Below are 112,934 nucleotides of genomic sequence, written 5' to 3' on the forward strand. Positions count from 1 at the left end.
GCGAGAAGTGGCACGGCTCGCGCGAGCTGGCGAACTCGTTCGCGGAGGCGGCCGCCGCGCGGGCCCCGCAGGGTTCCCTCCTTGCCGCGATGCCGCTCTTCGCGGTCTTCGAGCACCTCCCCGAGGTGAACCTGGTCAGCAGCTTCTACCAGAGCGAGGTCGTCGAGAAGGCGATCCACGGCGCGCTCTTCGCCGTCCACGCGGCCCGCCCCGACGACCCGATGCTGGCGCACGTCCGCCATCTCCTGGTCTTCTTCCTGGTCCGCGCGGAGCGTTGGTCCGAGGCGATGAACCAGCTCATACACATCGACGGCCACGTCGGGGCGCTTCCCTGGACCCTGTCCCCGGACCCGGCGGCGGAGTTCGCGGTCTACCGGGCGCTGGCGGTGGCGGGGTACGAGGCGAACGGCGGGAGTCCGGCGAGCCTGCCGCACTGATCGGGCGGAATTCTCGGAGGGTCCCGCCCGTTCTGCGGGTGCGGACCCTCGTTGAGGCCCGATTGGAGATCGTATGTTCCTGCACAGTCGTACGCCCCAACTGCCAACCCCCGAACAGGCTTTGCAGGGCCGGCCCGAGCCGGTGTTCACGGTCCCCGACCGCCACACCGTTCTCGGCACCCCGCTGCTCGGCCCCTACCCCGAGCACCTGGAGGTCGCCGACTTCGGAATGGGCTGCTTCTGGGGTGCGGAGCGCACGTTCTGGCAGCTGCCGGTGGGTGTGTGGACGACGCTGGTCGGCTACCAGGGCGGCTACACGGAGAACCCCACGTACGAGGAGGTCTGCTCGGGCCTGACCGGCCACACGGAGGTGGTCCGTGTGGTGTACGACCCGAAGCTGATCTCGTACGACAGGCTGCTGAGGACGTTCTGGGAGTCGCACAACCCGACCCAGGGCTTCCGCCAGGGCAACGACGTGGGCACGCAGTACCGTTCGGCGATCCACACCCACACCCCCGCCCAGGCAGCCGCGGCGGAAGCGTCCCGCACGGCCTACCAACAGGTCCTCACGGGCTCGCGCTTCGGCAGGATCAGCACGGAGATACTCCCGGCGGAGGGGCGGGCGTTCTACCCGGCCGAGGGGTACCACCAGCAGTACCTCGACAAGAATCCGGCGGGGTACTGCGGGATCGGCGGGACGGGGGTCAAGCTAGGTGACCCGTTCGGGACGAACTGGGGGGCGTCTTGCCCGACGGGCCTTGCGCCAGCTCCCACGGATGACTGATCGCTTGCCGATGCCCGTGTTCTCCGGGAGTGGCTGCCGGCCCGGACCAGGGACCTGGAAAAGAACCAGAACAGGGTCACTGTCGAGGCCCTCTTCCAGCGTCTCGGAGAATGCCTCCGCGACCACGCACGCCGCTTCGAGACATGACGGTCATGCCGCCGGCCGGCTCCGGTAGCCAACCCCACCCGTACTACTCGACCAAGTAGGAGGGAAGGGGAACGCCTCGGTCGGCGGCGACGGCATGCGCACCCCGAAGGCACGTCGCCCATCGACGTCCAGCCCGATCCTGGACGACTACGACAGGCTCCTCTGCACAAGGACTCTCACGGTCGCCGTGCCAGGTACAACGTCCTTCCCGCCGGGACACACTGTTCGGTCGCAGGTCCATCGGGTAACGCAGCCACACATCAGCCCTCTCCATGTCCATACCGCCAAGGTAGAGACCGCACCGCGGAATGACTTCCGCCCTGCGCGGAGCCGGCCGACAGGCCACATGGCAGCGCAGGCCGACCGGGACGGGAATCGAGGAGCCAGGGGACCCGTACGGGACGGCGTGTTGGCGAGTTGAGCAGCAGCGTCGTTCGGTCGAGGCTCATCGCATAGTTCCCAGTGCCAGGAGGCTCGGGTTCTCTTCGACCAGCCGACTAGAAGACGCGAGCGCGCATGTGCTGCGTAAGGTTCTCAAGGATCTCGCGCAGCCACGGGCTGCTACTGGCCGGCAGCCGGACCAGCGTGTGCTGGAAGGCTCCCGAATCGGCTCGGAACAGGTAACCGGGGCGCGGCGTGGGCGGGTTGTCGCGGAGGACTCCGTGTGGCATGACGCCCGACGCGGGGACGGGCAGGTTCGGCTCGGGAGAGGCCAGCCACAGCCAGACCCCGTACGGCAGCGGTACCGCGTATGCCGGGCCGTCGTGGGTCCAGGTCTCCCCCGTCTGCGGGTGGTCCGGCACGAGGAGTATGTCGGCGTCCGTATCAGGGACGGGCAGCCCCGGTCCGGCGAGTACGGCGCGCAGCGCCGGCAGGCCCCCGGGCAGCAGGACGTCGAGGGCTCGTTGGAACACCTCGTTGATCAGACCGTCCGGGACGGTCACGGGCCGGCCTTCCGAGGCCACCAGCAGGTGGGCAAGCGCCCGGCCGGCTGCCGCCTCCCACTGGGGGCTCCACGACCACCAGTGGTTCGACCCCGCCCGGGATCCCCACCTGGTGATCGGCTCGAACGGTGGCGTGCCCTTTCCCTCCGCCGCCAACTCCCCCCATGGGAGCGGTGCGTCGTCCGCGTCGACGAGGAGACGGCGCACGGCGTTCGGGGCAAGCCACACCGCCTGCCACAGCGAGCAGTCGTCGACCCGGCTCGCCACGGCCAGGCCGCACGACTCGCAGGCCATGTTGGGGCCGTCCGCCCCGTCGAGGCCGCAGCAGTAGCCGCCGCCCTTCTCAGGGACCAACAGGGTGCCTCGGGCGTCTCCGGGTGAGATGACTATCGTGCCCGGGGCGCCGTCGGACAGGGCGTGGACCGGCGCGTAGATGCCGCGGGCTGCCGCCTCGTCCGGATCGATGTCCTTCCACGCCCGCCACGGCGGCCCCCAGGGCTCAGGATCCACGGCGAACGTGCCCGACTCCATGAGCACCGGGAGCTGAATCCCGTTCCCGTAATTTTGATGGGCATGAGGCGGCAGGGCGACCTGGGACAACGGGGTGGTCAGTCTGGCGTCACACCCGGCACACACAAAGACGAGCAAATGTCCTCCGCTTGGGAAACAGGTGCATCCTCACAGCTCGACGGCGACCGGCCAACCTGTTTTTCGTCCCCCTTGGGGCCTGCGCGCCACCACGGCAGCCGCGCACCTTTCCGTGACTACTCGCTCCGCTTCGCGGAGTGATCCACGAACGGGCTACGCGCCTCCGGCTTCGCCGGCTCCGGTAGCCGATGGGCCGACAAACACCGCCAGGTAGCGAAACTCTCCGCCTGCTTCGCCCTGCTCGGAGTACGTCTCCCATGTGCGGGGGTACGTACCTCGCAGACTGCATGTGTTCGGCTCGTAGGTTCCCTCGGCCCAGAGCAGGGTCCCGGCGAGCTCCCGCCCGTGATGAATTCGGAAGTTGTGATCCCGAGTACGTCGGCGGCTGGGGTCTGGTGGAGTCCACAGGGACGCCTCGTTGGTCAGCATGAGGGCGAGACCGTTCTGGTCGCGCCGCCGGCAGAAGCGCTCCAGCCTCGCTATGTCCCGGACGAAGTGCAGACGAGCGAGGTCGGTGGCGCCATGCGCCTTCAGCGCGTAGTCCTCGGCCGGAGCACCGGTCGTGCCCGTCCAGCTTCGGGTGAAGTACTTGAATTCGATCGCAGTACGACTCTCAGGACCGAGGCACAGAAGGTCCAAGTATTCGGTCTTGCCCGCCACTCGCTGGGGCACCTCAAGCCTGGAGTGCACGTCCGACGCCAACTCCCAGAGCACCCGGGCAAAACTGTGTTGGAGGTCGGCTTCGGAGTGGAAGACCGGCCTGCGCCGACAGAGTTTCGCCATGACGTCGTTGAGCAAGACCCGTTCAGCGATGATGGCGGTGCGGTCCGTCGGAGCCGTAGTCACGGCTCCATTGAAGTCGTTCCGCACCTGAACTCCCAAGCTCCGCAGTGTCCTTCGGTCTTCCTCGACCAAGCGTGGAAGGCAATTCCGCCGTAGGGACGCCGTTGATGCTTCCGAGCGGTGAAGCGCAGTGGGTCACACGGCACGACAGACTCGGCGGGACGGGGGTCAAGCTAAGTACCCCGTTCGGGATGAACTCGGGGGCGACTTGCCCGACGGGCATCGCGCCCGCGCCGGAGGCAACGGGGAAGTAGCTGGCGGCACAAGCCCTGGTACGTGAAGCGGACGGCCGTGGCACCGGCACATAACACGGCGCTACGGCCCGACTCCCCCACGCAGTCCCCACTCGTCAAGGCCGGAGTAGATGAGAGCTGTACGCCCCCTGGGAAAGGAGAGGCATTCAGCCTCCCCGGAATAGATCGCCACCAACGAGTCCCTTCCCCGCCACCAGGTGTCGGCCAACCCCCTCACCTCTCGCACCGGCTCGTAGGCGTCCAGCGCGATGCGATCGACGTCGTCGCCGGTGACCTTGGTGATGTGCTTCGCCCACATGGATGCGTGGTGGGTCAGCGCTATCGACTCCACCCATCCCTCAACCGTCGCGTGAAAAGGCGTCCACCGCTCTGCGTGGATACCGAACTCACCGGCCGGTCCGATCATGAATGAGTAGGGGACCGCGGTCCGCTGCAAGCCTGCCTCGAACCACCATCCTTCGGACGGTGAGCCTTCGGGCGAGTCAGGATCGAAGTACTTGGGTCCTCCGTCGTACCGCGATGCGGGCGGCAGGAGCAGACCGCCCCACCGCTCTTGATAAGCCGCCATTCGGTCGATCACCGCAGCCGGGATCTCCCGGTCAAGCCACCACTGTCTGTGCTCCGCAACCGGCTGGACGTCGACCTTGACGCCGTGCGCACTGACAAAGGACCGGGCTCTTCGGGTCAGCCCGTCGGGCACATCGTTGATGAGGTGAAGATTCACCAAGGGGACGCTACTGGGTACGGCGACACGGCTGTCCGGTTGCCGATGCGGTCGAAAATCAGTGGTCGTCCGGACCCGGCCGGCCCCACGCTGTACGCCATGGAAGAACCGCACCGCCGGATCCGTGCGGTCCACTCGGAATCCACGATCACCGTCTACCAGGCGTATCCCCCGGAGATCGGCGTGCCCGCCGCCCGCGAGGGACGCTTCCCCGCCGTGTGGAAGCGGGACCGGATGACGTGGATCAAGCCGTCGTTCCTGTGGATGATGTACCGCTGCGGCTGGGGCACGAAAGCAGGGCAGGAAACCATCCTGGCCGTCGAGATCACCCGCGATGGCTTCGAGTGGGCGCTGCGACACGCGTGCCTGTCGAGTTACGTACGCGGGGTGCACCCCGACCGAGCCACCTGGCAGCGGCAGTTGAAGCGTGCGCCCGCTCGCGTCCAGTGGGACCCCGAACGGGACCTGTGCCTGCAACCCCTGCCGTACCGGTCGCTGCAACTCGGCCTCTCCGGTGAGGCGGTAGGACGCTACGCGGACGAGTGGACAGTCTCGCTACAGGACGTGACCCCGCTCGTCCGCGAGATCCACGCCCTCGTCAGCGGCGGCGAACAGGACTCCGCGGCCCGGCTGTTGCCGCAGGAACACCCATATCCTGTTGGAGACGAACTTCTTGCCCACCTACGGGGATGACGGTTTGCTTCACTCACCAGCCGGCTGCGACCGATGGGTCATACGACAGCACAGGTTCACCAAGACCGGAGTGTCCTGCCCGACCGTCGTGGCGCCGTCCGATGGCTGACGGCTCCGCGCCCACCGCGCAGCAGGCGTTCACCTCACTCATGCGCGCACGGATCGCTCCTGGTCTGCGTGCGCTCGGCTTCAAAGGTTCGGGGCAGACGTACGAACTGCCGCATCTCGAGACGTGGGCGCTCATCGGCTTCCAGAAGGCCGCGCACAAGACGGCGGGGCAGGTCGAGTTCACCTTCAACGTCACCGTGGCCGACAAGCTCGGCTGGGCCCAGGCCCGCAGGCGTCAGCCAGACCTGCCCGCCCGCCCCAGCCCGAACACCGTGTACGGCCCGGCGGCCTGGCACAGCCGCATAGGCCGACTCCTCCCCGCGAACCGCGACACCTGGTGGACCATCTCGGCCACGACCGACCCCGAGCCGATTGCCCGTGGGGTCATCAGCGCGGTGACGGGGTATGCGCTGCCGGCGATTCGGGAGCGGCGGCGTTCGTGAGAGCGGAGCCGCTGGGCCGCTGAGCCACTGAGCTGACACGCGGGCGGTGCTGCGGCCGGTCGCTCTCCGCCGTAGCGAACGACAGTCGCAGGTGACCGGCGGTCGTAGGGTCAACGGCTGTCGTAGGGGCAACGGCCGTCGAAAACCGGTGGCTTCGTGCGCCGCACGACCCCCAGCCTGTTTGCCATGGAAGAACCGCAGCGGGGGATCCGTGCGGTCCACTCGGAATCCACGATCACCGTCTACCAGGCGTATCCCCCGGAGATCGGCGTGCCCGCCGCCCGCGAGGGACGCTTCCCCGCCGTGTGGAAGCGGGACCGGATGACGTGGGTCATCAAGCCTCGTTCACAGACCACATCCATGCTGCCGGTGGCGCGACCGGGAGGGCTGGCGGGTTACTGGCCGACCCGCTGAGCGGACCAGTTGGACGCCTGGAGGAAAGCGGGTGGCTCGCGAGCGGGGTCCGACAGCGTTCCCCTGCGTTGTGAGGGACGGGCTCCAGGCAGTCAGTCGAAGGCCACGACCAGGCGAACACCTTCATCGCCGAAGCGGCCCGCCAGGGCCTTCATCACAGCGAAGACATGCGGCCAGTGAGTCTCAGGCCCCAGGACCGCGCCGACCGTCAACGGCTCGTACGCGCAGGTCAGTTCGCCGTTGGCCCACTCCACGCGTTCCGTCGCGTCGTGCAGGTCGGACGGTGGTTCACCCACCACGGACAGGGCCTCAAGCAGTCGCGAGTCGGAAACCGGATGCTGATGCAGGATCGATGGCAGCGCCTTCGTGCGCCACGTCAGCCGACCATTGAATTCATGCGGGGTTGCCGTGAGATCGATCGAGGCCAGCTCCGCCCAGCTGACCCAACTCGCGCTGTGCCGGTCGCCCGGTGTGACCCAAGAACCCAACTGCGAGCGGATCCCGCTCGACAGATCGGTGGGAAGACCCCGGTCCGGTGCGAGCGGTTGGAAGCCCGCGTAGTTGCGCACTCCGAAGAGACAGCCGAAGGCCGCGTAGTCAGTCTCGTCGTACAGCGGCCAGAGGTCCATGGCGGCCACCCAGGGCTCGCCGTCGTAGTAGTCGGTACCGGCGCCGGGATGGCGAAACTCGATGCCGCCATGGATATCTGTACTCACGGCGGCGCACCCTAACAGCGCTCGCCCGGACGGACGCGAACAATAGGCCGGTCAACAGCGGAGGCTGGCCGTGTCCCCCGTGGCTGCCCACGATGCATGGGCGGAACCCATGGATGGTGCTAGTCCACTTCGACACCGAAGTCCTGAACGAGTTCCTCCAGACCGCCCGTGTAACCCTTGCCGCCGAGCACGAAGTCCCAGTCCCCGTTCGACCTTCGGCGGAACGAGCCGAGTACCAAAGCGGTTTCGTGTGGCCGGCCGTCGGAGACATCGAGTCGTCCCAGTTCGTTCAGCCCCGGGTCCCGCAGGCGGATACAGGCGTCCGTGAAGCCGGAGAGGTCCGCCTCAGGGTTTACCTCTGGGTCGATGGCTGCGACGAGGACCAACCGGTCCGCGTCTTCCGGCAGGCCGTCGAAGGAGACGCAGATTGCGGCCTTGTCAGGTGCCGTGGGAGGAAGGGCGCGGACCGATCCATCCGCTGTCTGAGGGTTGTTGAAGAAGACGAAATGTTCGTCGCTGAGGACACGGTTGCCATGGCACACGAGAGCGCACACATCCAAGGCCACACTTCCGGTCCACGACATGCCCAGAACGTTGTAGTCGTCGGGCAGCGGAGTGCCCGAACCGGACGGTGTCGGCTGCGCTGGAGCCTGGCGGGCGGTTTCGCCCAGGCGCCCCCGCAAGCCATGTCGGTGTAGCAGGTCCACGAGTTGAGTGCCCGAGATCAGTTCGAGCGGCTTTCCGTTGGCGAAGGTGTGCGAACCGGGACCGAAACCGGACGTCGTCACGAGGACACCCTTGTTGGCGCCGGCATCCTGGACGGTCCCGTACAGGTCACGCACGGCGGTGGGCGGAACCGTGTTGCGGTAGCGCTTCACCTGTACGACGATTTTGCCGCCTCGGATCGGTGTCGGGTCCAGTGCATCGACATCGACGCCTCCGTCGTTGGAGCGCTGGGTGGTGACCGCCTGCATCCCCATGGCCCGGAAGAGATCGGCAACGAGGTCCTCGAAGAGGATCGGATCCATGCCGTACAGGTCGGGCTCCTCATCGCTGCCATGGGCGACGACGCGGTTCCCGACATCCAGGGGCAGGCGACTCGGGCGTACCGGCGATAACTGGTCGGGACGAGGCGAGAGTTGGCCGCGCAACGCGTCGGCCAGGCAGCTTCCTGCGTCCACCTGTGCCAAGTGCAGGTCACGGAACGCCGAACGTGACGCCATGACGGTAGCCAGGTAAATGTGTCCTGGTCGGCCCGTCGTCGGGTCGTGCCCGTCCACGAACCCGTTCAACGTCACCGACTCAAGCGCGCCCAGCTCATCCGCGGCGAAGAGCTGGTGCAGGACGAGCAGCGTGCACTGCGCGAGAACCTCCCGGTACAGAGCCCGACGCTGCCCCACCGGACGGGGGGTCTCCTTGTCCTGGTCCGTCCCGGACACATACCGAACGGACTTGACCTCGGGAATGATGTCGTAGGCGGGCAACTCCCAGTCCAGCACCAGTTGTCGTGCTGCCGGGTCGTAGGCGGCGGCCACCTGACGTGGGAAATCCTCCGGCCACGATGTGGAGGCGTAGAGCGCGCCCGAGAAGTACTCGACCACAGATTCAGGATCGCGGCGCCTCACCCCATCGGTCACCTTGACGATGTCAGCGTTGTACCGGCGTACGTCGGTCAGCTGAGCATCGGCCCACTGCTGGTACTCCCGCTGGTAAGACGCCAGTTGCTGCTGCCTCTGGGCCTCCGCCGTCTCGGCGGCCCGCCAGTCCCGCTCGAAGCGCGCCCTTGCTTCGGCCTGCGCCTGAGCGCGGCGATTGGCGGTCCACCCGCTCTGCGTTTGGTACTGATTGAAGTCCGGCATGGTCACGGGCTGTGCCAGTGTTCCTGGAGCGAAGGGCTGGACGTCCTCGGAGCGCAGGAGTGAGGAAGCCCTGAAAGCCGGAGCCTGACAGCCCGAGGCGAGAAGACCTTGCAGCGACGCAACCTGTGCGTCCAGTTCCTCTGTGCGGCGCAGCGCCTCCGCCTGCCTGTACTCACGATGGCTCTGCGCAGCCCGCCGCTGATAGGCACGCGCCTGCTGCACTTCCTGTCTCTGTCGCCTGGCTTCCGCCTGTATCTGGCGCTGCTGCTGCCGCTGCATTTCAGCCCAGACGCCGACAACGCCGGTAGAACGACGACTCATGAGGTGCTGGCCCTCCCCGAGGCACTCTGGTTGTCCCCACAACCAGTTGTAACCACACGACTCTACCCAGCAATTGCCGTCTCGCATATCCACTCGTCAAGGCAACCTTCTCGCCACATCCCCCCAGGTCAACCTTCCTGGAAGGTGACCAAGGACGCGCCAGGCCGCAGTACCCAAATGGCCACAATCCGCAGCGGGCGCGAAGGCGGGCCAGGAGACCGTCCTCGCTGTCGAGATCAGCCGTGACGGTTTCGAGTGGGCGCTGCGACACGCGTGCCTGTCGAGTTACGTCCGCGGGGTGCACCCCGACCAGGCAGCTGGGCAGCGCCAGTTGAAGCGGGCGCCCGCGCGCGTGCAGTGGGACCCCGAGCGGGATCTGCGCCTGCAACCGCTGCCCTACCGTGCCCTGCAACTCGGTCTGTCCGGTGAGGCCGTGCGCCGTTACGCGGACGAGTGGACGGTCGCCATCCGCGACGTGACACCGCTCGCCCATGAGATCCGGGCGCTCGTCAGCAGCGGAGACCTCGACTCGGCGACCCGGTTGCTGCCCCGGGAACTCTCCTGCCCCGACGTGGACAGGCTGCCGACCGACCTGCGTCCGTGACCGGAGAAGAAGAAGGCCGGCATCCGCCCGGATGGAAGAGCGTCGGCAACGCTACGCTCCCCTGTCGTGCAGCAGACGCGTCTCGACAACGCTCGGATCCTGGCCGCTCGCCGGGTGATCGACCCGGTGTTTCTCGACACTCCCCTGTACCGCTGCGAGGCGTTGGAGCCGGTTCTCGGGTGTGCGGTGAGTATCAAGCTCGAGACGGCGAACCCGGTCCGTAGTTTCAAGGGGCGCGGCACCGAGGTGGTCGCGAGTCTGCTCGCCGACAAGGGTCCGCGGGCCGTGGTGTGTGCCAGCGCGGGCAATCTCGGCCAGGCCCTCGCCTGGTCCGGTCGTGGCCGGGGGCTCGACGTGACCGTCGTAGCGTCCCGTTTCGCGACGGCGGCCAAACTGGATCGCATCCGTGCGTTGGGCGCCGGGCTGGAACTGGTGGACGGCGACCACGAGTTGGCGCGCGAGCGGGCGGCGGAGATCGCGCGGTACGACGGCATCCGGCTGGTCGAGGACAGCCTGGACCTCGAGACCTGCGAGGGCGCGGCGACCATCGGCCTGGAACTGCTGGGGCTGACAGAACAAACAGAACGACAGACGAAACGACAGGCGGAACTGGCCGAACCCGCCGAACCCGCCGAACTGACTGAACCGATCGAACCGATCGAACCGATCGAACCGGCCGAACCGGGCGCACTGGCCGGCACCCCGCCGCCCTTCGACGTCGTCCTGATCGCTCTCGGCGGTGGGGCGCTGGCCACCGGTGTGGGGCATGTGCTGAAGGCCCTGGCGCCCGGTGTCGAGGTGATCTGCGTGCAACCGTTGGGCGCACCGGCGATGACCCGCTCGTGGCACCGGCGGCGCGTCGTCACCACCGAGTCGACCGACACCATCGCCGACGGTGTCGCCGGCCGGCACCCCATCCCGGTTGTCCTGGACGATCTCCTCCTGGTCGCCGACGACGCGGTTCTCGTCCAGGAGGCGTCGATCATCGCCGGTATGCGGCTGCTCCTCGACCACGCCGGCCTCGTCGTCGAACCGTCGGCCGCGCTCGGTATCGCGGCGATCCTGGAAGACCGTGAGCGTTTCGCCGGCCGTCATGTGGTCACGATCGTGTGCGGCAGCAACGTCGATGGGGACACCTATCGCCGTTGGATCGGTGCGGCTCCCGTCCCGCACGGAACCTGACCATCGCCCGCCCGCCGCCCACTACGAGCACCACACGCACCGCACGCCAGACGTACGCCAGACGTCGCCAGACCTACGCCGAGGCCTCACCCCGGCCTCGTGAGAGGGTGCGGCGTGGTTCATTCCTTGCGCTTTTTCTTCGAGGCCGGCGTAGACGTCCCGTTGTGGCCGGACGACATGGACAGCCCCTACGGCTACCCGTGCGAGCTGGAGCGCCTGCCGATCACCCCGGCCACCCGTGCCGAGCTGGCGAGGCTGAGCGAGTGGTATCAGTCGTCGATCGACTGGGCGTATCCGCCGAACCCGTCCCCCTGGTCCGACGAAGAACTGCGGCTCTTCAAGCAGCAGGCGCGCACCGCGCTGGAGGCGCTGCGCCGTGAGCTGGGCGCGGGCTGGACGGTCCGGGACGAAAGCCTGCTGTGACAGCCGTACGGCCCGCCCGCTTCCTCCCTCACCCCCACCACCCCTCACCACCATCACCAAAACGCCATGTGTCAAGCATTTCGGCCTCGTTCGCAATGAACCTCGGCCGCGTCCTCCCCGCCCTACGCTCCCGCACATGCTGATTCGTCGCACACTACGGATGATCATCGTGCTCGCTGTGGCTCTCGCCGGAGCGATCGGGGGTGGGGTGGGGACGGCACAGGCCGAGGGGAGTCGGGTCTCGGGTGGCTCGTACGATCGGCAGTCGCTGTTCTACAACCACTCCTTCGGCGTCTTCGACCGGGAGACCGCCGACGCCATCGAACACTCCGACTACCTGCGGGAGTTCGCCAACTTCCAGGTCCGCACCACGACGGGTACCGGCGGCCAGACCTGGACCGGCCGCTATCTGATGGGCCGCGAGACCTACCTGGAACTGCTCGGGATCGGTGACGTCCCCGGCCAGGACGGCACCCTCGGCTCCGCCGGACTCGGTCTCTCGGTCGAACACGCGGGAGACCTGGCGGCGGTCAGGGAACGGCTGAAGGACGAGGGAGTCGCCGAACCCGTCGACTTCCTCCAGACCAAGGACTTCGGTGACGGTGTGCCCGTGCCGTGGTTCGACGCCGTCCTCACCGACACCCAGTACGACGCCTTCGACACCTGGGGCATGGAGTACCGGCCGGAGTACTTCGCCGACCCCCGCAGCAACACCGAGCCGCCGAGTTTCCCCGGTGACGTCGGCCGGGAGCGCTATCTCTCCGACGACTACCGCACCCACCTCATGCGTGACGTGACCGCCGTCCGGATCGCGATCACCGCGGGCGACCTCGCCGACACCGTGCCGCTGCTGCGGGCCGGCGGGTTCAGCGTCCGGACCGTGACGGGCGGGGGCGTCGTCGCGGAGGGCGGCGGCACCACGATCCGGCTCGACGTCGCCCCGCGCGAACAGGCGGGGTACCAGCAGGTCGACATGTCCCTCAACCGGCCCGTGAAGGACCGGCACGTGGAGCGGATCGGCAACTCGACGCTCACCGTCGGCCCCGGCAGCCGTGCGGTGTGGACGTTCGCCAAGAACGGCACCACCCGCTAGAAGACAGTGCGTGCGCCCCCTCGTCGATCGTCGAGGGGGCGCACGCCTCTGGGTGATGTACCGCTCGCCCCGTCGTCAGCTGTCCGCGCGGGCCGGCAGCTGCCATCCCGGGCGCGGGAAGTGGCAGGTGTAGCCGTCCGGGTACCGCTGGAGGTAGTCCTGGTGCTCCGGCTCGGCCTCCCAGAAGGGGCCCACCGGCTCCACCTCGGTGACGACCTTGCCCGGCCACAGGCCCGACGCGTCCACGTCCGCGATCGTGTCCTCGGCGACGCGCTTCTGCTCGTCGTCGACGTAGTAGATCGCCGAGCGGTAGCTGAGGCCGATGTCGTTGCCCTGGCGGTTCTTGGTGCTCGGGTCGTGGATCTGGAAGAAGAACTCCAGGAGCGCGCGGTAGTCGGTCTGCTCCGGGTCGTAGAGGATCTCGATGGCCTCCGCGTGCGTGCCGTGGTTACGGTACGTCGCGTTCGGCACGTCTCCCCCGGTGTAGCCGACCCGGGTCGCCGTCACGCCCGGGAGCCGGCGGACCAGCTCCTCCATCCCCCAGAAGCATCCGCCCGCCAGCACGGCCCTCTGCGTCTGCGCAGCCATCGCGACCCTCCAATTTCCGTCAGCTCGATCACTCGGGCAGTTCGGTCACTCGGCTCATAGCTCACCGGCATCCTTTACCCAGTGTGCTCAACGCACGAGGGGTCCGCGCGATTCCGCGACCGACCTGCCCGCACGCCCTGCGTCCTACGCCCGACGCCCGACGCCCGACGTCGGCGCCCTACGCCGGTGCCTGGAAGCCGCCGATCCTCTCCTCCAGCAGTTCGGCCAGCCGCAGCGGGGTGCGGTCCTCGAACATCGGGCCGACGATCTGCACGCCCACCGGCAGCCCCTCGGGCGACAGGCCCGCCGGTACGGCCGTGGCGGGCAGCCCGGGCATGGTGGCCAGGCCGGCCCAGACGAGCTGGTCGAGGTACGGGTGCGCCACGCCGTCGATGTCAAGTCGGCGTGCCAGCGGATCGGGGTCGTGGTCGTGCGGGAACGCGGGCGTCGGCGTCACGGGACACACCACGGCGTCGAACTCCGCGAAGAGCCGCCGCCAGCCGTGACGGTGCAGCTCGCGCCGGTTGTTCGCCTCGGTCCAGTCCCGGTGACTGAACACCATGGCGCGCAGCCGGGCCGCGTCGAGACTGTGATCGTCCGGGCTCAGTCCTGCGGCGAGGGCGCGGAAGTGCTCGTACGCCTCGACGGGGAACCGTGCGGCGAAGCCCGAGAACAGCAACTGCGCGTAGAGCAGGGCTGCTTCGGTCAGATCGGGCAGCAGCGGGCTGTGCCGTTCGACGCGCGCACCGGCGTCCGCGAGCGCGTCGGCGACCCGGTCCACGCCCGCCCGCACCGCGGCCCCGGTCGGGATGAACGGATGCTCGTCGAGGACCAGGACCCGGAAGTCGCCGAGCCGCTCATGGCGCGCGGGCGGCAGCGTCACGTCGTAGGCGACACCGTGCGTCAGCGGGTCCGGGCCGGCCATGACGTCGAGCAGGAGCGTGAGGTCGCGGGCGGTGCGGGCCATCGGTCCGACGACGGCGAGGTCGGATTCGGCCGGGATCGCCGGGGCGGTCGGCGGGACCATGCCGCGGCTCGCCGCCAGCCCGAGCGTCGGCTTGTGGGCGTAGACACCGCAGAAATGCGCGGGCGTGCGCAGCGAACCGCCGATGTCCGAGCCGATGGACAGCGCGCCGAACCCGCACGCCAGGGCCGCCGCCGATCCGCCGGAGGAGCCGCCCGGCGTACGGCCGTGGTCCCAGGGGTTGTTGGTGGTGCCGTAGATCTCGTTGAAGCTCTGTACGTCCTGCAGTCCCAAGGGCACGTTGGTCTTGCCGAGGATCACCGCGCCCGCGCCCTTGAGCCGTGACACCTGTACCGCGTCCTCGGCCGGCAGGTGACTCCGGTGCTCCGGCATGCCCCAGGTCGTGGGCAGTCCGGCGATGTCGTACGACTCCTTGACCGTCACCGGGATGCCGAGCAGCGGCCGGTCCTCGCCGCGGGCGCGTGCCTGGTCGGCGGCGTGCGCCGCGGCCCGCGCACGGTCGAAGTCCGGCACGCAGACCGCGTTGATCGCCTTGTCGTGCCGTTCGATACGGGTGATCGCCTCGTCGGTCAGTTCGGCCGAGGACACGTCACCGGCGCGCAGGGCGGCCACGAGTTCTTCGGCCGTCGGGAAATTCCACAGATTCGGCTCCATGAATCCGACCGTAACGACCACGCCGAGGAGCCACGAAATTCCGTTTCACGCAACGGAGTTGACGTGTCGGCCTCGGGGACCGGCGCCGCGGCTCAGTACCGCGCCGCGCTCTCCACCAGCGGCGGATACACCGCGCTCGGCACCCCGTCCACCGTCGCTCCCGCGTACTTGAGCATGTCGCCGACCTGCCGGTTGAGGTCGTAGGGGAAGTTGAGGGTGGGCGTGGACACCTCGTCCAGGGTCGCCGTCTGGGCCGGGGTGAGGTGCAGGTCCAGGGCCGCGAGGTTGGCTTCCAGGTGGGCCAGGGTGCGGGGGCCGATGAGGGTGGAGGTGATGCCGGGGCGGGACTGGACCCAGGACAGGGCCACGGCGGCGGAGGTCGCGCCCGTCTGCTCCGCGACCTCGGCGACCGCGTCGATCACCGTGAACTGGGCGGGAGTTGGGGCGCCGAGGACCGCGGAGCGCTTGGTGTCGGCGGGAGTTGAGTGTTCACGCGTGTATTTCCCGGACAGGAAGCCGCTCTTGAGGGGGCTCCAGGGCAGTACGCCCATTCCGGCGTCCTGGGCCAGCGGGATCAACTCGCCCTCGATGGTGCGTTCCAGGAGCGAGTACTCCAACTGGAGCGCGGTGACCGGGGTCCAGTCGCGCAGCAGGGCCGTCGTGTGGGCCTTCGCGGTGAACCAGGCCGGGGTGTCGGAGAAGCCGACGTAACGGATCTTGCCGGCCGTCACCAGGTCGTCCAGGGTGCGCAGGGTCTCCTCGACCGGGGTGGAGCGGTCGTGGTTGTGCAGCCAGTACAGGTCGATGTAGTCGGTGCGCAGGCGGCGCAGCGAGTCCTCCAGCTGGCCGATGATCGCCTTGCGGCTCGCGCCGCCGCCGTTGGGGTCGCCGAGGTGGAGGTTGCCGTAGAACTTGGTGGCCAGGACCAGGCGGTCGCGCAGGCCGGGGTGGGCGGCGAGGAAGTCGCCGAGGATCGCCTCCGAGTGGCCGTTCGTGTAGAAGTTCGCGGTGTCGACGAAGTTGCCGCCGCGGTCGAGGTAGGTCTGGAGGATCTTCTCGGACTCCTCGACGCCGCAGCCGAAGCCGCCGTCCTCGCCGAAGTTCATCGCCCCGAGACAGAAGGGGCTCACCTTGAGACCGGAACGGCCGAGACCGACGTACGAGTCGAGTGTCATGAAATGCTCCTCTGGGAAGTGGCTGGAAAACCGACTCCTCAAGGACACCACCGTGACCTGGGGAGTTGTTAGGGCGATCCCACCGCTCGCTTGCACGATCCTGTTGATCTGCCGTACGGGCGGACGGTTGCGGGCGGTCCCTCCCGGTGCTTGGATCGGGCTGTGCACCCACCCGCGCTTCTCACGGAACTGCGCGCCCTGATCGACCGGCACGCCGGCCGCGCGCCCCTCGCCGTCGACGGTCTGCTGCTGACCAGGGCCGACGAGCCGGAGGCGCCGACCACGAGCGTCGCCCGCCCCGTCCTGGCGATCGTCGCGCAGGGCTCGAAGCGGCTCACCCTGGGCGACCGCGTCCACGACTACGGCGCCGGGCAGTATCTCGTCGTCTCGGTCGATCTCCCGGTCGCCGGCCATTACACGCGGGCCACCCCCGAAGAACCCTTCCTCGCCTGCGGCCTGGCCCTCGAACCCGCGAAGATCGCCTCCCTGCTGCTCGACACCGGAGCCGCCCCGCTCCCCCGCGGGACGACCACCCCCCACGGTCTCGCCGTGTGCGACGCACCCACCGAACTCCTCGACGCGGCAGTGCGTTTGCTACGGCTGTGCGACCGTCCCGGCGATGCGCGGGTGCTCGCGCCGTTGATCGAGAAGGAGATCCTGTGGTGGCTGATCACCGGTGAACAGGGCTCTCTCGTACGGCAGATCGGGCTCGCCGACAGCCAACTCACCCATATCGGCAGGGCCATTCGCTGGATCCGCGACCACCACACGGAGACCCTCCGCATCGACGACCTGGCCCGGCTCGCCGGCATGAGCGCCTCCCCCTTCCACCGGCACTTCCGCGCGGTGACCGCACTGACCCCGATCCAGTACCAGAAGCGGATCCGCCTCCAGGAGGCCCGGTTGCTGCTGATGAGCAGCGCGGGCGATGTCTCCGACATCGGCTTCGCGGTCGGCTACGACAGCGCGTCCCAGTTCAGCCGCGAATACCGCCGCGCGTTCGGCCGGCCACCGGGGCAGGATGCGGTACGGCTGCGGGGCGGGGTGGCGGGCGCGTAAAAGGCTGTGACAGGGGCGCGGGGAGGGGATTTGATGCGTCCGTGACCGAGCCCAGCGAGCCCACCGGACCCAGCACCTTCCTGATCGGCGGCGGGTGGGCCACCCCCGTCGTCCATGAACCCTTTCTCCGCGCCGCGGGCGGCTCCGCCGGGGCCGTGCCCCGTGTCGCCTGTGTGATCGTCGATGAGGGTGAGGGGGACGGGGACCGGCAATTCGCCCGCTACGAGGCTGCGTTGAGGCGTGCCGCCGACTGCGTACCCGTACCGGTGCTCGTGCCGATCGGTGGGCGCTTGGATGTCGAGGCGGTGTCGGACGTCGACGGGGTGCTCGTGTGCGGTGGGCTGACCCCCGCCTATCAGGACGCCTTCGCCGGGTGCCTCGACCGGTTGCCTCGGCTTCTCGCGGAGCGGCGTGTGCCGTACGCCGGGTTCTCCGCCGGTGCCGCCCTCGCGGCGCGGTCGGCCGTCGTCGGGGGGTGGCTGCTCGACGGCGTTCCGGTGTGCCCGGAGGACACCGCCGAGGACCTGGACGAGATCGCCGTACGGGAGGGGCTGGGGCTGGTGCCCTTCGCCGTGGACGCGCACGCGGCGCAGTGGGGGACGCTGCCCCGGCTCATCGCCGCCGTCACCCGGCACCGGCTTCCCCACGGCGTCGCCATCGACGAGAACACCCTGGTCGAGGTGGCGGCGGACGGTCGCGCCCATGTGTCCGGGCTGGGCCGCGCCCATTCCGTACGGCCCACCGGCACGTCGGACGGTGACGTGTCCGTACGGTCCTACGGGGCCGGCGAGTCGTTCCGCACCCGGTGAGTCCGCTCCCGTAGGGCCGACGAGGGTTTGTCGCGAGCCACTCCGACGGCGAGTTAAGGTAAGCCTTACCTGGCCGGATTTGATCGGAGAGACAGTGACAGTGCGCGCGTTCAAGAGGAAGGCTGTCACGGCGATGGTCGCCGTGTCCGCCGTCGGGGGGGTGCTGGCCGGGTGTTCGTCGTCCTCCGCTGACAACGATGCCGAGAAGTCGGGGACGGGCGACGGGCAGCAGAACAAGGTGATCGGCGCCTCCGAGGGCCCGGCCGCCGCGCCCAGCGCCCTCGCGACCGGCATGGGCTCGGACACCGACACCGACGGCACCTTCCCCCGCACTGTCACGCACTTCGAGGGCAGGACGACGATCAAGTCGAAGCCCACGAAGATCGCCGTGCTGAGCACCGGACAGCTCGACGACCTGCTCTCCCTCGGCACCGTCCCGACGGCCACCACCCGCGCCGACAACGCCGGCCTCGTCCCCGACTACCTCGCGGACGCCTTCCCCTCCGACAAGTCGAAGCTCGCCGCGATGACGGACGCGGGCACGCGCCAGGCGCCCAACCTGGAGACCCTCGCCGCCGCCAAGCCCGACCTGATCCTCGCCAACGACTCGCTCGGCGACCTCTACCCCAAGCTGTCGAAGATCGCGCCGACCGTCATCACCGCGGGCAACGGCATCAACTGGAAGCGCGACCTCCTCCTCGTCGGCGACGCGATCGGCAAGGGCCGGCAGGCGCAGGAACTGCTCGACGGCATCGTCGAGGACGCGCACGAGAAGGGCGAGGCGCTGTCGAAGACCTCCGTGTCGATGCTGCGGTTCACGCCCGGCCGGACCCGGATGTTCGGGGTCTCCTCCTTCACCGGTTCCATCGCCGTCGACATGGGGCTCGACCGGCCCAAGTCCCAGCAGTTCAAGGCGATTTCGGAGGACATAGGCGCCGAGAGCATCGACAAGGCCGACGGTGACTGGATCTTCTACTCCGTGCAGGGCGACGCGGACAGGACGGATGCCGCGAGCGTGCTCGCCGGACCCCTGTGGAAGTCGATGTCGGCGGTCAGGTCCGGACACGCCGTGAAGGTCGACGACGACCCCTGGTACCTCAACGCCGGCCCGACCGCCGCCCGCCTCGTCGTCCTCCAACTCGCCGAGGACATCAGCAAGTAGCGATGAACCCCAAACGTCTCGCCTGGCCGGCGGCCACCCTCGCGGTGGCCGCCGCCGTGCTGCTCAGCCTCGCCGTCGGCACCCGCCCGGTCCCCCCGTCCGAGGTACTCAACGCCCTTCTGCACGGCGGGAGTTCACCCGACGCGCTGGTCGTACGGTCGCTGCGGCTGCCCCGCACCGAGATCGGGCTGACGGCGGGCGCGGCACTCGGCGTCGCGGGCGCCGCACTCCAGGCCGTCACCCGCAACCCGCTCGCCGATCCCGGCATCCTCGGCCTCAGCCAGGGCGCGGCGGCCGGCGTCGTCCTCGCCATCGCGACCGGCCTCGCGAGCGGTTTCACCGGCTACGTCTGGTACGCCTTCGCCGGCGCCGTCCTCGCCGCCTGCCTCGTCTACGGCATCGCCGCGCGCGGCCGGGGCGGGGCCTCACCGGTCAAACTCGCCCTCGCCGGTACGGCGTTGTCGGCGATGACCGCCGGTGGTACGACCGTCGTCCTGACGTCGAGTTCGGCGACGCTGGACCAGTTCCGGTTCTGGCAGGTCGGCTCACTGAGCGGACGGGACGCCGACACGGTCGTAGAAATGCTGCCGTTCCTGGTGGCCGGGGCGCTGCTGGTGCTCGCCTGTGCGCGCGGGCTGGACGCGCTGGCCCTCGGGGACGAGACGGCGCGGGCGCTGGGGCACCGGGTGGGGCGCGTCCGGGTGGGTGCGGCGCTCGGGGCGACCCTGCTGGTGGCGTCCGCGGTGGCCGCCGCCGGACCGATCGCCTTCGTCGGACTCGCCGTACCGCATCTCGCCCGCCGCCTCACCTCCGGCGGCCACCGCGCCCTGCTCCCGCTGTCCGCGCTGCTCGGCGCCGCGCTGCTGGTCGCGGCGGACGTGGCGGGGCGGGTGGTGCGGGCGCCCGCGGAGGTCCCGGCCGGGGTGATGACGGCGCTGGTGGGAGTGCCGGTGCTGGTGGTCCTGGTGCGGCGCAGGGGGACGGCCGTATGAACAACGCGTCCCGTCTCACCGACCCCGCACCCGCGACCGCAACCACGACTACGACCACGACCACGACCGATACCTTCCGCCCCGCCGGGGTCACCGTCCTCCGCCCCCACACCGCCATCTCCCTTGCCCTGCACCGCCGTTCGGCCGTCGCGGCCGCGACTCTCGTGCTGGTGCTGGCCGTTGCGATGACCGCCGCCGCCTGCTTCGGACAGACCTACATCCCGCCCGGCGCGGTGTGGCACACGCTCCGGACCGGTTCCGGGCAATACGACCTCGTCGTCAATGAGTTGCGGGTCCCGCGGATCGTGCTCGGGGCGCTGGTCGGAGTGGCCCTCGGGCTCGCCGGGGCGCTCGTGCAGACCGTCACCCGTAATCCGCTGGCCAGTCCGGACGTGATCGGTGTCGGGCACGGTGCCGCCGCCGCGACCGTGCTCGCGCTGTCCGCCGGGGTCGTCAGCTCGCCCAGCGCCATGCCCGCCGTCTCCGTCCTGGGCGGACTCGCGGCCGCGGCGCTCGTGTACGTGCTGGCGTGGCGGCATGGGATGCAGCCAAGTCGGTTCGTGCTGACGGGTGTGGGGATCGGCGTCGCCCTGTCGGCCGTCGTGCAGCTGTATCTCTCGGACAGCGAGCTGGAGGCCGCCGAGACGGTCAAGCTGTGGCTGACCGGTTCGCTCAACGGGCGGGGCTGGGAGCAGGCGGCACCGCTGGCCGTCGTACTCCTCGTGTGTCTGCCCGCGTTGGTGTGGGCGAGCCGGGCCGTGCGGCCGCTCGGGCTCGACGCCGACACCGCTGCCTCGCTCGGGGTGCGGGTGGACCGGACGCGGCTCGCGCTGACCGTACTCGGGGTGGTGCTGGCCGCGACGGCGACCGGCGCGGCCGGACCGATCGGGTTCGTCGCGCTGACCGCCCCGCAGTTGGCCCGGCGGCTCACCCGTACGCCTCAACTGCCGTTGGTCTGCTCGGCGTTGACGGGTGCGGTGATTCTTGTGGCGGCCGATCTCGCGGCGCGGACGATCCTGCCCCCGCTGGAGGTTCCGGTCGGCGCGCTCACGTCGCTGGTCGGTGGGCCGTATCTGCTGTGGCTGTTGGGGCGGAACAGGGCGGGGGGCTGAGGTTCGTCGGCCGCTGCGGGCCGGTGGGGGCTGGTCGCGCCCACGCGGCGGAGCCGCATATCGATACAGCCCCGCGCCCCCAAAGACGGCCCCGGTTCAGCCGACCTGCTTTTAAGGGGCGCGGGGAACTGCGCGAGCAACCACGACGCACCCGCACTCGACAACGCACCGGGTCCCGGAGCAGTGCGGCTCCGGGACCCGGCTGAAGCGACGCCGTCAGATCGTGGCCGTGTCGATCACGAACCGGTAGCGGACATCGCTCGCCAGCACCCGCTCGTACGCCTCGTTGATCTGGTCGGCGGAGATCAGCTCGATCTCGGCGCCGAAGCCGTGCTCGGCGCAGAAGTCCAGCATCTCCTGGGTCTCCCGGATGCCGCCGATGCCGGAACCGGCCAGGGTCTTGCGGCCGCCGATCACGGAGAACAGGTTGAGGGAGACGGGCTCCTCGGGGGCGCCCACGTTCACCAGCGCGCCGTCCGTCTTCAGCAGCGACAGGTACGCGCCGAGGTCGAGCGGGGCCGACACCGTGGAGACGATGAGGTCGAGGGTGCCCCGCAGCTCCTCGAAGGTCTTCGGGTCGCTGGTCGCGTAGTAGTGGTCGGCGCCCAGCTTCAGGCCGTCCTCCTGCTTGCGCAGGGACTGCGAGAGGACGGTGACCTCCGCGCCGAGCGCGTGCGCGATCTTGACGCCCATGTGGCCGAGGCCACCCATGCCGACGATCGCGACCTTCTTGCCGGGACCGGCGTTCCAGTGCTTCAGCGGCGAGTACAGGGTGATGCCGGCGCAGAGCAGCGGCGCGGCCTCGTCCAGGGCGATGCCCTCGGGGATGCCGAGGACGTAGTTCTCGTCGACGACGACCTTCTCGGAGTAGCCGCCGTAGGTGGGCTCACCGTCCTTGCCGACGGCGTTGTACGTGCCGACGTTGCCGCCGGTGCAGTACTGCTCCAGGCCGGCCTTGCAGTTGTCGCACTCGCGACACGAGTCGACCAGGCAGCCGACGCCCACCCGGTCACCGACCTGGAACTTGGTGACGCCGGGTCCTACCTCGGAGACGATGCCGGCGATCTCGTGGCCGGGGACCATCGGGAAGATGGCCTCGCCCCAGCCCTCGCGGGCCTGGTGGATGTCCGAGTGGCAGATACCGGCGAACTTGATGTCGATCAGTACGTCGAACTCGCGGACGGCCCGGCGCTCGATGGTGGTGCGCTCCAGGGGAGCCTTGGCGGCGGGGGCGGCGTACGCAGCGACTGTGGTCATGCCGGAACACTCCTAGGGGGGGATGCGCGCCCGGCCGCCTTCTGACCGGGCACGGGACCTAGCCTGCCCGAAAGCCCGGAGGCTACCCAGGCCACGGCTCTGCGTACGTCCGCTGTGCCTACCACCAGCGAGGTCAGGCTCCTGGGCGTATGACCGGGAATACTGGACCGTATGGACGAACAGCCGGAACCCGCCACCGAGCCCGCGGCCGACGCCGGACCGCCCCTGGACCGGCGTGCCGAGCTGAGCGAGTTCCTGCGCACCCGGCGGGCCCGGCTGAAGCCGGAGGACGTGGGGCTGCCGGACTTCGGGCGGCACCGCAGGGTGCCCGGGCTGCGCCGCGAGGAGCTGGCGCAGCTGGCCGGGGTGTCGGTGGCGTACTACACCCGCCTGGAGCAGGGCAACGGACGGAACGTGTCGGCGGAGGTCCTCGACGCGATCGCCCGCGCGCTGCGCCTGTCGGACGCCGAGTCCTCGCACCTCACCCACCTCGCGAAGCCGAAGCACCACAAGAAGAAGCCGTCGGCCCCCACCCAGCACGTGCGCACTCCGCTACGGCAGCTGCTCGACGCGATCGACACGGTCCCGGCGTACGTCTCGGGCCGCCGCTCGGACATCCTCGTCTGGAACCGGATGGCCGCGGCCGTCTTCGGCGACTGGTCCCAGCTGCCGCCGCAGGAGCGGAACTGGGCGCGGCTGGTGTTCCTGCGCCCCGAGTACCGGGAGCTGTACGTGGACTGGGAGCAGAAGGCCACGGACATCGTGAGCATGCTCCGGATGGACGCGGGCTGCCACCCGGACGACCCGCGCCTGTCCGCCCTGGTGGGCGAACTCTCCGTCAAGAGCGAGGAGTTCAGGCGTCTGTGGGCCACCCACGACGTCAAGGAGAAGACGTACGGCGTCAAGCGCCTCCACCATCCCCTGGTCGGCGACCTCACCCTGCACTTCGAGGGCTTCCGTCTGGGCGACGGCTCCGAGCAGTCCCTGATCACCTACCACGCGGAGCCCGGCTCCCCCTCGGCCGACGCCCTGCGCCTGCTGGCGAGCTGGGGCACGGACGCGACGCGGGCGGGCACGGCGGCCCAGCGCCCCGACCTCACTCCGTGACGCCCAGATCCGCCCGCATCAGCCGCCGCATCGCGGTCAGCCGGGGTTCGGCCTCCTTCAGGTCGAGCATGGTCTGCTCGGCGCTCTCGCCGTCCCGGGCCAGCCCACGGTCGAGCCGTTTGACGGCGGCGTCGGCGGCCACGAGGACCTCGTTCACCGAGCGCGACGCGTCCAGGACGCGTTCGGGTACGACCATCTGCGCCTCGGCGTAGCGGTCCCGGTGATCGCGGCGCGCCTCCTCCAGCTGGTCGCGCTCCCGTTCGGTGTAGACGCCGTCGCGGATGCGGTGCAGGGCGTCCCTGAGGAGCGTGTGGAACTGGCGTGAGGAGCGGTTCATGGCCGTGTACGCGTCCCGGCGGTCCTCGAACCGCCGCCGGTGTTCGGCGACTTGGGCCTCCTCGGCGCGCTGCCGTGCGGTGAGGCGCTGGCTGAGGACGGGCGCGAAGAGGGTGCCGAGGACACCGACGACGGCGGTGATCATGGCGGTCACGGCGGCGGTCATGGGGTCAGGAAAACACGGACGGCCCGCCGGAAGGTGAACTTCCGGCGGGCCGTCCGCCACTCAACTGACCCTGCCGCTCAACGAGTTCCGCGGCTCACTTGCCGTAGTACGCGTTGTAGATCGAGATCGTCGACTTGTTGCCCTTCTTGTCGGCGATCTTCGCGTGGAAGGAGATGGCCTTGCCCTTGGCCGGGTTGGTGACGGTGATCTTGCCGTTGACCACGTTCACCTTCTTCCAGGTCTGGCCGTAGTCGTAGGACACCCACACGCCCAGGGACTTGAGGTTGCGGCCGGCTGCCGCGCCCTCGACGGTGACCGGGAAGGTCGCCTTCTTGCCGGCCGCGACGCGGCTGTCCAGGCCGGTGACCGCGTTGAAGCGGGCCGTGGAGACGGGCAGTCTGGCCTCGGAGGAACCGCTCGGCTTCTTCGAGGAGAACGTCCAGCTCGCGTCGATCCGGGTGGAGGCGGCGGCGACCTTGACGCTGCGGATCACCGAAGTGGTCAGCTTGTACGAGGCGTTGGCGGCCGGGACCTTGAACACCTCCTGGCCGAACAGCGGGTCCTTGTTGGAGCCCACCTTGGTGCCGTTGCGGTACAGGGTCGTGTTGACCGAGGTGAACAGCGACGAGCCCGCGTTCTGCGCGGAGTCGGCGAACAGCGGCACGATCCCGGAGATCTCGTTGCCGTAGCGGTACACGCCGTAGACGTCGTCGAGGTGCGGGCCGAAGACCGCGGTGTTGAAGGTCCTGGTGTAGGTCTGGCCGCCCTTGAAGGCCTGTAGGCCGTTCGAGACGTAGTAGGCCTCGGCGATCGGGAAGCCGTCCGGGTCGAGGCCGCCGTCCTGCTCGAAGTCCAGTTCCCACTGGGCCCCGTTGATGGTGGAGACGTGCAGGACGCGGGTGCCGGGCAGCTGCTGCGAGCGGCTGGTGGCGGAGGCGCCGGAGCCGTCGGGCAGATAGCCGAAGGCGAAGAGCAGACCGGTCTTGCCGCTCGCCGCGGCGCCCAACCGGGTCTTCACCGTGGCGAGTTCACTCGCCTTGTAGTGCTTGGTGTAGCCGGTGGCGAGCTGCTTGACCTTGCCGCCGGTCGTGGTGTCGTACTGCTCGTCGGTGCCCTTGGTGAAGTGCGCGTCCCACTGCTCGGTCAGCGAACCGTCGGTGATCTGCGGACCGAGGTGCGCGGTGCGGAAGTTGTCGTACGTCTCCAGGAACCAGCCGAAGGAGGCTCCGCTGTCCGCCGACATGACCGCGTAACCCGGCGACGCGAAGGCCGACTTGGCGCCGGAGTCCGGCACGGTGATGTCGACCGGCTTGGCGGTGCGGGCGTCGATCGTGACCGAGGTGTTCTTGCTGATGTCCAGCTTGGGCTGGGCGATCCAGTCGGCGCCCTTGGCGAAGTCCTCCGGGTCCACGAAGATCCCGGTGTCGAGGATGTAACCGCCCTTGGGGACACGGACCTTGACGGTGCCCGAGGCGTCGTACGGAGAGAAGTAGCCGCCGGCGCCGAGACCGGTCGTGCCCGCCACCGTGGCGCTGTAGTACTTGGCGGGGGTGCCGTCACGGTTGATGAACTTCAACGTGAGGTCGTACGACTGGACTTCGCGCACCACGGCCGCGGCCGTACGGACGCTCTGCCCACCGCCCGTCGCCGTCACGTACGCGGAGTAGGCGCCGTCGAGGGTGCCGCCCAGCTTGGTGTTCACGGTCAGGCCGACCGAGGCCGTGCCGCCGCCGGCCGGGACGGTCACCGAGGTCTTGGCGAGCTTGAAGAAGCCCGAAGGAGCCGTCTGGCCCTTGGGGTTGGTGGCGGCCACGGTGAGCTTGAGGGTGACGTCCGCGGTACCGAGGTTGCGGTAGGTGACCTGGTTGGTGACCGGGGTGTCGTCGGTGTGCGGCCACTGCTGGACGCCGAAGCTCTCCGACACCGGGTCGGCGACGACGTTCTGCTTGATGGCCTTGTCGACGGCGATCCGGCCCGAACCCTGCTCGAACGGCGTGTAGTTGCCGCCCTTCGCGGATCCGGTGAGCGCGCCCTTCAGCTCGGCGTAGCCCCAAGTGGGGTGCTCCTGCTTGAGGATGGCGGCGGCGCCGGCGACATGCGGGGTCGCCATCGACGTACCCGAGATGGTCAGGTAGCCGGGCGGGTTCTCGCCGACCTCCTTGTCGATGAGGCTGCCCGGGGCCGCCGCGGCGGTGATGTCGACGCCCGGCGCGGTGACGTCCGGCTTGATGGCGCCGTCGCCGACGCGCGGGCCGGTGGAGGAGAAGTCGGCGAGCTTGTCGTTGCCGTCGACCGCGCCGACCGTGATGGCCGCGTCCGCGCTGCCGGGCGAACCGACCGACTGCGGGCCCTCGTTGCCCGCGGCGATCGCGAACAGGATCCCCTTCTCGGTGGAGAGCTTGTTGACCTCCGCCTCCAACGGGTCGATCCCCGGGGTGTCCTGGCCGCCGAGGCTCAGGTTGACGATATCGGCGCCCTGCCCGGCCGCCCACTCCATGCCGGCGAGGATGCCGGAGTCGTCACCGGAGCCGTTGTCGTCGAGGACCTTGCCGTTGAGGATCTTCGCGTCGGGCGCGACGCCCTTGTACTTGCCGTTCGACTTGGCGCCGGTGCCCGCCGCGATCGAGGCGACGTGCGTGCCGTGACCGAAGTGGTCGTTCGCGTCGGTGGCCGTGGAGAAGTTCTTGGACTCGATGACCTGCGTCTTCAGGTCGGGGTGGTCGGCGTCGACTCCCGTGTCCAGTACGGCGATCTTGACGCCCTTGCCGGTGTAGCCGGCCGCCCACGCCTTCGGGGCGCCGATCTGCGGCACGGACTTGTCGAGGCTGGCCTTGCGGACGCCGTCGAGCCAGACGTGCGCTATACCGGCGGCCGACTTGTCGCCGTTGGTGACGGCCTTCCACAGCTCGGGTGCGTCCTGCTGCGGGGTCTGCACGGCGTCGGCGTTCAGCGTCTTCAGGGACTGGCGCAGCCTGCCCGCGTCCCGGACGTCGGCCTTGGCGGCGGTGGCGGCGCCCTGGTAGCCGACGATGACCTTCAGGCCGGCCTTCTGGGAGGCGCGCTCCGCGGACTTGTTGAGCTCGGTGACGTCGAAGAGCCGCTGGTCGAGCTTGCCGGACGCGACCAGTTGGGCCGCGTCGGCGGGTATGACGAGCGTGTGCCCGTCCAGCTTGCGGACCTGAACCGGTATGTGTTCACGGCCCTTCGCCGGCTCCAGACCGGCGACCCGGCCCTTGGCGTCGAGGGTGACGCGGTCGCCGGTGATCAGGGTGATGCGGTGGTCGCCCTTGAGCCGGGCCTGTGCGGCACCGAGCTGCGCGGCACCGGCGGTACGGGATTCGGGCTTCGCGGCCGCCGGGCTGGTCATTCCGGCGGCGAGGGCTACGGCGGCGGACGCGGCGACGGTGGCCGCGCACGCTCTCTTCACGTGTCTGCGCAAGACTCCCCCTGGAGCTGAGGTACCGGGCGAATTCCCCGTTCACCCGGCCAGGGGAAAGCCCGCACACCTGTGCGTGACACCCCCCGGAATACGCAGTATGCCGAGGGGTGATCACCCGCTCAAGAGATGAGAGGAGGGTAAGAAAGCGCATCCGCGAACTGTTACGCCCCCGCCCGCACTCCGTTACGCAGTCGTCGGGTGAAGCTCGCGAGAACTCCTGTAGGGGCCGCCGCCAATCCTGAACTCCCGTCCCCGCCAACCGAGTTACTTCGACCCGGCGTTCTCCTTCACCGTGATCTTCCCCTTGCGGATGGTGGCGAGGCGCGGCGCCTTCTTCGCGATGGCGGAGTCGTGGGTGACCATGATGAAGGTCAGCCCGTGCTCCTTCCACATGCGCTCCAGTACGTCCATGATCTCGTCGCGCATCGACTCGTCGAGGTTGCCGGTCGGTTCGTCGGCGAGCAGCACCTTGGGCTGCTTGACGAGCGCGCGGGCGATGGCGACGCGCTGCTGCTGTCCTCCGGACATCTCGCCGGGGAGGTGGTTGGCCCGCTCGCCCAGGCCGACCGAGACCAGCGCCTCGGCGGCCCGTTCACGCCGGATCTTCGCCTTCATGCCGAGCGGTACGAGGGCGGTCTCGACGTTCTCCTGTGCGGTGAGCGTCGGGATCAGGTTGAAGGACTGGAACACGAAGCCGATGTTCTCGCTGCGGACCTTGGTGAGCTTGGCCTCGGACAGTTTCGCCAGGTCGACGCCGTCCAGGACGATTTCGCCGGCGGTGGGGCGGTCGAGGGCGCCGATCATCTGGAGCAGGGTGGACTTGCCGCCGCCGGTCGGCCCTTGGATGACCAGGCGGTCGCCGTCGCCGATGGTGAGGTCGATGCCGTCGAGGGCGTGGACGGTTTCCTTGCCGCGTGAGTAGAGCTTGGTGACGCCTCTGAGTTCGTACATGGTCCAACTCCTGGGAAAGTAAAGGGGGTTGGGGCCCGTCGTGGGACGGGCCCCGTTGCGCCGTTTTCGTCTACGGCGCCGTCGTGGCTGGTCGCGCAGTTCCCCGCGCCCCTTTGGGGCGCGCTGCAGTGACCGGCGTTGACCAGGTGCCGGCTACTCGACTCTGCGCAGGGCGTCCGCGGGACGGAGTCGCGACGCTCGCCAGCCGCCGAAGGCGCCGGCGATCAGGCCGCCGGCCACGGCGAGGCCGACCGCGAGGGCGATGGTGGTGGCGTTGACGGGCGCGGTGAGCGCGACGTCGAGCGTCTTGGCCGCGGCCTGCCGGCCACCGCCGAAGCCACCGCCGCCACCGCCGGGTCCGCCGCCCGCGCGGCCACCGGCGGCGGTGCTGCCGAGGGAGGCCGACAGGGTCGGGCTGATCGCGGTCACGACGTACGCGCCCGCCAGGCCGAGCGCGATGCCGAGGACGCCGCCGACCAGTCCGTTGACGACGGCCTCGCCGACCACCTGCCGGGTCACCCGGCCGGACTTCCAGCCGAGCGCCTTCAGCGTGCCGAACTCGCGCACCCGGCGCGAGACCGCCGAGGAGGTGAGCAGCCCGGCGACCAGGAACGCGGCGATCAGGACCGCGATCGACAGCCACTTGCCGACGCTGGTGGCGAGGGAGGAGGCGGTGGACAGGGACCCGGAGACGGTGTCGGCCAGGTCGGCGGACGTGGTGACCGTCGTACCGGAGACATTGCTCGTGATGGTCTTCTTGACCGCCGAGATCTGCTTGGAGTCGGTCGCCTTGACGTAGATCGTGGTGACCTTGTTCTTGTCACCGCTCAGGGTCTGCGCCTGCGTCAGCGGGATGTACAGGTTGGCCGCCGCGTCGCCGCTGGTGGCGGTGGCGATGCCGATGACCTTGTACTTGACGCTCTTGATGGTGACGGTGGAGCCGACCTTGAGCTTCTTCTCCTTGGCGTACGCCGAGTCGGCGACGACGACCTTGGAGTTGGCCTCGGCGGTGGTGAAGGTACGGCCGCTGGTGATCTTCGAGGAGGTCAGCGGGCCGAGCGCGGGCTTGGTGACGTCCGTGCCGTAGACCGAGTACGAGTTGATGTTGAAGTTGGCGCCGCCACCGGTGACTTCGCCCTGCGGCGCGCCGGTGCCGCCGCCGCGGTTGCCGCCGCCTCCGGTGCCGCTCCCCTGGTTCTGCTGGAACTGGCCGCGGGTGAACTGCCCGTCGACCTTGACGACGTTGAGGCTGAGCCCGCCGACGGCGTCGGAGACACCCTTCTGCCCCGCCACCTTGGTGACGGTGGTGGAGGCCAGGGTGGTGAAGCCCTGGACCATGACGCGGTCGCTGCTCTGCGTCTTGCTGTCGCCGTTGTTGTTGGCGTCGAACTGGAACCGCGGCTGCTGCGAGCCGCTCGCGGTGGGCGTGGCCGCCTTGGTGACGGTCATGTCCGTACCGAGTCCGTACAGCGACTGGAGGACCTTGTCCTGTGCCTTCCCCATGCCGGAGGACACGGAGTTGACCACGATGACCAGCGCAATGCCCAGTGCGAGGCCGGAGGCGACGACGAGGGCCGCTTTTCTGCGGCGGCGCAACTCGCGCCTCAGGTAGGTGAAGAACATGGCCCGCAAGCTAGGTACGGCGCGTGATGATGCCATAAGGCCGACATAAGAGAACGATGAGAAGGCTGTCCATGACCAAAGAATGAGCCCACGCGAGGCTGTCAACGGGGCTGCGCTCTATGCCGTTTTACGACGTTTACGGCGCCGCCCGGTACCTGTCCAGACCCTGCCCAGGCCGTGTCGAGGCTTTCCGCGTTGCCGTACGCGATGTGCTGGTGTGATGATTTCACCCATGTCTGATCGCGGGGGAAGCGGCACGGAAGCGGACGGCGAGGCCGGAGGTGTACGGCGGTCCCGGCTGGTGGACTACGCGGAGATGAGCGAGGCGGCGCCGGCTCCTGCGCCAATCACCGACTCCACCCCGCTGAGCAGCGACGTCGTGGCGCGCGGGCGGCACGAATTCGCCGTACTGCTGGGCGAGTTCCGCCGTACGGCGGTGCTGGTGCCCACGGACGAGGACGACGCGCCCCTGGTCGGCGATTTCGGCGGTATCCGGTGGATCTACGCGTTTTCGAACGAGTCGGCGTTGGCGAGGTTCGCGATCGCGAGGGGTGAAGGCGGGCGGGAGTGGCCGTATCAACGGCTGCTGGGAGCCCGCTTGTTGGATGCGACGGTGCCGGCTGTGGGTGTGCCGTGCGGAGTGGCGCTGGATGTGGGCACCGAGGGCGAGGGCGTGCTGTTTCCGCCGGTGACGGGGATCGTGCCGGAGGCGGCGGCGGTGGACGCGGTGAATGCCGCGGCGGCGGTGGACGCGGATGGGGATACGGGGATGAGCGGGGACGGGGAGGTACGGGTATGAGCGGGGACAGCGGCGAGGACGTCAAGGCGGCCGGGCTCGACGAGATAGCGCAGGGCATCACGCTGGTGCTGGGCGAGTTGAAGGACCTGGGCATCGACAGCCTGGCGGGCGCGGGCCGGGGGTTCTCCGAACTCGGCCTGTCCGGACTGGAGTTGGGCAACGAGGAGTTGCTGTCGGGGTTCACGTCGTTCTGTGAACGCTGGGAGTGGGGCGTGCGCGCCCTGGTGAACGAGGGCAACAACTTCGCGACGGGCGTGGGTCTTTCGGCGGGCACGCTGTACGAGACGGACCAGTACGTCCAGGGCACGATGAAGATCGTGGTGAACGCGGGGATGGGCAACCCGTACGCGACGGAGGACGAGGTCACGCGGCAGAGCTGGGGCGACCTGGTGCGCAACAACGAGTACACGGGCGGCGTGGACTACAGCGCCGCGTCGATGGACAAGGCGCTGGACAACAGCGGGCAGGCCTACAAGGACGCGGCGCGGGACGTGATGACCTCGCACACGTTCAGCCCGCTGGGCCCGGGCCTGAACCCGGCGAACCTGGCGAGCGCGGCGGGCCTGAGCGGTGACGAGTACAACGACATGCTCGACGGCCCGTTGGGCCCGTCACCGGAGGAGCGGGCGAAGGCGGCGGAGGCCGCGCGGGCGGCACAGGGACAGGCTCAGCGGGGCGGGGACGCGGGCTGATGGGGATCGGTGATCTGGTCAACTCCGGTCTGGGCAAGGTCGGCGATGTGGTCGACGCGGGCAAGAAGTTCACGGGCGAACTGGTCGACCAGGGCACGGACGCCGCCGGCGACGCGCTGGACAAGGTCGGAGCACACGACCTCGCGAACAAGGTCGAGAACGCGGGCGACCGCATCGCCTCGGACCTGGGCGCGACCCCGGCCGAGGAGCAACTCGGCCGGAGCGACCAGCCGAAGGACCTGCTCCACGGCGACGCGAAGGCGATCCGGGCGACGGCCAAGCACCTGACCGACTTCTACACGGCCTTCGACAAGGTCGGCGACGGCATGCGCAAGCTCGACTCGTCGTCCTGGCAGGGCGAGGCGGCCGAGGCGTTCCGCAAGAAATTCGCCATGCACCCCACGAAGTGGCTCCAGGCGGCGGACGCCTGCGACACGGCGGGCAAGGCGCTGTCGTCGTACGCGGAGACGGTGGAGTGGGCGCAGGGACAGGCGCGGGACGCGATCGACCTGTACGGCCCGGGCAAGCAGGCGTCGGACGAGTACAAGGCAAAGCTCAAGACGGACACGGGCACGGACTCGGCCGGCGGCAAGAAGCAGGAGCCGACAACCGACCCCGGCGCAGCCGCCGTACAACGCGCCCACGAGATCCTCAACGAGGCCCGCCGCCAACGCGACGAGGCCGCCCGCACGGCGGCGAGCGCGGTCCGCAAGGCCCTGGCCCACGCCCCCGCCCAACCGCCCCCGCTGGCCCAGTTGAAGGCGGACGCGGCAGACGGCTACCAGGCCGTCAACACGGAGATCCTGCACTTCGACGCCGGCGTGGTGAAGGGCACGGCAGGCATCCTGAACTTCGCCCGCGGCCTCAACCCCATGGACCCGTACAACATCACGCACCCGGCCGCGTACGTCCAGAACGTCAACATGACGCTGGCGGGCCTGGTTTCGACGGCCGCGCACCCCGAGCGGGCCGCGAAGACGATGCTGGACGACTTCATGAAGGACCCGTCGGAGGGGCTGGGGCGGCTGGTGCCGAACCTGGTCGGGGACGGGGCGGGGTTGGAGGCAGGGCTGACTCGGCTCGCGGCCAAGGAAGGGCTGGAGGGGGCAGCACAGTCAGGCCTCCGCCGGACCGTGGAGGAGTCGGCCGAGAAGGCGGCGGCGAAGCCTGCGGAGGGCACGGTCTCGGACGGCCCGGCGCAGGTGACCCGCGACCAGAAGGCCGTGGAGAGCCGCGGTTCCGACCCGATCGACCTCGCCACCGGCAAGATGTACCTCCCGCAGACGGACGTCACCCTGCCAGGCTCCCTGCCCCTGGTCCTCAAGCGACGGGTGGAGTCCGGCTACCGCCTGGGCCGCTGGTTCGGCCCGTCGTGGTCCTCGACCCTCGACCAGCACCTGGAGATCAGCTCCACGGGTGTCGTCTTCGTCACCGAGGACGGCCTGCTCCTCCCCTACTCGCACCCGGCCCCCGGCCTGCCCACGCTCCCGAGCCACGGCCCGCGCTGGCCCCTGGACCGCGAGGACGGCGGCTACACGGTCACCGACCCCCGGACGCGCCGGGTGTGGCACTTCAGCGACCGCACCGAAGGCCTGGCGGTCCTGGAACAGATCGACGACCGCAACGGCAACTGGATCACCTTCGAGTACGACAGCGAGGGGACCCCACTCGCCGTCGCCTCCAGCGGCGGCCACGAGGTCCGGGTCACGACGCGGGAAGGCCGCATCACGTCCTTCCAACTCGCCTCCACCGGCGACGAGTTGAAGCGCTACGGCTACACGGACGGCAACCTGACCGCCGTCACGGACTCCTCCGGTCTCCCTCTGCGCTTCACGTACGACGAGGCGGGCCGCGTCACGTCGTGGACGGACACCAACGACCGGGACTACACCTACGAGTACGACGACCAGGACCGCTGCACGGCCGAGGGCGGCTCGGCGGGCCACATGAGCCTGCGCGTCACCTACGACGACACGGACCCGGAAACAGGCCACCAGGTCACGACCACGACCACCGCCGCGGGCCACGTCCACCGATTCCTCGTCAACGACGCGTACCAGGTCGTAGCGGTGGTCGACCCGCTCGGCGCGGTCACCCGGTACCGACGCGACCGCTACAACCGCCTCCTCTCCGAGACGGACCCGCTCGGCCGCACCACGTCGCTCCGCTACGACGAGAAGGGCAACCTGCTCGCCGTGACCCGCCCCGACGGACGCGAGTCGAAGGCCGAGTACAACGAACTCGGCCTGCCGGTAAGGCTGGTGCGCCCCGACGGCATGACCGTGCGCCAGTCGTACGACGCCCGCGGCAACCGCACCTCGGTCACGGACTCCCTCGGACACACCACCCACTTCACGTACGACGAGGCGGGCCACCTGACGACGGTGACCGACCCGCTCGGCCAGACCACGACGGTCCACTGCGACCGCGCCGGCCTCCCACTGCGGATCACCAACCCTCTCGGCGGGGTCACCCGCTACGAACGTGACAGTTTCGGCCGACCTGTCACACTCACGGACGCGCTGGGCGCGACAACCCGCTGGGAGTGGACGACCGAGGGCCGCCTGTCCCGCCGCACGGCACCCGACGGCACGACGGAGTCCTGGACGTACGACGGTGAGGGCAACTGCACCACCCACACAGACCCGCTGGGCGGTCTCACACGCTTCGAGTACACGCATTTCGACCTGCTCACAGCCCGCACCGGCGCGGACGGGGTGCGCCACGAGTTCGCCCACGACAAGGAACTGAACCTCATCCAGGTCACCAACCCCCAAGGCCTGACCTGGAGTTACGACTACGACGCGGCCGGCCGCCTGATCGCGGAGACGGACTTCGACGACCGCACCCTCACCTACACCCACGACGCCACAGGCCGCCTGGCCACCCGCACGAACACCCTCGGCCAGGTCATCGCGTTCGAACGCAACGAACTGGGCCAGGTGATCCGCAAAGACGCGGCCGGGCAAGTCACCACGTACGCCTACGACATGACGGACGGAATCGCCCAGGCGACCGGCACGGACACCACCCTGGCGGTACTGCGCGACCGCCGCGGCCTCGTCCGCTCGGAGACGGTCGACGGCCGCGAACTGACGTACACGTACGACGAGTTCGGCCGCCGCACGGCCCGCACAACCCCCTCCGGTGCCACCACGACCTGGACGTACGACGCGACCGGCCGCCGCACCGGCATGACGGCCTCGGGCCGCTCCATCGACTTCACGTACGACGAGGTGGGCCGCGAACTCGCCCGCCAGGTCGGCGAGATGCTCACGCTGGAGCACACTTTCGACGCCCTGGGCCGCCTGACGACCCAGTCGGTCGTCGGCGCAACGGGCGCCTCACTCCAACACCGCGCCTACACCTACCGGGCCGACGGCAACCTGACAGCGATCGACGACCAGCTCTCGGGCAGCCGCCGCTTCGACCTGGACGCGGTCGGCCGCGTAACGGCGGTACACGCGGCGAACTGGACCGAGTCGTACGCGTACGACGAGGCGGGCAACCAGACGCAAGCACACTGGCCGACGGAGCACCCGGGCCAGGAAGCAACGGGTGCCCGCTCCTACGCAGGCACCCGCATCACCCGCGCGGGCAACATCCGTTACGAACACGACGCCGTGGGCCGCATCACCCTGCGCCAGAAGACCCGCCTTTCCCGCAAGCCGGACACCTGGCGCTACGAGTGGGACGCCGAGGACCGCCTGACGTCGGTGACGACTCCGGACGGCACGCGGTGGCGCTACACCTACGACGCGCTGGGCCGCCGCACGGCGAAACTCCGCCTGGCCGACGACGGTGAAACAGTCGTGGAGCGCGTGGTGTTCGCCTGGGACGGCACGACTCTGTGCGAACAGACGACCATGTCCCCGGCCCTCCCCGACCCGGTGATTCTCACCTGGGACCACCAGGGCCTACGCCCGATCGCCCAAACAGAACGCATCACCGCGGCCGACGCCCCGCAGGACGAGATCGACTCCCGCTTCTTCGCCATCGTCACCGACCTGGTCGGCACACCAACCGAACTCATCGACGAACAGGGCGACATCGCTTGGCGCACCCGCACCACCTTGTGGGGCACCACGGCATGGGCAGCCAACAGCACCGCTTACACACCGCTCCGCTTCCCGGGCCAGTACTTCGACCCCGAGACGGGGCTGCATTACAACTTCTTCCGGCACTACGACCCGGAAACGGCCCGCTATCTCACATCGGACCCCCTCGGACTGGCTCCTGCCCCGAATCCGGCGACCTACGTCGTCAACCCGAGTGTCTGGATCGACCCTCTCGGGCTGGCCCCCGATTACCCGGAAAAGGTCGGCCGGGACTTCGATGAGACTAAGGCAAAAGCATTGCGGGAGGCCGGAATTCCCGAGGGTGCCGAGCCGCTGGAGGTCAACCCTTACGTTCCGGCCACGACACCGGAATGGATGGGGTCCAAACAGCTCATGACTGATGATCACGAGCCGATCTACTACACGGAAGAGGTGTACGAGCATCCCAACGGGCAGGATCTTGTAGTGTTCCAGGACCACTGGTTCGGACATCAGAAGCCCGGTGAGCCTGGTTACCAGCCCCCACACCTCCATGTGCGGCCCTACGAAGACACCCGCAATGGTCAGATCCCCGGCTGCGAGGAGCACTATCGCTATGACCGTTGACGCTTTTCTCGTGAATCGGGAGGTGCTGCAGTCACTCTACGGGAAGGTCCCGGACCTGAGCGAGGTCAGGATCCGTTCGATCAACCTGAACTGGCGTGGGCCCAGCGTGACGCTCCGTGTCGACCTGCCCCGCTTTCCTGGCTCCGCACCTCAGGAGTGGATCGACGAGCACATGGACACCGTCCAGTGCCAGTTCCGGTTCCTGGCCGTGGACACCATCTCCCTGACCGAGTGGGACCCGCCGGCCACGGCCGGGATCGAGATGATTCCCCATGGCACAGAACGACGTATGCGGGTACGGGCCGATGGCCGCGGAGTGAAACTCGAATTCGACTGCAGCGACTCCATCACCGTCGGCCATGTGAGCGCCTTCAGAAAACAGGCAGACGGATCGGACGCCGAGCAGCATCTCTTCACGAGCAAAATCGATTCGTTGCGCCACAACCGCCTTCCCGTAATGGATGAGAAGACTTTCTATGAGCGCTGACTGGCTGCAACTCCCCACTTTGCCGGAATCATGCGATCTCTTCTATCTGCACATCGATGAACGAGAAAACTCGGCAACCCTTGGGTTCGACACAAGAAGTCTCCCCTCGAACCCTCCGGCCGAGTGGGAGGGAAAGGGGTTCAACGCTTTCGAGTACTACCTCGTCTTCGTGGATATCGCGGGGCTACGAGTCACCGGGTGGGGCCCCGCCGAGGCCCGTGAAGTCAACTTGACCACCCAGGAGGACGGATCGGTCAAGGTTGTGCTCGGGACCGAGACATCCGGGGTCAGATTCCAGGCGTCAGCAGTTCGCCTGACCAAGACACGTGGTTACCGCGCTTCAGACACCCCGTGAAGTGACAGTTCGCACCACACACCCATCGACGGCTGACACCCTGATCGTGCTGCTCTTTCGCGTGTCCTACCAGAGGGTGGACGGCCCGGTGAGGACCCAGCCGGCGTCGGTGGGCCTGATCCAGAAGCTCAAGGCCACCTCGATCACCTGCGCGCGGCAGGTGATCTCGACGTAGACATTGCTGCTGGTGTGTCCCCAGTGGAAGTCCGCGAGATCGAGTTCGCCGAGCCAGGACAGGTCCTGCTCCCACTCGTCGGCAGCAGGGCTGCCGCTCGCCTCGTCCTCATCAGCACTCGCTTCGACGGAACCGGCCCACAGGGACTTGAGCACATGCCGGACAGGGTGGTGATCGATGAGCTGCTCGGCCTCAGGGACCCTCCCGGCCCGAAGCAGGCCGAAGTAGCCGCGAACGACCGCTTCGACATCGCCCCTGGCAGGCTGCTCCGTCCAGATCTTCACCGCGAGATCATACGAGTTCGGTGCCCCGAGCACCCCACCCCAACTCAGGCCGAAAATGGAAAGGGCTCAGTGTTACCGCACTACCGCGAGAGGACCTCCACCCATGACACCAGCCGAGCAGCAGCACCTGACGGGCAACGGACGCCCGGCGATCGATGCCTTCCTGCGCGACCGGGGAGCTGACCGGATGCCCCATCCCGGTGGCACGTTGCTGGCCCATCTGGGCCGTGTTCAGGGCCTGTTGGCGGACTGGGGAGCGGATTCCGTCGTCCAGACCGCGGGGCTGTGCCACGCGACGTACGGGACCGACGGCTTCGCACCGGCGCTCCTGCCCGTCGCCGACCGGGCCACGCTCGTCGCGCTGATCGGTGAACGGGCGGAGGCGCTGGTCTATCTCTACGCCAGCTGCGACCGCGGCGCTGTCTACCCTCGCGTCGACGGCACCACGGAGTTCGCCTTCCGGGACCGCTTCACCGGCCGCGAACTCAGCCCACCCGCAGACCAGTTGCGGGCGTTCTTCGACATCACGGCCGCCAACGAACTGGACGTACTGGCACACAACACGGAACTGGCCGAGCGCTACGGCCCGGGCCTGCACGCGCTCCTCACCCGGGCGGGCAACCTGCTCTCCCCCGCCGCCCGCGAGGCCGTCACCCGGCAACTGGGCTGAGAGCAACTCAACATCCCCTACCAGCAAGGCTGTTGAGTCCGTCCAGCTCGCACCACACCGTCTTGTGATCCGCCCCCTGCTCCACACCCCACCTCAGCGCCAACGCATCGAGTAGCGCCATTCCCCGGCCGTGTTCATCCGTCGCGGTCGCCCGAAGCAGCAGCGGCAACGCCCTCGGGTCCGGATCGGTGACCTCGACTCGCGTGTGGCCGTCATCCGTGCCCAGGACTCTGACGGTCACCGGCGTTCCCTCCCCGACGTGGTCGATCACGTTCGTCACCAACTCCGTTGCGTAGAGGCGGACGTCGTAGGTGTGGTGGCGGAGGTGCTGGCGCAGTTCCGGTACGGCCTTGGGGGTGGCCAGCAGGCGGAGTTCGAGGGTCACCGTTCCGCCGCCTTGCGGAGAGCCGCGGCGAGTTCGCGGGCGGTGGCGGTGTTGCAGTTCCCGAGCGCGACGAGGCCGGCGGTCAGGATGTCCACGCCGAGGGAAGGGAGCGTGATGTCGTGCAGGGCGAGGGCGTCGCGGAGTTCCTCCACGCAGAGGGTTGTGTCGTAGGGGGTGGACATGAACGGGTGCCTCCTGTGCGCTCTGTGACGAACTCCTCACAGGCTGGCGTTCCGCTGGCTACCGTAAAAGAGGGTTCGCGTTCGCGACCGGGGTTGCGGAGGAGGGCAAGTGGTGGCACGGGGCAAGGACATCGACGGGTCGATGAGCGTTCCGACCTTTTACGGCAAGGAGTTGAGGTGGAAGCGGGAAGAGGCGGGGCTGTCGTTGGAGGCGTTCCTCAAGGGCAGCTTCTACAGCAAGACCTACCTGAGCGACATTGAGCACGGCGAGCGAAGGATGCCGCTCGATCTGGCCCAGCATGCGGATCAGAAGTTGGGGACGGACGGGTTCTTCGAGCGGAACTGTGAGGTTGTACGGAAGGCACGGAGAGGGCCGCACGCCGCGTACTTCGAGAAGGTCCTGGAGGCGGAAAAACACGCGGAGTCCATCGAGGAGTGGTGCCCCATCAACATCCCGGGGCTGCTCCAAACCGCCGCGTACGCGGGGACGATGGTCCGGTCGGCTCACCCGGCGGCCTCCGACGAGTGGGTCGAGGAGAAGGTGGTGGGCCGCCTCGCCCGTGCCCGCCTTTTCGAGGACGACCACGCCACCCCGGAGTACTGGGCGATCCTGCACGAGTCGCTGCTTGCCGACCCGGTCCTGGCGCCACGGGAGATGGCCGAACAGCTCGACCGGATCGTGGAGTTGGCCGAGCGGCGTCGGGTCACTCCGCAGATCGTTCCGCGGACGTGCGGCGCGCATCCTCTGATGGCCGCCTCCATCAAGGTCATGACGTTCCCGGACGCCCCGCCGTTGATCTATACCGAGGCGTCATACAGCGGTGACACCATCGACGATCCGGCCCTCGTGAAGCAGTACCGCAAGGCATACGATCGGCTCAGGGCCGTCGCACTGTCACCGGAGGCGTCCCTGGCGATGATCGAGGCAGCGGCAGAGGAATTCCGAAATGACAAGCAACGGGACCGACTTGAGTGACGCGCTCTGGCTCAAGAGCAGCTACAGCAACGGGGACGGCGGGGACTGCGTAGAGATCGCCAGCGACTTCCCCGGCGCGGCCCTCTGGCGCAAGTCGAGCTACAGCAACGGTGACGGCGGTAACTGCGTAGAGGTCGCCCCCAACTTCCCCGGCGTCGTCCCCGTACGCGACTCAAAGGCCCCCCACCGCCCCGCCCTCATCCTCACCGCCCCCGCCTGGGCCCCGTTCATCACCGCCCTCAAGACCCCTGTTGACGAGTCGGGGTTGCTGCGGGCGCCGTAGCCGGGATCGTCGTCCGTGAAGAGGAACGAGCCCCCACCACGGCGGGTATCCGTGACAGGGACTCAGGCTCACTCAGGAGCCTTCGGAGGCCCCTACTTTTGCTGGGGGCCTCCGGCTACCTGGTGATCCACCAGAGCCACCACCTCCTCACGTGCTTGGCCCACGATTCCAGCAGCCATGAGTCCGCCTCCCTTTTCTCAGGGAGGCGGACTTTTTGTACCCCAGGCAACGAAAAGGCGGTCACCCCCAACCAGGGGCAACCGCCTTCAAGCGAACCGGAGTTGACCGGCGTCGGCGAGTCGGGTCAGACCGCCGAGCCCGCCTTCCACTGCGCCCAGTCCATGTTCCAGCCGTTCAAGCCGTTGTCCGGAGACACCGTCTTGTCGCCCGTGTTGGAGATGACGACCACGTCGCCCACGATCGAGTTGTTGTAGAACCACGCCGCCGGCATGTTCTTGTCGCCCGCGCCCTTCGCGTCTTGCAGGCCCACGCAGCCGTGGCTGGTGTTGACGCTGCCGAACACCGAGGGCGAGCCCCAGTAGTTGCCGTGGATGAACGTGCCGGAGCTGGTGAGGCGGATGGCGTGGGGGACGTCCTTGATGTCGTACTCGCCCTTGCCGTCGTCATCCGTGAAACCGACCGTCGCACCGTTCATGCGGGTCTGAACGAACTTCTCGGACATGACCATCTGGCCGTTGTACGTGGTGTTCTCGGGGGAACCGGCCGAGATCGGGATGGTCTTGACGACCTTGCCGTCCTGCTCGACCTTCATCTGCTTGGTCTTCGCGTCGACGTACGAGACCTGGTTGCGGCCGATGTGGAAGGTGACCGTCTTCTGCTGCACGCCGTAGACCCCGGAGGCGCCCTCGACGCCGTCGAGCGCGAGCTTCAGCGTGACGGTGGAGTTCTCCTTCCAGTAGTCGTCCGGGCGGCAGTCCATGCGCTGGGTGTTGAACCAGTGGCAGACGACTTCCTGGCCGCTGGTGGAGGTGACCGTGACGCCCTTCTGGACGGCGGCCTTGTTGGTGATCGCCTTGTTGAAGTTGATCGAGACCGGCATGCCGACGCCGACCGTGGAGCCGTCCTCGGGCGTGAAGTTCCCTATGAAGCTGTTGGCCGGGGAGACCGTGGTGAAGGAGCCGTTCTCGTGGGCGGCGAGCCCTGCGGAGTCCTTCGCCGTGGCCGCGACCTTGTACGTGGTCGAGCGCTCCAGCTGCGTGCTGGGCTTCCAGCTGAGCTTGTCGGCGGAGATGGTGCCCGCGACGGCCGTACCGTCCGCGGTCGTCATCGTCACGGCGGTGAGCGTGCCCTTGCTGACAGTCACCGCGGCCGAGTTGTTGATGGAGGCGTTGTCCGAACCGTCCGCCGGCGTGATCTTGATCTGCGCCTCGGAGGACTTCTTGGCGGCCGCCTCGTCGGCCTTGGACTGCGAGCTCTGGCTCGAGTCGCTCCCGGAGGACTTGTCGTCGCTGCCGGAACACGCCGTGAGCACGAGCACACCGCCGAGCAGTGCGGACGCGGCCACGAGACCCTTGCGCCGCTTACTGTCCGTCATCACACGCTTCTCCATCGTTGCCGAAAAACCCGAAAATCCCGAGTGACCCCGTTGACCTGGCCTGACTCCCCCGGCCCCGTACGTAGTCCCCGTTAAACAAATTCTTAAGAATCCAACGCTACGACGGGTGCGTACCGTTCCGCTTGTCGCCCACATGTGGGGCACACCACGTCCACCGCGCCCACCGTGCCCCCCGGAACCCTTGAGACGACGAAACCCCGGACGGCGGTTGCCGCCCGGGGTCACCTGCTCCCGCGCACGGCTCAGCCGGCCACTGCCACGCCGTCTGCTTCCTCATCGCCGTCGACATCATCCTCGTCGATGTCCCAATCCGGCGAATCCGGGTCGTAGTCGATCTCCTCGCTGCTCCACGAGGCCTGGGCCAGTTCGACCCCGGGCATCTCACTGACCAGGTCGAACGGGTCCACGAGATACGCGAGCGCCTCGGCGGTGTCTTCCGTCACAGCGGTCTCGGCGTGCCCGCGTTCGTCGCCGGGCAGCTCGGGATCCTCGGCGATCTTGGCCAGCGCGGCCTTGGTCACGGCGTCCTCGTTCTCCACTTCAAGAACGAGTTCGACACGAAGGCGTACAAAACGTGATGTCTCTGGGGTGCTCATGCCGGGAGCGTACGGCCCACAGCTCCCGTGACTTTCCCGCGACCCGCACAGTTCATTAGCATCGCTCCACACGGCCAATTCGCCAGCGCCACAAGGGGATCGATATTCCGTGTCAACCGCTCGCCGAACGATGCTGACCGCCACCGCCGCGGGTACCCTGCTGGGCGCCCTCTGGTTCGTCCCGTCCGCCAACGCGACGGTGACCGACCAGGCCAGAGTGGAGACTTCGGCGACGCCTGCCTCGCAGGTCACCCAGCAGGCACGGGTCACCTCGACCGACGGCGCCACCGATGTCACCCCCGCCTCGGACCACACCCAACTCGCCGACACCGGCAGCCCGAACACCACGCCGTACATCTTCGGCGGCACGCTGTTCCTCGGCCTCGGCGCGGGTTTCGTGGTGTATTCGGTGCGACGGGAACGACTTGGCTTTTAACTTGCTTGACGACTCCTTGACCCAACCTTCATAGTCCGCTCATGAAGAGATCATCGGGCATACGGCTGTGCGTCACCGTCGCGGTGAGCGCGCTGTCGCTGGCCCTCATCACCGGCTGCTCCGACGGCGGTTCGGACGACGCCAAGAGCAACTCCGAGAACGCGGCGCAGGGTTCCGAGAAGAACACTGCCAAGGCGCTCACCGCCGCCGAGTTGAAGAAGCTGATCCTCGCGAAGAGTGATCTCGTCGGCTACGAGATCGCGCCGGTCGACAAGTCGGTCCCGGCCGTCAAGACCGCTGTCACCGTCGACAAGAAGCAGTGCGAGCCGCTGGCTTGGGCCATGTCCGCGCAGGCGCCGGGTGACGCCGCCTCGGCCACGAACGAGACGGCCACCGAGGCGAAGAAGGCATCCGCCTCCCCCTCCAAGTCTGTGGAGGACATGACCGACAAGGAGATGGAGGACGCGTTCAACGCCTCGCTGGACCACCCGGTCACCTTGATCGGACTGTCCTCGTACGACGGCGACGGCGCGGAGAAAGCCTTCAAGTCCATCTCCGACGGGGTAAAGAGCTGCTCCGGCGGCTTCGCCCTCACCGTGGGCAAGGACAGCACGAAATACACCGGGGTCGTCACCGAGAAGGCCTCCGACAGCGGTGACGAATCGGTGGCGTTCGGCGCGAGCAGCGTCATGGAGGACACCGGCGGCCAGAAGGGCACCGTGCACACCGAGGTGGTGCGCCACGGCAGCACCCTCGTCACGTACTACACGGTCAACCTCGGCGCCCTGATCGCGAACAAGGCCTACACCGTGCCGTCCGCCGTGATCGACGCACAGTCCGCCAAGCTGAAGTGACGTACGGGGCCCGGCCGTTGCCACGGCTGGGCCCCAACCGACCTACCGGAGCGGCCCGGTGACCTTCTCCACGGCCTCCACCACGTGCCCGCCCCGCACGAACGCGTCCGCCGCGGCGAGGTCGGGAGACAGGAACCGGTCCGGGCCCGGACCCTCGACTCCCGCCGCCCGTACGGCGTCGATGACCGCGCGCGAGGCCGGTGCCGGGGCCAGCCCCTCGCGCAGCTCGACGGCGCGCGTCGCGGCGTAGAGCTCGACGGCGATGATCCGGGTGAGGTTGTCGACGGCGGTGCGGAGCTTGCGCGCGGCCGACCAGCCCATGGAGACGTGGTCCTCCTGCATCGCGGAGGACGGGATCGAGTCGGCGGAGGCCGGTACGGCCAGCCGCTTCATCTCGCTGACCAGCGCGGCCTGCGTGTACTGGGCGATCATCAGCCCGGAGTCGACCCCGGCGTCGTCCGCGAGGAACGGCGGCAGCCCGTGCGAGCGGTTCTTGTCGAGCAGCCGGTCGGTACGGCGCTCGGCGATGGAGCCGAGGTCGGCGGCCGCGATGGCGAGGAAGTCGAGGACGTAAGCCACCGGCGCGCCATGGAAGTTGCCGTTGGACTCGACCCGGCCGTCGGGCAGCACAACGGGGTTGTCGACGGCGGACGCCAACTCCCGCTCGGCGACGAGACGTGCGTGCGCGATCGTGTCGCGTCCGGCGCCGGCGACCTGCGGGGCGCACCGCACCGAGTAGGCGTCCTGGACGCGCGGCGCGTCGTCCTGGTGGTGCCCGGTCAGCTCCGAACCGGCAAGCACGGCAAGCATGTTGGCGGCGCTGGCACCCTGTCCGGGGTGCGGGCGGATGGCGTGCAGCTCGGGCGCGAGCACCTTGTCGGTGCCGAGCAGCGCCTCCAGCGACAACGCGGCCGTGACGTCGGCGGACTTGTAGAGCATGTCGAGGTCGGCGAGGGCCATGACCAGCATGCCGAGCATGCCGTCGGTGCCGTTGAGAAGGGCGAGGCCCTCCTTCTCGCGCAGTTCGACGGGCGCGATACCGGCTTCCGCGAGCAGCTCACCGGCGGGACGTACGGCCCCGTCCGGGCCCTCCGCGTCGCCCTCGCCCATGAGCGTCAACGCACAGTGGGAGAGCGGCGCGAGGTCGCCGGAGCAGCCGAGGGAGCCGTACTCGTGGACGACGGGCGTGATCCCGGCGTTCAGCACGTCGGCCATGGTCTGCGCGACCTCGGGCCGCACACCGGTGTGCCCCGAGCAGACGGTCTTGAGCCGCAGGAACATCAGGGCCCGTACGACCTCACGCTCCACCCGCGGCCCCATCCCGGCGGCATGCGAACGAACGATGTTGCGCTGCAACTGTGCCCGCAGTTCCGGGCTGATGTGCCGGGACGCCAGCGCCCCGAACCCGGTGCTCACCCCGTACACGGGCTCCGGCTTGGCCGCCAGCGCGTCCACGATCTCCCGCGCCGCGGCGAGCGCCGCGACGGCCTCGCCGGAAAGCTCGATCCGGGCGCCTCCACGCGCCACGGCAAGAACGTCGGACGCGGTGACCCCGGACGTCCCCACCACCACAGTGTGCATATCCATATTCAGGAGCGTACGCATTGAATGCGGCGGTGTCACTACCGGGTGGCCACTTAGACCCTTACAGGTAGGTCACGTCCGACGGCCCCGGAACCGCCGCCGCTCCGCGGGCATCTCCGGCGTCGAGGAGTCCGCGAGCCGCACCACCGGATCGTCGGGACCGTCCCGCCCGGCGACCACCGGTTTGTCGGCGCGCAGGGCCTTCGCGCGGTACTGGGCCGCGTCCGCCAGGCGGAACAGGCGGCGGCCGGAGCGCACCGCGCCGATCGGGTCCTCGGTCGACGCGACGCCGCACGCGACACCCTCGCCCAGCTCCAACTCGGCGGCGCGGCGGCACAGTTCGACCGCCGCGTCGACCACCTCGTCGGCGGGCGGCCCGACCGCGAGCAGACAGAACTCGTCGCCGCCGAGCCGCGCGGCGAGCGCGCCCGGGATCATCGCCCCGCACAGCGACAGCACCGAGCCGAAGCGCTCAAGGAGCCGGTCGCCGACCGCATGCCCCCGGGTGTCGTTGACGCGCTTGAGCCCGTTGAGGTCGCAGACGACGAGGCTGACCACGACCCCGTCGCGCCGGTGCCGCTCGATCGCCTCGTCGAGACGTACGTCGACCGCACGGCGGTTCGCGAGCCCCGTGAGCGCGTCCGTGAACGCCAGCCGCCGCGCCTCCTCCAGCCGCTCGGTCTGCGCGATCCCGGCCGCGACGACGGAGGCCAGGACCGTCGCGAAATCGGCGTCCCCCCGGTCGAACACGGCCGCACCGACCGGCCGCGCCACATACAGCTCGCCCCACGCCCGCCCGTGCAGCACGATCGGGGCGACCACACAGCATCCGCGCCTACGACGCCGTAGCGCCGCCACGCGCTGGTGGCAGTAGCCGGGGCTGCCCGCGGCCGGGCCCTCGGCGGTCTCGACCCAGGCGTTGGGCTCGCCGCCGCCGGCCCACCGCTCGTGCAGGAACTCGGTGATCTCCGGGAACTGGTGCACCGGATAGGTCTCCCCGTCCGGGAACTCCTCCTCGCCCTCGGCGCGCTCGCCCACGTTCACCAGGACCCGCAGCCGCCCCAGCTCCCGCTCCCACACCGACAGCGCGGCGAAACTCCCGTCCAGCGCCCGGCACGCCCCGGCCGCCGCCGCCCGCCAGGACTCCCGCGGGGTGTGCGCCGCCGCCATCCCCTGCGCCAGCTCCACCACGGCCGCCAGCCGCCTGTCCTCACCCATCCCTCCAGGCTAGGGAGGTTTAGGGCATAGCGGGACATTGATGCGGCGAACAGGTGTCACGCACCGACCCCCTAGGGGCGCGGGACTGTATCGATACGGGCGCGACCAGCACTGGCTCACCAACCAACACGGCCGACGCCAACCCCCTAGGGGCGCGGGACTGTATCGATACGCGGCTCCGCCGCGCGGGCGCGACCAGCGCAGGCCCACCGCCCAACACGCCCGAGACCACCCCCCTAGGGGCGCGGGGAACTGCGCGACCAGCCCCCACCGGACCCGCACCCGGCGGACAACCCGAGCCCCCTCACTCCCCAGGCCACTCCGGCGTCCGCTTCTCATTGAACGCCGCGACACCCTCCGCCCGATCCCCCGAGAACGCCACCGCCCGCCACGCCGCGTCCTCGACCTCAAGCCCGGCCCGCAGATCCAGCCCGTGCCCCAGCCGCAACGCCCGCTTCGCCGCCCGCAGCCCGACGGGCGAGTTCGCGGCGATGCGCGCACCCAGCGCCAGCGCCTCCTCGCGGTCCTGGCCCGCGTCCACCAGGGCGTCCACCAGGCCCAGTTCCGCCGCCTCCGCCGCCTCCAACCGCCGTGCGGTGAAGATCAGTTCGGCCGCCCGGGCCGCACCCACCCGGCGCGGCAGCAGCTGCGTACCGCCACCCCCCGGAATCACGCCCACCGACACCTCCGGCAGCCCCACCACAGCCGTACGGTCCGCCACGATCAGGTCGCAGGACAGGGCGAGTTCGAAGCCGCCGCCGAGGGCGAAGCCGTGGACCGCGGCGATCGTCGGCATGGGCAGCTCCAGGACTCCCGTGTACGCCCCGCGCGCGACCGGCCGCTGCCGTACGAGTTCCGCGTCCGTGAGGGAGTTCCGCTCCTTCAGGTCCGCTCCGACGCAGAACGCCCGCTCGTGCGACGACGTCACCACGGTCACGCGTACGTCCCGGTCCGCCGCCAGTGCCGTGCAGGCCTCCGCGATCGAGGCGGCCATCGCCGTGGAGACCGCGTTCATGGCCTTCGGCCGGTCCAGGACCAGTTCCGCGACGTACCCGTGCCGCCGAGCCAGCACGAACTCCCCGAACCGCTCCTCGCCCATGACCGCCTCCTGGTTAACGTGGGTTAACAGACCTCGCCCCGATCATCGCACGGGCCCTCCCCGTTCGGGTGACATCCCGCCCAACTCCCGCCGCACCGCCCGTAGAAGCGCATAACGTGCGTCCGCCACACCACAGGGGAGGGATCGTGACGACGACCACGAAGGCGGAGCGGGCCGAGGACACCGCGGCGGAGACCGGGGACATAGCGCCGCCGCTCCCCCGGACTCCCCGCGGCCGGCACCGCCGGCCCCGTCCCCGCAAGGTCCTGCTCGCGGTCGGCGGGCTCGCCGTGGCCGCCGGTGTGCTGAGCCTCGTACGGCTGGCGCCCGAGTCGGGAGTCGGCGGGCTGGGCACGGCGGAGGCGGAACCCCGCCCGGACCCGGGCACCGGCGCCGCGGACGGCACCGACCGGCCCGCCAACGCGGCCGCCACCATCAGCGCCGACCCGGCCGCGATCCCCTCCGCGACCTCGGTGATGGGCGGCGTGACTCCGACTCCCACGACGACCTCCGGGGTCGTACCGACTCCGTACGCGACCGCGACGCCCGACCCCGCGGACCCTACGCCCGTCCCCGGGACGGCGACGGGCGCCACGCCCCCGCCCGCACCTCAGGAACCGGCCCCTCACCCGACCTCGACCACGGCTCCCGCACCCACCCGCACACCCACGCCCACCCCGAGCCGGACCGCCAACTCCCCGGCCCCCGCGCCGAGTCGGCCGAGTCTGTGCGTGCCGATCATCGGGCTCTGCGTGGACGGACTCGCCAACCACTGACCCGCACAGGCGAGTTGGGCCTACGCCGGTGACGGGTGCCGGCGGGTGAGCAGCCAGGGTTCGACAACTCCCAGGCCGCGCACGGGGCGTTGCCACATCGGCTGGAGCGCGAAGCGGTAGGTCGGGGGCTCCTCGCCCTCCTTCTCGGCCTTCGCCGCGGCTTCCGCCGCCTCCGCCTCGGAGGCGGGGGCCTCGCCGCTGCGGATGAGCTCCTCGGCGAACGCGCTGTCGACGAGGACGGCGTCTCGGGGAGCTATCGACGTGAGGCGGGAGGCGAGGTTGACCGTCGTGCCGAAGACGTCGCCCATGCGGGTCGTCACCGTGCCGAAGGCCATGCCGACGCGGAGTTCGGGCATGGTCTCGTCGTTCGCCATGGTCTCGATCAGGAGCAGGGCGATCTCCGCGGCGACTCCGGCGTCGTCCGCGGAGTAGAGGACCTCGTCACCCAGAGTCTTGATGAGCCGGCCGCCGCGCGCGGCCACCAGGTCGGCTGCGGTGGTCTCGAAGGCCTCGACGAGTTCGCCGAGTTCCTCCTCCTCCATGCGACGGGTCAGCCGCGTGAACCCGACGAGGTCGGCGAAGCCCACGGCGAGGCGCCGGTCGACCATCTCCTCGTCGTCACCGGCCTGGACGACCCGGCCGGCCGAGGCGGCGAGCTGGCGCCGCCAGACGTAGACGAGGAACTCCTCCAGCTCGGGCAGCAGCAGTTCGATGATCGGGTACGTCACCTCGGTGCGGGACATGCCCGGCTCCGGCGGCTCGGTCAGGCCCTCCAGGAACGAGTCCATCTGCCAGCCGGCCAGCCGCGCGGTGGTCTGCCCGGTGGAGCGGGCCACCTGCACCGCCATCGCCTCGCTCAGCAGCCCCGCCTCGACGAGACCGGCGAGGCGCCGCAGCGCGAGGACGTCCGCCTCCGTGAACGCCTTGGCCTGGCCGACGTCGGCGAAGCCCATGGCCCGCCAGAAGCGCGTGGCCAGCTCCATGGAGACGCCGGCGGTGCGGGCCGCCTGGAAGGGCGTGTAGCGGCGCTCCGCGCCGAGGATGAGTCCTTCGAGACGCAGCGCGAGCGGGTCCTCGCCGGGTTCGGCGGCATCGGGGGCCACCCGGCCGTCCGCGTCCGCGCCGGAGCCCGTGTCGTCGACGGTCACGCCTGCTGCCCTTCCGATCTGCCACGGTCAGGTATCGACCGGGCCCAATGCTACGGCAGGTGTGGGCCAGCTCACTCCGTGAGTCACACGGACAGAGCCGCCACAAGGGCGGTCGGGGTCACGCGGGGCGCAGGTGGACGATGTCGCCCGCCCCCACGGGCTCCTGCACGCCGTCCTCCGTGGCCAGGACGAGCCGCCCGTCGCCGTCGATCGCGACGGCCTCCCCGGTGAGGGACCGGTCCCCGGGCAGTTCGGCCCGGACGACCCGGCCGAGCGTCGAGCAGCCGGCCGCGTAGGTCTCCTGGAGGCCGCTGGCGGCCGGGTCGCCGCCCGCCGCGCGCCACTTGTCGTACCAGTGCTCCAGGGACCGCAGAACCGCCCGCAGGAGGGGATCGCGGTCCGTGGTGACGGCCCCGGCGAGGGCCAGGGAGGCCGCCTGGGGCACGGGCAGCTCGTCCTCGCGCAGGGTGACGTTGATGCCGACGCCGACGATCACGGCGTCGTCCCCCGCGCGCTCGGCGAGGATGCCGCCGGCCTTGCGTTCCTCGCCGCCGACAGTCACCAGGAGGTCGTTGGGCCACTTGAGTGCCGTGTCCACGCCGGCGGACCGGGACAGGCCCGTCGCGACGGCGACGCCGGTGAGCAGCGGGAGCCAGCCCCAGCGGGCCACCGGGACGTCGGCCGGCTTCAGGAGGACGGAGAAGAAGAGCCCGGAGCGGGCCGGCGCCGTCCACTGCCGGTCGAGCCGTCCGCGCCCGGCGGTCTGCTCCTCGGCGACGAGCACCGCACCTTCTTCGGCGTTCCCCGCGAGTGCCAGGGCCATGAGGTCGGCGTTGGTGGATCCGGTGCGCTGCACGACCTCGATGTCGCAGTAGAGGCCCCCGTGGCCGCCGTCCCGCACCAGGCCCTTGCGCAGCGCAGCGCCGTTGAGCGGTGGACGGTCCAGGTCGGACCACCGGTTGCTGTTCGCGTCTGATGCATCTCGCGGCGTCATGCCAGCCACCCTAGGGGTGTGTCGTGCAAGCCACCCGAGGTGTGTTGTACGCCGCACTGCCGATCGCCAGGGCCGCCACTACTCTACGGATGAGTAACCCGTCCCCCTTTTGAGCAGGCAGGGAGCCGCAATCCCGATGTCCGAGCCGGAAGCGCCTCAAGAGATCGACATTCACACGACCGCCGGGAAGATCGCGGATCTTCAGCGCCGTATCCAGGAAGCGACGCACGCCGGCTCGGAACGTGCGGTCGAAAAGCAGCACGCCAAGGGCAAGTTGACGGCCCGTGAGCGGATCGAACTGCTCCTCGACGAGGGGTCCTTCGTCGAGTTCGACGAGCTCACCCGGCACCGCTCCACGGACTTCGGCCTGGAGAAGAACCGCCCCTACGGCGACGGAGTCGTCTCCGGCTACGGCACGGTCGACGGCCGCCCCATCGCCGTGTTCTCCCAGGACTTCACGGTCTTCGGCGGCGCCCTGGGCGAGGTCTACGGCCAGAAGATCGTCAAGGTGATGGACTTCGCGCTGAAGACCGGCTGTCCGGTCATCGGCATCAACGACTCCGGCGGCGCCCGCATCCAGGAGGGCGTGGCCTCCCTCGGCGCGTACGGCGAGATCTTCCGCCGCAACACGCACGCGAGCGGCGTGATCCCGCAGATCAGCCTGGTCGTGGGCCCGTGCGCGGGCGGAGCGGTGTACTCCCCCGCGATCACCGACTTCACGGTGATGGTCGACCAGACCTCGCACATGTTCATCACCGGCCCGGACGTCATCAAGACGGTCACGGGCGAGGACGTCGGCTTCGAGGAGCTGGGCGGCGCGCGCACCCACAACTCGGTCTCGGGCGTGGCCCATCACATGGCGGGCGACGAGAAGGACGCGATCGAGTACGTCAAGCAGCTCCTGTCCTACCTCCCGTCCAACAACCTCAGCGAACCCCCGGCGTTCCCCGAGGAGGCGGACCTCACCGTCACGGACGAGGACCGCGAGCTGGACACCCTGGTCCCGGACAGCGCGAACCAGCCGTACGACATGCACACGGTGATCGAACACGTCCTGGACGACGCCGAGTTCTTCGAGACACAGCCGCTGTTCGCGCCGAACATCCTCACCGGCTTCGGCCGGGTCGAGGGCCGCCCGGTGGGCATCGTGGCCAACCAGCCCATGCAGTTCGCGGGCTGCCTCGACATCGACGCGTCCGAGAAGGCGGCCCGCTTCGTCCGCACCTGCGACGCGTTCAACGTCCCGGTCATCACCTTCGTGGACGTCCCCGGCTTCCTCCCGGGCGTCGACCAGGAGCACTACGGCATCATCCGCAGGGGCGCGAAGCTGATCTACGCGTACGCGGAAGCGACAGTCCCGTTGATCACGGTGATCACCCGCAAGGCCTTCGGCGGCGCCTACGACGTCATGGGCTCCAAGCACCTCGGCGCCGACCTCAACCTCGCCTGGCCGACCGCCCAGATCGCCGTCATGGGCGCCCAGGGCGCGGTCAACATCCTGCACCGCCGCACGATCGCCGAGGCGGAGGCCGCCGGCGACCTCGACGCGACCCGGGCCCGCCTCATCCAGGAGTACGAGGACGCCCTCCTCAACCCCTACATCGCGGCCGAACGCGGCTACATCGACGCGGTGATCCTCCCCTCCGACACCCGCCGCCACGTCGTACGGGGCCTGCGCCAACTCCGCACCAAGCGCGAGTCCTTGCCCCCGAAGAAGCACGGCAACATCCCCCTGTAGAGGAGCGCCCACCATGAACATCAAAGTAGTACGGGGCAACCCGACCCCGGAGGAGCTGGCCGCCGCATTGGCGGTGGTAAGGGCGCGCGCGGCCGCGGCGACCTCCACACCACCGGGCACCCCGAGGCAGCGCGACGCGTGGTCCGACCCGTCGCGCATTGCGAGCGCGAGGCTCCCCCACCCGGGTCCCAGCGCATGGACCCGCACTTTCTGGCCGGGCTAGGGATCAGCCACAACGGACCCGCAGCTACAAACGGCGCGACACGGCTTCGGCCATCACCACGTACCCCTGATCGTTGGGGTGCAGATGATCCCCGAAGTCGTAGGCAGGGTGCAGCCGATCCGAGTCATCCGGGTCGGCCATCACCCGATTCAGATCAACAACCCGATCGAACTCCCCCGAGCAACGAACCCACTCGTTGACCTCATGACTGACCTTCGCCGCCCGCTCCCCCCAGTGATCGGACCCCCCGAACGGCAACAAGGTCGCCCCGATCACGGTGAGTTCAGAAGCCTGCCGTATCAACTCCCGGTACCCGGCGATGACTTCCCTCGCGGAAACCACCGGCGCCGGCTTGTACGTGGGCTGCGCATCCGTCTCGCTGAACCCGATGTCGTTCAGCCCCAGCAACACGACGACCGTGTCCACCCCGGCCAGTCGCACCACGTCACGCCCGAACCTGCGCACACCCCGCTCCCCGTACCACGCGGAGTCGTTGAGCAGCAGATTCCCCCCGATCCCCGCGTTCAGCACGGGCCGCCCCGTCCGCGAGGCCAACGCGTCCGACCACCGCCGATCGGCCCCGGCCGTAGACCCGAACCCGTCGGTGATGGAGTCCCCGAAAAGAACAATCCCGTCCCCTCGCCCGGAGTCGGTCTCGACGGCGGACAGGAAGTACCAGGACTCGCTCGACTCCGTGAACCCGTCCCCGCCACCCAACAGGCACCCCGCACCCCGGTAACTGGTCGCGAACGCCTGCGCATGAAAGGTCGCCGGCCCGGTGGCCGTATCGAAGTACAGCGTGACAGCCACCGACTCCCCCGCCACTACGGCGAGTTGGACCACGTCACTCACCAACTCCCCCCGCGCGGACATCTCCCCCTCCGCCGCACCCCCGAAGGTCAGGCGCACCGCAGACCCTCCGGCGGCCACAGCGCCCGCCGCGACCCGCACCGGAGAGTTCCCATACGCGTTGGAGAACCGCACGCGCACCCTCTCCCCGCCCGCCGTCAGCCGCACGACCTGCCGCAGCGACTGACGCCAGAAGCCCTCCCGGGACCAGTTCGGCGTGAAGCCCTCGCTCGGGAGCTGGGGTGACGCGGTCCAGGCAGTAGTGAACATGGCACACCTCTCCAAAAGGAACCACAGTCCCATTACTCTAACGGAACCGTAGACCCCTTTGGAAGAGTTGAGTATCCGTACTCAGGCGCCCTCCCCGGTCTGGCCGCACGCTGGAGACATGCTGTGGTCCGACCCCGACAACGAGCCTCCCGAGGAACTGCGGGAGACGCAGGTCATGTTGCGGCGGCTCGGAATCCTCATGGCACTCGCGATGGTGCTGGCGATGATCGTGCTCGGGCTGGCCGGCTGAGGCGAGCGCGGCGCACCCGCGCCGATACGCTGAACGCATGACAGATCAGCCGCGCCGCCGACTCGTGCTCGCCTCCCAGTCCCCCGCCCGGCTGGGCCTGCTGCGCCAGGCCGGACTGGACCCCGAGGTGATCGTCAGCGGGGTCGACGAGGACGCCGTCAACGCCCCCACCCCGGCCGAACTAGCCCTCGCCCTCGCCGAGGCCAAGGCCTCCGTCGTCGCCGCGAAGCCCGAGGTCAAGGGCGCGCTGGTGATCGGCTGCGACTCCGTGCTCGACCTGGACGGCGAGGCCCTCGGCAAGCCCGCCGACGCCGAGGAGGCCACCGCTCGCTGGAAGTCGATGCGCGGCCGGGCGGGGACGCTCCAGACCGGCCATTGCGTCTACGACACGACGAGCGGCCGGTACGTCTCGGCCACCGCGTCCACCGTCGTCCGCTTCGGCGAGCCGACCGACGCCGAGGTCGCCGCGTACGTCGCCTCGGGCGAACCCCTTTACGTCGCCGGGGCGTTCACCCTCGACGGCCGCTCGGCGCCGTTCATCGAGGGCATCGACGGCGACCACGGCAACGTGATCGGCATCAGCCTGCCGCTCGTTCGCCGCCTGCTGGCCGAACTGGGCGTCGGCATCACGGAGTTGTGGACCCCGCGGGAGGACTGACCAAAAGGTACCGATCAAGAGGTATCGCGAGGTACCGATCAGAAGGTGCAGATCAGGAGGTACTGGGGGCCGTCGGCGGGACGGCCGGCGCCGGGTCCTTGGCGGGCGGCTCGGGGCTCGCCCCTGACGGCCCCTCACGGCGGTCGTACGTCATCAGGAGCAGGACGACGAGGCCGAGCACCACCACCATGGACACGAACGCTCCCGGGCCCACCAGGCCCCACGCGAACGCGCCCAGCAGCGCGTGCACCACGGCCACACTGATCAGCAGGATGCGGCCGAAGCCGGCCGGGGCCCGGTCGCGCAGGGCGACGAGCAGGGCGACCACTCCGCACAGGGCGAAGTAGAGGCCGAAGACTATTCCGCCGGCCTTCGAGGAGATGGACATCGCGTCCGGGTCGAGGCCGGCCAGGGACATGTCCTGGCGGTCGACGACGATCCCCAGGAACCAGTTCAGCGCGGCCACTCCGAGCGCCTCCACGAAGAGGACGAGCGCCAAGATCCATGCCACCGGCCTGCGCACCACCGGGCCCACCCACTTCCGCCGTTACCCCAAGTACGTTCAAGACAACCCGAACGCTACTAACGGGTAAACCCCGGGACAAGGGTTGTGATGGGGGCAAAGAATCGTTGGGCCATTCGTAGGGACTCCACAAAGAAACGGCGTGGCACGCGGCACGCTCTCACAGAGACCTTGCCCACACCGGAGAGCTAGGGTTTCCACGAGGAGTCCTGCGTACCGAGGTGCGACAAGGGATTTCGCGGGTCGAGCGAGCCTCGAATCACGCTCCGTGTGGGCAAGCTCACCATTGGGGACGGGTCGATGCGCCGTGTCGGCAGTCCCTAAACTCGGCTTGTTTCAAGGAGGGAGCCTCAATCGTGCGCAAGGTGCTCATCGCCAATCGTGGCGAAATCGCTGTCCGCGTGGCCCGGGCCTGCCGGGACGCCGGGATCGCGAGCGTGGCCGTATACGCCGACCCGGACCGGGACGCTCTGCATGTCCGCGCCGCGGATGAGGCGTTCGCCCTGGGCGGTGACACACCGGCGAGCAGCTATCTGGACATGGACAAGGTCCTCAACGCGGCCCGCGAGTCCGGTGCCGACGCCATCCACCCCGGCTACGGATTCCTGTCGGAGAACGCCGAGTTCGCCCAGGCGGTGCTCGACGCGGACCTGATCTGGATCGGCCCGCCGCCGCAGGCGATCCGGGACCTCGGTGACAAGGTCGCCGCCCGGCACATCGCCCAGCGCGCCGGTGCCCCGCTGGTGGCCGGCACGCCGGACCCGGTGTCGGGCTCGGACGAGGTCGTCGCGTTCGCCGAGCAGCACGGGCTGCCCATCGCGATCAAGGCCGCCTTCGGTGGCGGCGGTCGCGGTCTGAAGGTGGCCCGCACGCTCGAAGAGGTTCCCGAGCTGTACGACTCCGCGGTGCGCGAGGCGGTCGCCGCCTTCGGTCGCGGCGAGTGCTTCGTCGAGCGCTACCTGGACAAGCCGCGGCACGTGGAGACCCAGTGCCTGGCCGACTCCCACGGCAACGTGGTCGTCGTGTCGACGCGTGACTGCTCCCTCCAGCGCCGCCACCAGAAGCTCGTCGAGGAGGCGCCCGCGCCGTTCCTGTCGGACGAGCAGGTCGCCGAGCTGTACTCCTCCTCGAAGGCGATCCTCAAGGAGGCCGGCTACGTCGGCGCCGGGACCGTCGAGTTCCTCGTCGGCCAGGACGGCACGATCTCCTTCCTTGAGGTCAACACCCGCCTCCAGGTGGAGCACCCGGTCACCGAGGAGGTCGCCGGCATCGACCTCGTCCGCGAGATGTTCCGCGTCGCCGACGGCGAGGAACTCGGCTACGGCGACCCCGAACTGCGCGGCCACTCCTTCGAGTTCCGCATCAACGGCGAGGACCCGGGCCGCGGCTTCCTGCCCGCGCCCGGCACCGTCACCACGTTCGCCCCGCCGTCCGGCCCGGGTGTGCGCCTGGACGCCGGTGTCGAGTCGGGCTCGGTCATCGGCCCGGCGTGGGACTCGCTCCTCGCCAAGCTGATCGTCACCGGCGCGACCCGCGAGCAGGCGCTCCAGCGTGCCGCGCGTGCGCTGGAGGAGTTCCAGGTCGAGGGCATGGCCACGGCCATCCCGTTCCACCGCGCGGTCGTCACCGACCCGGCGTTCGCTCCCGAACTCACCGGCTCCGCCGACCCGTTCACGGTCCACACCCGTTGGATCGAGACCGAGTTCGTCAACGAGATCAAGCCCTTCGCGGCCCCCACGGACGCCGAGGCGGACGAGGACGCGGACCGCGAGACGATCGTCGTCGAGGTCGGCGGCAAGCGCCTGGAGGTCTCCCTCCCGGTCTCGCTCGGCATGTCCCTGGCCCGCACCGGCCTCGCGGCGGGCGCCAAGCCCAAGCGCCGCGCGGCCAAGAAGTCCGGCCCGGTCGCCTCCGGCGACACCCTCGCCTCCCCGATGCAGGGCACGATCGTCAAGGTCGCGGTCGAGGAGGGCCAGGAGGTCAAGGAGGGCGACCTCATCGTCGTACTCGAGGCGATGAAGATGGAACAGCCCCTGAACGCGCACAAGTCCGGCACCATCAAGGGACTCGGCGCGGAGGTCGGTGCGTCCATCACCTCCGGCGCGGCGATCTGCGAGATCAAGGACTGACCCGGCAGTACGTCCAGAGGTGCCCGGCCGACAGGAACAGCCTGTCCGCCGGGCACCTCTGTAATGTGACGGCACAGCGCCTAGGAGGGCAGGTGGGACCCATGGCCGACACAGCCAGGCCGCCGGCGGGGCTGCGTGCCGACGCCCGCCGCAACTACGAGCGGCTGCTCGTCGAGGCCCGCGTGTCCTTCGCCGCGCACGGCACGGACGCGTCTCTGGAGGACGTGGCCCGGCGCGCGGGCGTCGGCATCGGCACGCTGTATCGCCACTTCCCGAACCGGCAGTCCCTGATGAGCGCGGTCTTCGAGGACGCGGTGGGTGAACTCCTCGCGCGATCCCGGGAGTTGCTCTCCGCGCCACAGCCGTGTGCGGCGCTGGTGACCTGGTTGCGGGAGATGGTGACCCACGCGAGTGAGTACCGGGGGCTTTCCCGGGCGCTGATGGCGGTCGCCCATGACGGGACGTCCGCGCTGGCCCGGTGCAGCGACCCGATCCGTGAGGCGGGGGGTGCGTTGCTCTGCCGAGCGCAGGACGCCGGTGACGTGCGCGGTGACGTCGAGATCGGCGACCTGCTTCAGCTGACCCACGCGATCGCTCTCGCGGCTGAGGGCAATCCTGGTGACCCTGAACTGGCGGACAGGTTGCTGACGTTGACGTTGCGAGGGTTGAAGCCGTAGCGCGGTGGGTTGTCTGTCGGCTGCGGCTCCGTCGTGGCTGGTCGCGCAGTTCCCCGCGCCCCTAAAGACATGGGCCGCCCCGCGTTTTTAAGGGGCGCGGGGAACTGCGCGACCAGCCCCCACCGGCCGGCAGCCGAAGACCGCGCCCGCCAGCGATGCGATCAACGCCTGCGCAAATCCGCCACCCTGGCCGCACGCTCCCGCTCGGGAGACTCCCCGCCGAGCACACCCGCTGCCCTCAACCCCGGTCCCCCACCCGGCACTTGACCCCGTCGCGGCGCCGGGAGGGGTACGTCCCGGCGGCGTTGTTCCCGCGTCGGGGTCTGTTCACCCCCCTGGCTTCCGGAACCGCCGGCCACGGCGATCTGCACCCCCTGGTCGGCGAGCGCCTGCAACTCCGTTGCCGCGCGGTCGTCGTGGCCCGGGGGCTCGTCGGTGACGAGGCGGGTGATGACGTCCGTGGGCACGGTCTGGAACATGGTGTCCGTGCCGAGCTTGGTGTGGTCGGCCAGGACGACGACCTCGGCGGCCGCCTGGACGAGGGCCCGGTCGACGGACGCCGACAGCATGTTGGACGTGGAGAGGCCTCGCTCGGCGGTGAGCCCGCTCCCGGAGAGGAAGGCCCGGGAGACGCGCAGGCCCTGGAGGGACTGCTCGGCCCCGCTGCCCACCAGCGCGTAGTTGGAACCGCGCAGGGTGCCGCCGGTCATGACGACCTCCACGCGGTTGGCGTGGGCCAACGCCTGGGCCACCAACAGGGAGTTGGTGACTACGGTCAGACCGGGTACCCGGGCGAGCCGGCGGGCCAGCTCCTGGGTGGTGGTACCCGCCCCCACCACGATGGCCTCGCCCTCTTCGACGAAGCTGGCGGCGAGATCGGCGATGGCCGTCTTCTCGGCGGTCGCGAGATGCGATTTCTGCGGAAAGCCGGATTCTCGCGTGAACCCGCCCGGCAATACCGCACCGCCGTGCCGGCGGTCGAGGAGTCCTTCTGCCTCCAGTGCGCGCACGTCCCGCCGTACGGTCACTTCGGAGGTCTGGACGACGCGGGCGAGCTCACGGAGCGATACGGCCCCATTCGCTCGCACCATTTCGAGGATCAATTGGCGACGTTCTGCAGCGAACACGAAACTGACAGTAACCCCAACGACCGTCTGCTTTCAGGTGTTTGCGCCGAATAACGGAAGTTGTTCGTACAGCAGGACGCGAAGTGGTATAGGGCCTAGTCTCGCCGCCTATGCCGCCCGAATGGTCGACAACTCCCCGTGACCAGCGGGGAGTCCACTTCGGCTCAGACCTCGCCCGTCGCCTTCCGCGTGTGCAGCTGCCGGGCGACCTCGGCGATCGAGCCCGAAAGAGACGGGTAGACGGTGAAGGCGTTCGCGATCTGTTCGACCGTCAGGTTGTTGTCGACGGCGATCGAGATGGGGTGGATCAGTTCTGAGGCGCGCGGCGCCACGACCACACCGCCGACGATGATGCCGGTGCCGGGGCGGCAGAAGATCTTGACGAAGCCGTCCCGGATGCCCTGCATCTTCGCGCGCGGGTTGCGCAGCAGCGGGAGCTTGACCACCCGGGCGTCGATCTTGCCGCCGTCCACATCGGCCTGGCTGTAGCCGACCGTCGCGATCTCGGGGTCGGTGAAGACGTTCGACGAGACGGTCTTCAGGTTGAGGGGGGCCACCGCGTCGCCCAGGAAGTGGTACATGGCGATACGTCCCTGCATCGCGGCCACCGAGGCGAGCGCGAAGATCCCGGTCACGTCACCGGCGGCGTACACGCCCGGAGCGGTCGTACGCGAGACCTTGTCGGTCCAGATGTGGCCCGAGTCGCGCAGCCTGACGCCCGCCTCCTCCAGGCCCATGCCCGCGGAGTTCGGGATGGCGCCGACCGCCATGAGGCAGTGCGAGCCGGTGATGACGCGGCCGTCGGCGAGGACGACCTCGACCTTGTCGCCGACGCGCTTGGCGGACTGGGCGCGGGAGCGGGCCATGACGTTCATGCCGCGGCGCCGGAAGACGTCCTCCAGGACGGCGGCGGCGTCCGGGTCCTCGCCGGGGAGGACGCGGTCGCGGGAGGAGACGAGGGTGACCTTGGAGCCGAGTGCCTGGTAGGCACCGGCGAACTCGGCGCCGGTGACGCCGGAGCCGACCACGATCAGCTCTTCGGGGAGTTCGGTCAGGTCGTAGACCTGGGTCCAGTTGAGGATGCGCTCGCCGTCCGGGCGGGCGTCGTCCAGCTCGCGGGGGTGACCGCCGGTCGCGATGAGGACGGCGTCCGCGACGAGCGTCTCCTCGGTGCCGTCGGCGGCCTTCACGATGACCTTGCGGGAACCGTCGATCGCCTGCATGCCGTCGAGCCGGCCCCGGCCGCGCATGACACGGGCGCCGGCCCGGGTCACGGACGCGGTGATGTCGTGCGACTGGGCCAGCGCGAGGCGCTTCACACGCCGGTTGACCTTGCCGAGGTCCACGCCGACGACCCGGGCCGCCTGCTCCAGGGGTGGGGTGTCGTCGGCGACGATGATGCCGAGTTCCTCGTACGACGAGTCGAAGGTGGTCATCACCTCGGCCGTCGCGATAAGGGTCTTCGACGGGACGCAGTCGGTCAGCACCGACGCCCCGCCCAGACCGTCGCAGTCGACGACGGTCACCTCCGCGCCGAGCTGCGCTGCCACCAGCGCCGCTTCATAGCCGCCGGGTCCGCCACCGATGATCACGATCCGAGTCACGTACCCCATTGTCCCGCACGCTTCAAGGTGCTTCCGCCCGGGGGCGAGGGCCCTGCCGGGCGGAGGGGGGCGGTGGGAGGCGGGCCGGAGTCGTCGGTACAGGTGAGGGAGGCGCGGGGTGGGCGGCCGGGTGTGAGCGAAGTCAAGAACCCGGGGGCGGGGGCGGGCGACTGTGGGGTGGGGCTGAGCGGCCGTCGGCCGTTGCGGCGACGGGGCGCGGGGTGCGGTGGCGGACGCGGGCACGAAGGACGGCGGTGGGCACACGGGCCCCTGCGGGTGCGGCTTCACACCCCGGCCCTCCCAGTACCCCGGTGTCGTGGGGTACCCCCGGTTACGGGAGTGGCGGGTGGTTCCGCTGCCGTACTCTCGAAGCATGTCGCTCTACGCCGCGTACGCCGGCAATCTCGACGCGCGGCTGATGACCCGCCGCGCCCCGCACTCGCCGTTGCGCGCCACGGGCTGGCTGAACGGGTGGCGGCTGACCTTCGGCGGCGAGCACATGGGCTGGGAGGGCGCGCTCGCGACGATCGTGGAGGCCCCGCGCTCCCAGGTCTTCGTCGCGCTGTACGAGATCGCGCCGCCCGACGAGGACTCCATGGACCGGTGGGAGGGCGTCGGCCTCGACGTCTACCGCCGCATGCGGGTCCGGGTGCACACCCTGGAGGGCGAGGAACCCGCCTGGGTGTACGTGCTCAACGGCTACGAGGGGGGACTCCCGTCGGCGCGGTATCTCGGCGAACTGGCCGACGCCGCCGAGTCCGCGGGCGCACCCCACGACTACGTGATGGAACTGCGCAAGCGTCCCTGCTGAGGAGACCCCGCGATTCCGCTGAGGGTTTCCCACACATAACGCCCGTCACAGGTCTCGTTGGAAACGACAAGACAACGATCGCCATCCCGTGCGCTCTGTCATCTACGCGCGTAGGCCCAGACCGGCTACGCTCATCCGCGTGAACGCATCTCTTCTTCCGGACGACATCCAGGGCGACCCCCATGCCGCCGCTGACGCCGCCGCCACGCGCCTGCGCGAACTGACGGGCGCCGAGACCCACGACGTCGCCCTTGTGATGGGCTCCGGCTGGGGACCGGCCGTCGACGCGCTCGGCGTTTCCGAGGCCGACTTCCCCGTCACCGAGCTGCCCGGTTTCCCGCCGCCGGCCGTCGAGGGACACGGGGGCAGGGTCCGCTCGTACAAGATCGGTGACAAGCGCGCGCTGGTCTTCCTCGGCCGTACCCACTACTACGAGGGCCGCGGTGTCGCCGCCGTCGCGCACGGCGTCCGTACCGCCGTCGCCGCCGGCTGCAAGACCATCGTCCTCACCAACGGCTGCGGTGGCCTGCGCGAAGGCATGCGTCCCGGCCAGCCGGTCCTGATCAGCGACCACATCAACCTCACGGCCACGTCCCCGATCGTCGGCGCCAACTTCGTCGACCTGACGGACCTGTACTCACCTCGGCTGCGCGCCCTGTGCAAGGAGATCGACCCGGCTCTGGAGGAGGGCGTCTACGCCCAGTTCCCCGGGCCGCACTACGAGACTCCGGCCGAGATCCGCATGGCCCGGGTGATCGGGGCCGACCTGGTGGGCATGTCGACCGTGCTGGAGGCCATCGCCGCGCGCGAGGCCGGTGCGGAGGTGCTGGGCATCTCCCTGGTGACGAACCTCGCCGCGGGTATGACGGGCGAGCCCCTGAACCACGAGGAAGTTCTTCAGGCGGGCCGGGATTCCGCTTCGCAGATGGGGTCGCTGTTGGCCCAGGTGCTCGGCAGGCTGTAGGCACCGTCCCCCAGGGGGCTCCCGCCCCCTGGAACCCCCGGATGTCTCCCACCCACCCGTCTCGGTCGGTCGAGAAGCTGACGTACAACACACCACGAGAGGTTGACCCGACGTGCACGACGACGAACTCATCGCGCGGGCGAGGACCTGGCTCGCCGAGGACCCCGACGCGGAGACGCGCGACGAGCTCGCCAAGCTCATCGACGCCGGGGACGTCACGGAGCTCGCGGAGCGCTTCCGCGGCACCCTCCAGTTCGGCACCGCCGGCCTCCGTGGCGAACTCGGCGCCGGACCCATGCGGATGAACCGCGCGGTCGTCATCCGCGCCGCCGCCGGACTCGCCGCGTACCTGAAGAGGAACGGCCGCACCGACGGAACCGGAACCGTCGTCATCGGCTACGACGCCCGCCACAAGTCCGCCGACTTCGCGCGCGACACCGCCGCCGTGATGGTCGGCGCGGGGCTGCGGGCGGCCGTACTGCCCCGCCCCCTCCCCACCCCCGTACTCGCCTTCGCCATACGGCACTTGGGCGCGATCGCCGGTGTCGAGGTCACCGCCAGCCACAACCCGCCCCGGGACAACGGCTACAAGGTCTACCTCGGCGACGGCTCCCAGATCGTGCCCCCGGCCGACGCGGAGATCGCCGCCGAGATCGAGGCCATCGGCTCCCTGCACGACGTGCCCCGCCCGGATGCCGGCTGGGAGATCCTCGACGACGCCGTCCTGGACGCCTATCTCGCCCGCACGGACGCCGTGCTCGCCCCGGACTCCCCCCGTACCGCCCGCACCGTCTACACGGCGATGCACGGCGTCGGCAAGGACGTACTGCTGGCCGCGTTCGCGCGGGCCGGGTTCCCGGAGCCCGTGCTCGTCGCCGAACAGGCCGAGCCCGACCCGGACTTCCCGACCGTCGCGTTCCCCAACCCGGAGGAGCCCGGCGCGATGGACCTCGCCTTCGCGCAGGCCCGCGCGAGCGACCCGGACCTGATCATCGCCAACGACCCCGACGCAGACCGCTGCGCCGCCGCTGTCAAGGACCGTACCCAGGGCGGCAGTTGGCGCATGCTCCGCGGCGACGAGGTCGGCTCCCTGCTCGCCGCACACCTCGTGCGACGCGGCGCCCGGGGCACCTTCGCCGAGTCGATCGTCTCCTCGTCCCTCCTGGGCCGTATCGCCGAGAAGGCGGGCCTCCCCTACGAGGAGACCCTCACCGGCTTCAAGTGGATCGCCCGGGTGGAGGGCCTTCGCTACGGCTACGAGGAAGCCCTCGGCTACTGCGTGGACCCGGACGGCGTGCGCGACAAGGACGGCATCACGGCCGCCCTCCTCATCACCGAACTGGCTTCGGAGTTGAAGGCCGAGGGACGTGATCTGCTCGACCTCCTCGACGATCTCGCCCTGGAGCACGGTCTGCACGCCACCGACCAACTCTCCGTCCGCGTCGAGGACTTGACCGTCATCGCGGACGCCATGCGGCGGTTGCGCGAGCAGCCCCCGACGGCGCTCGCGGGGCTGGCCGTCACCAAGGCCGAGGACCTGACCGAGGGCACGGACAAGCTGCCGCCCACGGACGGCCTGCGCTACACGCTCGACGGCGCCCGGGTCATCGTCCGGCCCAGCGGCACCGAGCCCAAACTGAAGTGCTACCTGGAGGTCGTGGTCCCCGTCGCCGCGCACGCCGATCTCCCGGCGGCCCGCGCGCAGGCCACCGAGACCCTCGCGACGATCAAGCGCGACCTGTCGGCGGCGGCCGGTATCTGAGCGACGTTCTGTGGGGTGCCCGCGTCCGTCCGGGGCACCCCGTGCTCGTCCCGCGCCGAGGTCAGGACAGCGTCAGGACAGCCGGCGCGTGACGAGCAACGCGGTCCAGGCCAGCGCGAGAAGCACGCCGAACGGCCACAACTGGCGTCCCCGCTCGCCCACTTCGCTCTCCCCCGTGGGACGCAGCGCGGTATCGGCGATCATCGCGGAGAGTTCGGCGGCCAACGCGTCGTAGGGATGGATCAGTCCGCGCCTGCGTTGCAGCCAGGGCCAGCGGGGTGCCGATATGTCCCAGTGGTCGCCGTCGCGCACCCGCAGTTGCAGCTCGAACGCCGCGCGGCGGGCCGAGCGGAGGTCGTCCCAGGGGACGTGGCGCGGCCGGCGCAGACCGTTCAGCCAGATGCCGGTGCGGTCGGCGGTGATGCGCCAGAGCAGTTTCCGGGGGAGGAGGGTGGCGCCCGCGAGACCACCGATGAGCAGCACGGTCCCGTCCCAGATACCTGGGTCGTCCGCGACCCAGAGGATCCAGCCGGCCCACTGCACCACCAGGAAGGTTCCCAGCCAGTCCACCGGCCCCGCCCGCCAGCGCCGTACCGGCACCACGGTGATCCCCGCCCGCACGGTCGCGGCCAGTTCCTCGTCCCGCGCCGCCCGCACCGCCGCCCGCTTCTCCCGGGCGAGCCGTCGCCGCGCGGCGCCCTGCGCCAACGGCCGTACGGGCCCGGTCGACCACTCCGCCACCGGCGGCTCACCGGGCTCCTCCGCCGCGCCGACCAGCAGGATCTCGGCGCCGTCGCAGGGTGCGCCGTACAGGACGGCCTCGCGCAGGGGAGCGGGACCGGCGGCCGCGTGCGCGTCGAGGAGTTCCTCCAGTTCTTCCCGCGCCGCCTCGTCGTCCTCGTCGTCCTCCTCCCCCTTGTCGTCGTCCGATGCCCTTGTCGCGACCGTGAACAGGGGGCGCAGTGCCTCGGTGTCGTCCCTCGCGTAGATCACGGCGTCCTCGTGGTCGTCCTTGCCGACGAGGACGCGCAGCATGGGCGCGGGGGCCTTGCGCAGCTCGGTCGCCCGTCGTCGGCCGAGGGCTCCGGAGAGGAGCAGGGTGAGTGCCAGCCCGACGACGAACAAGCCCTCCGCGACCGCCAGTTGGCGGTGACCCGCCCCGTGCCACAGGCCCGAGGTGGCGAGCAGGACGACACCCGGGATGCCCACACCGGCCCCGAACTTGAGGAAGAGCCCGCCCCGCCGCACCGGGCTGTCCGCGTCCGGCGGCACGGCCGTGACCCCCTCGGCCGCGGCCAGGGCGTTCCGCCGCTGGCGGGCACGCGCGCGTGCCCGTAGTTCGGTGGCCGTCACGGAGGCCAGGACCAGCAGGGCGGCGCACACCGGGACCGGCCAGGGCAACCCGGTCCCCCGTACCGCCACCAGCACGATCAGTACGGGGGCGGAGAACCGTACGACCTCGGGGCGCCACAGCCACCAGACGACCTGGAGCGGCAGCAGCGCGACCAGGTCCGGGGGCAGATCCGTCGTCGCCAGCAGGCCGAAGGCGGCCAACACGGCGCACCAGAGCGCGAGTTCGACGGACCATCGGCGCGGCCGGACCGGCACCCACCACGGCAACGCCGCATCGGTCCACGCGCGCGCGTGCTCCCCGTTCCAGCCCACGCACCCGTCGGGTATCGCGGAGGCGGGGAGCAGCGACGGCTCTCGGACGTTCGTGGTCATGACATCCCAGAGAGAGAAGTGTGAGTGGGGAGAGCGGGCGGCGCCCGTCCCGTCAGCCCGTCGCCAGCAGGATCGCCAGGAGTACGGCACCGGCGACCGCCGGCGCGATCACCTCGTACGCCCAGCGCACGGTGACCTCGCCCTGCGCCGACTCCGCCTGCTCCCCGGCCTCCAGCAGCTCGCGCAGGTCGGACATGATCTGGTCGGACTCCGCGCGCGTGGACCCGCCCGGCGCGATGCCGCCCCGCGTGCCGCCGGCGCCCATGCCGCCGCCGAACGCACCGAGCCCGCCGCCGAGGCCCAGGCCCCCGGACCTGCCGCCGCCGCGCTGCGCACCCGCCGCCTCCGACGCGGCCCGCGCCTCGCGCCGCGCCGCCTTCTTGCGGGCCCGCAGCGAGACCGGCACCGCCCACAGCTGGAACTTGGCCCCCGCCTTCGTGACGGCCTCGTTCGAGTACCCGGACCGCAGCGTGGCGATCTCGCCCCACGGCAGCACGACGAGCCGGAACGGGTTGCGGACGCGCAGTCGGTCCGCGTTGGCGTACACCGCGGGGCGGATCGTGAACGCGACGACCAGCGGCACGGCGAGGATCAGGCCGGCGAGGGCGAGCCACGGGGTGCGGTCGTGGCCGGACGCGAGGGCGTCGATGCCGAGCCAGCCGACGATGGCCAGCAGCAGGACACCGCCGACGATGCCCGCGGGTGAGCGGTAGATCCGGTCTTTGGACTCGATGGGCGGGGTCGTCATGGTGCGAATTCTGCCTCAGGGCTCCGCCTCTTCGCCGTTGGGGCTGTGTGCGTTTGCGACTGCGGGTGCGCTGTGGCTGGTCGCGCCCACGCGGCGGAGCCGCACATAGATACAGCCCCGCGCCCCTTAGGTGGGTCCACTTGCCCGGGGTGTACAGCTGCTACGCGCGTAGATATGCTCGGGTGGTGACCATGCCCACCACTGCACCTGCTGCTGCACACGCACTCGGCGAGGTAACGGCTTCAGACAGCACGCTGCGCCGCTTCCTCCACGGGCTGCCCGGCGTCGACGCGGTCGGCCTGGAGGCGCGCGCCGCCTCGCTCGGGACCCGTTCCATCAAGACCACCGCGAAGGCGTACGCCATCGACCTCGCCATCTCGATGGTCGACCTGACGACGCTGGAAGGCGCGGACACCCCGGGCAAGGTCCGGGCGCTCGGCGCCAAGGCGGTCCGCCCCGACCCGACCGACCGTACGAGCCCCTCGACCGCGGCCGTCTGTGTCTATCCCGACATGGTGGCCACCGCGAAGGAGGCCGTCGCCGGTTCCTCCGTGAAAGTCGCCTCCGTCGCCACCGCCTTCCCGGCCGGCCGTGCCGCGCTCGACGTGAAGCTGGCCGACGTGCGCGACGCGGTCGCCGCGGGCGCCGACGAGATCGACATGGTCATCGACCGCGGGGCGTTCCTCGCGGGCCACTACATGAAGGTGTACGACGAGATCGTCGCCGTGAAGGAGGCCTCGGGCGCCGCCCGCCTGAAGGTCATCTTCGAGACCGGCGAGCTGTCGACGTACGACAACATCCGCCGCGCGAGCTGGCTCGGCATGCTGGCCGGCGCGGACTTCATCAAGACGTCGACGGGCAAGGTCGCCGTCAACGCCACGCCCGCGAACACCCTGTTGATGCTGGAGGCGGTCCGCGATTTCCGCGCGCAGACCGGTGTCCAGGTCGGTGTGAAGCCCGCGGGCGGTATCCGTACCTCCAAGGACGCGATCAAGTTCCTGGTCATCGTCAATGAGACGGCGGGCCAGGACTGGCTGGACAACCACTGGTTCCGCTTCGGCGCGTCCTCGCTCCTGAACGACCTGCTGATGCAGCGTCAGAAGCTGGCCACCGGCCGCTACTCCGGCCCCGACTACGTGACGGTGGACTGATCCCCCATGGCATCCGCATCTTCATCCGCATCCGCTTTTGAGTACGCCCCGGCGCCCGAGTCCCGCGCCGTCGTCGACATCGCGCCCTCCTACGGCCTGTTCATCGACGGCGAGTTCACCGAGGCGGCCGACGGCAAGGTCTTCAAGACCGTGTCCCCCTCCACAGAAGAGGTCCTCTCCGAGATCGCCCAGGCGGGCGAGGCGGACGTCGACCGCGCGGTGAAGGCCGCCCGCAAGGCCTTCGAGAAGTGGTCGGCGCTGCCCGGCTCCGAGCGCGCCAAGTACCTGTTCCGCATCGCCCGGATCATCCAGGAGCGCAGCCGCGAACTGGCCGTCCTGGAGACCCTGGACAACGGCAAGCCCATCAAGGAGACGAGGGACGCGGACCTCCCCCTGGTCGCCGCGCACTTCTTCTACTACGCGGGCTGGGCCGACAAGTTGGACCACGCGGGCTTCGGCGCGAACCCGCGGCCGCTGGGTGTCGCGGGCCAGGTCATCCCCTGGAACTTCCCGCTCCTGATGCTGGCGTGGAAGATCGCCCCGGCACTGGCGACCGGCAACACGGTCGTCCTGAAGCCGGCGGAGACCACACCTCTCTCGGCCCTCTTCTTCGCGGACATCTGCCGCCAGGCGGGCCTCCCCAAGGGTGTCGTCAACATCCTTCCGGGATACGGCGATTCGGGCGCCGCGCTGGTCGCGCACCCGGACGTGAACAAGGTCGCCTTCACCGGTTCCACGGCGGTCGGCAAGGCGATCGCGCGCCAGGTGGCCGGCACGACCAAGAAGGTCACCCTCGAACTCGGCGGCAAGGGCGCGAACATCGTCTTCGACGACGCCCCCATCGACCAGGCGGTGGAGGGGATCGTCACCGGGATCTTCTTCAACCAGGGCCAGGTCTGCTGCGCGGGCAGCCGACTCCTCGTCCAGGAGTCGATCCAGGACGAGTTGATGGACTCGCTGAAGCGCAGGCTCTCCACGCTCCGCCTCGGCGACCCGCTCGACAAGAACACGGACATCGGCGCGATCAACTCCGCCGAGCAGCTCGCGCGGATCACCACACTCGTGGAACAGGGCGAGGCGGAAGGCGCCGAGCGCTGGTCCCCGTCCTGTGAACTCCCGTCCTCCGGCTACTGGTTCGCCCCGACGCTCTTCACGAACGTCACCCAGGCGCACACGATCGCCCGCGACGAGATCTTCGGCCCGGTGCTGTCGGTGCTGACCTTCCGTACGCCCGAGGAGGCGGTCGCGAAGGCCAACAACAGCCAGTACGGCCTCTCCGCCGGCATCTGGACCGAGAAGGGCTCCCGCATCCTCGCGGTCGCGAGCAAGCTGCGCGCGGGTGTCATCTGGTCCAACACGTTCAACAAGTTCGACCCGACCTCGCCGTTCGGCGGCTACAAGGAGTCGGGCTTCGGCCGCGAGGGCGGTCGCCACGGCCTGGAGGCGTACCTCGATGTCTGAACAGAACCGTCTGAGCGTCTTCAAGACCTACAAGCTGTACGTCGGGGGCAAGTTCCCCCGTAGCGAGAGCGGCCGGGTGTACGAGGTGACCGACTCAAAGGGCAAGTGGCTCGCGAACGCACCGCAGTCCTCCCGCAAGGACGCCCGCGACGCGGTCGTAGCGGCGCGCAAGGCGTTCGGCGGCTGGTCCGGCGCGACGGCGTACAACCGGGGCCAGATCCTCTACCGCATCGCCGAGATGCTGGAGGGCCGCAAGGACCAGTTCGCGCGTGAAGTCGCGGACGCGGAGGGCCTGTCGAAGTCGAAGGCGGCCGCCGTGGTCGACGCGGCGATCGACCGCTGGGTCTGGTACGCGGGCTGGACGGACAAGATCGCGCAGGTGGTCGGGGGCGCGAACCCGGTGGCGGGCCCGTACTTCAACCTGTCGTCCCCAGAGCCGACGGGAGTGGTCACCGTCCTGGCACCCCAGGAATCCTCCTTCCTGGGGCTGATCTCGGTCGTCGCCCCGGTGATCGCGACCGGCAACACGGTCGTCGTCATCGCGAGCGAGAACTCCCCGCTCCCCGCACTGTCGTTGGGCGAGGTCCTGGCCACGTCCGACCTGCCGGGCGGTGTCGTCAACGTCCTCTCCGGCAGGACGGCGGAGATCGCGGCGCCCCTGGCCGCACACCAGGACGTCAACGCGATCGACCTGGCCGGCGCGGACGACGTACTGGCGAAGGAACTGGAGATCGCGGCGGCCGACAACCTCAAGCGAGTTCTCCGTCCACAGCCTGTGGATTACGCGGAGACTCCCGGCATCGACCGCCTGACAGCCTTCCTGGAGACGAAGACGGTCTGGCACCCCACGGGTTCACTGGGGGCGGGCGGCTCCTCCTACTGAGCGGGGCCGAAGGCCCACGCTCAGGGGCGCGGGGAACTGCGCGACCAGCCACGACGGACGCGCACCCGGCAACGAGACCGCAGTTCCCCGAACCGCCCCCGCACCAGCTCAGCCCCCCAACAGTCCCGTCACCTGCCCGACCACGGGCATGCTCCCGATCGACTGCGCCTCGGCCACCGGCCCCGTCAACGCCTGCGAGGCCAGCGGCTGGAAGTCGGCGAGCTGGGTCGCGACCCCGTTGTCGAGGGGATCAACACCCGTCCCCGCGAGCGGATTCGGCTTGAGCCCGGCAACCGGCCCGGTGACATACCCGACGGTGCCGGTGAGGGCACCGAGCCCCGCCGCGGGGTCGATCTTGCCCAGGGACGTCGGCCGCGTCCGCATCACGTCGACGGCCGGTGCGGTGTCCGCGGCGGCCGACGCCGCCCCCGCGCCCAGGGCGACTCCGGCGGTCGCGAGGGCGACGAGGGCGCGCTGGGCGGTCGGGTGCTGGGGGGACGTGTGTCGTGCCATTGCTGGTGCCACCTTCTGGTGCGCAGGGTAATCAGGTCAGCACGAAGGGTAGTTGACGTGTGATGCGCGTTCCACTGCCGACCCGCGGGGTCGGCAGGACGTACGGAATACGTCAAACTGGTGTCCCGTGAGCATCCTTTCCCCGTCACCGGCCCGTGTCGTGCTGCTGTGCGGCCCCTCGGGTTCCGGCAAGTCCCTCGTTTCGGCCCGGTCCGGTCTGCCAGTGCTGCGGCTCGACGACTTCTACAAAGAGGGCGACGACCCGACGCTGCCGCAGGTGGCGGGGAGTTCGGACATCGACTGGGACCACCCCGACTCCTGGGACGCGGACGTCGCGGTCGCCGCGATCGTCGAGCTGTGCCGCACGGGTCGTACGGACGTGCCGGTCTACGACATCTCGCTCAGCGCGCGCACGGGCACGGAGGCGGTCGACGTGGGCCGGACCCCGTTGTTCATAGCGGAGGGAATCTTCGCCGCCGAGGTCATCACCCGCTGCCGGGAGCTGGGCGTCCTCGCGGACGCGCTGTGCCTGAGCCGGGGTCCGATGCGCACCTTCCGGCGCCGCTTCCTGCGGGATCTCCGGGAGGGCCGTAAATCCGTGCCGTTCCTGTTGCGGCGCGGCTGGCGGCTGATGCGGCTGGAGCGCTCGATCGTGGCCCGCCAGACCGGACTCGGCGCGTACGCCTGCGACAAGGACGAAGCGCTGGGCAGGCTCGCAGCGGCTGCCGTAGGCCGGCGCCCGGCTGCGGCTTCCACACCAGCCGCGACCCCCACCAGCTGAGGCCGCACAAAGAAAGCGGGACTGGACGGACCCCCCGGCCCTCCAGTCCCGCTCTCCCGTTCCCCCGTGGTACTTCCCCCGTGTTTCCCCCCATGGTCCCCGTGACCCCGTCGGCACCCCCCGGTACCGATCCCCCGCGGTCCCCCCGGACCTCCCCCGTTACCTACTCCCCCCCAACCTTCAGGCGACAAGCTCCCCGAAGGCGTCTTCCTCGTCACGGCCGAAGCTGAGGACCTCGTCCTCGCGCATGCGGCGGAGCGACCGCCAGATGCTGGACTTCACCGTGCCGACACTGATGTCGAGGATCTCCGCGATCTCCGGGTCCGTGCGGCCCTCGTAGTAGCGGAGGACCAGCATGGTGCGCTGGAGTTCCGGCAGCCGGGACAGCGCCTGCCACAGGACCGCGCGCAGTTCCGTGCCGCGCATCGCGTCCGTGTCGCCGGGCGTCTCCGGCAGTTCCTCGGTCGGGTACTCGTTCAGCTTGCGGCGGCGCCACGCGCTGATGTGCAGGTTCGTCATGGTGCGGCGGAGGTAGCCCCCGACCGCGGCCTTGTCGCTGATCCGGTCCCACGCCTTGTACGTCGAGAACAGCGCGCTCTGCAGCAGGTCCTCGGCCTCGAAGCGGTCACCGGTCAGGTGATAGGCGGTCGCGTACAGGGAGGCGCGGCGCTCCTGGACGTAGGCGGTGAACTCCGCCTCCGACAGCGAACGACGCTCCCCCGTGTCCTCCCTGTACGCGCTTCCCCCGTGCGCTTCCCCCGTGTGCGCGTCAACCACCGTCATGTAACCGGTGTGCTGACGCCCGGCACCGCGAACGCACCCCCGCCCGCTCACGGCACCGGACTTCTCGGAACCCCGGGTGACATCGTGCAGACGCGTGATGACTGCGTTGTTGCTGGTGCTGTGCAGCGTGTTCATCTCGCGCCCCCCGTAGTGGACTTGCCCGGTGTTCGGATGTTCCGGCGTGGTTCCTTGCCTGTGCCGAAAATCCTGCCGGGGCCACTTCATGGACGTGTCCCCCGACTGTCACAGACCTGTCACAGGGGTCGGTCTCTGTAGCTGCCCTCAGAAAACGGACAGTCCGGTCACAGAATGGGGCGCTACGGGTACGCACACATACCTACGACGGCTACGTACACGTACAGGTGTCGAAACCCCGGCCCGCCATGGGCCAGAATGAGCCCCGTGCCTTCCCTGTTGCTGATCGAGGACGACGACGCCATCCGGACGGCCCTGGAGCTCTCGCTGACGCGCCAGGGACACCGGGTAGCCACCGCTGCCAGCGGCGAGGACGGTCTGAAGCTGTTGCGTGAGCAGCGGCCGGACCTGATCGTGCTGGATGTGATGCTGCCCGGCATCGACGGTTTCGAGGTGTGCCGTCGTATCCGGCGCACGGACACGCTGCCGATCATTCTGCTCACCGCGCGCAGCGACGACATCGACATCGTCGTCGGCCTGGAGTCCGGTGCCGACGACTACGTGGTCAAACCCGTGCAGGGGCGCGTCCTCGACGCCCGTATCCGGGCCGTGCTGCGGCGCGGCGAGCGCGAGGCCAACGACGCGGCCACGTTCGGCTCGTTGGTGATCGACCGCGCCGCGATGACCGTCACGAAGAACGGCGAGGACCTCCAACTCACGCCCACCGAGCTGCGGTTGCTGCTCGAACTGAGCCGGCGGCCCGGACAGGCCCTGTCCCGGCAGCAGTTGCTGCGCCTGGTGTGGGAGCACGACTACCTCGGCGACTCGCGCCTGGTGGACGCCTGTGTCCAGCGGCTGCGCGCCAAGGTCGAGGACATCCCGTCGTCCCCGACGCTCATCCGTACCGTGCGCGGCGTCGGCTACCGCCTGGACTCGCCTCAGTGACCGACGCACCAGGGGGGATCCGCGGCTGGCGCCCGGGTCGTAAGGGAGTTCTGTGGCGGCTGCGGTTCACCAGCCTGCGCCTGCGGCTGGTGGTCGTGTTCGGCCTGGTCGCGCTGACCGCCGCCGTGTCCGCGTCCGGCATCGCGTACTGGCTCAACCGCGAGGCCGTCCTCACCCGCGCCCAGGACGCCGTCCTGCGGGACTTCCGCCAGGAGATGCAGAACCGCGCCGGCGCCCTGCCCGTCCACCCCACCCAGGACGAACTGATGCGCACCGCGGGCCAGATGGCCAACAGCAGCCAGCGCTTCAGCGTCCTGCTCGTCGGCGAGGACGCGAACGACAAGACGGTCTACGGCAACTCGGGCGGCCTGAACGGCTTTTCGCTGGAGGACGTGCCCAAGTCGCTGCGGACGGCGGTGAACAAGCAGCAGTCGGTGTCCGACGGCAACAAGGAGCCGTACCACCTGTACTGGCAGCGGGTCACCGAGCACGGCACGCCGTATCTGGTGGCCGGCACGCGGATGATCGGCGGCGGGTCGACCGGCTACATGCTCAAGTCCCTTGAGCCGGAGGCGAAGGACCTCAACTCCCTCGCCTGGTCGCTGGGTATCGCCACCGGGCTCGCGCTGATCGGTTCCGCGCTGCTCGCGCAGGCCGCCGCGACGACCGTCCTCAAACCGGTGCACCGGCTCGGCATCGCCGCGCGCCGGCTCGGCGAGGGGAAACTCGACACCCGGTTGCGGGTCTCCGGGACCGATGAACTCGCTGAACTGTCACGGACGTTCAACCAGACCGCCGAGGCGCTGGAGAAGCGGGTCGCCGACATGGCCGCCCGCGACGACGCCTCGCGCCGGTTCGTCGCCGACATGTCGCACGAGCTGCGGACCCCGCTGACCGCCATCACCGCCGTGGTGGAGGTGCTCGAAGAGGAACTCGACGCCGAGACCGGCAGCGTGGACCCGATGATCGAGCCCGCCGTACGCCTCGTCGTCAGCGAGACCAAGCGGCTCGGCGACCTCGTCGAGAACCTGATGGAGGTCACCCGCTTCGACGCGGGCACCGCCCGGCTGGTCCTCGACGACGTCGACCTCGCCGACCAGATCACCGCGTGCATCGACGCCCGCGCCTGGCTGGACGCCGTGGACCTGGACGCCGAGCGCGGCATCCACTCGCGGCTCGACCCGCGCCGCCTGGACGTCATCCTCGCCAACCTCATCGGCAACGCCCTCAAGCACGGCGGCTCGCCGGTGCGGGTGTCGGTGCGGCTGGAGGACGACGAACTCGTCATCGCCGTGCGGGACCACGGTCCGGGCATCCCGGAGGACGTCCTGCCGCACGTCTTCGACCGCTTCTACAAGGCGAGCGCCTCCCGGCCGCGCTCCGAGGGCAGCGGCCTGGGCCTCTCCATCGCCCTGGAGAACGCGCACATCCACGGCGGCGGGATCACCGCCGCCAACTCCCCCGAGGGCGGCGCGGTGTTCACCCTGCGGCTGCCGCGGGACGCCTCCGCGCTCACGGAGGAGCCCGGCGCCGAGAACGGCGAGAAGAGCGAGGGCGCCGGCCCCGAGGAGACCGCGTCATGAACGTACGACGCCGCTACGGCATCGCGCTGACCCTTCCGTTCCTCGGCCTGCTGCTCGCCGGGTGCGGGATCCGGGCCACGGAGGTGCCGACCGACTTCGGGGCGGCGCCGTCCCGGGTGCCCTGCACGCTCACCGACCCTGACATGTCGCCGCAGGCCGCGCGCGGGGTGCCCGTGCAGGTGTTCCTGCTGTGCGGATCGTCGCTGGTGACCGTCGACCGGGCCGTACAGGTGCCGGACGGCACGGCGGACGTGCAGCGGCGCGTCATCGTCGCCCAGGGGCTGCTGGACCAGCTCGCGGAGTCGCCGTCGTCGGGTGAGAAGGACGCGGGGTACACGACCGACGTGCGCGGCGGCATGACGGTGAGCGGGCCGCGTGCCAGGGATCCCAAGGACGCGCTGCGGCTGAGCAATTCACCGGCCGACCTCACGTCGTACGCGCTCGCCCAGCTCGTCTGTACGTTCTCCGACTCGGCCGCGGCCGAGGGTGACGGCTCCGTGATCCTGGGCGGCCCGGACGGCACGCCCCTGCGCCGCTACGAGTGCACGGACGACGTCCGCTCCGACCCGGGCACCAAGGCACCGCCGTCCAGCGAGGTGACGGGCGGCTGAAGCCGCGGGCGCCCCGGGGGTGAACGAGGCGCGAAAAGGGGCGTGTGGCGCAGGCCTCACCCTGGTGCTCGGTGCCTACCCGGAACCGATCGTGCCGGAGAGGGCGTCTTGTGGGGCGTGCAGCGTCAAGGCTCCATCGGCGGCAGTGCCGCGATTCGCGTCCGTGTGACAGGGGGTGTCCTCCTCGTCGCACACCTCGTGCTCGTCGCCTGGGTCACGCTGCGCCCACGGGACGTCCCCTGGGTGATGCCCCCGAATCTGCACCCGCTGGCCAGTATCCGGGCCGATCTGGCCATGGGCTGGCCGGAGGCGTCGAAGCGGATCGGTGAGGGCCTCGCGCTGCTGGCCCCGCTGGGTGTCCTGCTCCCGACGGTCAGCGGCAGACTCCATGTCTCCCCGCTCGCGTCCTTCGTCCGTACGGTCGCCGCGGGCGCCCTGATCTCCCTGGGCATCGAACTGCTCCAGACCGGGGTGCCGGGCCAGGTCGTCGACATCGACTCGCTGCTCATGAACACGGTCGGCGTGGCCCTCGCACACGCCGTGATCGTCCCGGCGGCCCGCGCCTGGCTCCGCCGCAGGGCCGAGTCCGGACCCCCCGTGACCGTCCTCCAGGAGGAACCGGCTCAGGGACGGACCCCGACGATTCCCAGGGTCGGCATCGCACCGTAGAGCGACGCCGGGCCGCCTCCGGCTCCGTACCGTTGACGGCAGATGGGGCAACCACACGGGGAGCCTCGGACAGCCGCTCGCGAAGGAGCCAACCATGACCGCCATTGCCCGCCCCACCCAAGGCCGCATGATCGGCGGAGTGTGCGCAGCGCTGGCGCGGCGCTTCGGTACCTCCGCGACCACGATGCGGGTGATCTTCCTGGTCTCCTGCCTGCTGCCCGGCCCGCAGTTCCTGCTCTACATCGCGCTGTGGATCCTGTTCCCGGCCGAGGACAAGGTGCGCACCGAGGCCTGGTGAGGCTCCGGCCCCGGATACCACCCACGTCCACACCCACGTACGCCGATGGGGCGCACCCTCGTCCAGGGTGCGCCCCATCGGCGCGTTCAGGGGTGGGCTCAGCCCAGGGGGACGCCGTTCAGCGGCAGGCCGTGCGTGGGCAGGCCCGTGTTCGACAGCGGGAGGCCGCCCAGCAGACCGGCGACGGGCGCGGTCGGACCGTCGGACAGCACCTTCTCGGCGGCCGGCTGCACGGCGGACAGACCACCCGCGAGCGCGGGCTGCGCCTGGCTCAGCGCCTGGCCGGCACCCGGCAGCGCCTTGGCGATGTTCTCCGCGGGCAGCGTGTGGGTCACGGTGCCCAGCGCCTGGGTGGCGTCCGGAAGCGCCGGAGCCGCGCTCGCGGCACCCGCGCCGACAGCGGCGAAGGCGGCACCGAGGGCGGCGACACCGAGGGTCTTGGCAGCAGACTGCTTCATGGTGAATGCGTCCTTGAATGGGAAGACGGGGGATGTGAGCGGTCCAAGACCGTAAACACGCGAGGGCACCCGCCGCAAACATCGAAATGCGGACGGATTGTGAACACCCGCCCGCACTCCCCGTATCCCGGTTGACCTCGTTCAGCCCTCTTCGGGCACAGAACCGCTGGTGGAAGCGGTCTGCCGGAACAGCCATTCGGATTTCAGCTCGGCATATCCGGGCTTGATCACGTCATTGATCATGGCGAGTCGTTCATCGAAAGGAATGAATGCTGACTTCATAGCATTGACGGAAAACCACTGCATGTCGTCGAGCGAATAACCGAACGCCTCGACAAGGTGCTCGAATTCCTTGCTCATGCTGGTGTGGGACATGAGACGGTTGTCGGTATTGACCGTCGCCCGGAAGTGCAGCCTGCGCAGCAGCCCGATCGGGTGCTCGGCGTAGGAGTCGGCGGCGCCGGTCTGGAGGTTGGAGCTGGGGCACAGCTCCAGCGGGATGCGCTTGTCGCGCACGTACGACGCGAGCCGGCCGAGCTCGACCGAGCCGTCCGCCTTGACCTGGATGTCGTCGATGATGCGCACCCCGTGCCCGAGCCGGTCGGCGCCGCACCACTGCAACGCCTGCCAGATCGACGGCAGCCCGAAGGCCTCACCGGCGTGGATCGTGAAGTGGTTGTTCTCGCGCTTCAGGTACTCGAAGGCGTCCAGGTGCCGGGTGGGCGGGAACCCGGCCTCCGCGCCCGCGATGTCGAAGCCGACGACACCCAAGTCGCGGTAACGGTTGGCGAGTTCGGCGATCTCCAGCGCGCGGGCGGCATGCCGCATGGCGGTGAGCAGCGCCCCCACGCGAATGCGCCGCCCGCTCTCCTTCGCGATCGACTCCCCTTGCCGGAAGCCCTCGTTGACGGCCTCGACGACCTCTTCGAGGCTGAGCCCGCCGTCGAGGTGCTGCTCGGGCGCGTACCGCACCTCCGCGTAGACGACGCCGTCCTCGGCGAGGTCCTCGGCGCACTCGCGGGCGACGCGGATCAGCGCGTCGCGGGTCTGCATCACGCCGACGGTGTGCGAGAAGGTCTCCAAGTACCGTTCCAGCGAACTGGAGTCGGCGGCCTCGGCGAACCACACGCCGAGCTTGTCCGGGTCGGTCTCGGGGAGTTCGGTGTACCCGGCGTCCCGCGCGAGTTCGACGATCGTCCCCGGGCGGAGACCGCCGTCGAGGTGGTCGTGCAGCAGAACCTTCGGCGCCCGGCGGATCTGGTCCGAGCTCGGGATGTTCGTGGTCTGGCTCGTCATTTCCGCACTCTAACTCCTACGCGCGTAGATCACCCGCTGTACGAATCCGTCGATACGTAACGGTGACCGCGCGGAAGGATGGCGTACACGCCCGCTTCTGACACTGTTCTGTCATGGCACAGCAAGCGACGCCGGTCAGGACGGCCCGGCTGGGGAGAGCGCTCGGTCCCGAACCGACCTCGGTGAGCGGCGTGGTGCTGCTGCTCCCCGGTGGCGAGGAGGTGTCCAGCCGCAGACCCTCCCCCATGATGGCGACGGCCTCCGTACGGACGTTGGGGCGCCGACTGGCCCGCGCGGGCCAGGGTGACGGGCTCGCCACGCATGTCGTCCACTACCGCTGTCGCGGCTGGAACGGCAGCGAGGCGTCTCTCGCGCACGACGCGGCGTGGGCGGTGGAGGAGGTCGTACGGCGGTACGGGGACGTGCCCGTGTGTCTCACCGGGATCGACATGGGCGCCCGCGCGGCGTTGCGCTCCGCGGGGCACGAGGCGGTGAACTCCGTTGTGGCGCTGGCTCCTTGGCTGCCCGAACAGGATGTCGCCGCGCCACCCGAACCGGTGAAGCAGCTGGCGGGGCGGCGGGTGTTGATCGTGCACGGCACGAACGACGAACGGACCGATCCTGAGCTGTCGTTCCGGTTGGCGGCGCGGGCGAAGAAGGCGAACCGGGGCATCTGCCGGTTCGAAGTGCACTCCGACGGGCACGGGTTGCATCAGCATCGGCAGGAAGTGCACGCGCTTGCCGAGGACTTCGTGATGGGGGCGTTGTTCGGGCGGGCGTTTTCCCGGCCTGTCGAGGATGCGCTTCAGGCTCCGCCGCCGTTGGGGTTGCGGATGCCGTTGGCTGCGGGGTTTGGGCGGTCGCTGCGTAGGGGTTGAGGATTCGTTGCGGGGTGCGGGTGCGTTGCGGCTGAGCGCGCCCACGCGGCGGAGCCGCAAATTGACACAGCCCCGCGCCCCTTAGGTGAGCAAGCTCCCCCGTCTCGAGAGCAGGAACTTCTTGAAGGCGGCCACTGGGGGTGTGTCCGGGTGGCCGTCCAACCACGCCACGCCGATCTCTCTTACCGCCCTCGGGGCCGTTACCGTCAGCTCGACAACTCCTGGGCGGGGTACGGCGGGTGGAGGCAGCAGCGCTACCCCCAGGCCCGCTGCCACCAGGCCCCGTAGGGTTTCCGCCTCTTCTCCCTCGAAGGCGATCTTCGGGCGGAAGCCGGCCTCCTTGCAGACGTTGTCGGTGATGCTGCGGAGGCCGTAGCCCGGTTCCAGGGTCACGAAGGTCTCGTCAGCTGCCTCCGCGAGGCGGATGCGCTTGCGGGTGGCCAGGCGGTGGTCGGCCGGGACGACCAGGCGGAGCTTCTGTACGTCCAGGCGGTGGGCCACGACGTCGGGGGCGTCGAGGGTCGGGGCGGTCAGGAGGCAGAGGTCCAGCTCGCCCGCGCGGAGCCGTTCCAGCATGGCCTCGCCGTAGTTCTGGACGAGGCTGAAGCGGACGCGGGGGTGGTCGGCGCGGAAGGCTCGGATGAGGCCGGGGACGGTTTCCGAGCCGAGGGTGTGGAGGAAGCCGAAGGCGACCTTGCCGGTGGCGGGGTCGGCGTCGGCGCGGACCTCGTCGGCGGCCCGCCCGATCTCGGCGAGGGCGCGGTCGACGGAGGTCAGGAAGGTGCGGCCGGCGGGGGTCAGGGAGACCGTGCGGCCCCTGCGGGCGAACAGGTCGACGCCCAGGTCCTGTTCGAGACGGACCATCGCCCGCGACAGGGTGGACTGCGGGACCCGCATCTCCTGTGCGGCCCGGGTGACGTGTTCGGTGCGGGCGACGCCGGCGAAGTACTCGAGGCGGGGCGCGAGGAGCGCGACGATGTCTTCTGTGTCACCGGACGGTGACAGGTGAGCCTGTGACCTCTGTTGATGCGCCATGGGAACGATTATGGGGTTTCCGTGCATTGGACGGATGAGTGGGAGCGTACGTAGCTTCGAGGCATGTCTCCCGCCGATACCGGGGCGTCCACGATCGTGGCCGCCACCATCCCCGTCCCCGACTCCGACTCACGGCTGACACCGGGTGGTCCCGGTTATCGCCGGATGAGTTTCGCGCTGTTCCTCGCCGGTGTGGCGACCTTCGCGCTGCTCTACTCCACGCAGGCCCTGCTGCCGCTGATCTCCTCCGGTTTCGCGGTGTCGGCGAGTGCGGCGAGCTGGACGGTGGCGGCGGCGACGGGTGGGCTCGCGCTGTTCGTCCTGCCGATGAGCGCGCTGTCGGAGCGCTTTGGACGTCGTACGGTCATGACGGCGTCACTGGTGGTCGCGGTGAGCATCGGGGTGCTGGTCCCGTTCGCTCCGTCGCTGGGCGCGTTGGTGGCGTTGCGGTTCCTCCAGGGGGCCGCGCTGGCCGGGCTGCCTGCCTCGGCGACCGCGTATCTGGCGGAGGAGGTCCGGCCGAAGGCGCTGGTCACGGCGATCGGGCTGTTCGTGGCGGGCAACAGCGTCGGCGGGATGAGCGGCCGCGTCATCACCGGCTGGGTCGCGCAGGAGTGGGGCTGGCGGGTCGCTGTTGGGGTGATCGGTCTGATCGCGGTCGGCTGCGCCATCGCCTTCCGGCTGCTGCTCCCCGCCCCGCGGCACTTCACGCCGGGTTCGCTGCGCCCGCGCGTCCTGGCCCGCACGGTCCGCGACCACCTCGCGAACCCGCTGCTGTGCCGGCTGTACGCGATCGGCGCGCTGTTCATGACGGTCTTCGGCGGCGTGTACACGGTGATCGGCTACCGCCTCACCGAGGCCCCCTTCTCCCTCCCCCAGGGCATCATCGGCTCGATCTTCCTGGTGTATCTGGTGGGGACCGTGTCGGCGTCCACGGCGGGGCGGCTGGTCGGCCGGCTGGGGCGCCGGGGGGCCTTGTACCTGGCGGGCGGTACGACGGCGGCGGGGCTCGTGGTCTCCCTCGCCGACTCGCTCCCTCTGGTGCTGCTCGGCCTGGTCCTCATCACGGCGGGCTTCTTCGCGGGGCACGCGGTCGCGTCCTCGGCGGTCAGCAAGACGGCGACGACGGGGCGTGCGCAGGCGTCGGCCCTCTACCAGTCCGCCTACTACATCGGGTCCAGCACGGGCAGTACGGTCGGCGCGATGGCGTTCCACGCGGGCGGCTGGGCCGGGACGGTCGGCGTGGGGATCCTGGCGGTGGCCGGGGTGGTGACGATCACCGTGCTGGGATCGCGGGCGGCTCGGGTGGAGCGGCGGGGGCTGGCACCGATCGGCCCGTCCGGCGCCTGAGGACGGGGCCCACACCCGAGGCCCACACCCATACCGGGTGACCTGCAATCACCCTGGCCTGCACGTTCATCCACTCCTCGCGCCATTGTCAGTGGGCTGCGCTACGTTTCGGGGTAAGGGAAGAACGGCCACAGGGGTGGGTGGGCGAGACCATGAGTGACAGCGTTGTGACTACGACGGACGACCTCGATGTCAGGCTGGAGAAGCACCGCGTCGAGCTGACCGGGTACTGCTACCGCATGCTCGGCTCGTCCTTCGAGGCCGAGGACGCGGTGCAGGACACGATGGTCCGCGCATGGCGGAACTACGAGAAGTTCGAGGGCCGGTCCAGTCTCCGTTCGTGGCTGTACCGGATCGCCACGAACGTCTGCCTGGACATGCTGTCCGCGGGCAACAAGCGGGCGCGGCCCGTCGATCTCAGCGACTGCACCCCCCTCGCGCAGGCCGCGCTGTCGCCCCGCGCGGACAACACCTGGCTGGAGCCGATGCCGGACGCGCGCGTGCTGCCGACCGTCGCAGACCCCGCGGAGGCGGCCGTGGCCAAGGAGTCCGTACGGCTCGCGTTCATGGCCGCCCTCCAGCAACTGCCGCCCAAGCAAAGGGCGGTGCTGATCCTGCGCGAGGTGCTGGCCTGGCGGGCGAACGAGGTGGCCGAGCTGCTCGACACCTCGGTCGCGTCGGTCAACAGCGCGTTGCAGCGGGCCCGGGCGACCCTCGCCGAGCGGGACGACAAGGCGGCCGACGCCGCCGTCTCCGACCCGCTCGACGAGGAGCAGCGGAAGCTCCTGGAGCGGTACGTCGCGGCCTTCGAGGGCTACGACATGGCCGCGCTCACCGCGCTGCTGCACGAGGACGCCATCATGACGATGCCGCCGTTCGACCTGTGGCTGACCGGCCACGACGACATCGCGGGCTTCATGACGACGATCGGTTCCGCCTGCGAGGGCTCGCGCCTGATCCCGGTGCAGGTGAACGGTCTGCCGGGCTTCGCCCAGTACAAGCCGGACCCGGAGGCGGGCGGCTTCAGCCCCTGGTCGGTCCAGATCCTGGAGATCTCAGACGGCAGGCTCACCGGGTTCCACTTCTTCCTGGACACGAAGCGCTGGTTCCCGCTGTTCGACCTGCCCCTCCATCTCGACGCGGAGTCCGACGAGATCGAGGAGGGCGCGTAGTCCGGGGGCGGGGTCGCGGAGTCTGATCCGCCCGCCGGCCCTGCGGGCGGTCAGCGCGAGGCGGGCCAGGAGGTCGACGGTACCGAGCCCCGGCGGCCCGGGCCCTACGACCTCGATCTCGACCAGGACCGCTCCGGCACCGGTCCTCGCCTCCAGCAGTGCCCGTACCTCGGCGCACAGCCCCGCCTCCTCGTCACGGGTGACGGGGCGGGCCGGCACGAGTACAGCGGGTGTCTTGGCGTCCACGATCGGTAGACCGGGTGGGCGGTCGTAACTCATCGGGGGCGACCGCCTAGGTTTGCTGTATGCCCCACGGATCAGCCCCGCCCTGGATACCCGATGCCCTCCCGCGCGCCGAAGCCGGTGCCGAGGGGGTGCCGTGCAGGGGGTGCTGACCGGGTTCGCGGTCATCGGTGTGGTCATCGCGGTCGGCTATCTGATCGGCGTGCGCGGTTCCCTCGGCGAACACGGGCGTGAGGTCCTGACCAAGCTGGCCTTCAACGTCGCGTCCCCTGCGCTGTTGTTCACCACCCTCGCGCGGGCCGACCTCTCGGTGATCTTCTCCAGCGGGCTGCTCGTGACGATGCTGAGCACGGCGGCGGTGGCGGGTGTGTTCGTGGCCGTGGGAGTCGTACGGGGCTGGAGCGTCGGCCGTACGACGATCGGCGCGCTCTGTTCGAGCTACGTCAACTCCGGCAACCTCGGCATCCCGATCTCGGTGTACGTCCTGGGCAACGCGTCGCTGGTGGCGCCGGTGATGTTGTTCCAGCTGGTGGTGGTGAGCCCGCTCGCGCTCACGATCCTCGATCTGTCAGGTGCGGGTGAGAAGGGGCCTTTGTGGCTACGGCTGCTCACGCCGCTGCGGAATCCGGTCGCGGTGGGGTCGCTTGCGGGGGTCGCGGTGGCCGCGAGCCGGGTCCATGTACCGGACCCGGTGATGGAACCCCTCACCCTGATCGGCAACATGGCGGTACCGGCGGTTCTGATCGGGTTCGGGATTTCGCTGCGGGGCAGCGCGGCCCGTGCGCGGGGCGTGGAGCGGTGGCCGGTGTTGTTGTCGGTTGCTCTGAAGTCGGTGGGGCAGCCGGTGATTGCCTGGGTGCTGGCGGTGGGGGTGTTCGCGATTCACGGGGCGGCGTTGCTCGACGTGGTCGTGACCTCGGCGCTTCCTGCCGCGCAGAACCTGTACACGTACGCGAGCCGGTATCGGGTGGGTGAGGGGCTTGCCCGGGACTCGATCCTGCTGTCGACGGTGCTGTCGGTGCCGGTGTTGGTGGGGATCGCCGCGCTGCTCGGGTAAGGCGGGGTCGTGTTCTGTCCGCGGGCACGTTGTGGCTGGTCGCGGAGTTCCCCGCGCCCCTAAAAGAGCCGGGCGAGCGGAGTTCCAAAGGCCAGCGCGTCCCCGCCACCCTAAAAGAACCAGGTGACCGGAGTCCCAAAGACCAGCCCGTCCCCGCGACCCGGAAACCGGGAGGGGACCGGGATCCGAAAGCTCAGCCCCCTCCGCGCGCCCCTGAAAAGCCGGAAGGGGGTTGGGACTTGCAAGCCCCAGCCCGCTTCCCCCAGGCAAAGCGAAGGAACCGGAACCCGACAGCCCATCCCTCTCCCCCAGCCAAAGCGAAAGGAGCCGGAACCCTCGAAGTCCCCGCCCCTCCCCGCACCCCGGCGTAGCCAAGAGGGGCCGGAACCCGAAAGCCCAGCCCCTCCCCCACCACTCAACTACCAACTACCAACCACCGATCAGGCGATGCGCTCCAGTACCACCGGCGACGCCGTGAAGGGCGTTCCCTCGGTGCCGATGTCGTAGGAGCCCTTGACGGCCTCCAGCGCGTACTCGAAGCGCTCCGGTGTGTCCGTGTGCAGGGTAAGCAGGGGCTGGCCTGCCGTGATCACGTCTCCCGGCTTGGCGTGCATCTCCACTCCCGCGCCCGCCTGCACCGGATCCTCCTTGCGCGCACGCCCCGCGCCGAGGCGCCAGGCGGCGATGCCGATGTCGTAGGCGTCGAGGCGGGTCAGGACGCCGGAGGACGGGGCCTTCACGACGTGCTGCTCGCGGGCCACCGGCAACTCCGCGTCCGGGTCGCCGCCCTGTGCCGCGATCATCCGGCGCCAGACGTCCATCGCGGAACCGTCGGCCAGGGCCTTCGCCGGGTCGGCGTCCTTCACGCCGGCCGCGTCGAGCATCTCTCGGGCCAGGGCGATGGTCAGTTCGACGACGTCCGAGGGGCCGCCGCCTGCCAGGACCTCCACCGACTCCCTGACCTCCAGCGCGTTGCCCGCCGTCAGGCCCAGCGGGGTCGACATGTCCGTCAGCAGCGCTACCGTCTTCACGCCGTGGTCCGTGCCCAACCCCACCATCGTGGACGCCAGTTCACGCGCGTCCTCGATCGTCTTCATGAACGCGCCCGTGCCGACCTTCACGTCCAGGACGAGTGAGCCCGTGCCTTCCGCGATCTTCTTCGACATGATCGAGGAGGCGATCAGCGGGATCGCCTCGACCGTGCCCGTGACGTCCCGCAGCGCGTACAGCTTCTTGTCCGCGGGGGCCAGGCCGTCGCCCGCCGCGCAGATCACCGCGCCGGTCGTGTCCAATACGTGCAACATCTCATCGTTGGAGAGCAACGCGCGCCAGCCGGGGATCGACTCCAGCTTGTCGAGGGTGCCGCCGGTGTGGCCGAGGCCTCGGCCGGAGAGCTGGGGGACCGCCGCGCCGCAGGCCGCGACCAAGGGTGCCAGGGGGAGCGTGATCTTGTCGCCCACTCCGCCCGTCGAGTGCTTGTCGGCCGTCGGGCGGGAGAGGGACGAGAAGTCCATGCGCTCGCCGGAGGCGATCATCGCGGCGGTCCAGGTGGCGATCTCCCGGCGGTTCATGCCGTTGAGGAGGATCGCCATGTTGAGGGCGGCCATCTGGTAGTCGGCCACCTCCCCGCGGGTGTACGCGTCGATGACCCAGTCGATCTGCTCGTCGCTCAGTTCACCGCGGTCCCGCTTGGTGCGGATGACGGAGATGGCGTCCATCGAGACTTGCGCCATGGCTTGGCTTTCCTTCCGAACGTTCAGAAAATGTGCGGCCCCGCCGAGTGGGCCGACGAGTTGCATCGATGCCCAACTCAGCGGGGCCGTACGGGAGTTACCTGGTGAGATGGTCCGGCCCGAAGGCCTGCGGGAGCATCTCCGAGAGCGGCAGGACGCCCGCCGGTGTCTCCACCAGCAGGCCCGGGCCGCCGAACTCGTACAGCAGCTGCCGGCACCGGCCGCACGGGACGAGGATGTCGCCCTTGCCGTCGACGCACGTGAAGTGCGTCAGCCGGCCGCCGCCGGTGCGCTGGAGGTTGGACACGAGTCCGCACTCGGCGCACAGGCCCAGGCCGTACGACGCGTTCTCGACGTTGCAGCCGGAGACCGTGCGGCCGTCGTCGACCCGGGCGGCGACCCCTACGGGATAGCCCGAGTACGGCGCGTACGCGTGGGACATCGCCTCCCGCGCCTCCGCCCGCAGCTCGTCCCAGTCGACGGCCAACTCGGCGGCGGGCGCGGTCACTTGCCCTGTCCCTTCCGGTACGGCAGGCCGTCCGCCTTCGGCATCCGCAGGTGCTGCGCGGACAGCGAGAGCACCAGCAGCGTGACGACGTAGGGGCTGGCGCCGACCAGTTGGGTCGGAACCTGGTCCGTCGTGGCGTACCAGACGAACATCAGGGCCGCGATGACAGCCGTGACGACGGCGGGGACGTAGCGCTTCTTCCACACCATGTACGCGCAGCCGGCGACGAGCAGGAAGCCGATCAGCAGGATCAGCGCGTGGACGTTGGTGGCGCCGCCGCGCAGGTTGAGGCTGTCGGTGTAGCCGAACAGGCCCGCGCCGAGGGCGAGTCCGCCCGGCATCCAGTTGCCGAAGATCATCGAGGCGAGGCCGATGTAGCCGCGCCCGCCGGTCTGGCCGTCGAGGTAGACGTTGGACGCGACGATCGACAGGAAGGCGCCGCCGAGGCCGGCGAAGCCGCCGGAGATGATCACGGCGATGTACTTGTACTTGTAGACGTTGACGCCGAGGGACTCGGCGGCCACCGGGTTCTCACCGCAGGAGCGCAGGCGCAGGCCGAAGGCGGTGCGCCACAGGACCCACCAGGTGGCCGGGACCAGCGCCACCGCGATGACGGTGAGCGGGGAGAGGTCGGTGATCAGACCGCCGATCAGGCCCGCGATGTCCGAGAGCAGGAACCAGTGCTTCTCGTTGAGCTTGTCCAGCCAGGTGGAGAGGCCGGGGACGTCGAAGGTGCCCAGCGAGTCGATCGGCGGGGACTGCTTGGCGGAGCCCTGCTCGGTGTTGGCGAAGGTGAACTTCGACAGATAGCGGGTGGTGCCGAGCGCCAGGATGTTGATGGCGACACCGGAGACGATGTGGTTGACGTTGAACGTCACCGTGGCGATCGCGTGCAGCAGCGCGCCGAGGCAGCCGCCGATGATGCCGAAGACGATGCCGACCCACGGGCCCCACTGGTAGCCGGCCCAGGCGCCGAACCAGGTGCCGAGGATCATCATGCCTTCGAGGCCGATGTTGACGACGCCCGCGCGCTCGGCCCAGAGGCCGCCGAGTCCGGCGAGGCCGATCGGCACCGCCGCGCGCAGGGCCGTGGACATCTGGCCGGTCGACGTGATGCCGTCCGCACCCGTGATGAGGCGGACGATCGACGTGAGGATCAGGGCGCCCGCGATGATCAGCAGGAGCACGGGGAGCGAGAAACGGCGGCCGCCCTTGCCGGGCTGCTGCGCCTGCGGCTTGGCGATGGTCGCGGTACTCATCGGGCCGCCACCTCCTTCTTCTCGGAGTTGTTCCGGGCGGCAGCGGCGAGTTCCTCACCGACGCGCTTCTGCTGGCGGCGCAGGCCCCAGGTGCGGACGACCTCGTACGAGATGACGACCGCGAAGACGATCAGGCCCTGCATGATCGTCGCGATCTCCTTCTGGTACGCGACCGGGGTCGCGTAGTCCAGGGCGGGAGACGCCTTGTCGAGGAAGGCCCACAGGAGGGCGGCGAGGGCGATGCCGCCGGGGTTGTTGCGGCCCAGCAGGGCGATGCCGATCGCCGTGAAGCCGAGGCCCTCGGGGAAGGTGAGGCTGTAGGTGTGGCTGTCGCCGAGCAGCAGCGGCAGACCGGCGAGGCCGGCGACACCGCCGGAGATCAGCATCGCGGTGAGCGTCATGCGCTTGGCGTCGACGCCGGAGGCCGCGGCGGCGGACTCGGACTCGCCGGTGGCGCGCAGGTCGAAGCCGAAGCGGGTGCGGTTGAGGACGAGCCAGTACAGGACGCCCATGATCACGGCGAGGAAGACCAGGCCGTAGATCTCGCCGACGTCCGAGCCCATGTCGATGCCCGGGATCCAGCCGGACTTCTTCATGATGCCGGTCGTCATGTTGTTGCCGAGCTGCACGCCCCACGTGTTGGTCTGCGTGAGGTAGAGGATCAGGCTGGTGGCGATCGCGTTCAGCATGATCGTCGCGACGACCTCGCTGACCCCGCGGGTGACCTTGAGGACACCCGCGATGCCGGCCCAGAAGGCGCCGGTGAGGATCGCGACGAGCAGCAGCAGCGGCACCTGGAGGACGGCCGGCAGGCCGACGTGCGCGCCGACGACCGCGGTCATCACGGCGCCGAGGCGGTACTGGCCGTCGACGCCGATGTTGAACAGGTTCATCCGGAAGCCGAGGGCGACCGCCAGGGCGGCGATGTAGTACATCGACGCCTGGTTGATGATCAGCACCTGGACGTCGGAGTACCCGATCTGCTGGAGCATCAGGTTGTACGGCTCGATCGGGTTCTTGCCCGAGGCGAGCAGCACGACCGAGGTCAGCAGGATCGCGGCGACCAGCGCCATGACCGGGCCGGCCACGGCGAGGAGCACGCGCTCCTTGTCGAACTTCTTCATCGGGCCTCGTCCTCCGGGGCGGCGGTGTCGTCCGCGTTCTCTACGGTGCTGTCCGCGCCGTTTCCTACGGTGCTCTCCGCGCCGTCTGCTTCTTCCTCGACGTGTTCGAGGTGACCGGACGCGGCGCCGGTCATGGCCGAGCCGAGTTCCTCGGGCGTGACGGTGGCCGGGTCGGCGTCGGCGACCAGCCTGCCGTCGTAGATCACGCGCAGGGTGTCCGACAGGCCGATCAGCTCGTCGAGGTCGGCGGAGATGAGCAGCACGGCCAGGCCCTCGCGGCGGGCCTCGCGGATCTGGTCCCAGATCGCGGCCTGCGCGCCGACGTCCACACCGCGGGTGGGGTGGGCGGCGATCAGGAACTTCGGCTTGTGGCTCATCTCGCGGCCGACGATCAGCTTCTGCTGGTTGCCGCCGGAGAGGGAGGCGGCGGTGACGTCGATGCCGGGGGTGCGGACGTCGTACTCCTCGACGATCCGGCGGGTGTCGGCCTGGGCGCCCTTGATGTCGAGCCAGACGCCCTTGGAGTTGGGCTTCTCGGTGACGTGGCCGAGGATGCGGTTCTCCCACAGCGGGGCTTCCAGGAGGAGGCCGTGGCGGTGGCGGTCCTCGGGGATGTAGCCGATGCCCTTCTCGCGGCGCTTGCGGGTGGCCCACGGCGTGATGTCGTCGCCGAGGAAGCCGATGGTGCCGGAGTCGGCGTTCTTCAGGCCGATCAGCGCGTCGATGAGTTCGGTCTGGCCGTTGCCCTCGACGCCGGCGATGCCCATGACCTCACCGGCGTGGATGGTGAAGGTGACGTCGTCCAGGACCCGCTTGGCGGTGCCGCCGACGGCCGCGTCGCCCAGCAGTCCGCCGGCCGCGGGCTCGGACTCGGCGCCCAGGGAGGCGCCGCCGGCCGCGTAGACGGTGAGGCCCTCGACCTCGATGACGGGCTGGTCGGTGACCGTGGACTCCGCCGTCTCGGGGGTGGGGAGTTCGCTGCCGACCATCATCTCGGCGAGCTGGCGGGGGGTCGTCGCGGAGGGGACGGCCGTGCCGACCGTCGTGCCGCGCCGGATGACCGTGATCTCGTCGGCGACCGAGAGGACCTCGCCCAGCTTGTGCGAGATGAAGATGACCGCGAGGCCCTCGGACTTCAGCTCGCGCAGGTTGCTGAAGAGGGCGTCGACCTCCTGCGGCACCAGGACGGCGGTGGGCTCGTCCAGGATCAGGGTGCGGGCGCCGCGGTAGAGGACCTTGAGGATCTCGACGCGCTGGCGCTCGGCGACTCCGAGGCTCTCGACCAGGATGTCCGGGCGGACGTTCAGGCCGTAGCGGTCGGAGATCTCCTGGATCTTCTTGCGGGCGCCGCCGCCGATGCCGTGCAGCTTCTCGCTGCCCAGGACGACGTTCTCCAGGACGGTGAGGTTGTCGGCGAGCATGAAGTGCTGGTGGACCATGCCGATGCCGCGGGCGATGGCGTCGGCGGGGGACGAGAAGGTGACGTGCTCGCCGTCGACGGCGATGGTGCCCTCGTCCGGCTTCTGCATGCCGTAGAGGATCTTCATCAGGGTCGACTTGCCGGCGCCGTTCTCGCCGACGAGGGCGTGCACGGTGCCTTTTCGGACACTGAAGCGGATGTCGCTGTTGGCGACGACACCCGGGAAGCGCTTGGTGATCCCCACCAGCTCGACCGCGATCGTCGACTGATCGCCGAGTGGAGGGTTGCTGGACGCGTCGATGGCGAACTCTCCTCGTGGAAAGGGGCCTCTCTACGCGCGTAGCGCCCCTGCTTTAAATAGTGCCCGGACCTGATCGTTCTCTGTCTGGCATCCGATCCGTTCCGAGCATTCTGCCGCGCGAACGGGGCGCGGAGAGACATCCTCCCCACACCCCGTTCCGTGGCCGTAACGCTGTCATTACAGCGCTCTTTTGGCCATGGTCGTGACTGGCCTAGAACCAACGGTTCAGGAGGTCTTGACCTTGATCGAGCCGTCCTTGATGCCCGCCTCGGCCTTCGTGAGGGCGGCCTGCAGGGTGGCGTTGTTCTTGAAGGTCGGGTTGGAGTCGGCCAGGCCCACCGCGCCGTTGCTCAGCGAGCCGCGGATCTCGCCGCTCAGCGGCTTCTTGTCCTTGATGACGGACTTGGAGAGGTCGTACACCGCGCCCGCGACGTTCTTCAGGGCCGAGGTGAGGATGTACGGCTTGTACTTGGCCAGCGCCGCCTGGTTGTACTGGTCGGAGTCGACACCGATCGCCCAGACCTTGTGCGCGGCGGCGGACTTGATGACGCCCTGGCCGGAGAGACCGGCGGCCGCGAAGACCACGTCCGCGCCGGCCTCGATCTGACCGTCGGCGGCGGCCTCGCCCTTGTCGGGGCTGGAGAAGCCACCCTGCGCGGCGGTCTGGGTCAGGTACTGCGTCTTGACCGTGACGCCCTTCTTGGTGTCCTTGACGCCCTGCTCGAAGCCCGCCGCGAACTTGTGGATCAGCGGGACGTCCACGCCGCCGACGAAGCCGACCGTGTTCGACTTCGTGGTCAGCGCGGCGGTGACGCCGGCCAGGTACGAGGACTGCTCCTCGTGGAAGACCATGTCGGCGACGTTCGAGGCCGTGATGGTGTTGTCGTCGATGATGCCGAAGGTGATCTTCGGGAACTTCGCGGCGGCTTCCTTGACGGCGGGGGCGTAGGCGAAGCCGACACCGATCACCGGGTTGTAGCCGGACCTGGCGAGGGTCTCCAGGCGCTGCACCTTGTCCGCGTCGGACTCGTTGTCCTGCGGCTCGACGTCGCGGCCGCTGACGCCGAATTCCTTCTCGGCCTTCACGAGACCCGCGTAGGCGGCGTCGTTGAAGGACTGGTCACCCTTGCCGCCGACGTCGTAGGCAAGGCCAATTCCCTTGGACGTGCCGGAACTGCTGCTGCTGGAGCTGGACTCGCTGGACGAGCTGCCGCAGGCGGAGACGGTTACTGCAAGAGCTGCGGTTGCAACGCCTGCAACCGCGATTCGGGACACCCGGCGCATGGAACGAGACTCCTTAGTGCAAGCGCCCAAACCAGGCGCTGGTTCCGCCGCAGCGTAACGCGCGTAGACCAGACGGAAAACCCCATCTGTCCGGTCCGTTATAGAGCTGTGGCCACAGATGCCGGACAGACTACGGACAGCGGTACGCCCCTTGCGGGAGGCAAGGGGCGTACTGGCTGCAACGATGCCCGGAGGGCGTAGTTTTCCGGCTCCGTCGCGGCGTTCCGGCGCGCCGCGACGGACGGTCGGTCTACTTCGTGTTGACGGTGATCTTGCCGTCGATGATGTCCTGCTTGGCCTTGTCCACCGCGGCGACAGCGGCGGTCATGGCCTTGTACTTCGGGTTGGTGTCGGAGAAGCCGACGCCGTCGTTGTCGAGGCCGTAGCGGACCACGCCGGTCTTGGGCTTGCCCTCGTACACCGACTTCACCAGGTCGTAGACGGCGCCGCCGACGTTCTTGAGCGCCGAGCCGAGGATGGCGTCCTTGTACTTGGCCAGCGCCGCCTGCTCGTACTGGTCGGAGTCCACGCCGATGGCCCAGATGCCCTTGGCGGAGGCCTCGGAGATGACGCCCTGGCCGGAGAGACCGGCGGCCGCGTAGATGACGTCCGCGCCCGCGTCGATCTGGCCGCTCGCCGCGTCCTTGCCCTTGTCGGGGCTGGAGAAGCCGCCCTGGGCCGCGGTCTGCGTCAGGTACTGCGACTCGATCTTGATGCTCGGGTTGACGGACTTGGCGCCCTGGTCGAAGCCCGCCTCGAACTTGTGGATCAGCGGGACGTCCACACCACCGATGAAGCCGATGTGGTTCTTCTTGGTCGCCTTGGCCGCGGCGACGCCCGCCAGGTAGGAGGACTGCTCCTCGTGGAAGACGAGGTCGGCCACGTTGGCGGCCTTGTCCTGCTCGTCGTCGATGATGCCGAACGTGATGTTCGGGAACTTCGCGGCGGCCTCCTTGACGGCCGGCGCGTAGGCGAAGCCGACGCCGATCACCGGGTTGTAGCCGGCCGTGGCCAGGCTCTCCAGGCGCTGCACCTTGTCCGCGTCGGACTCGTTGTCCTGCGGCTCGATGTCGCGGCCGGAGATGTTGAACTCCTTCTCGGCCTTCTGGAAACCGGCGTAGGCCGCGTCGTTGAACGACTGGTCGCCCTTGCCGCCGACGTCGTAGGCGAGGCCGATGCCCTTGCCGGTGTACTTGCCCGACGAGGACGACGAACTGTCGGTGGCCTTGTCGGCATCCTTGCTGGAGCTACCGCAGGCGGTGGCCGCGAGGGCGATGACCGTGACGGCCACCGCAGCTTGGGAGAACTTCGTCCTCCGAGATGTCTGACGCACAGCAAGCACTCCTTCGTCCCCACGGCACCGTCACCGGACCGCTTCCCCAAGCCGCCGCCTCTGTGGCGATTTCCGCGCACAGTAACGCGCGTAGACGAGGAGGGGAACGGGGTTTCTCCTTGCCGTTACCGGATCGTGCCGCCACCGCGTTACGTTCACTCGCCGGTGGTTACACCCGGGTGACACAAGGGGACGTAGGGGTACCGAATGGGCACCCCTACGGCCGCCTGGGTCAAGGTGTTCCGTTCAGATCGCGCCGTCGATCAGCGCGGCGGCGGTGAACAGCTCCACGCCGACCGTGATCGCGGACTCGTCGGCGTCGAAGTCGCCCTGGTGGAGGTCCCGTACGGTCCGCTCCCCCGGTGTCCGCACGCCGAGCCGGGCCATGGCGCCGGGCACGTGCTCCAGGTACCAGGAGAAGTCCTCGCCGCCCAGGCTCTGCTCGGTGTCCTCGACGGAGAGCGGTCCGCGGCGCGCGGTCATGGCGTCCCGGAGCAGCTCGGTGACGAGCGCGTCGTTGACGACGGGCGGCACCCCGCGCACGTAGGTGATCGCGGACTTGGCCCGGTGCAGCCCGGCGACCTCGTCGATCGCCGCGTGCACGATGTCGGGCGCCTGCCGCCAGGCGTCGAGATCGAGACACCGTACGGTGCCGGACAGCTCGGCGTGCTGCGGGATGACGTTGGGGGCGTGCCCCGACTCGATCCTGCCCCAGGTCACCGAGACCCCGCTCCGCGCGTCCATCCGGCGGGAGACGATCGCGGGCACGTCGGTGGCGACACGGGCGGCGGCGGTCACCAGGTCGGTGGTGAGGTGCGGCCGGGCGGTGTGCCCGCCAGGTCCGTCCAGGGAGACCTCCAGCCGGTCGCAGGCGGAGGTGATGGGACCGATCCGCAGTCCGATCCGCCCGCTGTCGACCTTGGGGTCGCAGTGCACGGCGATGATCCGCCCCACCCCGTCGAGCACCCCGCACTCGATGGCGTCGGTGGCACCGCCGGGCAGGACCTCCTCGGCGGGCTGGAAGAGCAGCCGTACGGCACGCGGCAGCAGTCCCTGCTCGTGCAGCCGGGCCAGTACGAGACCGGCGCCGAGCACGACGGTGGTGTGCACGTCGTGGCCGCAGGCGTGGGCGCGGTCGGGCACGGTGGAGCGGTACGCGCACTCACTCTTCGTGTCCGGGATGGGCAGGGCGTCGATGTCGGCGCGCAGCGCGAGCATGGGTACGGCGGTGTCGCGGGGGCCGATGTCACAGACGAGCCCGGTGCCCATGGCGAGGACGCGGGGTTCGAGACCGGCGAGTTCCAGTCGCGCCTTGATCGCGGCGGTGGTCCGGAACTCCTGGTTGCCCAGCTCGGGGTGCATGTGCAAGTCCCGCCGGAACGCGACGAGTTCGGCACGCAAGGTCTCCGACAGGGTGCCCGGAAGCACATTCCCGACGGACTCGACCTCGGACTCTGGTGACATCAATTGCTTCACCCTCTGAAGGGTAGGGCGCCCGGGTGGTCAACTGACCCTCGATCAACAAAAGTTCAACCCGTTAGTCGAAGAAAATCTGACCGCCGGCCGCATAGCTGCTTATGGAGATGGGTAAACTCCCCGCTTCTCCTGGGATACCACGCCTCACCACAGCACGGCTGGACCCGTCCGTATCCCGGAATCCGTACTGCCGCACGACAGTGCAAACACCGCTACGCAGCGTGAGATTCCCGGATCCCGCGTCCCCTTGATCCGAGTCCGCGTCCCCTTGGTAGGGTCCGCCGACGTGACCGACCCGAACGCGGATCCCGCCGCGGACTTCATAGAGGCCACCCGCTCCTCCTACGACGCGATCGCCCCCGCGTACAGCGCCGAACACCCCGACGGCCTGGGCGACGGCCCCGTCGAGACCGCCCTCCTGACCGCCTTCGCCGAACTCGTCCGTACGGCGTCGGGCGAGGCACCGGTGGCCGACGTGGGCAGCGGCCCCGGCTACGTGACCGCGCGCCTGAACGCCCTCGGCCTCCCGGCGTTCGGCATCGACATCTCCCCGCACATGGTGGCGCTGGCCCGCGAGGCGCACCCCCAACTCCGGTTCCAGGTCGGCTCGATGACGTCCCTGGACATCCCGGACGCGACCCTCGGCGGCCTGCTCGCCCTCTACTCCACGATCCACATCCCGGACGCCGACCTGCCCGGCGTCCTCGCGGAGTTCCACCGGGTCCTGCGGCCGGGCGGCTACGTCCTGCTCGCGTTCCAGGCCTCGGAGGGCGAACACATCCACATGACCGAGCGCTACGGCCAGGACATCTCCCTCGACTACTACTTCCGCACCCCGGCCGAGATCGCCACGTACCTCACGGCGGCGGGCCTGCCCCCGCACACCCGGGCCCTCGTCGAGCCCCGGGACCAGCAGAAGTGGGGCCGGGCCTTCGCCCTGGCGCACAAGCCGGCGGAGTCCACCTGAGCGCCGACGCCGACCAGCAGCGGTGAGCGCACCCCGAGCCGGGCGGCACAGTCGGCGACGGTGGCGGCGAGCCGGCCGACCGCGTCGCAGGACCACTGGGCGAGCTCGCCGCGCAGTGTCATGCCGTGCGGGGGGCGGCCCGTTCCAGAAGCTGTCGTGGAACAGCGGCGGAAGGGCGTCGCCCCGCGCGGAGGCGTCGTGCTCCCCGCACGTGAACACGTCCTGGTCCAAGTCCCGCAGATCTTGGGCGAGTTGACGCGCGACGAGGACGGCACGACGACGTAGGGCGGCAGAGACGCGGACACGATCTTCTGCGCTGGCAACACGACCAGTCGAGTGCGCGAAGGGCGGTGTGAAGGTGCGGGAGTTTCAGAAGATGGCGTTCCTCATCACGGCAACCGGAATGATCACGGCGATGGTGCTGCCGGGCCGTAGGACACCGGACGTCCTCGAGGCCGGCCTCGGTGTGCTGTCGCAGTTGACGAAGGCGGCGCAGCAACGCGCCTGATATCAGCTACGACGTCACCACGCAGGTGCCGCTACCTGCTCCTCCCACCCCGAGTTGATCTGCAAGCCCCTCGCCCTACGCCACCGTCACCGCCGACAACCGATGTACATCCCGCGCCGTCCCCGTGACCCCCGACAGGAACCCCTGTGCCCGGGGCGAGGCGTTCTCCGTCAGCCACGCGGGGTCGATGTCACAGACGGCGACCCGAACTTCCGTGCCCACCAAGGCCAGTGGCAGTGTGTGGACGACCGTCGACGGGAAGCTGAGGATCATGCGGCCGATGGGACCCCGGCGGGCGATCAGTTCCAGCGGGAGGTCCGGGCGGACGATCTCCAGGCCCGTCTCCACCGCCAACCGGTGGAGTTTCTCCGTGCTTTCGCGGCGGTGGGCGAAGTAGCGGGTGGCGCCGTGGGTCTTGGCGAGGGTGGCCACCGCCTCCAGGTAGCGGTCGTTGTCGACCACTCCCGTTTCCACCAGGGACGTGCCGACCAGGTCCGCGCCCTTGGTGATGCGGGGCGGGCCGAAGGTGGCGCGGGTCCAGGCGAAGGCGTTGGCCGTGATCGTGACGCCCTCCGGGGTCGTCTCGATCGGCATCGACGAGAAGATCTCCACCGTGCGGCGGATGCTCGGGGTCAGGCGGCGGCGGGCCACCGAGGACACCGGGGCGAAGACCAGGTCGCGGGGGCCGGGGCGGCCGCCCTTGCGGTGCCAGCGCACCAGGCGTTCACCGCTGGCGAGTTGGGCGACGAACTCCATCGTCGCGGTGCCGTCGTCGACCACCACCAGGTCACGTGCCTTGGTGATGGTCAGCAGCAGTTGTACGTAGCGCGAGAACGGGTCGCCCATGACGATCCGGTCCGCCCGGCGGAGGAGCCGGGTGAGGCCGCCGATGGTCTGGAAGGGGGCCAGGGGTCCGCCCCGCGCCTCCTCCCAGCGCACGGTGTGGCCCTCGTCGCGGGCGAGGTCGGCCATGCGGCGCAGCTGGCCGCGGGTCATCGGGTCGGTCGGCGACAGGACCACGAGGGTGAGCCCCCCGCCGGGTGCCGCCTCGGCCCGGGACGCACGCAGGTGCGCCCACTCCAGCACGTTCAGAAGCTGTACCGGACTCTCCACGAACGCGAGAGTGTGGGGGGTGAGGCCGGCGGTGCCGGCGTGGGGGCTCATTGTCGTACGACCGTCCCGTGACCGTAAGTGACGCTGGCGCTGGCGCTTGATGGTTCAGGCTCAGACCGCGACCGGCTCGCCCGCCGCCGCGGCGATCTCCGCCTCGGCGACCACGCCGTTGACGCGGCGCAGCTTCTTCATGGGGCCGAGCTCCGAGTCGTAGACCTTCTTGACGCCGTCGCCGAGGGAGGCCTCGATGGTGCGGATGTCGCGGACGAGGCGGGTCAGGCCCTGCGGCTCGACGGAGGCGGCCTGGTCCGAGCCCCACATGGCGCGGTCGAGGGTGATGTGGCGCTCGACGAAGGCGGCGCCGAGCGCGACCGCGGCGAGGGTGGTCTGGAGGCCCGTCTCGTGACCGGAGTAGCCGATCGGGACGTTCGGGAACTCGGCCTGGAGGGTGTTGATGACGCGGAGGTTGAGCTCCTCGGCCACCGCCGGGTAGGTCGAAGTGGCGTGGCACATCAGGATGTTGTCGCTGCCGAGGACCTCGACCGCGTGGCGGATCTGCTTCGGCGTCGACATGCCGGTGGAGAGGATGACCGTACGGCCGGTCGCGCGGAGGGAGCGCAGCAGCTCGTCGTCCGTCAGGGAGGCGGAGGCGACCTTGTGGGCCGGGACGTCGAACTTCTCCAGGAAGGCGACGGCCTCGGTGTCCCACGGGGAGGCGAACCAGTCGATGTTCTTGGACTTGGCGTAGTCGTCGATCTGGCGGTACTCGTCCTCACCGAACTCCACGCGGTGGCGGTAGTCGATGTAGGTCATGCGGCCCCAGGGGGTGTCGCGCTCGATGTCCCACTGGTCGCGCGGGGTGCAGATCTCCGGGGTGCGCTTCTGGAACTTGACGGCGTCGCAGCCGGCCTCGGCGGCGGCGTCGATCAGCTTGAAGGCGTTCTCCAGCTCACCGTTGTGGTTGATGCCGATCTCGCCGACGACGTAGACGGGGTGGCCGGGTCCTGCGGTCTTCGAACCGAACTGGCGCAGACGGGAGTTGTTGCTCATGACAGCGGGTTTCCTTACTTGGTGAGGGAATCGAGAGAGGGGCCGAGGATCCAGCTGGCGATCTCTCGGACAGCGCCGTCGCCACCGGGCACGGTGGTGACCGCGCGTGCGGCGCCGCGTACGACGTCGTGGGCGCTCGCGACCGCCACGGGCCAGCCCACGAGGGCGAAGCACGGGAGGTCGTTGACGTCGTTGCCGACGTAGAGCACGCGCTCCGGCGCGATGCCCTGCTCCTCGCACCACTGCTTGAGTGCGAGGTCCTTCCGGTCGATGCCGTGCAGGACCGGGAGCTGGAGCTTCCGGGCCCGGGCGGCGACGACCGGGTTCTGCTCCGAGGACAGGATCAGCATCTTCAGGCCGGTCCTGCGCAGGGCCGCGATGCCGAGGCCGTCTCCGCGGTGCACGGAGACGAACTCCCGTCCGTCGGAATCGATCAGCACCCTGTCGTCGGTCTGGGTGCCGTCGAAGTCGAGTACGACCGCGTCGATGTCGTCGGCGGTCGGGAGCGAACCGGGGCGGTCCGCGTCGAAGAGCGGGGCCAACGCCCGTGCCCTGGCCAGCTCGTGGGGATCGTCGATCTCCAACACCCGCGCGGGGTCGGTCCGGACGAGTTCCGTGCGGCCGAAGAAGCGGTGGCCCACCTTGCGGAAGCCGGCCGCGTCCATGCCGTAGACCGCGCCGGTCTCCAGGAAGTCCTGGGGGCGGTCCTGGCGGCGCGGGCGGAACGACTTGTCGTGGTTGACGCCGTAACCGCCGCTGGTGACAGGGGGGTTGGCGACCTTCGTGGCGCCCCCGACCTCGTCCGTACGGGCGGGCTTGACGACCGGGGTCGCCTCGTCGTCCGCGTCGCGCCACACGAAGCCGTGGAAGGGGGCGACGGTGTGCGCGGTGTCGGCGCCGTTCGCGACGATCGCGTTCACGATGCCGTCGACGTCCTCTCGGACGATGAAGGGGCTCGTGCACTGGACCAACAGCACGACGTCGACCGCGGAACCGTGCAGCGCCTCGTGGGCGTCCATGGCGTGCAGGACGGCGGCCTCGGAGGTCGCCGTGTCACCGGCGATGGCGGCGGGCCGCAGCACGACCTCGGCGCCGGCCTGGCGGGCGGCGGCGGCGATGGCCTGGTCGTCCGTGGAGACGACCACGTCCGTCACCAGCCGCGACGCACGGCACTCACGCACGGCGCGGGCCACCAGTGGTACGCCGCCGACGGGGGCGAGGTTCTTGGCGGGGACGCCCTTGGAGCCGCCGCGCGCGGGGATCACCGCGAGCACCCGGCGCATCGAAGCGCCTTGGCGTGCTTGCGAGTTGGACATGGGTTCTACTCCCATGGAATGTGCTCCTTGAGCGGGAATCTTGGCGTTCGCGGCTCTGTCGTTCACAGCTCCCCCATCCGGCGGATGACGGGCGCCACGCGCTGCACGCCGTGGCGGTAGGCGCCGCGCGCGGCCCGGCGCACGATCTGCCGGACGGGGCCCGGCTCCTTGTCGGCGGCGGGGGCGCCGGGCAGCGGGGTGCCGTCGGGGCCGAGGTGGTGGCGGGCGAGGATGCCGGGCAGATAGCCGGGGGCGGTCTCGGGCGTGTAGTAGGGGGTGAGGGGCGGCATCCCGTCCCCTGCGAGCAACTTGGCGATGCGCTCGCGGGCCGCGTCGAAGGCCGTCTCGTACGACCCCTCGGCGGCGACCCCCTGCCGGGCCACCCACTCGGCGTCCGGCACCGGCCTGTACCCGGCGTCGAGCTGGTCCCAGGAGGCGAGGCACCCGGAGCCCACGAAGTGGTGGTTGCCGAGCCCCTCGCGGATGCCGAGGTCGGTCAGCACGACGGTGGGGATACGGCGGTGCAGGGACTCCAGGGCGGCCGTCGAGCTGATGGTCACCAGGAGGTCGGTGCGGTCGAGGACGTCGCCCATGTGCCCGTACACCAGGCTGAAGTTGGCGGGGAGGTCCTTGCCCTGGACCAGCTTCTGGTAGGGCAACTCCTCGATGTGCGTGGTGTGTTCGCCGGGCTTGGAGCGCAGCTTGAGCAGCACCTCGCGGTTCGGGTGGAAACGGGCGTGCTGGATCGCCCGGTTGAGCAGGTAGTCGCGGTCCCGGCGGTTGTCGGGCACCGAGGGCTGTACGGCGAAGACGACCGTGTACGGGTCGCGCTCCCCCGTGTAGGCGTCCCCGCCGAGGAACGGCAGGGCGACCTCGGTGACCGCCGAGGAGTCGGCGCCGACCCCGTCGTAGACCGCCGTGAAACGGTCCGCGTCCTGGCGGGAGTTGGCGAGGACGAGGTCCGCGCCGTGCCGCAGCAATAGGCCGTCGGTGAGCTTCTCGTAGACGACGCCGACGTAGCCGGTGACGACGACGGGGCGCTCGGTGCGCCCGTCCCAGGCGCGGGCCAGGCCGTGCAGCATCGCCTGGACCCCGCCGCCGACGAGGGAGAGGACGAGGAGGTCGTACGGCTCCTTCTCCATGGCGCGCAGGAACTCGACGGCGGTCACCTCGCGGAGGGAGTCCGCGGTGACGCCGACTTCCTTCAGCTGGCGGGCTGTTGGGGTGGCACGACCCCGCAGGAGGTATCCGTCCAAAGAGATGTCCGAATTCGGCGGAGCGATGCGGTTCGCGGTGAGCGAACCCCATTTCCACCGGGTGTCGGAATCCGCGAGAACGGCGACTCGCAGGGTCTGCGTTGCACTTGCTGGCACACCGAAGACGCTAGGAAGCCATTCCGTTGATCGGCCCAACCAGAAGGCAACAAACGGTTAACAGCACACCGCTGAATGGCGAATCGGGGCGTGGCGGGTGCGTAGGAATTCCTGGTTCACAGGTTCGCCACGTGGCGTTCACCCGACATCAAACCAATGGTAAAGACCGATGCCGGAGCGCCCTCTAACGTCATGCGGGTGGTCAAGCTCTCCGTCATCGTGCCGTTCTACAACGTGCAGCAATACGCGCCCGACACCCTGAAGAGCCTGCGTGCGAACACACGGGAGGACTTCGAATTCATCTTCGTCGACGACTGTTCGACCGACGAGACACCTGACATTCTCGCGCGCGCGGAGCGGGAGTTGCCGGGCGTCGTGCATGTCAGACACCAGAAGAACGGAGGGCTGGCGACCGCCCGCAACACCGGTATCGACACGGCACGTGGCGAGTATCTGACGTTCCTGGACGGCGACGACTGGCTCGCTCCGGACTACTTCCCGCGGCTGCTGGCCGCCATCGAGGGACTCGGCTGCGACTTCGTGCGCACCGACCACGTGGTGTGCACGGCGAAGGCCCGCTCGATCGCCCGGGTGCCGCAGGGCCGGCGCGGTGTGGTGATGGACCCGCGGGCCGCGATCCTGCCCGCCGACCGCTCCACCTCGGTCGACTACGCCTACGCGTGGGCGGGCATCTACCACCGCAGACTCGTCGACCGGGGCCTGCTGCACTTCACCGACGGGCTGCGCACGGCCGAGGACCGGCCGTGGATCTGGAAGCTGCACCGGGAGGCGGAGTCCTTCGCCACGGTGGGGCTGCTCGGGGTGTTCTACCGGCGCGGGGTCGCCTCGTCACTGACGCAGATCGGGGACGTCCGGCAGCTCGATTTCATTCGTGCGTTCGACCAGGTAATCGAGGAAACGGCCGCTGACCGCGACGCCGATAAACTGCTGCCAAAAGCGGTGCGCACCTATTGCGCGATCATGGCTCATCATCTCGGATCGATCGAGAGGTTCGAACCCGCCGTGGCTCGAAAACTGCGTTCATTGAGTTCCGCAGCGCTGAAGCGCATGCCGCAGGATGTTCTGGCGGAGGTAATGGACTCGATGGACCCCCAGCGGGCGAGCCGGCTGCGGCGCCTGCGCCGCCGTCCCACCTCGGCGCGGACGGTGGCCGCCTGATGCCCCGCACCACCCAGATCCTGTGCGCGTCGACCCTGTACGGCGCCGCGACGCTGGCCGCCGCGCTGGACGCCGGGCTCCTCGGCGAGGCCGACCGCAGGCTGCTGCTGATCACCAACAACGCGGCGAACCCGGAGACCACCCCGTCGGTGGACACCATGCCGGGCTTCGACCGGCTGCGGGACCGCTTCGACGACGTGCTGTCGTGGAACGAGACCATCTCCCCCTTCCACCCGAGCGGTTGGAGCCCCCGGGGCGACGACGTCCCGATGTGGGAGCGGTACGTACGGCTGCTGTGGAAGCTGGGCGACGACGAGATCCGGCTCGCCGTGGAGTCCGTCCAGGTCAATCCGTCGCTCGCGCTGTGCCAGCTGTTCACCGGCGCCCCGGTCGACGTCTACGCGGACGGCCTCATAAGTTATGGCCCCACGCGCGACAAGATCGACCCGTTGGTCGGCACCCGCATCGAGCGGCTGCTGCACCTCGATCTCGTCCCGGGCCTCACCCCGCTGCTGCTCACCGAGTTCGGCGTCCCGCCGGAGCTGGTTCCGACGGAGGCCTTCCTCAAGGTACTTGGCGAATTCGCCGAGTCCGAGGAGGAGTTGCCCGCCGTGAAGGGGCAACCGGCCCTGCTGCTCGGCCAGTACCTCGCCGCGCTCGGCATCCTCACCGACCAGCAGGAGGAGGAGCTGCACCTGCGCATGGTGCGCGGCGCGGTGGCGCTCGGCCATCGCGAGCTGGTGTTCAAACCGCACCCCGTGGCGCCCTCCCGCTGGTCACGTCTCCTGGAGGACGAGGCGACGAAGCTGGGCGCCCGACTCACCCTGCTGGACCGGCCGGTGCTCGCCGAGGTCGCCTTCCAGCGGATGCGTCCCGCCCTGGTCGTCGGCTGCTTCTCCACCGCGCTGTTCACCGCGGCCGGCCTGTACGACATCCCGGTCGCGCGGGTCGGCACGGACACCCTGCTGGCCCGGCTCGCGCCCTACCAGAACAGCAACCGGGTGCCGCTGACCATCGCGGACGACGTGCTGCCGGACCTCGGCGACAAGAAGGCGGTGACGGACTGGCGGATGCCGTCGCCGGAGCGCGTGGACGAACTGTCCGGACTTCTCAAGGCAGTTGGCTTCGCGATGCAGCCCAGGATTTACCCGCGGCTGCGCGAGGACGCCGAGCGCTATCTCTCGGCCCACCTCGATCCGCACACCTGGCGCTACTTCAAACGCCGGCGGCTGACCGCGCTGGCGCTGCCCGGCGCCGTACCGGCACAACTGTCGTTCATTCCACGGAATCAGACGGTTCGGCGGATCGCACGGCGCGCCCGTGCTTTGTCCGGACGCTAGCGTCCATTCAAATTGTTCATCCGGGCGACATGTGGGAGACCCCTGTGTGTCGCCGGTGAATTGCCTTTCATCCGTCGAACGTTCGTAGCGTCACATCGTTCCCCTGCGGAACAGCCATTCGACGTCGGCGAGAAAGGCCCAGGATGAACGCGGTTGACCAGGCCCTGGCACCCACCCTGCGGGGCCAGGACCCTGGGCAGGAGCCGGAGCGGCCACCCGCCGCCCCGTCCCGCCCGCCCCGGGAGAACCGGCTGCGTGCCCTGGACGGACTGCGGCTGCTGGCCGCGCTGATGGTGTGCCTGTACCACTTCACCGGCAAGAACGGTGAGGTGGCCGCCTCCTGGCACCAGTCCCCCGGGAAGATGTTCCCGACCCTGTCCGAGGCGGGGACCTACGGCTCGCTCGGCGTGCAGTTCTTCTTCCTCATCAGCGGCTTCGTGATCTGCATGAGCAGCTGGGGCAAGTCGATGGGCGAGTTCTTCCGCTCCCGTATCGCCCGGCTGTACCCGGCGTACTGGGTGGCCCTGATCCTGGTGGGCACCGCGTCGGTGCTGATGCCGGTGGTCGTGAAGCCGCTGCGCTCGGACGAGTTCCTGGTCAACTTCACGATGCTCCAGCAGCCGATGGGCGTGCCCCGGGTCATCGGCGTGGACTGGACGCTCTGGGTGGAGATGCGGTTCTACCTGTTCTTCGCGCTGTTCGTGATCTGGAAGGGCGTCACCTACCGCCGGGTGGTGACCTTCTGCATCCTGTGGACGATGGCCGGCTGCTTCGCCCGGGTCGCCGACAACCCGCTGACGACCGAGCTGGTGATGCGCGACCACGCCCCGTACTTCATCGGCGGGCTGGCCTTCTACCTGATCTACCGCTACGGCAGCGACCTGCTGTTGTGGGGCATCGTGGGGATGTCCTTCCTGCTGGGTCAGCGCTACTCGGTGACGGCGCTGTGGCACCCGGGCATGACCGGCGACTTCCACCGCAACCCGCATGTCATCCAGGCGATCGTCCTCGTCGCCTTCGCGGCCGTCGCGGCGGTGGCGCTGGGCTGGACGAGCTGGGCGAACTGGAGCTGGCTGACGCTGGCGGGCGCGCTGACGTATCCGTTCTATCTGATCCACGAGCACCTGGGCTGGTTCGCGATCCGCGTCCTGCACCGGGGCTTCGGGCTCGGCCCGTACGAGACGCTCGCGCTGACCGTGCCGGGGCTGCTGTGCCTGGCGTATCTGATGCACCGCTTCGTCGAGAAGCCGTTCGGGCCCCGGCTCAAGCGCACGATGACGCTCCAGTCGAAGCAGCTGGCGGCGAAGCTCGGCAAGTGAACCGCGAAAGGGGGCCCTCGACACCGGCCGAGGGCCTCCTTCGTGCGTGTCCGTCAGGTGTCAGGTCTGCGCGGCCCGGATACGGCGTACCACGCGCCGTACGGTCGGGTTGCGGCGCAGCGACTCCGCGCGCACGGGGCTGCCGCCGGGCAGGCGCAGACTCGTCAGCCGGCGCCTCTTGAAGTACTGCGGGTACTCGTCGAGGTGGACGCCGAGCCAGGCGGTCACCTCGTCGCGCGTCGCGTGGTGCTTCAGGGCCTGCATGCAGTAGCCGACGGCCCGCACCAGCGGCGCCAACTCCTCGGCCAGGGCGCCCAGTTCGAGCGGCTGCCCGACCTTGTCCTGCTCCGCGTCCGGGAGGATCGCGTCGATCACGGTGAGCGGGATGCGGTTGCTGTTCTCGTACGGCGTGATGCGTTCGAGGAGCAGGCCGGTGCCGACGCGGGCGACGGGGATGTCGTAGAGGGCGGCGGCCGTCATCAGGGCCGTGGAGAAGCAGCCGATGACCAACTGCGGGCGCAGGTGGGCGAAGACCGTCTCGGCGAGGACCGGCTCGCGCAACACCGTGAGGCGGACGCCGAGTTGAGTGGCAGCCTCCTCAAGTGACGTGCTGTAGACGGACGGTGCGCTGGGGTGGGGCTTGAACAGGACGTCCTGGTGGCCCGCCTTCGCGGCGGCGCGCAGCATGCGGACGTGCAGCTGCTCCTCCTCGTCCTGGGTGATCAGGTCGATGGCGGAGAGGTACTGGCCGAGCATCACGGCCGTCGGCCTGTTCGTCCTGGGCAGCCGGTCGGCGAGGATCGAGGCGCCCTCCTGGCCGATCTGGGCGAGGACGTCGACGATCGCCTCGTTCGGGATGGGCTGCGGTTCGACGCCGTACTCGGACAGCAGCATCGGCCGCAGCCCGGGTATCAGGTCGAGGTGCAGCACGCGCGCGATACGGCTGTTGAGGTTGTGCGGGATGCGGTTGCGGGTGGGGCCATAGCTCATCAGGCCGTCCGCGTACACGTGCACCTTGCTGTCGGCGAAGATGTCGGCGACCGCGCGGGAGGGGTTGGCCTGGATGGACTCGCAGGCGATCTCCACGTCCTCGTCACCGAGGTTCCAGGCGAGGCGTACGGCCTTCTCCCACAGGGCGGTGTCCTGGGCGCGCGGGGACCAGCCGGCCGGGTGGAAGGGGGAGATGAACTCGTTCCACGAGCGCACCTCGTCGAACTCGGGGCGCAGCTTCTCGAAGCCGGGCATCCGGTCCAGCGGGGTGCCGACCTCGGGCACGGCGGCCGTGTTGCTGACGACCAGGATGCGGCGGTGGGCCGTGCGCGGGCCGAAGAAGCCGGCGCGGATCGCGGCGGTGACGGTCGCGGCGGCGTACTGCGTGGCCGAGAAGAAGATCTGTGTCGTGCCGCTCATGCCGCGACTCCCTTCATGCCACCGCGGATGCGCCGCAGCGTGTGGACGCGTTCCTCGCCCATGCCGACGAGCGCTTCGTTGAGTTCGGTCTCCGTCATCCGGCCGAGCGCCTCGGCGGCCATCTGCCGCAGCCTGGCGTGCACGCTGCGCTCGAACCGGCCCCGGTCCAGGAGCTGGTGGGCGATGACTACGCAGTAGTTGCGCAGCGCCTTCTTGCGCAGCTTCGCGGCCTCGGGGTCGTCGGCGAGTTCGGCGAGGACCAGGTCGAAGGAGCGGAAGAAGTCCAGCTGACGGACGTCGCCGATCTGGGTCAGCGAACCGGTCAGACCCCGGCGGTAGAAGACCCCGCGCAGGCTGGCGGCGACGTAGGACTCCGCCTTGCGGTGCAGCTCCCAGATCCAGGGGCGGTCCTCGGCGGTGCGCAGGCCGTCGTGGAAGCGCAGCAGGCCCCGGTCGAGGAGGCGGCGGTGGTAGATGCCGGCCCAGGCATACGGGTAGTCGACCATCGTCGTGTCGTCGACCGGCAGGATCGAGCCGCGCGGGTCGAGCGGGGTGTGCCGGCGGCCCTCCGGGGAGCGCTGGATGGCGCGCTCGACGCCGGTGACGGTGACGTGGTCGGTGCGCACGAAGTCGACGTCGAAGCGCTCGATGACGTCCACCAGGTCGGTCAGATAGCCGGGCGCGAGCCAGTCGTCGCCGTCGAGGAACGTGAGGTAGCGGCCCTCCGCCGCGTCGATCCCGGTGTTGCGGGCGGTGGCCAGACCGCCGTTCCTCTCGTGCCGGATGACCCTGCTGTTCGGCAGCCGCTTCGTCAGCTCCAGGAGAGCCTCATAGGTCTTGTCCTTGGTCGAGCGGTCCTCGACGAACAGGAACTCGAACTCGTCCCGCGCGTTGTTCACGAGACTCGTCACCGTTTCCGGGACATAGGCCTCGATGTTGTAGCAAGGGACGATCACGGACAGTGTCGGGGGGCGGTTGGTCACGCGTACACCTGGGCTCTCTCCGGGGCGGATTCTTGTGACCGTAGGAGATGTTCGAGCCCGGACATCAACCCTGCCGGGGCCAGCAGGTGAACGTGAAGTTACGGGCCGCCCTCCATTTACGAATAGCCGCTCAGAGGCACATCCCGAACGTCCGCTCGACGATCCAACGTTCCAAATGAACGGTCTACGCCACCGACAACAACCAGTCGACGATCCCCTCCTCCTACTACTTCTGGTACGGCACCCACGACCGACCCTCACCTGACCCCTGACCACGCCTCCACACCCGCCACGACCACGGCCAGCCCTTCCTCGAAGTGCCGGCCGTAGTCGTGGAAGATCTCCGCGCCCGCCGCGGCCGACAGCGGGAAGTCGGCCATCAGGCGGGCGCGTTCGTCCACGTCGTAGCCCTCGCGGCGCTCACCCGGCAGCGGCTTGACGCCCTGTTCCTCGCTGACGAAACCGATCGTGAAGAGGTACGACGTCGAGGTCGCGCGGACCGCCTGGGCGAGGGTGAAGCCGGCCTCGGTGAACAGGCGCAGGGTCTTCTCCATCTCCACGGCGTGCAGCGTGCCGGTGAAGCGGGAGCCGCTAAAGACCTTGGCGCCGTCGCGGTAGCCGAGCAGCGCGTCGCGCAGTCCGCGGTTGGACTTCAGCAGCCGCTCCTGCCAGGTGTCCTCGGGGGCGAGCGGGGCGTCGGCGACCATCCGCCGGTACATCTCCGTCGCCATCTCGTCGAGCAGCGCCTGCTTGTCCTTGAAGTGCCAGTACAGAGCGGGCGCCTTGACGTCCAGTTCTCTGGCGATGGCGCGCAGGGTCAGCCCGTCGAGACCGACCTCGTTCAGCAACTTCAGGGCCGTGTCCGCCACGCGCTTGCGGTCGAGGGGGGTGCGTCGTTCCGTACTCACGCTTGACAACTTAACACCGTTAAGGCCACTCTCGGAAGCAGCCGAACTTAACAGCGTTAAGGAGACTGATCATGACCGAGCACGGGATCATGACCGAGCACGGAAATCCGGCCGAGCACGTGGACGTACTGATCGTGGGCGCCGGCCCGACCGGACTCGCCCTCGGCATCGACCTGGCCCGGCGCGGGGTGGACGCGCTGGTCGTCGAGCGCGGCCCCGGGCTGTCTCCCGGCTCACGCGGCAAGGGCATCCAGCCGCGCACGATGGAGGTCTTCGACGACCTCGGCGTCCTGGACGCGATCCTCGCGGCGGGCGGCGACTACCCCGTCGGGATGATCTGGCAGGACGGCGAGCGGGTCGCCGAGCAGAACATGTTCGACCCGGCCGAGACGAACGAGGACTCGCCGTACGGCGCCCCGTGGATGGTGCCGCAGTGGCGCACCCAGGAGATCCTGCGGGCCCGGCTCGACGAGCTGGGCGGCCGGGTGTCCTTCGGCCGCGAGGTCACCGGCCTCACCCAGGACGAGGACGGCGTGACGGTCGCGTTCGCGTCCGGCGCCCCCGCCCGCGCCCGGTACGCGGTGGCCGCCGACGGCGGTCGCTCGGTGATCCGGCGCGGGCTCGGCATCGGCATGACCGGCGACACCGTCGACCCGAACCCGATCCTGGTGGCCGACACCCGTATCACCGGCCTGGACCGCGACAACTGGCACATCTTCCCGCCGCACGGCGCCGAGGGCTTCCTCGCGATCTGCCCGCTGGCCGGGACGGAGGACTTCCAGGTGGTCGCCCAGATCCTGGACGACACCGCGCCCGACCTCTCCCTCGACGGCGTACGGAAGATCGTCGCCGCCCGCTCGCACCTCGCCCCCGAGGACATCACGGAGCTCCGCTGGGCCTCGGACTTCCGGCCCCGGGCGGCCCTCGCGGACCGTTTCCGGCAGGGCCGGGTCTTCCTCGCCGGGGACGCGGCGCACGTGCACTCGCCGGCCGGCGGCCAGGGCCTCAACACCAGCGTCCAGGACGCCTACAACCTGGGCTGGAAGCTGGGCGCGGTGCTGCGCGGCGAGGCACCCGCGAGCCTGCTCGACACCTACGAGGAGGAGCGGCTCCCCAACGCGGCCGAGATGCTCGGCCTGTCCACCAAGGTCCACCGGGGCGAGGCCCGCCGCGGCGAGGCGACCCGCCAACTGGGCATCGGCTACCGGGAGTCGGGCCTCACGGAGGAGACCCGGGCACCGGGAGAAGGGATCCGCGCCGGCGACCGCGCCCCGAACCGGACCGTCGCGGGCGTACGCCTCCTCGACGCCTTCCGGGGCCCGCACTGGACCCTGCTCGCGCTGGGCACGGAGGCACCGGCGATCGGCGACAGCGACGCCCTACGCGTCGTAGAAGGCCCGGCTGCCGAGACGTACGGCACGGGCCTCTTCCTGGTCCGCCCCGACGGCTACGTCGGCTGGGCGGGCGACGCGGAGGAGGGCCTGGCCAAGTACACGGAACGCTTCAACCTCGGCCGCCCGACCGGCAGTTAGACCGAACTCGCCAGGGACAGCTTCAGCGCGAAGCCCAGGAAGAGCGCCCCCGCCGCCGAGGTCGCTCCCGCCGCGAGCCGCCTGCGGCGGCGGAAGGCCGTCGCCAGCCGGGTGCCGCTGAAGATCAGGGCGCTGAGGTAGAGGAAGCTCGCCAGCTGCGCGAAGGCGCCGAGCACGACGAACGACAGGGCCGGGTAGGCGTACCCCGGGTCGACGAACTGCACGAAGAAAGTGCCAGAATCCAACTGCCTGTACCCTCAGGCCTCATGACAGCTACTCAGATCGCTCCCGAGTGGACCGCCGAGGAACTGGCAGAGCTGGCCGAGCTTCAGACCAGGAACGAGGCACTACCGGAGGACGCGCCTCGCGGACTCCTGTCGGTGCGCCTGTCGATCCTCACGGAGGACACCACCAGCCCCGCACGGCAGGAACTTGATCTTCGTCGCTACGCCAACCGAGAGGGCATCAGGGTTGTCGGTGTGGCCCGGGATCTCGGCGTGTCCGCAACCAAGAAAGCGCCTTGGGAACGGAAGGAACTCGGCAACTGGCTCAACAATCGCATCCCGGAGTTTGACCTTATTCTGTTCTGGAAGTTGGACCGATTCATCAGGCGCATTTCCGACCTGCATGAAGTCATCAAGTGGTGCGAGAAGTTCGGGAAGAATCTTCTTTCCCTAAATGACACACTGGATTTGTCATCCCCCATGGCTCAGGCAATGGTGACGTTCATTGCAGCAGTAGCGGAGATTGAAGCAGCTAACACCAAGACCCGCGTTTCGTCGCACTGGGAATACACGAAGCAGCAGGATCAATGGCGTATCGGTAAGCCTTCATACGGCTACAAGACTGCCAGGGTGGATGGGAAACTTCGGCTAGTACAGGAATCGGAGCAAGCGCGAGCAGTTCGTTACATGTACCGGGCCGCAATACGAGGAGTTCCGGCCAATCGAATTGCCAAGGTCCTAGACAGGGCCAAGGTTCCGACTTACAGCAACCGGAAATGGAACAATCAGCAAATTCTCAGAACCCTCAGGAATCCCGCAGTAAAGGGAATTCGCACCGAGGGAGGCACCAAGGCAACAACCTACAAATCCACACCCGTCCTAGACAAGAAAGGCCAGGAAATCAGGGTCACCGATGAACCGATCCTGACTGGCGAAGAATTCGATAAAGTACAAGCAGCGCTTGCCACCCGCGCAAAAAACAAGCGTCACCACGAGAAGAATCGACGCCCTACCAGATTCCTTGGCGTCATGAAGCACCAGTGCGGAAGAAACGTCAACGAAACGAACAACTACAAGACGCTTTCTACTGGCGAGGTCAAGGAGTACCGGTATCTGCGGTGCCCGGATTGCCGGAAGCCTGGATTCGTAATACCGGACCCTGAGCATGCGTACTCTGCTCTGACACAGGCCGTATTTGAGGCCCTGGGGGACTTCGAGGTAATCCGTCGCGAGTACGCCCGAGGCGACGAGAATAGGCGCGAACGGACCCGATTGGAAGAGTCCATTGCCTATTACATGTCCGGATTGGAGCCCGGCGGGCGATTCGACAAATCCGGTTTCATCCGAGAAAAGGCGGAGACCACACTAGACGCCCTAATGAGCGATCTAGGGAAGATCGACCCGGAGTCCACAAAGGACAGGTGGATCTACGAAAGCACCGGCGTAACCTACAGCCAACACTGGAAATCCGGTGGCATAGAAGCCATGGAAAGAGACCTACTCAGCGCCGGAATAACTTTTGAACTAGGCAGGCAAGACGACGGAGAAATACTCGGAAAACTTGTCATTCCACACGACGTAAAAGAACGGCTGATCAGAATGGACAACAACTGGGGCTAGTTGCACGACTCTGCATCTGAGCCTCAGAAACAAGAGTCCCCCTTCCATCAGGAAGGGGGACTCTTTCATTTCAGCCATTGGAGAGATATACCGCATCAGCGACTACCGTACGGTTTCCGTCTTTGTCTTGAATCAGCGTTATAACACGCATTCCCCGCCTGAGAGGCACAGAACTACAGCGGGAAATCGCCTCGCCGAAGCTTGATTCCTTTTCCTTTCCCTTCCCTGCGGGGCGCCCCTCACTCGGCATACTTCCACCCCGCATTAGCCATTTCCTCGCGGGCGAGTTCGCGGCTCACGGCAATGTCTTCGGCTATTCCAGCCGCGAGTTGGGCCGCGCCAGGGGTATAGCCCGAGCCGACGTAGCGCCAGGCCGCTTCCGTGACTACGTCCGGGCCGTCCAAGGACTTGGTGTCGCCCCTGCGATGATCGGCCCGTTCCTCGCGCAAGGCGCCGTACGTGGTGGAGTAGCGGCGGGATTTGGTGAGGATGTGGCCCCGGTAGCCGAGGCTGTGAGCCCAGGAGCGGAGCCGGAGGCGTTCCAGCTCCACCAGGCCGCCCAGACGCCAGCAGGTGCCCACCAGGGCCCGCACATGGGGCGTGAGGACCGCCGCGCGGATGTCCTCGGCGGAGGTGATCCGGTAGTCACATCCGGCGCCTGTGTCGGCAGCGCCCTTGCTGACGTACTTGGCGACGTAGCCCGCCACCGCCCCGTCTGATAGACCGTCAGAACTGTCGAAGGAGTGGACCGGCCGAACGTCGAATTGGGCACCCCACACCAGCCGACGCGTGCCGTAGGCGGGCGAGTCGGGTACAGCGACATGACCGGACACGGCAGCACGGTTGACCGCTTCCGTGAGGAGTTCAGCGGTGGCCCAGGAGGGCGGGGGCGACGCAGGACCGTCCGGGCCGTCGAGGCGGACGACGGCATGGAAGTGCACGGCCGCCCGCTTCTGGAACTCGGCGACCTTCGCGAAGGACACCACCAGATGGGAGGCCAGCCGGGCACGCGGGATGCCCGCCGCCGAGGCGAGGTGGCGGCGTACGGCGGTGGTGAAGCGATCCCACAGCAGCCCGGCATGCGCGTGCCACAGCACATGGCCCACGTAGTCGTAGCAGTCCGCGCACAGCGGCATCCCGGTCAACGGATCGCCGTCGGCGTGGAGTTGGCCGCAGGACATCAGGCGCCCGTGCTCGCAGCGGGGAGCATCCCGGCGCAGTCGACACCGCTGACCCTCCACGGCGCGGTGGACGGGGCCGAAGGACGGGGCGGTGAGGGTGACGAACAGCCGGGGCCGCTCCCGCACCACCTCAGGAACGCTCTTGCCGCCGGACAGGCCCGCGCGCACCAGGTGGAAGGTGTCTCCGGCATGCAGCCGCGAGCAGGGTTCACAAACCGAGGCACGCCGGTTGCGGCAGCGCACCGCGAGACGTTCACCGGGTTCCGTCGCGGTCGAGTAGGAGGAGACCACCTCCCCCGAGGCCGCGTCATACGTCAGCGTGGAGCCGGAGAGATACACCGGCCGGGCGCACCCGCCAATGGCTTTGATCTGTTCCAGCCAGCGGGAGAAACCGGGGTCGTTGACAAGACGGACAATGTCCCGATCAGTGTCGGACAGTAGCCTCAGCCGCCGCTCACGCTCCAGCACGACCGAACGGGAATTCTTCGTGAATACGTTGGGAACACGCACCTCTGACGAGGTGTCAGACATAGCAGACCTCCATGAGAAATACCGGGTGGAGGAGCGCGAGCGGAATTACAGCTACGAGTCATGAGTGAGTTCCTTTGAAATCTCTGCTTGGCTTCGCCTGAATGAATGTCTGTGTGGGTGTGTTTGTGGATGCTGGATGAGCTTCAGCTAAATATCTTCGCTATGTCTGTGAATGTGTGTCTGTTTTTATCTGCTGTTTATGTGTGTGGATGCGTTGAAGAAGGCTCGTCGCTCCCCCGCCATTGTCCCAAACCGCCCGCCAGAAGGGCGAGTCAATTACCGTCTGGACTGCGAGAG

Annotated in this window: 105 protein-coding genes and 3 pseudogenes (1 of these 108 cut by a window edge); 56 read left to right on the plus strand and 52 right to left on the minus strand. The window is 69.4% G+C overall.

Annotated elements, in window-relative coordinates; translation table 11 throughout:
- Positions 1-437 carry the final stretch of a hypothetical protein gene (locus tag OG714_RS19845; protein WP_406122733.1) on the plus strand. It extends 682 nt beyond the left edge of the window, so 437 of the gene's 1,119 nt are visible here — the last part of the coding sequence; its start codon lies off the left edge, out of view; it ends in the stop codon at positions 435-437.
- A 73-nt stretch (positions 438-510) separates the two neighbouring features.
- Positions 511-1,221, plus strand: a complete 711-nt coding sequence (gene msrA, locus OG714_RS19850; RefSeq protein ID WP_406122734.1) for a peptide-methionine (S)-S-oxide reductase MsrA — start codon at positions 511-513, stop codon at positions 1,219-1,221.
- 644 nt (positions 1,222-1,865) lie between these two features.
- Here the strand turns inward: msrA (OG714_RS19850) and OG714_RS19855 are convergent.
- The 3 genes from OG714_RS19855 to OG714_RS19865 form a co-directional block, all read right to left on the minus strand.
- Entirely contained in the window at positions 1,866-2,960 is a 1,095-nt protein-coding gene (locus OG714_RS19855; RefSeq protein WP_406122736.1) for a hypothetical protein, read from the minus strand.
- Between the two features lie 153 nt (positions 2,961-3,113).
- Positions 3,114-3,842, minus strand: a complete 729-nt coding sequence (locus OG714_RS19860; protein ID WP_406122738.1) for a hypothetical protein — start codon at positions 3,840-3,842, stop codon at positions 3,114-3,116.
- Positions 3,843-4,118: 276 nt separating this feature from the next.
- Positions 4,119-4,781, minus strand: coding sequence for a hypothetical protein (locus OG714_RS19865; protein ID WP_406122740.1), 663 nt, complete (start codon positions 4,779-4,781; stop codon positions 4,119-4,121).
- Between the two features lie 99 nt (positions 4,782-4,880).
- On the opposite strand from OG714_RS19865, the gene OG714_RS19870 reads away from it, so the two are divergent.
- The 3 genes and pseudogenes from OG714_RS19870 to OG714_RS19880 form a co-directional block, all read left to right on the plus strand.
- Positions 4,881-5,474: a DUF4291 domain-containing protein gene (locus tag OG714_RS19870; RefSeq protein WP_406122742.1), complete on the plus strand. Its 594-nt coding sequence runs from the start codon at positions 4,881-4,883 to the stop codon at positions 5,472-5,474.
- Positions 5,475-5,575: 101 nt separating this feature from the next.
- A complete protein-coding gene (locus OG714_RS19875; RefSeq protein ID WP_406122744.1) occupies positions 5,576-6,025 on the plus strand; it encodes a DUF4304 domain-containing protein in 450 nt (149 codons plus the stop codon).
- Between the two features lie 186 nt (positions 6,026-6,211).
- Positions 6,212-6,367: pseudogene (locus OG714_RS19880) on the plus strand (DUF4291 family protein); the annotation flags it as partial.
- Positions 6,368-6,531: 164 nt separating this feature from the next.
- On the opposite strand, the gene OG714_RS19885 reads toward OG714_RS19880, so the two are convergent.
- Together OG714_RS19885 and OG714_RS19890 are read right to left on the minus strand one after the other, a co-directional pair.
- A complete protein-coding gene (locus OG714_RS19885) occupies positions 6,532-7,155 on the minus strand; it encodes a hypothetical protein (protein ID WP_406122745.1) in 624 nt (207 codons plus the stop codon).
- A 119-nt stretch (positions 7,156-7,274) separates the two neighbouring features.
- Entirely contained in the window at positions 7,275-9,335 is a 2,061-nt protein-coding gene (locus OG714_RS19890; RefSeq protein ID WP_406122747.1) for a restriction endonuclease, read from the minus strand.
- 196 nt (positions 9,336-9,531) lie between these two features.
- On the opposite strand from OG714_RS19890, the pseudogene OG714_RS19895 reads away from it, so the two are divergent.
- The 4 genes and pseudogenes from OG714_RS19895 to OG714_RS19910 all read left to right on the plus strand — a co-directional run.
- Positions 9,532-9,939 (plus strand): annotated as a pseudogene (locus OG714_RS19895) (DUF4291 family protein); the annotation flags it as partial.
- A 66-nt stretch (positions 9,940-10,005) separates the two neighbouring features.
- A complete protein-coding gene (locus OG714_RS19900) occupies positions 10,006-11,121 on the plus strand; it encodes a threonine/serine dehydratase (RefSeq protein WP_406122749.1) in 1,116 nt (371 codons plus the stop codon).
- 126 nt (positions 11,122-11,247) lie between these two features.
- Complete coding sequence (locus tag OG714_RS19905; RefSeq protein WP_406122751.1) at positions 11,248-11,544, plus strand: hypothetical protein; 297 nt, start codon at positions 11,248-11,250, stop codon at positions 11,542-11,544.
- Positions 11,545-11,704: 160 nt separating this feature from the next.
- Positions 11,705-12,637: a DUF5829 family protein gene (locus tag OG714_RS19910; protein WP_406131879.1), complete on the plus strand. Its 933-nt coding sequence runs from the start codon at positions 11,705-11,707 to the stop codon at positions 12,635-12,637.
- 75 nt (positions 12,638-12,712) lie between these two features.
- Here OG714_RS19910 and msrA (OG714_RS19915) read toward each other — a convergent pair whose 3' ends face one another.
- The 3 genes from msrA (OG714_RS19915) to OG714_RS19925 form a co-directional block, all read right to left on the minus strand.
- On the minus strand, positions 12,713-13,225 hold the full coding sequence (msrA, locus tag OG714_RS19915; RefSeq protein WP_406122753.1) for a peptide-methionine (S)-S-oxide reductase MsrA: 513 nt from the start codon (positions 13,223-13,225) through the stop codon (positions 12,713-12,715).
- A gap of 178 nt (positions 13,226-13,403) precedes the next feature.
- Complete coding sequence (locus OG714_RS19920) at positions 13,404-14,864, minus strand: amidase (protein ID WP_406122755.1); 1,461 nt, start codon at positions 14,862-14,864, stop codon at positions 13,404-13,406.
- Between the two features lie 92 nt (positions 14,865-14,956).
- Positions 14,957-16,039, minus strand: coding sequence for an aldo/keto reductase (locus OG714_RS19925; RefSeq protein ID WP_406122757.1), 1,083 nt, complete (start codon positions 16,037-16,039; stop codon positions 14,957-14,959).
- A gap of 162 nt (positions 16,040-16,201) precedes the next feature.
- On the opposite strand from OG714_RS19925, the gene OG714_RS19930 reads away from it, so the two are divergent.
- From OG714_RS19930 to OG714_RS19950, 5 genes are all read left to right on the plus strand, one after another.
- A complete protein-coding gene (locus OG714_RS19930; RefSeq protein WP_406122759.1) occupies positions 16,202-17,098 on the plus strand; it encodes an AraC family transcriptional regulator N-terminal domain-containing protein in 897 nt (298 codons plus the stop codon).
- 41 nt (positions 17,099-17,139) lie between these two features.
- A complete protein-coding gene (locus tag OG714_RS19935) occupies positions 17,140-17,907 on the plus strand; it encodes a Type 1 glutamine amidotransferase-like domain-containing protein (protein WP_406122761.1) in 768 nt (255 codons plus the stop codon).
- Between the two features lie 133 nt (positions 17,908-18,040).
- Positions 18,041-19,069 (plus strand): iron-siderophore ABC transporter substrate-binding protein, encoded by a 1,029-nt coding sequence (locus tag OG714_RS19940; RefSeq protein WP_406131880.1) that lies wholly within the window; start codon positions 18,041-18,043, stop codon positions 19,067-19,069.
- 2 nt (positions 19,070-19,071) lie between these two features.
- A complete protein-coding gene (locus OG714_RS19945; protein WP_406122763.1) occupies positions 19,072-20,061 on the plus strand; it encodes a FecCD family ABC transporter permease in 990 nt (329 codons plus the stop codon).
- Complete coding sequence (locus OG714_RS19950; protein ID WP_406122765.1) at positions 20,058-21,173, plus strand: FecCD family ABC transporter permease; 1,116 nt, start codon at positions 20,058-20,060, stop codon at positions 21,171-21,173. Before OG714_RS19945 ends, OG714_RS19950 begins: the two co-directional genes overlap by 4 nt.
- A gap of 216 nt (positions 21,174-21,389) precedes the next feature.
- On the opposite strand, the gene OG714_RS19955 is transcribed toward OG714_RS19950, so the two are convergent.
- Positions 21,390-22,430: an NAD(P)-dependent alcohol dehydrogenase gene (locus OG714_RS19955; protein WP_406122766.1), complete on the minus strand. Its 1,041-nt coding sequence runs from the start codon at positions 22,428-22,430 to the stop codon at positions 21,390-21,392.
- Between the two features lie 171 nt (positions 22,431-22,601).
- Here OG714_RS19955 and OG714_RS19960 point away from each other — a divergent pair, with 171 nt between their 5' ends.
- Positions 22,602-23,537 (plus strand): helix-turn-helix domain-containing protein, encoded by a 936-nt coding sequence (locus OG714_RS19960; RefSeq protein WP_406122768.1) that lies wholly within the window; start codon positions 22,602-22,604, stop codon positions 23,535-23,537.
- Here the strand turns inward: OG714_RS19960 and OG714_RS19965 are convergent.
- The 4 genes from OG714_RS19965 to OG714_RS19980 all read right to left on the minus strand — a co-directional run bounded on the left by OG714_RS19965 (position 23,527) and on the right by OG714_RS19980 (position 30,052).
- Positions 23,527-24,039: a hypothetical protein gene (locus OG714_RS19965; RefSeq protein WP_406122769.1), complete on the minus strand. Its 513-nt coding sequence runs from the start codon at positions 24,037-24,039 to the stop codon at positions 23,527-23,529. The two genes, OG714_RS19960 and OG714_RS19965, sit on opposite strands and share 11 nt — an antisense overlap.
- 94 nt (positions 24,040-24,133) lie before the next feature.
- Positions 24,134-27,466 carry a S8 family peptidase gene (locus tag OG714_RS19970; protein ID WP_406122771.1) on the minus strand — a complete coding sequence of 1,111 codons (3,333 nt, stop codon included), beginning with the start codon at positions 27,464-27,466 and terminating at the stop codon, positions 24,134-24,136.
- A gap of 276 nt (positions 27,467-27,742) precedes the next feature.
- A complete protein-coding gene (locus tag OG714_RS19975) occupies positions 27,743-28,429 on the minus strand; it encodes an ABC transporter ATP-binding protein (RefSeq protein WP_328679685.1) in 687 nt (228 codons plus the stop codon).
- 153 nt (positions 28,430-28,582) lie between these two features.
- Entirely contained in the window at positions 28,583-30,052 is a 1,470-nt protein-coding gene (locus tag OG714_RS19980; protein ID WP_406122773.1) for an ABC transporter permease, read from the minus strand.
- A 232-nt stretch (positions 30,053-30,284) separates the two neighbouring features.
- Here OG714_RS19980 and OG714_RS19985 point away from each other — a divergent pair, with 232 nt between their 5' ends.
- Genes OG714_RS19985 through OG714_RS20005 form a run of 5 tightly spaced genes read left to right on the plus strand, consistent with a single transcriptional unit; the run spans position 30,285 to position 37,049 of the window.
- The gene (locus OG714_RS19985) at positions 30,285-30,851 is read left to right on the plus strand and encodes a hypothetical protein (protein ID WP_406122775.1); all 567 of its coding nucleotides are present in this window, start codon (positions 30,285-30,287) and stop codon (positions 30,849-30,851) included.
- Positions 30,848-31,543 carry a hypothetical protein gene (locus OG714_RS19990; protein WP_406122777.1) on the plus strand — a complete coding sequence of 232 codons (696 nt, stop codon included), beginning with the start codon at positions 30,848-30,850 and terminating at the stop codon, positions 31,541-31,543. Before OG714_RS19985 ends, OG714_RS19990 begins: the two co-directional genes overlap by 4 nt.
- Entirely contained in the window at positions 31,543-36,207 is a 4,665-nt protein-coding gene (locus OG714_RS19995) for a putative T7SS-secreted protein (RefSeq protein WP_406122778.1), read from the plus strand. Before OG714_RS19990 ends, OG714_RS19995 begins: the two co-directional genes overlap by 1 nt.
- Entirely contained in the window at positions 36,197-36,694 is a 498-nt protein-coding gene (locus OG714_RS20000) for an Imm50 family immunity protein (protein ID WP_406122780.1), read from the plus strand. Before OG714_RS19995 ends, OG714_RS20000 begins: the two co-directional genes overlap by 11 nt.
- Positions 36,684-37,049, plus strand: coding sequence for an Imm50 family immunity protein (locus OG714_RS20005; protein WP_406122782.1), 366 nt, complete (start codon positions 36,684-36,686; stop codon positions 37,047-37,049). The genes OG714_RS20000 and OG714_RS20005 overlap by 11 nt, the downstream gene beginning before the upstream one ends.
- A gap of 66 nt (positions 37,050-37,115) precedes the next feature.
- On the opposite strand, the gene OG714_RS20010 is transcribed toward OG714_RS20005, so the two are convergent.
- Entirely contained in the window at positions 37,116-37,508 is a 393-nt protein-coding gene (locus OG714_RS20010) for a hypothetical protein (RefSeq protein ID WP_406122784.1), read from the minus strand.
- A 103-nt stretch (positions 37,509-37,611) separates the two neighbouring features.
- On the opposite strand from OG714_RS20010, the gene OG714_RS20015 reads away from it, so the two are divergent.
- The gene (locus OG714_RS20015) at positions 37,612-38,178 is read left to right on the plus strand and encodes a DUF6817 domain-containing protein (protein WP_406122786.1); all 567 of its coding nucleotides are present in this window, start codon (positions 37,612-37,614) and stop codon (positions 38,176-38,178) included.
- A gap of 7 nt (positions 38,179-38,185) precedes the next feature.
- Here the strand turns inward: OG714_RS20015 and OG714_RS20020 are convergent, their stop codons facing one another.
- Both OG714_RS20020 and OG714_RS20025 read right to left on the minus strand, forming a co-directional pair.
- Positions 38,186-38,563, minus strand: a complete 378-nt coding sequence (locus tag OG714_RS20020) for an ATP-binding protein (RefSeq protein ID WP_406122788.1) — start codon at positions 38,561-38,563, stop codon at positions 38,186-38,188.
- On the minus strand, positions 38,560-38,745 hold the full coding sequence (locus tag OG714_RS20025; protein WP_384159357.1) for a hypothetical protein: 186 nt from the start codon (positions 38,743-38,745) through the stop codon (positions 38,560-38,562). The genes OG714_RS20020 and OG714_RS20025 overlap by 4 nt, the downstream gene beginning before the upstream one ends.
- Before the next feature lie 112 nt (positions 38,746-38,857).
- Here OG714_RS20025 and OG714_RS20030 point away from each other — a divergent pair, with 112 nt between their 5' ends.
- Together OG714_RS20030 and OG714_RS20035 are read left to right on the plus strand one after the other, a co-directional pair.
- Positions 38,858-39,721 carry a helix-turn-helix domain-containing protein gene (locus OG714_RS20030; RefSeq protein ID WP_406122790.1) on the plus strand — a complete coding sequence of 288 codons (864 nt, stop codon included), beginning with the start codon at positions 38,858-38,860 and terminating at the stop codon, positions 39,719-39,721.
- The gene (locus OG714_RS20035; RefSeq protein ID WP_406122791.1) at positions 39,693-40,004 is read left to right on the plus strand and encodes a DUF397 domain-containing protein; all 312 of its coding nucleotides are present in this window, start codon (positions 39,693-39,695) and stop codon (positions 40,002-40,004) included. Before OG714_RS20030 ends, OG714_RS20035 begins: the two co-directional genes overlap by 29 nt.
- A 304-nt stretch (positions 40,005-40,308) precedes the next feature.
- On the opposite strand, the gene OG714_RS20040 is transcribed toward OG714_RS20035, so the two are convergent.
- Both OG714_RS20040 and OG714_RS20045 read right to left on the minus strand, forming a co-directional pair.
- Positions 40,309-41,559: an Ig-like domain-containing protein gene (locus OG714_RS20040; RefSeq protein ID WP_406122793.1), complete on the minus strand. Its 1,251-nt coding sequence runs from the start codon at positions 41,557-41,559 to the stop codon at positions 40,309-40,311.
- A gap of 263 nt (positions 41,560-41,822) precedes the next feature.
- Entirely contained in the window at positions 41,823-42,176 is a 354-nt protein-coding gene (locus OG714_RS20045) for a hypothetical protein (RefSeq protein WP_406122794.1), read from the minus strand.
- A 130-nt stretch (positions 42,177-42,306) separates the two neighbouring features.
- Here OG714_RS20045 and OG714_RS20050 point away from each other — a divergent pair, with 130 nt between their 5' ends.
- Both OG714_RS20050 and OG714_RS20055 read left to right on the plus strand, forming a co-directional pair.
- Entirely contained in the window at positions 42,307-42,612 is a 306-nt protein-coding gene (locus OG714_RS20050; RefSeq protein ID WP_406131881.1) for a hypothetical protein, read from the plus strand.
- 41 nt (positions 42,613-42,653) lie between these two features.
- The gene (locus OG714_RS20055) at positions 42,654-43,466 is read left to right on the plus strand and encodes a hypothetical protein (RefSeq protein ID WP_406122796.1); all 813 of its coding nucleotides are present in this window, start codon (positions 42,654-42,656) and stop codon (positions 43,464-43,466) included.
- A gap of 42 nt (positions 43,467-43,508) precedes the next feature.
- Here OG714_RS20055 and hutH read toward each other — a convergent pair whose 3' ends face one another.
- The 3 genes from hutH to OG714_RS20070 all read right to left on the minus strand — a co-directional run bounded on the left by hutH (position 43,509) and on the right by OG714_RS20070 (position 47,367).
- Positions 43,509-45,047, minus strand: a complete 1,539-nt coding sequence (gene hutH, locus OG714_RS20060) for a histidine ammonia-lyase (protein WP_406131882.1) — start codon at positions 45,045-45,047, stop codon at positions 43,509-43,511.
- 75 nt (positions 45,048-45,122) lie between these two features.
- A complete protein-coding gene (locus tag OG714_RS20065) occupies positions 45,123-46,268 on the minus strand; it encodes a diguanylate cyclase domain-containing protein (protein ID WP_406122798.1) in 1,146 nt (381 codons plus the stop codon).
- 304 nt (positions 46,269-46,572) lie between these two features.
- Positions 46,573-47,367, minus strand: a complete 795-nt coding sequence (locus OG714_RS20070; RefSeq protein WP_406122800.1) for an enoyl-CoA hydratase/isomerase family protein — start codon at positions 47,365-47,367, stop codon at positions 46,573-46,575.
- Between the two features lie 146 nt (positions 47,368-47,513).
- On the opposite strand from OG714_RS20070, the gene OG714_RS20075 reads away from it, so the two are divergent.
- Complete coding sequence (locus OG714_RS20075; RefSeq protein ID WP_406122801.1) at positions 47,514-48,143, plus strand: hypothetical protein; 630 nt, start codon at positions 47,514-47,516, stop codon at positions 48,141-48,143.
- 20 nt (positions 48,144-48,163) lie between these two features.
- Here the strand turns inward: OG714_RS20075 and OG714_RS20080 are convergent, their stop codons facing one another.
- Both OG714_RS20080 and OG714_RS20085 read right to left on the minus strand, forming a co-directional pair.
- The gene (locus OG714_RS20080; RefSeq protein ID WP_406122803.1) at positions 48,164-49,291 is read right to left on the minus strand and encodes an adenylate/guanylate cyclase domain-containing protein; all 1,128 of its coding nucleotides are present in this window, start codon (positions 49,289-49,291) and stop codon (positions 48,164-48,166) included.
- A gap of 118 nt (positions 49,292-49,409) precedes the next feature.
- A complete protein-coding gene (locus OG714_RS20085; RefSeq protein WP_406122804.1) occupies positions 49,410-50,285 on the minus strand; it encodes a biotin--[acetyl-CoA-carboxylase] ligase in 876 nt (291 codons plus the stop codon).
- A 136-nt stretch (positions 50,286-50,421) separates the two neighbouring features.
- Here OG714_RS20085 and OG714_RS20090 point away from each other — a divergent pair, with 136 nt between their 5' ends.
- Both OG714_RS20090 and OG714_RS20095 read left to right on the plus strand, forming a co-directional pair.
- Positions 50,422-52,023, plus strand: coding sequence for an acyl-CoA carboxylase subunit beta (locus OG714_RS20090; protein ID WP_406122806.1), 1,602 nt, complete (start codon positions 50,422-50,424; stop codon positions 52,021-52,023).
- 13 nt (positions 52,024-52,036) lie between these two features.
- Entirely contained in the window at positions 52,037-52,246 is a 210-nt protein-coding gene (locus OG714_RS20095) for an acyl-CoA carboxylase subunit epsilon (protein WP_406122808.1), read from the plus strand.
- A 24-nt stretch (positions 52,247-52,270) separates the two neighbouring features.
- On the opposite strand, the gene OG714_RS20100 is transcribed toward OG714_RS20095, so the two are convergent.
- Positions 52,271-53,365 (minus strand): SGNH/GDSL hydrolase family protein, encoded by a 1,095-nt coding sequence (locus OG714_RS20100; RefSeq protein WP_406122809.1) that lies wholly within the window; start codon positions 53,363-53,365, stop codon positions 52,271-52,273.
- Between the two features lie 118 nt (positions 53,366-53,483).
- Between OG714_RS20100 and mmpB the strand changes: the two genes are divergently transcribed.
- Both mmpB and OG714_RS20110 read left to right on the plus strand, forming a co-directional pair.
- Complete coding sequence (mmpB, locus tag OG714_RS20105; protein WP_406122810.1) at positions 53,484-53,615, plus strand: morphogenic membrane protein MmpB; 132 nt, start codon at positions 53,484-53,486, stop codon at positions 53,613-53,615.
- 37 nt (positions 53,616-53,652) lie between these two features.
- The gene (locus tag OG714_RS20110; RefSeq protein ID WP_406122811.1) at positions 53,653-54,273 is read left to right on the plus strand and encodes a Maf family protein; all 621 of its coding nucleotides are present in this window, start codon (positions 53,653-53,655) and stop codon (positions 54,271-54,273) included.
- Between the two features lie 52 nt (positions 54,274-54,325).
- Here OG714_RS20110 and OG714_RS20115 read toward each other — a convergent pair whose 3' ends face one another.
- The gene (locus OG714_RS20115; RefSeq protein WP_406122813.1) at positions 54,326-54,784 is read right to left on the minus strand and encodes a hypothetical protein; all 459 of its coding nucleotides are present in this window, start codon (positions 54,782-54,784) and stop codon (positions 54,326-54,328) included.
- A 368-nt stretch (positions 54,785-55,152) separates the two neighbouring features.
- Between OG714_RS20115 and OG714_RS20120 the strand changes: the two genes are divergently transcribed.
- Positions 55,153-56,925, plus strand: a complete 1,773-nt coding sequence (locus tag OG714_RS20120) for an acetyl/propionyl/methylcrotonyl-CoA carboxylase subunit alpha (RefSeq protein ID WP_406122815.1) — start codon at positions 55,153-55,155, stop codon at positions 56,923-56,925.
- Between the two features lie 101 nt (positions 56,926-57,026).
- On the plus strand, positions 57,027-57,602 hold the full coding sequence (locus OG714_RS20125; RefSeq protein ID WP_406122817.1) for a TetR/AcrR family transcriptional regulator: 576 nt from the start codon (positions 57,027-57,029) through the stop codon (positions 57,600-57,602).
- A 161-nt stretch (positions 57,603-57,763) separates the two neighbouring features.
- Here the strand turns inward: OG714_RS20125 and OG714_RS20130 are convergent, their stop codons facing one another.
- The gene (locus OG714_RS20130; RefSeq protein ID WP_406122819.1) at positions 57,764-58,729 is read right to left on the minus strand and encodes a DeoR/GlpR family DNA-binding transcription regulator; all 966 of its coding nucleotides are present in this window, start codon (positions 58,727-58,729) and stop codon (positions 57,764-57,766) included.
- Positions 58,730-58,893: 164 nt separating this feature from the next.
- A complete protein-coding gene (locus OG714_RS20135) occupies positions 58,894-60,342 on the minus strand; it encodes an NAD(P)H-quinone dehydrogenase (protein ID WP_262056026.1) in 1,449 nt (482 codons plus the stop codon).
- Between the two features lie 364 nt (positions 60,343-60,706).
- Here OG714_RS20135 and OG714_RS20140 point away from each other — a divergent pair, with 364 nt between their 5' ends.
- The 3 genes from OG714_RS20140 to OG714_RS20150 all read left to right on the plus strand — a co-directional run bounded on the left by OG714_RS20140 (position 60,707) and on the right by OG714_RS20150 (position 63,870).
- On the plus strand, positions 60,707-61,144 hold the full coding sequence (locus OG714_RS20140) for a gamma-glutamylcyclotransferase (protein WP_019055782.1): 438 nt from the start codon (positions 60,707-60,709) through the stop codon (positions 61,142-61,144).
- A 139-nt stretch (positions 61,145-61,283) separates the two neighbouring features.
- Entirely contained in the window at positions 61,284-62,108 is an 825-nt protein-coding gene (locus OG714_RS20145) for a purine-nucleoside phosphorylase (RefSeq protein ID WP_327401722.1), read from the plus strand.
- A 112-nt stretch (positions 62,109-62,220) separates the two neighbouring features.
- Positions 62,221-63,870, plus strand: a complete 1,650-nt coding sequence (locus OG714_RS20150) for a phospho-sugar mutase (protein WP_406122821.1) — start codon at positions 62,221-62,223, stop codon at positions 63,868-63,870.
- Between the two features lie 72 nt (positions 63,871-63,942).
- Here OG714_RS20150 and OG714_RS20155 read toward each other — a convergent pair whose 3' ends face one another.
- Positions 63,943-65,595: a hypothetical protein gene (locus OG714_RS20155; RefSeq protein ID WP_406122822.1), complete on the minus strand. Its 1,653-nt coding sequence runs from the start codon at positions 65,593-65,595 to the stop codon at positions 63,943-63,945.
- A gap of 52 nt (positions 65,596-65,647) precedes the next feature.
- Complete coding sequence (locus tag OG714_RS20160) at positions 65,648-66,343, minus strand: PH domain-containing protein (protein ID WP_406122824.1); 696 nt, start codon at positions 66,341-66,343, stop codon at positions 65,648-65,650.
- Between the two features lie 191 nt (positions 66,344-66,534).
- Between OG714_RS20160 and deoC the strand changes: the two genes are divergently transcribed.
- The 3 genes from deoC to OG714_RS20175 are packed head-to-tail and all read left to right on the plus strand — an operon-like array spanning position 66,535 to position 69,838.
- A complete protein-coding gene (deoC, locus tag OG714_RS20165; protein WP_406122825.1) occupies positions 66,535-67,494 on the plus strand; it encodes a deoxyribose-phosphate aldolase in 960 nt (319 codons plus the stop codon).
- Between the two features lie 6 nt (positions 67,495-67,500).
- Positions 67,501-68,955 carry an aldehyde dehydrogenase family protein gene (locus OG714_RS20170; protein WP_406122826.1) on the plus strand — a complete coding sequence of 485 codons (1,455 nt, stop codon included), beginning with the start codon at positions 67,501-67,503 and terminating at the stop codon, positions 68,953-68,955.
- Entirely contained in the window at positions 68,948-69,838 is an 891-nt protein-coding gene (locus OG714_RS20175) for an aldehyde dehydrogenase family protein (protein WP_406122828.1), read from the plus strand. The genes OG714_RS20170 and OG714_RS20175 overlap by 8 nt, the downstream gene beginning before the upstream one ends.
- Before the next feature lie 108 nt (positions 69,839-69,946).
- Here OG714_RS20175 and OG714_RS20180 read toward each other — a convergent pair whose 3' ends face one another.
- The gene (locus OG714_RS20180; RefSeq protein WP_406122829.1) at positions 69,947-70,351 is read right to left on the minus strand and encodes a hypothetical protein; all 405 of its coding nucleotides are present in this window, start codon (positions 70,349-70,351) and stop codon (positions 69,947-69,949) included.
- Positions 70,352-70,478: 127 nt separating this feature from the next.
- On the opposite strand from OG714_RS20180, the gene OG714_RS20185 reads away from it, so the two are divergent.
- Positions 70,479-71,132, plus strand: coding sequence for a uridine kinase (locus OG714_RS20185; RefSeq protein ID WP_406122831.1), 654 nt, complete (start codon positions 70,479-70,481; stop codon positions 71,130-71,132).
- A gap of 180 nt (positions 71,133-71,312) precedes the next feature.
- Here OG714_RS20185 and OG714_RS20190 read toward each other — a convergent pair whose 3' ends face one another.
- Entirely contained in the window at positions 71,313-72,050 is a 738-nt protein-coding gene (locus tag OG714_RS20190) for a SigE family RNA polymerase sigma factor (RefSeq protein WP_393761828.1), read from the minus strand.
- 267 nt (positions 72,051-72,317) lie between these two features.
- On the opposite strand from OG714_RS20190, the gene afsQ1 reads away from it, so the two are divergent.
- The 5 genes from afsQ1 (at position 72,318) to OG714_RS20215 (ending at position 76,156) form a co-directional block, all read left to right on the plus strand.
- The gene (gene afsQ1, locus OG714_RS20195) at positions 72,318-72,995 is read left to right on the plus strand and encodes a two-component system response regulator AfsQ1 (protein ID WP_406122833.1); all 678 of its coding nucleotides are present in this window, start codon (positions 72,318-72,320) and stop codon (positions 72,993-72,995) included.
- Complete coding sequence (locus OG714_RS20200; protein ID WP_406122835.1) at positions 72,992-74,578, plus strand: ATP-binding protein; 1,587 nt, start codon at positions 72,992-72,994, stop codon at positions 74,576-74,578. The genes afsQ1 and OG714_RS20200 overlap by 4 nt, the downstream gene beginning before the upstream one ends.
- Complete coding sequence (locus tag OG714_RS20205; protein ID WP_406122837.1) at positions 74,575-75,189, plus strand: hypothetical protein; 615 nt, start codon at positions 74,575-74,577, stop codon at positions 75,187-75,189. The genes OG714_RS20200 and OG714_RS20205 overlap by 4 nt, the downstream gene beginning before the upstream one ends.
- Before the next feature lie 117 nt (positions 75,190-75,306).
- Complete coding sequence (locus OG714_RS20210; RefSeq protein ID WP_406122839.1) at positions 75,307-75,858, plus strand: VanZ family protein; 552 nt, start codon at positions 75,307-75,309, stop codon at positions 75,856-75,858.
- A 94-nt stretch (positions 75,859-75,952) separates the two neighbouring features.
- Positions 75,953-76,156 (plus strand): PspC domain-containing protein, encoded by a 204-nt coding sequence (locus OG714_RS20215; RefSeq protein WP_033280213.1) that lies wholly within the window; start codon positions 75,953-75,955, stop codon positions 76,154-76,156.
- Between the two features lie 98 nt (positions 76,157-76,254).
- Here the strand turns inward: OG714_RS20215 and OG714_RS20220 are convergent, their stop codons facing one another.
- Complete coding sequence (locus tag OG714_RS20220; RefSeq protein ID WP_406122841.1) at positions 76,255-76,614, minus strand: ATP-binding protein; 360 nt, start codon at positions 76,612-76,614, stop codon at positions 76,255-76,257.
- A gap of 141 nt (positions 76,615-76,755) precedes the next feature.
- On the minus strand, positions 76,756-77,910 hold the full coding sequence (locus tag OG714_RS20225) for an adenosine deaminase (RefSeq protein ID WP_406122843.1): 1,155 nt from the start codon (positions 77,908-77,910) through the stop codon (positions 76,756-76,758).
- 113 nt (positions 77,911-78,023) lie between these two features.
- Between OG714_RS20225 and OG714_RS20230 the strand changes: the two genes are divergently transcribed.
- Positions 78,024-78,788 (plus strand): prolyl oligopeptidase family serine peptidase, encoded by a 765-nt coding sequence (locus OG714_RS20230; RefSeq protein WP_406122845.1) that lies wholly within the window; start codon positions 78,024-78,026, stop codon positions 78,786-78,788.
- 81 nt (positions 78,789-78,869) lie between these two features.
- On the opposite strand, the gene OG714_RS20235 is transcribed toward OG714_RS20230, so the two are convergent.
- Positions 78,870-79,823, minus strand: a complete 954-nt coding sequence (locus tag OG714_RS20235; RefSeq protein WP_406122847.1) for a LysR family transcriptional regulator — start codon at positions 79,821-79,823, stop codon at positions 78,870-78,872.
- Between the two features lie 63 nt (positions 79,824-79,886).
- On the opposite strand from OG714_RS20235, the gene OG714_RS20240 reads away from it, so the two are divergent.
- Both OG714_RS20240 and OG714_RS20245 read left to right on the plus strand, forming a co-directional pair.
- Positions 79,887-81,173 (plus strand): MFS transporter, encoded by a 1,287-nt coding sequence (locus OG714_RS20240; RefSeq protein WP_406122849.1) that lies wholly within the window; start codon positions 79,887-79,889, stop codon positions 81,171-81,173.
- Between the two features lie 152 nt (positions 81,174-81,325).
- On the plus strand, positions 81,326-82,345 hold the full coding sequence (locus OG714_RS20245; RefSeq protein ID WP_406122851.1) for a sigma-70 family RNA polymerase sigma factor: 1,020 nt from the start codon (positions 81,326-81,328) through the stop codon (positions 82,343-82,345).
- Here OG714_RS20245 and OG714_RS20250 read toward each other — a convergent pair.
- Positions 82,229-82,624: a hypothetical protein gene (locus tag OG714_RS20250; protein WP_406122853.1), complete on the minus strand. Its 396-nt coding sequence runs from the start codon at positions 82,622-82,624 to the stop codon at positions 82,229-82,231. The genes OG714_RS20245 and OG714_RS20250 overlap by 117 nt on opposite strands.
- 100 nt (positions 82,625-82,724) lie before the next feature.
- Here OG714_RS20250 and OG714_RS20255 point away from each other — a divergent pair, with 100 nt between their 5' ends.
- Positions 82,725-83,645 carry an AEC family transporter gene (locus OG714_RS20255; protein WP_406122855.1) on the plus strand — a complete coding sequence of 307 codons (921 nt, stop codon included), beginning with the start codon at positions 82,725-82,727 and terminating at the stop codon, positions 83,643-83,645.
- A gap of 440 nt (positions 83,646-84,085) precedes the next feature.
- Here OG714_RS20255 and OG714_RS20260 read toward each other — a convergent pair whose 3' ends face one another.
- The 8 genes from OG714_RS20260 to OG714_RS20295 all read right to left on the minus strand — a co-directional run bounded on the left by OG714_RS20260 (position 84,086) and on the right by OG714_RS20295 (position 94,071).
- Complete coding sequence (locus tag OG714_RS20260; protein WP_406131883.1) at positions 84,086-85,363, minus strand: thymidine phosphorylase; 1,278 nt, start codon at positions 85,361-85,363, stop codon at positions 84,086-84,088.
- 112 nt (positions 85,364-85,475) lie between these two features.
- The gene (locus OG714_RS20265) at positions 85,476-85,886 is read right to left on the minus strand and encodes a cytidine deaminase (RefSeq protein ID WP_406122857.1); all 411 of its coding nucleotides are present in this window, start codon (positions 85,884-85,886) and stop codon (positions 85,476-85,478) included.
- Positions 85,883-87,145 carry an ABC transporter permease gene (locus OG714_RS20270; protein WP_406122859.1) on the minus strand — a complete coding sequence of 421 codons (1,263 nt, stop codon included), beginning with the start codon at positions 87,143-87,145 and terminating at the stop codon, positions 85,883-85,885. The genes OG714_RS20265 and OG714_RS20270 overlap by 4 nt, the downstream gene beginning before the upstream one ends.
- On the minus strand, positions 87,142-88,269 hold the full coding sequence (locus tag OG714_RS20275; RefSeq protein WP_406122861.1) for an ABC transporter permease: 1,128 nt from the start codon (positions 88,267-88,269) through the stop codon (positions 87,142-87,144). Before OG714_RS20275 ends, OG714_RS20270 begins: the two co-directional genes overlap by 4 nt.
- The gene (locus OG714_RS20280; RefSeq protein WP_406131884.1) at positions 88,266-89,948 is read right to left on the minus strand and encodes an ABC transporter ATP-binding protein; all 1,683 of its coding nucleotides are present in this window, start codon (positions 89,946-89,948) and stop codon (positions 88,266-88,268) included. The genes OG714_RS20275 and OG714_RS20280 overlap by 4 nt, the downstream gene beginning before the upstream one ends.
- Positions 89,949-90,215: 267 nt before the next feature.
- Positions 90,216-91,274, minus strand: a complete 1,059-nt coding sequence (locus OG714_RS20285) for a BMP family protein (protein WP_406122863.1) — start codon at positions 91,272-91,274, stop codon at positions 90,216-90,218.
- Positions 91,275-91,524: 250 nt separating this feature from the next.
- Positions 91,525-92,565 carry a BMP family protein gene (locus tag OG714_RS20290; RefSeq protein WP_406131886.1) on the minus strand — a complete coding sequence of 347 codons (1,041 nt, stop codon included), beginning with the start codon at positions 92,563-92,565 and terminating at the stop codon, positions 91,525-91,527.
- A gap of 288 nt (positions 92,566-92,853) precedes the next feature.
- Positions 92,854-94,071 (minus strand): M20 family metallopeptidase, encoded by a 1,218-nt coding sequence (locus OG714_RS20295; protein ID WP_406122865.1) that lies wholly within the window; start codon positions 94,069-94,071, stop codon positions 92,854-92,856.
- Positions 94,072-94,369: 298 nt separating this feature from the next.
- On the opposite strand from OG714_RS20295, the gene OG714_RS20300 reads away from it, so the two are divergent.
- The 3 genes from OG714_RS20300 (at position 94,370) to OG714_RS20310 (ending at position 95,558) form a co-directional block, all read left to right on the plus strand.
- Positions 94,370-95,050: a class I SAM-dependent methyltransferase gene (locus tag OG714_RS20300; protein ID WP_406122867.1), complete on the plus strand. Its 681-nt coding sequence runs from the start codon at positions 94,370-94,372 to the stop codon at positions 95,048-95,050.
- Positions 95,051-95,206: 156 nt separating this feature from the next.
- Positions 95,207-95,335 (plus strand): hypothetical protein, encoded by a 129-nt coding sequence (locus OG714_RS20305; protein ID WP_406122869.1) that lies wholly within the window; start codon positions 95,207-95,209, stop codon positions 95,333-95,335.
- Positions 95,336-95,426: 91 nt separating this feature from the next.
- A complete protein-coding gene (locus OG714_RS20310) occupies positions 95,427-95,558 on the plus strand; it encodes a hypothetical protein (RefSeq protein ID WP_406122871.1) in 132 nt (43 codons plus the stop codon).
- Between the two features lie 75 nt (positions 95,559-95,633).
- Here the strand turns inward: OG714_RS20310 and OG714_RS20315 are convergent, their stop codons facing one another.
- The 4 genes from OG714_RS20315 to OG714_RS20330 form a co-directional block, all read right to left on the minus strand.
- Positions 95,634-96,722, minus strand: coding sequence for a hypothetical protein (locus OG714_RS20315; protein WP_406122873.1), 1,089 nt, complete (start codon positions 96,720-96,722; stop codon positions 95,634-95,636).
- 60 nt (positions 96,723-96,782) lie between these two features.
- Positions 96,783-97,721: an N-acetylneuraminate synthase family protein gene (locus OG714_RS20320; RefSeq protein ID WP_406122875.1), complete on the minus strand. Its 939-nt coding sequence runs from the start codon at positions 97,719-97,721 to the stop codon at positions 96,783-96,785.
- 14 nt (positions 97,722-97,735) lie between these two features.
- The gene (locus tag OG714_RS20325) at positions 97,736-99,037 is read right to left on the minus strand and encodes a cytidylyltransferase domain-containing protein (RefSeq protein WP_406131887.1); all 1,302 of its coding nucleotides are present in this window, start codon (positions 99,035-99,037) and stop codon (positions 97,736-97,738) included.
- Positions 99,038-99,099: 62 nt separating this feature from the next.
- Positions 99,100-100,410, minus strand: coding sequence for a DUF6716 putative glycosyltransferase (locus OG714_RS20330; RefSeq protein ID WP_406122877.1), 1,311 nt, complete (start codon positions 100,408-100,410; stop codon positions 99,100-99,102).
- A gap of 198 nt (positions 100,411-100,608) precedes the next feature.
- Here OG714_RS20330 and OG714_RS20335 point away from each other — a divergent pair, with 198 nt between their 5' ends.
- The 3 genes from OG714_RS20335 to OG714_RS20345 all read left to right on the plus strand — a co-directional run bounded on the left by OG714_RS20335 (position 100,609) and on the right by OG714_RS20345 (position 104,248).
- The gene (locus tag OG714_RS20335; protein ID WP_406122879.1) at positions 100,609-101,589 is read left to right on the plus strand and encodes a glycosyltransferase family 2 protein; all 981 of its coding nucleotides are present in this window, start codon (positions 100,609-100,611) and stop codon (positions 101,587-101,589) included.
- On the plus strand, positions 101,589-102,929 hold the full coding sequence (locus OG714_RS20340) for a polysialyltransferase family glycosyltransferase (protein ID WP_406122881.1): 1,341 nt from the start codon (positions 101,589-101,591) through the stop codon (positions 102,927-102,929). The genes OG714_RS20335 and OG714_RS20340 overlap by 1 nt, the downstream gene beginning before the upstream one ends.
- Before the next feature lie 143 nt (positions 102,930-103,072).
- On the plus strand, positions 103,073-104,248 hold the full coding sequence (locus OG714_RS20345) for an acyltransferase family protein (protein ID WP_406122883.1): 1,176 nt from the start codon (positions 103,073-103,075) through the stop codon (positions 104,246-104,248).
- Between the two features lie 60 nt (positions 104,249-104,308).
- On the opposite strand, the gene OG714_RS20350 is transcribed toward OG714_RS20345, so the two are convergent.
- The 3 genes from OG714_RS20350 to OG714_RS20360 all read right to left on the minus strand — a co-directional run bounded on the left by OG714_RS20350 (position 104,309) and on the right by OG714_RS20360 (position 107,549).
- Positions 104,309-105,658, minus strand: coding sequence for a polysialyltransferase family glycosyltransferase (locus tag OG714_RS20350; RefSeq protein WP_406122885.1), 1,350 nt, complete (start codon positions 105,656-105,658; stop codon positions 104,309-104,311).
- The gene (locus tag OG714_RS20355; protein ID WP_406122887.1) at positions 105,655-106,641 is read right to left on the minus strand and encodes a glycosyltransferase family 2 protein; all 987 of its coding nucleotides are present in this window, start codon (positions 106,639-106,641) and stop codon (positions 105,655-105,657) included. Before OG714_RS20355 ends, OG714_RS20350 begins: the two co-directional genes overlap by 4 nt.
- A 257-nt stretch (positions 106,642-106,898) precedes the next feature.
- On the minus strand, positions 106,899-107,549 hold the full coding sequence (locus OG714_RS20360) for a TetR/AcrR family transcriptional regulator C-terminal domain-containing protein (RefSeq protein WP_406122889.1): 651 nt from the start codon (positions 107,547-107,549) through the stop codon (positions 106,899-106,901).
- Positions 107,550-107,620: 71 nt separating this feature from the next.
- Between OG714_RS20360 and OG714_RS20365 the strand changes: the two genes are divergently transcribed.
- A complete protein-coding gene (locus OG714_RS20365; protein WP_406122891.1) occupies positions 107,621-109,081 on the plus strand; it encodes an FAD-dependent oxidoreductase in 1,461 nt (486 codons plus the stop codon).
- Here the strand turns inward: OG714_RS20365 and OG714_RS20370 are convergent.
- Positions 109,078-109,314 (minus strand): annotated as a pseudogene (locus OG714_RS20370) (LysE family transporter); the annotation flags it as partial. The gene OG714_RS20365 and the pseudogene OG714_RS20370 overlap by 4 nt on opposite strands.
- Positions 109,315-109,347: 33 nt before the next feature.
- On the opposite strand from OG714_RS20370, the gene OG714_RS20375 reads away from it, so the two are divergent.
- Complete coding sequence (locus tag OG714_RS20375; protein ID WP_406122893.1) at positions 109,348-110,925, plus strand: recombinase family protein; 1,578 nt, start codon at positions 109,348-109,350, stop codon at positions 110,923-110,925.
- 239 nt (positions 110,926-111,164) lie between these two features.
- On the opposite strand, the gene OG714_RS20380 is transcribed toward OG714_RS20375, so the two are convergent.
- Positions 111,165-112,574, minus strand: a complete 1,410-nt coding sequence (locus tag OG714_RS20380) for a replication initiator (protein WP_406122895.1) — start codon at positions 112,572-112,574, stop codon at positions 111,165-111,167.
- Positions 112,575-112,934 lie beyond the last annotated feature (360 nt).

Origin of the sequence: Streptomyces sp. NBC_00989, from assembly GCF_045162655.1 — a bacterium.
Lineage (GTDB): Bacteria > Actinomycetota > Actinomycetes > Streptomycetales > Streptomycetaceae > Streptomyces.

Excerpts from the sequence above, each read along its gene's own strand:
- OG714_RS20270 (WP_406122859.1), bottom strand. The coding sequence starts at position 87,145 with ATGAGTACCGCGACCATCGCCAAGCCGCAGGCGCAGCAGCCCGGCAAG.
- OG714_RS20125 (WP_406122817.1), top strand. The coding sequence starts at position 57,027 with ATGGCCGACACAGCCAGGCCGCCGGCGGGGCTGCGTGCCGACGCCCGC.
- OG714_RS20240 (WP_406122849.1), top strand. The coding sequence starts at position 79,887 with ATGTCTCCCGCCGATACCGGGGCGTCCACGATCGTGGCCGCCACCATC.
- OG714_RS20235 (WP_406122847.1), bottom strand. The coding sequence starts at position 79,823 with ATGGCGCATCAACAGAGGTCACAGGCTCACCTGTCACCGTCCGGTGAC.
- OG714_RS19960 (WP_406122768.1), top strand. The coding sequence starts at position 22,602 with ATGGACGAACAGCCGGAACCCGCCACCGAGCCCGCGGCCGACGCCGGA.
- OG714_RS20005 (WP_406122782.1), top strand. The coding sequence starts at position 36,684 with ATGAGCGCTGACTGGCTGCAACTCCCCACTTTGCCGGAATCATGCGAT.
- OG714_RS20260 (WP_406131883.1), bottom strand. The coding sequence starts at position 85,363 with ATGGACGCCATCTCCGTCATCCGCACCAAGCGGGACCGCGGTGAACTG.
- OG714_RS20315 (WP_406122873.1), bottom strand. The coding sequence starts at position 96,722 with ATGAGCCCCCACGCCGGCACCGCCGGCCTCACCCCCCACACTCTCGCG.
- OG714_RS20055 (WP_406122796.1), top strand. The coding sequence starts at position 42,654 with ATGAAGAGATCATCGGGCATACGGCTGTGCGTCACCGTCGCGGTGAGC.
- OG714_RS19870 (WP_406122742.1), top strand. The coding sequence starts at position 4,881 with ATGGAAGAACCGCACCGCCGGATCCGTGCGGTCCACTCGGAATCCACG.
- OG714_RS20225 (WP_406122843.1), bottom strand. The coding sequence starts at position 77,910 with ATGACGAGCCAGACCACGAACATCCCGAGCTCGGACCAGATCCGCCGG.
- OG714_RS20065 (WP_406122798.1), bottom strand. The coding sequence starts at position 46,268 with ATGGGTGAGGACAGGCGGCTGGCGGCCGTGGTGGAGCTGGCGCAGGGG.
- OG714_RS19965 (WP_406122769.1), bottom strand. The coding sequence starts at position 24,039 with ATGACCGCCGCCGTGACCGCCATGATCACCGCCGTCGTCGGTGTCCTC.
- OG714_RS20215 (WP_033280213.1), top strand. The coding sequence starts at position 75,953 with ATGACCGCCATTGCCCGCCCCACCCAAGGCCGCATGATCGGCGGAGTG.
- OG714_RS20250 (WP_406122853.1), bottom strand. The coding sequence starts at position 82,624 with ATGAGTTACGACCGCCCACCCGGTCTACCGATCGTGGACGCCAAGACA.
- OG714_RS20035 (WP_406122791.1), top strand. The coding sequence starts at position 39,693 with ATGACAAGCAACGGGACCGACTTGAGTGACGCGCTCTGGCTCAAGAGC.
- OG714_RS19910 (WP_406131879.1), top strand. The coding sequence starts at position 11,705 with ATGATCATCGTGCTCGCTGTGGCTCTCGCCGGAGCGATCGGGGGTGGG.
- OG714_RS19920 (WP_406122755.1), bottom strand. The coding sequence starts at position 14,864 with ATGGAGCCGAATCTGTGGAATTTCCCGACGGCCGAAGAACTCGTGGCC.
- OG714_RS20045 (WP_406122794.1), bottom strand. The coding sequence starts at position 42,176 with ATGAGCACCCCAGAGACATCACGTTTTGTACGCCTTCGTGTCGAACTC.
- OG714_RS20365 (WP_406122891.1), top strand. The coding sequence starts at position 107,621 with ATGACCGAGCACGGGATCATGACCGAGCACGGAAATCCGGCCGAGCAC.
- OG714_RS20245 (WP_406122851.1), top strand. The coding sequence starts at position 81,326 with ATGAGTGACAGCGTTGTGACTACGACGGACGACCTCGATGTCAGGCTG.
- OG714_RS19980 (WP_406122773.1), bottom strand. The coding sequence starts at position 30,052 with ATGTTCTTCACCTACCTGAGGCGCGAGTTGCGCCGCCGCAGAAAAGCG.
- OG714_RS19945 (WP_406122763.1), top strand. The coding sequence starts at position 19,072 with ATGAACCCCAAACGTCTCGCCTGGCCGGCGGCCACCCTCGCGGTGGCC.
- OG714_RS20070 (WP_406122800.1), bottom strand. The coding sequence starts at position 47,367 with ATGGGCGAGGAGCGGTTCGGGGAGTTCGTGCTGGCTCGGCGGCACGGG.
- OG714_RS20310 (WP_406122871.1), top strand. The coding sequence starts at position 95,427 with ATGGCGTTCCTCATCACGGCAACCGGAATGATCACGGCGATGGTGCTG.
- OG714_RS20340 (WP_406122881.1), top strand. The coding sequence starts at position 101,589 with ATGCCCCGCACCACCCAGATCCTGTGCGCGTCGACCCTGTACGGCGCC.
- OG714_RS20050 (WP_406131881.1), top strand. The coding sequence starts at position 42,307 with ATGCTGACCGCCACCGCCGCGGGTACCCTGCTGGGCGCCCTCTGGTTC.
- OG714_RS19950 (WP_406122765.1), top strand. The coding sequence starts at position 20,058 with ATGAACAACGCGTCCCGTCTCACCGACCCCGCACCCGCGACCGCAACC.
- OG714_RS20295 (WP_406122865.1), bottom strand. The coding sequence starts at position 94,071 with ATGTCACCAGAGTCCGAGGTCGAGTCCGTCGGGAATGTGCTTCCGGGC.
- OG714_RS20190 (WP_393761828.1), bottom strand. The coding sequence starts at position 72,050 with ATGAACACGCTGCACAGCACCAGCAACAACGCAGTCATCACGCGTCTG.
- msrA (WP_406122753.1), bottom strand. The coding sequence starts at position 13,225 with ATGGCTGCGCAGACGCAGAGGGCCGTGCTGGCGGGCGGATGCTTCTGG.
- OG714_RS20320 (WP_406122875.1), bottom strand. The coding sequence starts at position 97,721 with ATGAGCAACAACTCCCGTCTGCGCCAGTTCGGTTCGAAGACCGCAGGA.
- OG714_RS19985 (WP_406122775.1), top strand. The coding sequence starts at position 30,285 with ATGTCTGATCGCGGGGGAAGCGGCACGGAAGCGGACGGCGAGGCCGGA.
- OG714_RS20285 (WP_406122863.1), bottom strand. The coding sequence starts at position 91,274 with ATGCGCCGGGTGTCCCGAATCGCGGTTGCAGGCGTTGCAACCGCAGCT.
- OG714_RS20135 (WP_262056026.1), bottom strand. The coding sequence starts at position 60,342 with ATGGGGTACGTGACTCGGATCGTGATCATCGGTGGCGGACCCGGCGGC.
- OG714_RS19890 (WP_406122747.1), bottom strand. The coding sequence starts at position 9,335 with ATGAGTCGTCGTTCTACCGGCGTTGTCGGCGTCTGGGCTGAAATGCAG.
- OG714_RS19940 (WP_406131880.1), top strand. The coding sequence starts at position 18,041 with ATGGTCGCCGTGTCCGCCGTCGGGGGGGTGCTGGCCGGGTGTTCGTCG.
- OG714_RS20175 (WP_406122828.1), top strand. The coding sequence starts at position 68,948 with ATGTCTGAACAGAACCGTCTGAGCGTCTTCAAGACCTACAAGCTGTAC.
- OG714_RS19975 (WP_328679685.1), bottom strand. The coding sequence starts at position 28,429 with ATGTACGAACTCAGAGGCGTCACCAAGCTCTACTCACGCGGCAAGGAA.
- OG714_RS19995 (WP_406122778.1), top strand. The coding sequence starts at position 31,543 with ATGGGGATCGGTGATCTGGTCAACTCCGGTCTGGGCAAGGTCGGCGAT.
- OG714_RS20110 (WP_406122811.1), top strand. The coding sequence starts at position 53,653 with ATGACAGATCAGCCGCGCCGCCGACTCGTGCTCGCCTCCCAGTCCCCC.
- OG714_RS19875 (WP_406122744.1), top strand. The coding sequence starts at position 5,576 with ATGGCTGACGGCTCCGCGCCCACCGCGCAGCAGGCGTTCACCTCACTC.
- OG714_RS20345 (WP_406122883.1), top strand. The coding sequence starts at position 103,073 with ATGAACGCGGTTGACCAGGCCCTGGCACCCACCCTGCGGGGCCAGGAC.
- OG714_RS20205 (WP_406122837.1), top strand. The coding sequence starts at position 74,575 with ATGAACGTACGACGCCGCTACGGCATCGCGCTGACCCTTCCGTTCCTC.
- OG714_RS20095 (WP_406122808.1), top strand. The coding sequence starts at position 52,037 with ATGAACATCAAAGTAGTACGGGGCAACCCGACCCCGGAGGAGCTGGCC.
- OG714_RS20040 (WP_406122793.1), bottom strand. The coding sequence starts at position 41,559 with ATGACGGACAGTAAGCGGCGCAAGGGTCTCGTGGCCGCGTCCGCACTG.
- OG714_RS20160 (WP_406122824.1), bottom strand. The coding sequence starts at position 66,343 with ATGACGACCCCGCCCATCGAGTCCAAAGACCGGATCTACCGCTCACCC.
- msrA (WP_406122734.1), top strand. The coding sequence starts at position 511 with ATGTTCCTGCACAGTCGTACGCCCCAACTGCCAACCCCCGAACAGGCT.
- OG714_RS20170 (WP_406122826.1), top strand. The coding sequence starts at position 67,501 with ATGGCATCCGCATCTTCATCCGCATCCGCTTTTGAGTACGCCCCGGCG.
- OG714_RS20375 (WP_406122893.1), top strand. The coding sequence starts at position 109,348 with ATGACAGCTACTCAGATCGCTCCCGAGTGGACCGCCGAGGAACTGGCA.
- OG714_RS19990 (WP_406122777.1), top strand. The coding sequence starts at position 30,848 with ATGAGCGGGGACAGCGGCGAGGACGTCAAGGCGGCCGGGCTCGACGAG.
- OG714_RS20180 (WP_406122829.1), bottom strand. The coding sequence starts at position 70,351 with ATGGCACGACACACGTCCCCCCAGCACCCGACCGCCCAGCGCGCCCTC.
- OG714_RS19955 (WP_406122766.1), bottom strand. The coding sequence starts at position 22,430 with ATGACCACAGTCGCTGCGTACGCCGCCCCCGCCGCCAAGGCTCCCCTG.
- OG714_RS20090 (WP_406122806.1), top strand. The coding sequence starts at position 50,422 with ATGTCCGAGCCGGAAGCGCCTCAAGAGATCGACATTCACACGACCGCC.
- OG714_RS19925 (WP_406122757.1), bottom strand. The coding sequence starts at position 16,039 with ATGACACTCGACTCGTACGTCGGTCTCGGCCGTTCCGGTCTCAAGGTG.
- deoC (WP_406122825.1), top strand. The coding sequence starts at position 66,535 with ATGCCCACCACTGCACCTGCTGCTGCACACGCACTCGGCGAGGTAACG.
- OG714_RS20220 (WP_406122841.1), bottom strand. The coding sequence starts at position 76,614 with ATGAAGCAGTCTGCTGCCAAGACCCTCGGTGTCGCCGCCCTCGGTGCC.
- OG714_RS20140 (WP_019055782.1), top strand. The coding sequence starts at position 60,707 with ATGTCGCTCTACGCCGCGTACGCCGGCAATCTCGACGCGCGGCTGATG.
- OG714_RS20155 (WP_406122822.1), bottom strand. The coding sequence starts at position 65,595 with ATGACCACGAACGTCCGAGAGCCGTCGCTGCTCCCCGCCTCCGCGATA.
- OG714_RS20000 (WP_406122780.1), top strand. The coding sequence starts at position 36,197 with ATGACCGTTGACGCTTTTCTCGTGAATCGGGAGGTGCTGCAGTCACTC.
- mmpB (WP_406122810.1), top strand. The coding sequence starts at position 53,484 with ATGCTGTGGTCCGACCCCGACAACGAGCCTCCCGAGGAACTGCGGGAG.
- OG714_RS20100 (WP_406122809.1), bottom strand. The coding sequence starts at position 53,365 with ATGTTCACTACTGCCTGGACCGCGTCACCCCAGCTCCCGAGCGAGGGC.
- OG714_RS20230 (WP_406122845.1), top strand. The coding sequence starts at position 78,024 with ATGGCACAGCAAGCGACGCCGGTCAGGACGGCCCGGCTGGGGAGAGCG.
- OG714_RS20025 (WP_384159357.1), bottom strand. The coding sequence starts at position 38,745 with ATGTCCACCCCCTACGACACAACCCTCTGCGTGGAGGAACTCCGCGAC.
- OG714_RS20350 (WP_406122885.1), bottom strand. The coding sequence starts at position 105,658 with ATGAGCGGCACGACACAGATCTTCTTCTCGGCCACGCAGTACGCCGCC.
- OG714_RS20015 (WP_406122786.1), top strand. The coding sequence starts at position 37,612 with ATGACACCAGCCGAGCAGCAGCACCTGACGGGCAACGGACGCCCGGCG.
- OG714_RS20085 (WP_406122804.1), bottom strand. The coding sequence starts at position 50,285 with ATGACGCCGCGAGATGCATCAGACGCGAACAGCAACCGGTGGTCCGAC.
- OG714_RS20275 (WP_406122861.1), bottom strand. The coding sequence starts at position 88,269 with ATGAAGAAGTTCGACAAGGAGCGCGTGCTCCTCGCCGTGGCCGGCCCG.
- hutH (WP_406131882.1), bottom strand. The coding sequence starts at position 45,047 with ATGCACACTGTGGTGGTGGGGACGTCCGGGGTCACCGCGTCCGACGTT.
- OG714_RS20325 (WP_406131887.1), bottom strand. The coding sequence starts at position 99,037 with ATGTCCAACTCGCAAGCACGCCAAGGCGCTTCGATGCGCCGGGTGCTC.